The sequence below is a fragment of the Streptomyces yunnanensis genome, from assembly GCF_029011865.1.
Lineage (GTDB): Bacteria > Actinomycetota > Actinomycetes > Streptomycetales > Streptomycetaceae > Streptomyces > Streptomyces yunnanensis.
In genome coordinates this window covers 7198369-7312716 of sequence record NZ_CP095749.1, presented here as the reverse complement: position 1 = coordinate 7312716, position 114348 = coordinate 7198369, and the positions used below count along the sequence as shown (strand labels likewise).

96 protein-coding genes and 4 pseudogenes (2 of these 100 cut by a window edge) are annotated in these 114348 nt (G+C 73.1%); 39 read left to right on the top strand and 61 right to left on the bottom strand.

Going from position 1 to position 114348, the window contains the following annotated elements; translation table 11 throughout:
* Nucleotides 1-19, top strand: partial view of an acyl-CoA dehydrogenase family protein gene (locus MOV08_RS31890; protein WP_039637751.1) — the end only. The gene continues 1232 nt to the left of window position 1, outside the view; the window shows 19 of its 1251 coding nt (coding positions 1233-1251); its start codon lies off the left edge, out of view; it ends in the stop codon at nt 17-19.
* A gap of 97 nt (nt 20-116) precedes the next feature.
* On the opposite strand, the gene MOV08_RS31885 is transcribed toward MOV08_RS31890, so the two are convergent.
* The 4 genes from MOV08_RS31885 to MOV08_RS31870 all read right to left on the bottom strand — a co-directional run bounded on the left by MOV08_RS31885 (nt 117) and on the right by MOV08_RS31870 (nt 4349).
* Complete coding sequence (locus tag MOV08_RS31885) at nt 117-728, bottom strand: TetR/AcrR family transcriptional regulator (protein ID WP_073445286.1); 612 nt, start codon at nt 726-728, stop codon at nt 117-119.
* Nucleotides 729-790: 62 nt separating this feature from the next.
* Nucleotides 791-2443 (bottom strand): class I adenylate-forming enzyme family protein, encoded by a 1653-nt coding sequence (locus tag MOV08_RS31880; RefSeq protein ID WP_275309794.1) that lies wholly within the window; start codon nt 2441-2443, stop codon nt 791-793.
* A complete protein-coding gene (locus MOV08_RS31875; RefSeq protein WP_275309793.1) occupies nt 2440-3213 on the bottom strand; it encodes an SDR family oxidoreductase in 774 nt (257 codons plus the stop codon). Before MOV08_RS31875 ends, MOV08_RS31880 begins: the two co-directional genes overlap by 4 nt.
* Before the next feature lie 158 nt (nt 3214-3371).
* Nucleotides 3372-4349 carry a TetR/AcrR family transcriptional regulator C-terminal domain-containing protein gene (locus MOV08_RS31870; protein ID WP_275309792.1) on the bottom strand — a complete coding sequence of 326 codons (978 nt, stop codon included), beginning with the start codon at nt 4347-4349 and terminating at the stop codon, nt 3372-3374.
* A 176-nt stretch (nt 4350-4525) separates the two neighbouring features.
* Here MOV08_RS31870 and MOV08_RS31865 point away from each other — a divergent pair, with 176 nt between their 5' ends.
* The 3 genes from MOV08_RS31865 (at nt 4526) to MOV08_RS31855 (ending at nt 8576) form a co-directional block, all read left to right on the top strand.
* The gene (locus MOV08_RS31865; protein WP_275309791.1) at nt 4526-5650 is read left to right on the top strand and encodes an FAD-dependent monooxygenase; all 1125 of its coding nucleotides are present in this window, start codon (nt 4526-4528) and stop codon (nt 5648-5650) included.
* 129 nt (nt 5651-5779) lie between these two features.
* A complete protein-coding gene (locus MOV08_RS31860; RefSeq protein WP_275309789.1) occupies nt 5780-7084 on the top strand; it encodes an exo-beta-N-acetylmuramidase NamZ family protein in 1305 nt (434 codons plus the stop codon).
* Between the two features lie 166 nt (nt 7085-7250).
* Nucleotides 7251-8576: an MFS transporter gene (locus tag MOV08_RS31855; protein WP_275309787.1), complete on the top strand. Its 1326-nt coding sequence runs from the start codon at nt 7251-7253 to the stop codon at nt 8574-8576.
* A 19-nt stretch (nt 8577-8595) separates the two neighbouring features.
* Here the strand turns inward: MOV08_RS31855 and MOV08_RS31850 are convergent, their stop codons facing one another.
* Entirely contained in the window at nt 8596-9636 is a 1041-nt protein-coding gene (locus MOV08_RS31850) for a LysR family transcriptional regulator (protein ID WP_039637744.1), read from the bottom strand.
* 165 nt (nt 9637-9801) lie between these two features.
* The gene (locus MOV08_RS31845) at nt 9802-12624 is read right to left on the bottom strand and encodes a penicillin acylase family protein (RefSeq protein ID WP_275309785.1); all 2823 of its coding nucleotides are present in this window, start codon (nt 12622-12624) and stop codon (nt 9802-9804) included.
* 264 nt (nt 12625-12888) lie between these two features.
* Between MOV08_RS31845 and MOV08_RS31840 the strand changes: the two genes are divergently transcribed.
* The 4 genes and pseudogenes from MOV08_RS31840 (at nt 12889) to MOV08_RS31825 (ending at nt 17207) form a co-directional block, all read left to right on the top strand.
* Complete coding sequence (locus MOV08_RS31840) at nt 12889-13503, top strand: hypothetical protein (RefSeq protein ID WP_039637741.1); 615 nt, start codon at nt 12889-12891, stop codon at nt 13501-13503.
* Nucleotides 13504-13583: 80 nt separating this feature from the next.
* A complete protein-coding gene (locus MOV08_RS31835; protein WP_275311954.1) occupies nt 13584-14315 on the top strand; it encodes a 3-keto-5-aminohexanoate cleavage protein in 732 nt (243 codons plus the stop codon).
* Nucleotides 14316-14469: 154 nt separating this feature from the next.
* Nucleotides 14470-14943 (top strand): annotated as a pseudogene (locus MOV08_RS31830) (RNA-guided endonuclease InsQ/TnpB family protein); the annotation flags it as partial.
* Nucleotides 14944-15764: 821 nt separating this feature from the next.
* Nucleotides 15765-17207, top strand: a complete 1443-nt coding sequence (locus tag MOV08_RS31825; RefSeq protein WP_275309784.1) for an amidase — start codon at nt 15765-15767, stop codon at nt 17205-17207.
* Between the two features lie 37 nt (nt 17208-17244).
* Here MOV08_RS31825 and soxR read toward each other — a convergent pair whose 3' ends face one another.
* Nucleotides 17245-17808, bottom strand: a complete 564-nt coding sequence (soxR, locus tag MOV08_RS31820; RefSeq protein WP_078875953.1) for a redox-sensitive transcriptional activator SoxR — start codon at nt 17806-17808, stop codon at nt 17245-17247.
* 124 nt (nt 17809-17932) lie between these two features.
* On the opposite strand from soxR, the gene MOV08_RS31815 reads away from it, so the two are divergent.
* Nucleotides 17933-18394 (top strand): MaoC family dehydratase, encoded by a 462-nt coding sequence (locus MOV08_RS31815; protein WP_039637738.1) that lies wholly within the window; start codon nt 17933-17935, stop codon nt 18392-18394.
* 54 nt (nt 18395-18448) lie between these two features.
* On the opposite strand, the gene MOV08_RS31810 is transcribed toward MOV08_RS31815, so the two are convergent.
* Nucleotides 18449-19072, bottom strand: a complete 624-nt coding sequence (locus MOV08_RS31810; RefSeq protein ID WP_275311952.1) for a TetR/AcrR family transcriptional regulator — start codon at nt 19070-19072, stop codon at nt 18449-18451.
* Nucleotides 19073-19325: 253 nt separating this feature from the next.
* Entirely contained in the window at nt 19326-20495 is a 1170-nt protein-coding gene (locus MOV08_RS31805; RefSeq protein WP_275309783.1) for an RNA-guided endonuclease InsQ/TnpB family protein, read from the bottom strand.
* Between the two features lie 264 nt (nt 20496-20759).
* Between MOV08_RS31805 and MOV08_RS31800 the strand changes: the two genes are divergently transcribed.
* Both MOV08_RS31800 and MOV08_RS31795 read left to right on the top strand, forming a co-directional pair.
* Nucleotides 20760-21416: a TetR/AcrR family transcriptional regulator gene (locus MOV08_RS31800; RefSeq protein WP_275309782.1), complete on the top strand. Its 657-nt coding sequence runs from the start codon at nt 20760-20762 to the stop codon at nt 21414-21416.
* Between the two features lie 58 nt (nt 21417-21474).
* Complete coding sequence (locus MOV08_RS31795; protein ID WP_039637735.1) at nt 21475-22482, top strand: urea transporter; 1008 nt, start codon at nt 21475-21477, stop codon at nt 22480-22482.
* A 31-nt stretch (nt 22483-22513) separates the two neighbouring features.
* Here MOV08_RS31795 and MOV08_RS31790 read toward each other — a convergent pair whose 3' ends face one another.
* The 3 genes from MOV08_RS31790 to MOV08_RS31780 form a co-directional block, all read right to left on the bottom strand.
* Complete coding sequence (locus MOV08_RS31790) at nt 22514-23614, bottom strand: Zn-dependent alcohol dehydrogenase (RefSeq protein WP_275309780.1); 1101 nt, start codon at nt 23612-23614, stop codon at nt 22514-22516.
* A 78-nt stretch (nt 23615-23692) separates the two neighbouring features.
* Complete coding sequence (locus tag MOV08_RS31785) at nt 23693-25069, bottom strand: aldehyde dehydrogenase family protein (RefSeq protein WP_420834309.1); 1377 nt, start codon at nt 25067-25069, stop codon at nt 23693-23695.
* A 176-nt stretch (nt 25070-25245) separates the two neighbouring features.
* The gene (locus MOV08_RS31780; protein ID WP_275311950.1) at nt 25246-25917 is read right to left on the bottom strand and encodes a TetR/AcrR family transcriptional regulator; all 672 of its coding nucleotides are present in this window, start codon (nt 25915-25917) and stop codon (nt 25246-25248) included.
* Nucleotides 25918-26231: 314 nt separating this feature from the next.
* Between MOV08_RS31780 and hmgA the strand changes: the two genes are divergently transcribed.
* Together hmgA and MOV08_RS31770 are read left to right on the top strand one after the other, a co-directional pair.
* On the top strand, nt 26232-27578 hold the full coding sequence (hmgA, locus tag MOV08_RS31775) for a homogentisate 1,2-dioxygenase (protein WP_275309778.1): 1347 nt from the start codon (nt 26232-26234) through the stop codon (nt 27576-27578).
* A gap of 34 nt (nt 27579-27612) precedes the next feature.
* Nucleotides 27613-28362 (top strand): GntR family transcriptional regulator, encoded by a 750-nt coding sequence (locus MOV08_RS31770; RefSeq protein ID WP_275309776.1) that lies wholly within the window; start codon nt 27613-27615, stop codon nt 28360-28362.
* Between the two features lie 46 nt (nt 28363-28408).
* Here the strand turns inward: MOV08_RS31770 and MOV08_RS31765 are convergent, their stop codons facing one another.
* A complete protein-coding gene (locus MOV08_RS31765) occupies nt 28409-29800 on the bottom strand; it encodes an MFS transporter (RefSeq protein ID WP_275309775.1) in 1392 nt (463 codons plus the stop codon).
* Between the two features lie 197 nt (nt 29801-29997).
* Between MOV08_RS31765 and MOV08_RS31760 the strand changes: the two genes are divergently transcribed.
* Nucleotides 29998-31278: a type ISP restriction/modification enzyme gene (locus MOV08_RS31760; RefSeq protein WP_275309773.1), complete on the top strand. Its 1281-nt coding sequence runs from the start codon at nt 29998-30000 to the stop codon at nt 31276-31278.
* Between the two features lie 157 nt (nt 31279-31435).
* On the opposite strand, the gene MOV08_RS31755 is transcribed toward MOV08_RS31760, so the two are convergent.
* Together MOV08_RS31755 and MOV08_RS31750 are read right to left on the bottom strand one after the other, a co-directional pair.
* Nucleotides 31436-31699: a hypothetical protein gene (locus MOV08_RS31755; protein ID WP_073445267.1), complete on the bottom strand. Its 264-nt coding sequence runs from the start codon at nt 31697-31699 to the stop codon at nt 31436-31438.
* A 240-nt stretch (nt 31700-31939) separates the two neighbouring features.
* Nucleotides 31940-32746 (bottom strand): SGNH/GDSL hydrolase family protein, encoded by an 807-nt coding sequence (locus tag MOV08_RS31750; protein WP_275309771.1) that lies wholly within the window; start codon nt 32744-32746, stop codon nt 31940-31942.
* Nucleotides 32747-33059: 313 nt separating this feature from the next.
* On the opposite strand from MOV08_RS31750, the gene MOV08_RS31745 reads away from it, so the two are divergent.
* On the top strand, nt 33060-34298 hold the full coding sequence (locus MOV08_RS31745) for a S8 family peptidase (RefSeq protein ID WP_079181966.1): 1239 nt from the start codon (nt 33060-33062) through the stop codon (nt 34296-34298).
* 77 nt (nt 34299-34375) lie between these two features.
* Here MOV08_RS31745 and MOV08_RS31740 read toward each other — a convergent pair whose 3' ends face one another.
* Nucleotides 34376-35083: a YoaK family protein gene (locus tag MOV08_RS31740; protein WP_275309769.1), complete on the bottom strand. Its 708-nt coding sequence runs from the start codon at nt 35081-35083 to the stop codon at nt 34376-34378.
* A 113-nt stretch (nt 35084-35196) separates the two neighbouring features.
* Entirely contained in the window at nt 35197-35415 is a 219-nt protein-coding gene (locus MOV08_RS31735; protein WP_159030910.1) for a hypothetical protein, read from the bottom strand.
* 150 nt (nt 35416-35565) lie between these two features.
* Between MOV08_RS31735 and MOV08_RS31730 the strand changes: the two genes are divergently transcribed.
* Entirely contained in the window at nt 35566-36678 is a 1113-nt protein-coding gene (locus tag MOV08_RS31730; RefSeq protein WP_039637725.1) for a DUF5925 domain-containing protein, read from the top strand.
* Between the two features lie 30 nt (nt 36679-36708).
* Here the strand turns inward: MOV08_RS31730 and MOV08_RS31725 are convergent.
* The 4 genes and pseudogenes from MOV08_RS31725 to asnB all read right to left on the bottom strand — a co-directional run bounded on the left by MOV08_RS31725 (nt 36709) and on the right by asnB (nt 40997).
* Nucleotides 36709-37706, bottom strand: a pseudogene (locus tag MOV08_RS31725) (pirin family protein).
* Between the two features lie 60 nt (nt 37707-37766).
* The gene (ddaH, locus tag MOV08_RS31720; RefSeq protein ID WP_275309767.1) at nt 37767-38543 is read right to left on the bottom strand and encodes a dimethylargininase; all 777 of its coding nucleotides are present in this window, start codon (nt 38541-38543) and stop codon (nt 37767-37769) included.
* Between the two features lie 72 nt (nt 38544-38615).
* Complete coding sequence (locus MOV08_RS31715; RefSeq protein ID WP_039637723.1) at nt 38616-39005, bottom strand: GntR family transcriptional regulator; 390 nt, start codon at nt 39003-39005, stop codon at nt 38616-38618.
* 141 nt (nt 39006-39146) lie between these two features.
* Nucleotides 39147-40997: an asparagine synthase (glutamine-hydrolyzing) gene (asnB, locus tag MOV08_RS31710; protein ID WP_039637722.1), complete on the bottom strand. Its 1851-nt coding sequence runs from the start codon at nt 40995-40997 to the stop codon at nt 39147-39149.
* A 253-nt stretch (nt 40998-41250) separates the two neighbouring features.
* On the opposite strand from asnB, the gene MOV08_RS31705 reads away from it, so the two are divergent.
* A complete protein-coding gene (locus tag MOV08_RS31705) occupies nt 41251-42180 on the top strand; it encodes a GNAT family N-acetyltransferase (protein WP_275309766.1) in 930 nt (309 codons plus the stop codon).
* 6 nt (nt 42181-42186) lie between these two features.
* Here MOV08_RS31705 and MOV08_RS31700 read toward each other — a convergent pair whose 3' ends face one another.
* A complete protein-coding gene (locus MOV08_RS31700; protein ID WP_275309764.1) occupies nt 42187-42840 on the bottom strand; it encodes a class I SAM-dependent methyltransferase in 654 nt (217 codons plus the stop codon).
* 186 nt (nt 42841-43026) lie between these two features.
* Here MOV08_RS31700 and MOV08_RS31695 point away from each other — a divergent pair, with 186 nt between their 5' ends.
* Nucleotides 43027-45546, top strand: a complete 2520-nt coding sequence (locus MOV08_RS31695) for a SpoIIE family protein phosphatase (protein ID WP_275309762.1) — start codon at nt 43027-43029, stop codon at nt 45544-45546.
* Between the two features lie 284 nt (nt 45547-45830).
* The gene (locus MOV08_RS31690; protein WP_275309761.1) at nt 45831-46829 is read left to right on the top strand and encodes a lytic polysaccharide monooxygenase auxiliary activity family 9 protein; all 999 of its coding nucleotides are present in this window, start codon (nt 45831-45833) and stop codon (nt 46827-46829) included.
* Between the two features lie 32 nt (nt 46830-46861).
* Here the strand turns inward: MOV08_RS31690 and MOV08_RS31685 are convergent, their stop codons facing one another.
* Nucleotides 46862-47329, bottom strand: coding sequence for an Lrp/AsnC family transcriptional regulator (locus MOV08_RS31685; RefSeq protein WP_067353352.1), 468 nt, complete (start codon nt 47327-47329; stop codon nt 46862-46864).
* A gap of 80 nt (nt 47330-47409) precedes the next feature.
* Here MOV08_RS31685 and MOV08_RS31680 point away from each other — a divergent pair, with 80 nt between their 5' ends.
* Nucleotides 47410-48702, top strand: coding sequence for an APC family permease (locus MOV08_RS31680; protein WP_275309760.1), 1293 nt, complete (start codon nt 47410-47412; stop codon nt 48700-48702).
* A gap of 91 nt (nt 48703-48793) precedes the next feature.
* Here MOV08_RS31680 and MOV08_RS31675 read toward each other — a convergent pair whose 3' ends face one another.
* The 3 genes from MOV08_RS31675 to MOV08_RS31665 all read right to left on the bottom strand — a co-directional run bounded on the left by MOV08_RS31675 (nt 48794) and on the right by MOV08_RS31665 (nt 54469).
* Nucleotides 48794-49651 (bottom strand): esterase/lipase family protein, encoded by an 858-nt coding sequence (locus tag MOV08_RS31675; RefSeq protein WP_039637716.1) that lies wholly within the window; start codon nt 49649-49651, stop codon nt 48794-48796.
* A gap of 226 nt (nt 49652-49877) precedes the next feature.
* Nucleotides 49878-50930: a DNA polymerase Y family protein gene (locus tag MOV08_RS31670; protein ID WP_275309759.1), complete on the bottom strand. Its 1053-nt coding sequence runs from the start codon at nt 50928-50930 to the stop codon at nt 49878-49880.
* On the bottom strand, nt 50927-54469 hold the full coding sequence (locus tag MOV08_RS31665) for a DNA polymerase III subunit alpha (RefSeq protein ID WP_275309757.1): 3543 nt from the start codon (nt 54467-54469) through the stop codon (nt 50927-50929). The genes MOV08_RS31670 and MOV08_RS31665 overlap by 4 nt, the downstream gene beginning before the upstream one ends.
* Before the next feature lie 185 nt (nt 54470-54654).
* Between MOV08_RS31665 and MOV08_RS31660 the strand changes: the two genes are divergently transcribed.
* Nucleotides 54655-55743, top strand: a complete 1089-nt coding sequence (locus MOV08_RS31660; protein ID WP_275309755.1) for a YhgE/Pip domain-containing protein — start codon at nt 54655-54657, stop codon at nt 55741-55743.
* Nucleotides 55744-55898: 155 nt separating this feature from the next.
* Here the strand turns inward: MOV08_RS31660 and MOV08_RS31655 are convergent, their stop codons facing one another.
* Nucleotides 55899-56669, bottom strand: coding sequence for an SDR family NAD(P)-dependent oxidoreductase (locus MOV08_RS31655; RefSeq protein ID WP_275309754.1), 771 nt, complete (start codon nt 56667-56669; stop codon nt 55899-55901).
* 120 nt (nt 56670-56789) lie between these two features.
* Here MOV08_RS31655 and MOV08_RS31650 point away from each other — a divergent pair, with 120 nt between their 5' ends.
* Both MOV08_RS31650 and MOV08_RS31645 read left to right on the top strand, forming a co-directional pair.
* Nucleotides 56790-57497: a TetR/AcrR family transcriptional regulator gene (locus MOV08_RS31650; protein WP_275309753.1), complete on the top strand. Its 708-nt coding sequence runs from the start codon at nt 56790-56792 to the stop codon at nt 57495-57497.
* Between the two features lie 280 nt (nt 57498-57777).
* Complete coding sequence (locus tag MOV08_RS31645) at nt 57778-58218, top strand: subtilase-type protease inhibitor (protein WP_275309751.1); 441 nt, start codon at nt 57778-57780, stop codon at nt 58216-58218.
* A 123-nt stretch (nt 58219-58341) separates the two neighbouring features.
* Here the strand turns inward: MOV08_RS31645 and MOV08_RS31640 are convergent, their stop codons facing one another.
* From MOV08_RS31640 to MOV08_RS31590, 11 genes are all read right to left on the bottom strand, one after another.
* Nucleotides 58342-59406 carry a S1 family peptidase gene (locus MOV08_RS31640; RefSeq protein ID WP_275309750.1) on the bottom strand — a complete coding sequence of 355 codons (1065 nt, stop codon included), beginning with the start codon at nt 59404-59406 and terminating at the stop codon, nt 58342-58344.
* A 500-nt stretch (nt 59407-59906) separates the two neighbouring features.
* A complete protein-coding gene (locus tag MOV08_RS31635) occupies nt 59907-60833 on the bottom strand; it encodes a slipin family protein (protein WP_275309749.1) in 927 nt (308 codons plus the stop codon).
* A 163-nt stretch (nt 60834-60996) separates the two neighbouring features.
* Nucleotides 60997-61908 (bottom strand): S1 family peptidase, encoded by a 912-nt coding sequence (locus tag MOV08_RS31630; protein WP_275309748.1) that lies wholly within the window; start codon nt 61906-61908, stop codon nt 60997-60999.
* A gap of 283 nt (nt 61909-62191) precedes the next feature.
* Nucleotides 62192-62995: a DUF1684 domain-containing protein gene (locus MOV08_RS31625; protein WP_039637707.1), complete on the bottom strand. Its 804-nt coding sequence runs from the start codon at nt 62993-62995 to the stop codon at nt 62192-62194.
* Nucleotide 62996: 1 nt separating this feature from the next.
* Nucleotides 62997-64406: an LLM class flavin-dependent oxidoreductase gene (locus MOV08_RS31620; RefSeq protein WP_275309747.1), complete on the bottom strand. Its 1410-nt coding sequence runs from the start codon at nt 64404-64406 to the stop codon at nt 62997-62999.
* The gene (locus MOV08_RS31615; protein WP_275309746.1) at nt 64403-65554 is read right to left on the bottom strand and encodes an LLM class flavin-dependent oxidoreductase; all 1152 of its coding nucleotides are present in this window, start codon (nt 65552-65554) and stop codon (nt 64403-64405) included. Before MOV08_RS31615 ends, MOV08_RS31620 begins: the two co-directional genes overlap by 4 nt.
* Before the next feature lie 100 nt (nt 65555-65654).
* A complete protein-coding gene (locus MOV08_RS31610; RefSeq protein WP_275309745.1) occupies nt 65655-66623 on the bottom strand; it encodes an ABC transporter substrate-binding protein in 969 nt (322 codons plus the stop codon).
* Nucleotides 66624-66682: 59 nt separating this feature from the next.
* The gene (locus MOV08_RS31605) at nt 66683-67444 is read right to left on the bottom strand and encodes an amino acid ABC transporter ATP-binding protein (RefSeq protein WP_275309744.1); all 762 of its coding nucleotides are present in this window, start codon (nt 67442-67444) and stop codon (nt 66683-66685) included.
* Nucleotides 67441-68373 (bottom strand): amino acid ABC transporter permease, encoded by a 933-nt coding sequence (locus MOV08_RS31600; protein WP_275309743.1) that lies wholly within the window; start codon nt 68371-68373, stop codon nt 67441-67443. Before MOV08_RS31600 ends, MOV08_RS31605 begins: the two co-directional genes overlap by 4 nt.
* Nucleotides 68357-70255: an FAD/NAD(P)-binding protein gene (locus MOV08_RS31595; protein WP_275309742.1), complete on the bottom strand. Its 1899-nt coding sequence runs from the start codon at nt 70253-70255 to the stop codon at nt 68357-68359. Before MOV08_RS31595 ends, MOV08_RS31600 begins: the two co-directional genes overlap by 17 nt.
* On the bottom strand, nt 70252-71115 hold the full coding sequence (locus MOV08_RS31590; RefSeq protein WP_039637701.1) for an amino acid ABC transporter permease: 864 nt from the start codon (nt 71113-71115) through the stop codon (nt 70252-70254). Before MOV08_RS31590 ends, MOV08_RS31595 begins: the two co-directional genes overlap by 4 nt.
* A 550-nt stretch (nt 71116-71665) precedes the next feature.
* Here MOV08_RS31590 and MOV08_RS31585 point away from each other — a divergent pair.
* From MOV08_RS31585 to MOV08_RS31575, 3 genes are all read left to right on the top strand, one after another.
* Entirely contained in the window at nt 71666-72172 is a 507-nt protein-coding gene (locus tag MOV08_RS31585; RefSeq protein ID WP_275309741.1) for a GNAT family N-acetyltransferase, read from the top strand.
* A complete protein-coding gene (locus MOV08_RS31580; RefSeq protein WP_275309740.1) occupies nt 72169-73122 on the top strand; it encodes an ABC transporter substrate-binding protein in 954 nt (317 codons plus the stop codon). Before MOV08_RS31585 ends, MOV08_RS31580 begins: the two co-directional genes overlap by 4 nt.
* Before the next feature lie 377 nt (nt 73123-73499).
* Nucleotides 73500-73949, top strand: a complete 450-nt coding sequence (locus MOV08_RS31575) for a cell division protein SepF (RefSeq protein ID WP_039637697.1) — start codon at nt 73500-73502, stop codon at nt 73947-73949.
* A 103-nt stretch (nt 73950-74052) separates the two neighbouring features.
* Here the strand turns inward: MOV08_RS31575 and MOV08_RS31570 are convergent, their stop codons facing one another.
* Both MOV08_RS31570 and MOV08_RS31565 read right to left on the bottom strand, forming a co-directional pair.
* Entirely contained in the window at nt 74053-75246 is a 1194-nt protein-coding gene (locus MOV08_RS31570; RefSeq protein WP_275309739.1) for an acyl-CoA dehydrogenase family protein, read from the bottom strand.
* A 133-nt stretch (nt 75247-75379) separates the two neighbouring features.
* On the bottom strand, nt 75380-77035 hold the full coding sequence (locus tag MOV08_RS31565) for an MFS transporter (protein ID WP_275309738.1): 1656 nt from the start codon (nt 77033-77035) through the stop codon (nt 75380-75382).
* A 224-nt stretch (nt 77036-77259) separates the two neighbouring features.
* On the opposite strand from MOV08_RS31565, the gene MOV08_RS31560 reads away from it, so the two are divergent.
* Together MOV08_RS31560 and MOV08_RS31555 are read left to right on the top strand one after the other, a co-directional pair.
* Nucleotides 77260-78453 carry a hypothetical protein gene (locus MOV08_RS31560; protein WP_275309737.1) on the top strand — a complete coding sequence of 398 codons (1194 nt, stop codon included), beginning with the start codon at nt 77260-77262 and terminating at the stop codon, nt 78451-78453.
* 265 nt (nt 78454-78718) lie between these two features.
* Nucleotides 78719-79756, top strand: a complete 1038-nt coding sequence (locus tag MOV08_RS31555) for a phosphatase PAP2 family protein (RefSeq protein ID WP_063777481.1) — start codon at nt 78719-78721, stop codon at nt 79754-79756.
* Between the two features lie 108 nt (nt 79757-79864).
* Here the strand turns inward: MOV08_RS31555 and MOV08_RS31550 are convergent, their stop codons facing one another.
* Nucleotides 79865-80089 (bottom strand): I78 family peptidase inhibitor, encoded by a 225-nt coding sequence (locus MOV08_RS31550; RefSeq protein ID WP_039637693.1) that lies wholly within the window; start codon nt 80087-80089, stop codon nt 79865-79867.
* Between the two features lie 477 nt (nt 80090-80566).
* On the opposite strand from MOV08_RS31550, the gene ctaD reads away from it, so the two are divergent.
* Nucleotides 80567-82246 carry an aa3-type cytochrome oxidase subunit I gene (gene ctaD / locus MOV08_RS31545; RefSeq protein WP_039637692.1) on the top strand — a complete coding sequence of 560 codons (1680 nt, stop codon included), beginning with the start codon at nt 80567-80569 and terminating at the stop codon, nt 82244-82246.
* A gap of 55 nt (nt 82247-82301) precedes the next feature.
* Here the strand turns inward: ctaD and MOV08_RS31540 are convergent, their stop codons facing one another.
* The 4 genes from MOV08_RS31540 to MOV08_RS31525 form a co-directional block, all read right to left on the bottom strand.
* Nucleotides 82302-83255, bottom strand: coding sequence for a helix-turn-helix domain-containing protein (locus MOV08_RS31540; protein ID WP_039637691.1), 954 nt, complete (start codon nt 83253-83255; stop codon nt 82302-82304).
* 9 nt (nt 83256-83264) lie between these two features.
* Complete coding sequence (locus tag MOV08_RS31535) at nt 83265-84131, bottom strand: hypothetical protein (RefSeq protein WP_039637690.1); 867 nt, start codon at nt 84129-84131, stop codon at nt 83265-83267.
* 83 nt (nt 84132-84214) lie between these two features.
* Nucleotides 84215-85474 carry a glycosyltransferase gene (locus MOV08_RS31530; protein ID WP_275309736.1) on the bottom strand — a complete coding sequence of 420 codons (1260 nt, stop codon included), beginning with the start codon at nt 85472-85474 and terminating at the stop codon, nt 84215-84217.
* Between the two features lie 229 nt (nt 85475-85703).
* Nucleotides 85704-86291 (bottom strand): LysM peptidoglycan-binding domain-containing protein, encoded by a 588-nt coding sequence (locus MOV08_RS31525; protein ID WP_039637688.1) that lies wholly within the window; start codon nt 86289-86291, stop codon nt 85704-85706.
* 287 nt (nt 86292-86578) lie between these two features.
* On the opposite strand from MOV08_RS31525, the gene MOV08_RS31520 reads away from it, so the two are divergent.
* Both MOV08_RS31520 and MOV08_RS31515 read left to right on the top strand, forming a co-directional pair.
* Nucleotides 86579-87367: a hypothetical protein gene (locus MOV08_RS31520; RefSeq protein WP_039641929.1), complete on the top strand. Its 789-nt coding sequence runs from the start codon at nt 86579-86581 to the stop codon at nt 87365-87367.
* A gap of 170 nt (nt 87368-87537) precedes the next feature.
* Nucleotides 87538-87831 (top strand): hypothetical protein, encoded by a 294-nt coding sequence (locus tag MOV08_RS31515; protein ID WP_239010175.1) that lies wholly within the window; start codon nt 87538-87540, stop codon nt 87829-87831.
* A gap of 35 nt (nt 87832-87866) precedes the next feature.
* Here MOV08_RS31515 and der read toward each other — a convergent pair whose 3' ends face one another.
* The 5 genes from der to aroH form a co-directional block, all read right to left on the bottom strand.
* Entirely contained in the window at nt 87867-89339 is a 1473-nt protein-coding gene (gene der / locus MOV08_RS31510) for a ribosome biogenesis GTPase Der (RefSeq protein ID WP_039637686.1), read from the bottom strand.
* Between the two features lie 70 nt (nt 89340-89409).
* A complete protein-coding gene (locus MOV08_RS31505) occupies nt 89410-90066 on the bottom strand; it encodes a lysophospholipid acyltransferase family protein (RefSeq protein WP_039637684.1) in 657 nt (218 codons plus the stop codon).
* The gene (gene cmk, locus MOV08_RS31500; protein ID WP_039637682.1) at nt 90063-90797 is read right to left on the bottom strand and encodes a (d)CMP kinase; all 735 of its coding nucleotides are present in this window, start codon (nt 90795-90797) and stop codon (nt 90063-90065) included. Before cmk ends, MOV08_RS31505 begins: the two co-directional genes overlap by 4 nt.
* Before the next feature lie 142 nt (nt 90798-90939).
* Nucleotides 90940-92025, bottom strand: coding sequence for a prephenate dehydrogenase (locus MOV08_RS31495; protein ID WP_275309735.1), 1086 nt, complete (start codon nt 92023-92025; stop codon nt 90940-90942).
* Nucleotides 92022-92384 carry a chorismate mutase gene (gene aroH / locus MOV08_RS31490; RefSeq protein WP_235092975.1) on the bottom strand — a complete coding sequence of 121 codons (363 nt, stop codon included), beginning with the start codon at nt 92382-92384 and terminating at the stop codon, nt 92022-92024. Before aroH ends, MOV08_RS31495 begins: the two co-directional genes overlap by 4 nt.
* A gap of 140 nt (nt 92385-92524) precedes the next feature.
* Here aroH and MOV08_RS31485 point away from each other — a divergent pair.
* Nucleotides 92525-93195, top strand: a pseudogene (locus MOV08_RS31485) (nucleotidyltransferase domain-containing protein).
* A 40-nt stretch (nt 93196-93235) separates the two neighbouring features.
* Here the strand turns inward: MOV08_RS31485 and MOV08_RS31480 are convergent.
* From MOV08_RS31480 to MOV08_RS31430, 11 genes are all read right to left on the bottom strand, one after another.
* The gene (locus MOV08_RS31480) at nt 93236-94057 is read right to left on the bottom strand and encodes a nucleotidyltransferase domain-containing protein (protein ID WP_275309734.1); all 822 of its coding nucleotides are present in this window, start codon (nt 94055-94057) and stop codon (nt 93236-93238) included.
* Entirely contained in the window at nt 94050-95048 is a 999-nt protein-coding gene (locus tag MOV08_RS31475; protein ID WP_239010173.1) for an ADP-ribosylglycohydrolase family protein, read from the bottom strand. The genes MOV08_RS31480 and MOV08_RS31475 overlap by 8 nt, the downstream gene beginning before the upstream one ends.
* 108 nt (nt 95049-95156) lie before the next feature.
* Nucleotides 95157-96275, bottom strand: coding sequence for a pseudouridine synthase (locus MOV08_RS31470; RefSeq protein WP_039637675.1), 1119 nt, complete (start codon nt 96273-96275; stop codon nt 95157-95159).
* Nucleotides 96275-96958 carry an SMC-Scp complex subunit ScpB gene (gene scpB / locus MOV08_RS31465; protein ID WP_039637674.1) on the bottom strand — a complete coding sequence of 228 codons (684 nt, stop codon included), beginning with the start codon at nt 96956-96958 and terminating at the stop codon, nt 96275-96277. Before scpB ends, MOV08_RS31470 begins: the two co-directional genes overlap by 1 nt.
* Nucleotides 96955-98058: a segregation and condensation protein A gene (locus tag MOV08_RS31460; protein ID WP_275309733.1), complete on the bottom strand. Its 1104-nt coding sequence runs from the start codon at nt 98056-98058 to the stop codon at nt 96955-96957. Before MOV08_RS31460 ends, scpB begins: the two co-directional genes overlap by 4 nt.
* Nucleotides 98059-98184: 126 nt before the next feature.
* A complete protein-coding gene (locus MOV08_RS31455; protein WP_275311948.1) occupies nt 98185-98811 on the bottom strand; it encodes a hypothetical protein in 627 nt (208 codons plus the stop codon).
* Nucleotides 98808-99824, bottom strand: a complete 1017-nt coding sequence (locus MOV08_RS31450; protein ID WP_275309732.1) for a ParA family protein — start codon at nt 99822-99824, stop codon at nt 98808-98810. Before MOV08_RS31450 ends, MOV08_RS31455 begins: the two co-directional genes overlap by 4 nt.
* A 490-nt stretch (nt 99825-100314) precedes the next feature.
* Nucleotides 100315-101430 (bottom strand): alanine dehydrogenase, encoded by a 1116-nt coding sequence (ald, locus tag MOV08_RS31445; RefSeq protein ID WP_073445446.1) that lies wholly within the window; start codon nt 101428-101430, stop codon nt 100315-100317.
* A gap of 167 nt (nt 101431-101597) precedes the next feature.
* Nucleotides 101598-103709 carry a tetratricopeptide repeat protein gene (locus MOV08_RS31440; RefSeq protein WP_275309731.1) on the bottom strand — a complete coding sequence of 704 codons (2112 nt, stop codon included), beginning with the start codon at nt 103707-103709 and terminating at the stop codon, nt 101598-101600.
* Between the two features lie 171 nt (nt 103710-103880).
* Nucleotides 103881-104507 carry an NUDIX domain-containing protein gene (locus tag MOV08_RS31435; RefSeq protein WP_275309730.1) on the bottom strand — a complete coding sequence of 209 codons (627 nt, stop codon included), beginning with the start codon at nt 104505-104507 and terminating at the stop codon, nt 103881-103883.
* A 98-nt stretch (nt 104508-104605) separates the two neighbouring features.
* Nucleotides 104606-106294, bottom strand: coding sequence for a CTP synthase (locus tag MOV08_RS31430; RefSeq protein WP_275309729.1), 1689 nt, complete (start codon nt 106292-106294; stop codon nt 104606-104608).
* Between the two features lie 454 nt (nt 106295-106748).
* On the opposite strand from MOV08_RS31430, the gene MOV08_RS31425 reads away from it, so the two are divergent.
* From MOV08_RS31425 to MOV08_RS31400, 7 genes and pseudogenes are all read left to right on the top strand, one after another.
* Nucleotides 106749-108554 (top strand): glycoside hydrolase family 15 protein, encoded by a 1806-nt coding sequence (locus MOV08_RS31425; RefSeq protein WP_275311946.1) that lies wholly within the window; start codon nt 106749-106751, stop codon nt 108552-108554.
* A 250-nt stretch (nt 108555-108804) separates the two neighbouring features.
* Nucleotides 108805-109503 (top strand): TnsA-like heteromeric transposase endonuclease subunit, encoded by a 699-nt coding sequence (locus tag MOV08_RS31420; protein WP_275306796.1) that lies wholly within the window; start codon nt 108805-108807, stop codon nt 109501-109503.
* Nucleotides 109500-111644, top strand: a complete 2145-nt coding sequence (locus MOV08_RS31415) for a Mu transposase C-terminal domain-containing protein (RefSeq protein ID WP_275309728.1) — start codon at nt 109500-109502, stop codon at nt 111642-111644. The genes MOV08_RS31420 and MOV08_RS31415 overlap by 4 nt, the downstream gene beginning before the upstream one ends.
* The gene (locus tag MOV08_RS31410) at nt 111637-112782 is read left to right on the top strand and encodes an AAA family ATPase (protein WP_275306794.1); all 1146 of its coding nucleotides are present in this window, start codon (nt 111637-111639) and stop codon (nt 112780-112782) included. Before MOV08_RS31415 ends, MOV08_RS31410 begins: the two co-directional genes overlap by 8 nt.
* Nucleotides 112713-113141 (top strand): annotated as a pseudogene (locus MOV08_RS44220) (TniQ family protein); the annotation flags it as partial. The gene MOV08_RS31410 and the pseudogene MOV08_RS44220, both read left to right, overlap by 70 nt.
* Before the next feature lie 273 nt (nt 113142-113414).
* On the top strand, nt 113415-114293 hold the full coding sequence (locus MOV08_RS31405) for a helix-turn-helix domain-containing protein (protein WP_275306793.1): 879 nt from the start codon (nt 113415-113417) through the stop codon (nt 114291-114293).
* Nucleotides 114290-114348: the 5' portion of a helix-turn-helix domain-containing protein gene (locus MOV08_RS31400; RefSeq protein ID WP_275306792.1), read on the top strand. 295 nt of this gene lie beyond the right edge of the window; 59 of the gene's 354 nt are visible here — the first part of the coding sequence; it begins with the start codon at nt 114290-114292; its stop codon lies beyond the right edge, outside the window. The genes MOV08_RS31405 and MOV08_RS31400 overlap by 4 nt, the downstream gene beginning before the upstream one ends.

Here is a 114348-nt window from a genome sequence, read left to right as displayed (position 1 = left end):
GATCAAGCGCTACCTGTAGGGCGCGGGGGCCGTAGGGGGCGGTCGAACACTCCCCGTAGGGGTCGGGCGCGCCCCCTGCGGGGCCTCAACGGGGGTGGAGGGGCGGGGTATTCCCGCTAGGGCCGCAGGGCCCGCAGCAGGAGTCCGGCCAAGTGGTCGGCGACCTGCTGCGGGCTCAGGGGGCCGTCCTCGCGGTACCAGGTGCCCAGGTGGTGCACCGAGCCGAAGTGGTAGTCGACGACCAGGTCGGCGGGGACGTCGGCGGTGAACACGCCGGTGCGCTGCCCCTCCTCGATCAGCGCCCGGAACCGCTCGTGGTAGCGGCGCCGCTCGGCCCGCACCTGCTTGTCCTTCTCCGGGCTCAGATGGTGCATCGAGCGGAAGAAGATCTTGGTGTCGTCGAGGTTCTCGATGGTGGTGACCACCACGTCGGCGGCGGCGTCCCGCAGCCGCTGCTCCACCGGCGCGTCGGCGTCCGCGAAGCGGTCCAGCCGCTCCTGCTGGAGCCGCAGCACCCGGCCGTAGACCTCGTGGAGCAGATCCTCCTTGGAGCCGAAGTAGTGGTAGAGGGCGCCCTTGGTGACGCCCGCCGTGTCCACGATCTCCTGGACCGAGGTGCGGTCGTAGCCCTGCTCCGCGAAGAGCCTGGTGGCGGTGGCCAGCAGTCGCTGCGCGACGGGCTTCGTGGTGCCGTTGCCGTTGCTGGTGCCGTCCTTGATGCCGGCCATCGCCCTCACCCGTTCCTTACGTTCCTCACATGCGTCCGTCGTGCGCGCCGACCGCCCTGCCGTCATGCGCGCCGGCGCAACTCCCGTCGAAGGATCTTGCCACTCGTGGTCTTGGGAAGCTCCGGCAGGATCTCCACCACTCGGGGATATTTGTACGCCGCGAGCCGTTCCTTGCAGTAGGCGGCCAGCTCGGCGGGGTCGGGGGAGGCGCCGGGGCGCAGGCTGACGTACGCCTTGACGGTCTCCCCGCGGTAGGGGTCGGGCACCCCGACGACGGCCGCCTCGCGCACCGCGGGATGGGTGTAGAGGACGTCCTCGACCTCGCGGGGCCACACCTTGAAGCCGGACGCGTTGATCATGTCCTTCTTGCGGTCGACGACGTACAGCCAGCCGTCGCGGTCCATGAAGCCGATGTCGCCGGTGCGCAGTTCGCCGTCCGGGACGGCCTCGGCGGTGGCGTCCGGGCGGCGCCAGTAGCCGGGCACGACCTGGGGGCCGCGGACCGCTATCTCGCCCTGCTCGCCGAACGGCAGATCGCGGCCGGCCTCGTCGATGATCCGCACCACGGTGTCCGGGCCGGGGACGCCGACCGCGAGGGTGCCGGAGACCTTGTCGACCGGCGCCTGTCTGCCGGGCGGGACGGTGGCGCAGGGCGCGGTGCACTCGGTCAGGCCGTAGCCGTTGTGGATGTGCGGGCCGAAGGCGGTGCGGAACTTCTCGACCAGGGCCGGCGGCAGCGGCGCGCCGCCGGAGCTCACGGTCCGGAAGGAGGTGAAGTGCCCTGGGGTGGCCGACGGGTGGGCCATCAGTGCCATGTAGGCGGTGGCCGGGCCGACGGTGAAGGCCGGGCGGTGCTCCAGGAAGGCGTCCAGGACGGTGCCGGCCTCGAAGCGGTAGGCCAGGGCCAGGGTGCCGGCGTTGGCGAGGCAGGTGGCCAGTTCGCAGACCATGCCGGTGATGTGGAAGAGCGGGGCGAGCGCGAAGTAGGTGGCGCCCTCGGCGAGTTCGAGGCCGGTGCGCATCCGTTCGGCGTTGTAGCTGATGTTGCCGTGGGTGTTGGTGGCGCCCTTGGGCGCGCCGCTGGTGCCGGAGGTGTAGCTGATGAGTGCGATGTCGGCGGCGGCGGGCTCGGGGACGGTGGGCGCCCCTCCGCCGGTCCGGGCGGCGGTGAGCAGGTCGTCGGCGCCGTCCTGGGGGCCGGCCGGTTCGTCGCGCAGCACCCGGACGTCGTCGCGGGTCTGGAGTCCGCGTTCGTCGGCGGTGACCGCGATCCGGACGGAGCCGGCCTCGGCGGCGGTGGCGCGCAGGAAGCCGGCCCAGGTGCGGTCCGCGCAGAGGACGGCGGTGACCTCCGCGTCGTCGAGGATGTGCCGGATCTCCGCCGCCTTGTACATGGGGTTGACGGGGACGACCACACCGCCGGCCTTCCAGACGGCGAGCACCGCGAGCACGAAGTGCGGGGTGTTCTGGAGCATGACCGCGGCGCGGTCGCCGGGCCGGAGCCCACGGGCGGCGAGGTGGCCGGCGAGGCCGTCGGAGAGCGCGTCGGCCTCGGCGTAGTCGATCCGGCCGTCGAAGTAGGCGAGCGCGGTGCGGTCGGGGGCGCGGCGGACCGCGGCGCGGAAGGCGTGCAGCGGCGAGGGCGGCGGCTGGACGGGGGCGCGCTGGGCGTCGGTGAGCAGGGCCAGCCACGGCTTGTCCTGGTAGGTGGTCACCGGGCCTCCCCCTCGCGTGCCTCCAGTTTCTGCTGGAGGTGGTTCATCCCGGCCAGCCAGCGGTCCGGGTCGGTGGCGCGGGCGGTGTAGTAGTCGCCCACCTCGGGGTGCGGCAGGACCAGGAAGCGGCCCGCCTCCATGGCCGAGAAGAGGGCGTCGGCGACGGCGTCCGGCTCGATGGCGGTGGGGGTCAGGACGAGGTCGCCGGCGATGCCGGTGGCGGCGAGCATGTCGGTCCGCACGCCCTGCGGGCAGATGGCGTGCACGTCGATGCCGCGGTGGCGGTAGGTCAGCGACAGCCACTCGGCGAAGGCGTAGGCGCCGTGCTTGGTGACGCTGTAGGGGGCGGCGGCGACCATGGTGAGCAGGCCGGCGGCGGACACCGTGGAGACGAACCGGCCGCTGCCGCGCGCCAGCCATTCCGGCAGCAGCGCGCGGGCGGCCCGCACGTGGGCCATCACGTTGACGTCCCAGGCCAGCGCCCAGTCGTCCTCGGGCGCTTCGGGACCGCCGCCGGTGCCGACGCCGGCATTGGCGCAGAAGACGTCGATGGCGCCGCCGAGCGCCTCGCGGGCCGGGCCGACGGCGGCGGAGGCGTCGCCGGGGACGGCGACCGCCCCGATCTCCTCCGCGGTTCTGCGGGCCTTGGCCTCGTCCAGGTCGTTCACCACGACCCGGGCGCCCTCGGCGGCGAACCGGCGGGCCAGCGCGGCGCCGATCCCCCCGCCCGCTCCGGTCACGACAACGGCCTTGTCCCGTACGACTGCCACGCTGCGTCTCCCTCGGTCGGCTGACTCCACCGGCTCCACCGGCTCACCGGCAGGGGCAGACTAACCAGTCGGTATGTCCCAGCGGAAGCCTCTGTTTTCCGTCACTGCCGGGATTGCGGAGTAGCGGTCGGCCGGTGGGGACAGGCGAGCGCTCCCGGTCACGAGGGCGCGCGGCCGGACGGCGGGTCCGCGATGAGGAGGGCGATGCCGTCCAGGAGCGGCGTGAGGCCGAAGGCGAACAGCGCGTCCAGGTCGAGCTCGTAACCGTCCGCGAAGCTGCTGGTGAGCCTGGTGAAGACGGGGTAGCGGGTCGACGCGGTGATCGTTTGGAAGGCGAGGGCCTGCCGGTCCATCCACTGGTCCTCGGACAGTCCGGTGGCGGCCTCGGCCTGGGCCTCCCGCTCCAGGTGCACCGCGATCCCCTGGATGTAGCTGTAGAACAGGACGTGCAGGTCGAGCATGGTCTCCGGTGCGAGGCCGTGGCCGTCGAGGGCGGAGAGCGCCCATTCCGCGTGGACCATCAGGGACGGCAGCATCAGGGGGCGGGTGAGGGAGCCGACCTGGGCGAGCCAGGGATGCCGGCGGTAGATCGTCCACAGGGTGCGCGCGCCGAGTTCCAGCCGGGCCCGCCAGCCCTCCGGCGGCGGGGCCGGATAGGTCTCCTCGCCGAACGCCGCGTCCGCCATCAGCAGCACCAGGTCGTCCTTGCCGGTGACGTGGCGGTACGGGGACATGGCGGCGACGCCGAGCCTGGCGGCGACGCTGCGCATGGACACCGCGGCCAGCCCCTCGGCGTCCGCGAGGTCCACGGCGGCCCGGACGATCCGTTCGCGGCTCAGGTAGCGATCGGGCAGGGCCGTGGACGGCGTCCGGCGCGTGGTGGGGGCGCGGTGCTCCGTCGACGCCGCCCGGTCGCGGGCCGCCACCACGGTGCCGACCCGGGGGCGGGCCTCGACCAGCCCCTCCAGGCGCAGCGTGGTGAGGGCCTTGGTGGCGGTGGCGAGCGCGACGCCCCATTCGCGGGCGATCCGGCGCGTCGAGGGCACGCGGTCGCCCGGGGCGAGCGTGCCGTCGGCGATGCGCCGGGCGATCTCGTCGGCGATGCGCCGGTACGGCGGATGGGTCTGTGCGGCCATGCGGTCGACTCCTCGGGATTTTTTTCGCGCCCACCAGATCTGTACTAGTTCAGACGCTACCAGCGCGGAGGGCCAGGGAGCGGCATCTGACATAGAACAGAAAGGGGAAATGGGCAGTTGGCGGCGCTGCGCATACGCCGTACATTCAGGCGCGTACAGCGTATGAAGGAGCGTGTATGAAGACCGTGCTCATCTCCGGCGCCGGGGTCGCCGGATCCGCACTCGCCCACTGGCTGCACCGCGACGGGGTCGCCGTGACGGTGGTGGAACACACGCCGGGCCGGCGCCGCGGCGGCCAGGCCGTCGACATCCGGGGCACCGCACTCGATGTCGTCGAGCGGATGGGGCTGCTGGACCGGGTCCGCGCGCACCGCACCCGGATGCGCGGCATGTCGGTGCTGGACGGGGACGGCAGGGAGGTCCACCGCTCGACCGAGACGACCTTCAGCAGCGGCCGGCTGGCGAGCGAGGACATCGAGCTGCTGCGCGAGGACCTGGTCCACGTCCTGCACGAACAGGCCGGTGCCGGCGTCGAGTTCGTCTTCGACGACCGCATCACGGCGCTGGACCAGGACGAGGACGGAGGGGCAGGGGGCGGGATACGCGTCACCTTCGAGCGGGGCCGCCCCCGCACGTTCGACCTGGTCGTGGGGGCCGACGGCCTGCATTCGGCGGTGCGGCGGCTGGGCTTCGGACCGAAGGAGCGGTTCACCCGCCACCTGGGCATGCACCTGGCGATCTTCACCGCGGACAACTTCCTGGGCCTGGACGACTGGCAACTGTGGCTCAGGGACGGCGAGGCCGGCTACGGCATCTACCCGGTGCGCGACAACACCGAGCTGCGGATCTCGTTCGGCTTCGCGGCCGGGCCGCTGCCCGCCGGGCCGCTCGACACCGCGGCGCACAAGCGCCTCGTCGCCGACCGGATGGCGGCCCTGCGCTGGGAGACCCCGCGGCTACTGAAGGCCCTGTGGGAGGCGTCCGACTTCTACTCCGACGCGATGACGCAGGTCCACATGGACCGCTGGTCGCACGGCAGGACCGTGCTGCTCGGCGACGCGGGGTACTGCGCCTCGCCGCTGTCCGGCCAGGGGACCAGCCTCGCCCTCGTGGGGGCGCATGTCCTGGCCGCCGCCCTGCGCGGTGCGGGCGACGACCACCGCGCGGCCTTCGCCCGCTACGAGGAGCGGATGCGCCCGTTCGTCGCGCTCAACCAGGCGCTCGCCGTGGAGAATCCCGGCGGACCGGCCTCCGAGGCTTCCGTCGACCGGGCCAAGCGCGCGCTCGCGCTGGAGGACTGACCGCCCCGGCCGACGCCGCCCGCCCCGCTCCGCCACGAGGACCGGCCCGGCGCGTTCCGCACCGGGCCGCCGAGCGTTAGCGTGCCCACGACACACATCGAGTCGACCACCGCTCACGGAGGTGTGCGCATGGCTCTGTCGAGACGTGTTCTGCTGGGGCAGTTGGCGGCGACCGGGGCGGCCGCGGCAGCGGTCTCCGCGGGCCCGGCCGCCGCCCAGGCCGCGCCGGGTGCCCACGGCCGGCGGGTGCGCACCGGCTTCGACCGCCTGGCCGCCGACGGCTACCGCCTCCTGGACGGCCGGCGGGTCGGCATCGTCACCAACCCCACCGGCGTCACGAGTGGGGGCACCTCCCGCGCGAGCGAGGCCGGGCGCGGGGGGATCCGGCACATCGTGGACGTGATGCACGCCGACCCCCGGGTCCGGCTCGCCGCCGTCTTCGGGCCGGAGCACGGCTTCCGGGGCACCGCCCAGGCCGGCGGCTCGGAGGGCCGCTACGACGACCCGGCCACCGGCCTGCCCGTCTACGACACCTACGACAAGAGCGGCCGGGAGCTCGCCGACATCTTCATCGCCTCCGGCGTGGACACCGTGGTCTTCGACATCCAGGACGTCGGCGCCCGCTTCTACACCTACATCTGGACGCTCTACGACTGCATGGTGGCGGCCGTCCTGGCCGGCAAGCGGTTCGTGGTGCTGGACCGCCCCAACCCGGTGACCGGCCGGGCCGCGGCCGGGCCCGTGCTGGACCGGCGGTACTCCTCCTTCGTCGGCCGGGAGCCGATCGCGCAGGCGCACGGCATGACGGTGGTCGAGCTGGCGCTGCTCTTCAACGGCGTGTTCGTGCCGGCCGCCGCCGGGCGCCCGGTGCCGCTGGAGACGGTCCGGATGACCGGCTGGCGCCGCACCGACTTCTTCGACGCGACCGGGCTCCCCTGGGTGCCCCCGAGCCCCAACATGCCCACCCCCGACACCGCCCTGGCCTACGCCGGTACCTGCCTGTTCGAGGGCACCAACCTCTCCGAGGGCCGCGGCACCACCCGCCCCTTCGAACTCCTCGGCGCCGAGGGCCTGGACCGCCGCTGGGCCGAGGCCGCCGCCGAACTGGGCCTGCCCGGCGTGTACTTCCGCGAGGCGTACTTCGCCCCGACCTTCTCCAAGTTCCAGGGCAGGACGATCGGCGGCCTCCAACTCCACGTCCACGACCGGGCCGTCTTCGACCCGGTGCGGACCGGCATCGGGCTCCTGGTCACCGTCCGGCGCCTGTGGAAGGACTTCGCCTGGCGCGCCGACCACTTCGACCGACTGGCCGGCACCGACACCGTCCGCACGATGATCGACGCGGGCGCGGGGGTCGAGGAGATCGCGGGGGCCTGGGCGGAGCGGCTCGGGCGCTTCCGGCGGGTGCGGGAGCGGTATCTGCGGTATCCGTAGGGGCCGTTGGCGGTGGACGGGGTTGTGCGGGGGCGTTCGGGGACGTTCGGGGCGGTCCGGGCAGGTGTGGTGGCCGAACGGCAGGGCCGTGCCCGATATCTCACCATCCGAGATAGATCATTTCGGCTATTGACTGCCCCGTGCACCGACCAAGAGAGTGCGGCTCGTGCACAGTGACGCGACATCAGCGAAGCCGGCGGCGTCCCCGGACGCGGCGCCGGCCGGCGGGGAGAGCCTGCGGCGGGTGGCCGTGGCCTCGTTCATCGGGACCGCCATCGAGTTCTACGACTTCTACATCTACGGCACGGCCGCGGCCCTGGTGCTCAACCAGGCGTTCTTCCCGACGCTCGACCCGGTCAACGCCACCCTCGCGTCGTTCTCCACCTATGCGGTGGCGTTCGCCGCCCGACCGCTCGGGTCGGTGGTCTTCGGGCACTTCGGCGACCGGGTCGGCCGCAAGTCGGTACTGGTCGCCTCGCTGCTGCTGATGGGCCTGTCCACGGCGCTCGTCGGCCTGCTGCCCGGTTACGGGACGTGGGGGATCTGGGCGCCGCTGCTGCTGATCCTGCTGCGCTTCCTCCAGGGGATCGGGCTGGGCGGCGAGTGGGGCGGGGCGGCGCTGCTGGCCGTCGAGCACGCGCCGCGCGGACGGCGGGGGCTGTACGCCGCCTTCCCGCAACTCGGGCCGTCCGTCGGTTTCTTCGCGGCGACCGGGGTGTTCTGGCTGCTGTCCGAGGCGATGAGCGACGCGGCCTTCCGGTCGTGGGGCTGGCGGGTGCCGTTCCTGCTGTCGTTCCTGCTGGTGGGGGTGGGGCTGTTCGTCCGGCTGAAGATCAGCGAGACGCCGGTCTTCGCCAAGGTGCTGGACGCCCAGGAGGCCAGCCGGGTCCCGGCCGTGGACGTCTTCCGGCGGCATCCGCGGGAGCTGCTGCTGGGTGCCGGCGGGATGGTCATCGCCTACGGGCTCTTCTACACCGCCACGACCTACTGCCTCGCATACGCCACCGGCACCCTGGGGATCCCCCGCACCACCATGCTCGGACTCTCCCTGGTCGCCTGCCTGTTCCTGGCGGCGGGCACCTGGCTGGCGGCCACCCGTTCCGACGGCCGCGGACGCCGCACGCTGATCCTGGGCGGCTCCGGGCTCGCGCTGGTGTGGGGGCCGGCCCTCTTCCCGCTGCTGGACACCCGGCAGCCGGTGCTGATCGCCCTGGGCATCGGCGGCGCGCTGTTCTGCATGGGCGTGGTCTACGGCCCGATGGGCGCCTATCTGCCGGAGCTGTTCGGGACCACGGTCCGCTACTCGGGCGCGTCGCTCGCCTACAACCTCGGCGGGGTGCTGGGCGGGGCGGTCGCGCCGCTGGTCGCCACCCGGCTCCAGGCGGCGTTCGGTTCGGCGTCGGTGGGGTGGTACGTGAGCGCGATGGCGCTGGTGTCGCTGGGATGCGTGCTGGCGCTGCCGGAGACCAGGGAACGCGAACTCCTGGGCTGACCCGCCCCCTTGGGGGCCTTCAGGGCCGGAGCCACCAGCGCTCGCTCTCCCAGGAGAGCACCTCCCAGAGGCGGTTGAGCGGGTGCTCCGGCCCGTAGGAGTCCCGCTCGCCGCGCCGGGTGAAGACGCCGACCAGGACCTCCGTGCGGGGGCCGACGTCCCCGGTGACCTCCAGGGTGCGCAGGCCGCCGGCCTCCGGGAGGTGACCGTCCGACGCCGCCTCCCCCAGGCCCCTGGTGACCAGCATCGCGCCGCTGACCACCCCAGAGCGGAGCAGCTCGAAGCCGTAGTGGGCGGCCTCGATCTCGGCGGCCACGGTCAGCTTCTGGCGGTAGTCGCTGCCGTACCAGGCGGTCAGGAAGCGGTCGATCAGCCCGCCCGTGGAGACCACCAGCGGCAGCCGCGGCAGTTCACCGGCGGGGAACGAGCCGCCGGGCAGCCGCTCCGGCGGCAGGTTGGTGAGCAGGGACAGCCCGCTGCGCCGCCACTCCATCACCTCGTACGGGGCGAGTTGGGCGGCCTCCTCGCCCTCGGTGACCACGACGCTGCCGCACACCAGGTCCAGCTCCTGGGAGCGGAGCTTGGTGAAGAGGTCGGCGGTGCGGACATGGGTGATCTTCAGGTCGACGCCCTCGCGGTCGAAGTCCTCGCTGACGTACTCCACGGCGTCCAGGAGGAAGCCGAGGGTGTAGCGGGTGGTGCCGACGGAGAGCGTGCGGCCGAGGCGGCGGCGGGCGCCGTGGACGCCCGCGGACCACGCGCCGAGGGTGCGCCGGGCCAGTTCGACCAGGGCCTCGCCGGTGGCGGTGAACAGCGCATCGCGGCCCCGGCCCTGCTTGAGGACCAACTCCTCGCCGCAGAGCGCCGCGAAGGTGCGGTTCATGGTGTCGAGTTGCTTCTGCACGCTGGACTGCTCGCGGCCCAGCCGGCGGGCCGCAGCCAGCGCGGTGCCCTCCTCGTGCACCGTGATCAGCGTGCGCAGCTGGTCCATCGTGGTGTCCAGCAGCTCCGTCGGGTACTGCTGCGGACTCGGGTACTGCTGCGGACCTGACGCGGCCATGTGCCCCTACTCGCTTTCCCTTCCCCCAGATTCAGGGATGAGCAGCATAGCCGTCCCGAAAACTCGTCCGGAGCCGAGGCGGTTTCCGGCTCATCGCGGAAACCGCTGGGAAATACAGCGGGGCCCCGGGGTGTGCGCACCCCGGGGCCCGTGTCGTTCGCTCCGCTACCTGTGGGCGGGGAATTCCACCACCTGCTGGTAGGTGGGGCGGTTCTGCCAGCTCATCTTGTCGTGGGTCAGACCGCCCACCGCGCGGTGGACGATCGAGTCCGCGCACCACTGGTCGCCGGCCTTGCAGTTGTCGTCGCCCGGGTAGACCTGGGCGGCGGTCCGCGCGTCGGCCTGGCGGAGGGTGGCCAGGAGCGTGTCGCGGCAGGCGGAGAGGTCGCCGTTGCCGCAGTAGCGTGCGGCGAGCGGGCCCTGGACGCGGTCGCCGAGCACCGCGCGCAGGTCCTTGTCGACATAGCTCCACCAGCCGTACTGGAAGGCCGATCCGGCGTGCGCGCCGGTGGGGCCGTGGCCGGCCGACGGGGACTCGTCGATCGCGAGGTTGGCGCGCACCGCGTCGTAGAGGTCGGTGCCGAGGCCGGGCCGGAAGGTCTCCTGGACCATCAGCGGCCACCAGGCGTCCATCAGCCGGACCGCGTCGGAGTGGGCGTAGGTGTGCGAGCCGGGGGTGGTCTCGCGGCGCTGGGCGCCGTCCTTGCGCCAGGCGTCCAGCCGCTGGATCGCACCGCGCAGCGCGGGGTCGGTGACCGGCTTGCTGCCCAGGACCCGCAGCAGTTCGGGCAGGACGTCCTCGCCGCGCAGGTCGGTGAGGGCGGCGTCGGCCATCGCCCGGGTCAGGGAGGCCCGGGTGACCCCGCCGTCCCGGGTGAGCGCGCGCACCCGGTCGTCGAGCAGGTTGGCGCGGTGCACCGGGCCGTTGCCGAAGCCGGCCGAGTCGTAGTCCTTGGCCTGCTTGTTGTTCCAGGAGACGTAGTAGTCCTGGTCGATCGACTGCGGGTGCTGGGCGGGCGGGGTGTAGGCGGTGGTGTTGGTGGCGGGGTCGAAGCCCTTCCACTCGTAGGCCGGTTCGGCCTTGACCGGCAGCGCCGGGTCGACATCGGGGTTGCGGACGGGGTTGAGGCCGCTGTTGTAGTACGCGATGTCGCGGGAGTCGGCGTAGAACCAGTTGAAGGCGTAGCCGATGTGCTGCGCGGCCTGCTGGAAGCTCTTGGCGTCGTGGACGTACGACGGGTCGTTGAGCATCTGGAAGCCGATGATGGAGTCGGCCTCGTGGCGGTAGGTGGAGCGCAGCGCCGTGTAGGCGACGGGCTTGCCGCCGATGGTGGCGCGGTGGGTGACGGTGCCGTACGTGGTGCGGAAGACCTGCATCCGGTACGAGCCGGCCGCGGTGGGGTCGGCGACGGTGGGCTTCCAGGAGTTGGTGCGCTCCAGCTTCTCCATCGGCAGGCAGCGGCCGTGGTAGCGGTAGGAGGTGGACTCCCTGGTGGGCTGCGAGCCGTCCGCGTTGCACAGGTCGACGGCGTAGGTGTCGGTGATGTCCTGGCCGGCGGAGGTGGCGCTCCAGGCGTAGTCCTGGCCGCGGCCGAGCTGGACGTACATCCCGACGCCGGCGAACGAGGCGCCGCGGGCGCTGATGCCGGGGCCCTGGATCTCCTGGAGCATCAGCAGCTGGGGCGCGAAGTAGCCGGTCTGCGGGCCGAAGACGGCGACCGGGTGGCCGCTGGCGGTGTGCTTGCCGGAGACCAGCAGGGCGTTGGACATCCCGCGGTGCTGGGTCGGGTCGAAGCTCCCCTTGGGCAGCACGCCGTCCTTGAAGAGGCCCTCCAACTTCCGGTACTTCTCCGGGGCCTTGACCGGGTCGCGGGGCGGGGTGGCGCTCTTGGAGGCGGCGGCGCCGGTGCGGTCGAAGACCAGCGGCTCGGGGGTGACCGAGCCACGGTCGGGCAGCGCGGTGCCCTTGGCCTTGGCGGGCTTGACGGCGTAGGGGAAGCTCTGGCCGTCGTGCAGGGTCTTGACCGCCTCGGGGTCGTTCCGCTCGCGGAAGGACTCCCAGACCTTGGTGCCCTTCTCCAGGCCGTACTGCTGCTGGGCGGAGAGCAGGGCGAGGGCGGACGGCACCTCGCCGCCGCCGCCGTTGCCGAAGAGGCCGCCGACGACGGAGGCCAGGGCTATCAGGTCGGTGAGCTTGAACGGCTGGATCTCACCGGCGTTGGTGAGCGCGTCGATGTGGCCGGTGACGACGTACTCGCCGGGGAAGTAGCGGCCGTTCTTGGACTGTTCGCGGTAGGCGTTGATGCCGTCCACGTACGCCTGGGCGTCCGCCATGGCCTGCTTGCCGCGCGCACCGTTGTTGTTGCGGATGGCGTCGACCTGCGCCTGGAGGTCGGCCTCGGTGTACGGGGCCGAGGGCCAGAACTGCTGCTCCAGGCCCTGGTTGGCGAGGGCGCCGCCGGCGAAGGAGGTCAGCTCGCCGCGTCCGATGTGCCGGAAGAGGTCCATCAGCCACAGCCGGTCCTGGCCCGCGGCGTAGCCGGCGCCGTACTCGGTGCCGTAGCGGGTGGTGCCCTTGATGTGCGGGACGCCGGTCTTCTTGTCGCGGGTGATGCTGACGTCCGGACGCGGGGTGCTCACCGAGGCGACCTGGTCCTTCGGGACGCCGAAGGAGGCGTCGTTGAAGAAGTCGGTGAGGGTGTCGTCGGTGAGCGAACGGTAGCCGCCGGCCAGGGCGTTGTAGGGGGCGATCTGGTCGGTGGCGTGCGGCGGATGGGTGCCGAACAGCTTGTTGCCGAGGATCTGCACCAGGGTGGCGTTGCCCGTCGCGCCGGGCGGCAGGATGTCCGCGCACTGGCCCTGGCAGTAGTCGTCGACGTCGTGCGGCACGGCCGCGGTCGCGATGGGGGGCGGTGCCAAGAACGTGGCACCCAAGGCGAACAGGGCTGCCGTTGCGGCGGTCCTGAGCCTTCCGGTACGTCGCTGCATTCCTGCTCCTCGAGGGGGTCCCGCTGCTCTTGGAGAGCCCGGGGAAGGTGGGCCGGACGTTACCGGCGGTTACTCATGACGGGAAGATGAACAACAGTCACCTTTTCGAATTCCCCACAGCGGGCAGATGTCGGTGGGCGTCGCACGGCCGGACACCCCGTCACATCGCCACCCAAAACCGCAAGAGAGTTCGATGGATCCAGGTGGCGGCCGACTACGTCCATTCCCTGTCCAGTCGGGATCCTCCTCGGAGGTGGAAGCACCATGGCCGGTTTCAGAGCCCTCGCAGAACAGGTCCGTAATCCGCGACTCGTCACCGTTCGGCGGCGCACCGCCCTGCGCAAGTGCCTGGAGCGCTTCGCCCCTTACGGGCACCGCGCGACGTGGCACCATCTGTGCACCAGGGCCGGATTCGCCCTCCAGGACCGCGACCCCGATCCGGCGCGGCTGATGGCCGCGCTCGCCGAGCTGGAAGAGGCGCGCGCCCTCTGGCTCGCCTACGAGGAGGAGTTCGCCGCCCGGCGCCGCCGCGAGAAGCACCACGGCATCCGCCAGCCCAGCGCGCTGGACGAATGGCACCGCCGCACCTGGGGCGGCTACGACATCGTGCCCTGCGCCTCCCCGCAGCGGCACCCGGCGGCCCGCCTCTCCGAGGTGCTGCGCCGCATGATCGCGGCGATGGAGGCGGGCCGCCCGCGCCGCGACTGCCCGGTCTGCGGCGGCACCCGCTTCGCGTGGGTCCCCGGCCCGGACGGCTGCCCGGCCACCGGCCCGGCCTGCCGGGAGTGCGGGGTGCTGGCCCCGGCGTCCGTACTGACCCCGGAGGCGCTGCACACCGCCGCCGGAATGCCCGGCGCGCGGGCCGCCGCGGCGGCCTGACCCCCGCTCCGCGCGGCGCCGTCCCCCCGTGCACGGGGCGCTTGTCGGACCCCTCTGCCATCATCGGACACATGCTCCAGATGCTTCAGGTATGTCTCAACGGCGCCCGCACGGCCGCCGATTCGTCGGCCGTGCCGCTGTCGCCGGCCGCGCTCGCGGAAGCGGCGCGGCAGGCGGTCGCGGCCGGCGCGCAGGACGTCCATGTCCATCCCAAGACCCCGTGCGGCCAGGATTCCCTCTCGCCGGGGGTGGTCGGCCCGGCCCTGGAGGCGATACGGGAGGCGGTGGACGTCCCGGTGGGCGTGACGACCGGCGCCTGGGCCGAGCCAGACCCCCGGCGCCGGGCGGAGCGGATCGCGTCCTGGACGGTGCTCCCCGACCACGCCTCGGTCAACTGGCACGAGGACGGCGCCGATACGGTCGCCGCCGCGCTGCTGGAGCGCGGCGTCGCCATAGAGGCGGGCATCTGGGCGGACACCGAGGCCGCCGCCCGGTTCGCCGCGTCGCCCTTCGCACCACGGGTGCTGCGGGTGCTGGCCGAGGTCATCGACGACACCGACCCGCGCACCGCGCCCGACACCGCCCGGGCGCTGCTCGCCGAGCTGGCGCGGATACCGCACGGCCGCCCGGTGCTGCTGCACGGCTTCGACGGCGGCGCCTGGCCGGTGCTGCGGCTGGCCGGGGAGTTGGGCCTGGCCAGCCGCATCGGCGTCGAGGACACCCTCGCGCTGCCCGACGGCTCGCCAGCCGTCGGCAACGGCTCTCTGGTGTCCTGTGCCGTCGCGTTGACGGGCGGCCTTCCCCGCGCCTGATCCAGCCGGTACGTTCCGCGGCATGCGCGTCCCCGACCGCCCCGTGGTGCCGCACCCACGAATTCCAGTACACGGGCACCACTGAACCTACCTACCGTCCACGAAGAAACTCGTTCTCCTGATCCGTGAGGCCAACCCTCGTAGGCTTGCGTGCATGCAGCTTCGCTACAACTACCGTGCGTACCCGAACGCCTCTCAACGTCGCGCGTTGGCGCGTGCGTTCGGGTGTGCCCGTGTTGTATGGAACGACTGCCTGCGCGACCGGAAAGACGCGCATGCGGCGGGGCTGCCCTACGTGAAGTCGGCCGAGTTGTCGCGGTTTCGCATCACACAGGCGAAGCAGACCGAGGAACGCGCCTGGCTCGCCGAGGTGTCGGCGGTCGTTCTTCAGCAGTCCTTGCGGGATCTGGACACCGCCTACAAGAATTTTTTCGACTCGGTCAGGGGCAGCCGTAGCGGTCCGAAGGTCGCGCCACCCCGGTACAAGTCGAAGAAGGAGTCCCGGCAGTCAATCCGTGTGACCACCAACGCGTTCTCCGTTGGGGAGAACGGCGCGGTGTATGTGGCTAAGGTCGGGAACATCAAGGTGGCGTGGTCCCGGCCGCTGCCTGCCACACCGACCGTCCTCTAGGTCCGCGGACCAAGCCACGCCGCGATGTCATGGCAGAGCTCGATGAACTCCTCGCGGCTCATACCCGACTTTGCTCGATTCACGTCTGGATGGACCCACTCCACGTTGTCCACGGTCAGAGCCTCACGCCCTCCCTTCGAACGCGGGTGTACGTGGTCGATCTCGGCCGTCCCGTAGGTCAGCTTCCGTCCGGTGTAGGGGCAACGACCCTCCTGCTGTTCAAAAGCAGCGATCAGGCGTTTCGCGCCAGCCACCGTTTCGGCCCCTAGAGCCTTCCGTGCCCGGCGGGCAAGGTAGTGGACCAAGCAGCGATCTGTGGAGAACTCGCAGACGGTGCGGGTGCACTTGTGACACCTGTTCAGGAGAGCCTGCTTATCCCGCCACTTTCGGTGGGAGGCACTCCTCTTGCCCGGGTTGGCCTTGCGCCACTCTCGGTTGTAGGCATTCCGGCACTCTCGACAGTATCGATCGCCATCCTTGATGGTTGGCCTTCCACAGCCCTTCCCGCACAGTCGCATGATGTTTATTCTGCCGCACACGATCAATGTTTGAGGGCAGGTTAAACGCCTCGCGGAGCACAGGTTAAGACCGAGACGAAAGTCCCGGCACAGCGCGTTGAAGCAGGAAGCCATCGCGACGGTCAAACGACCGCAACGGGCATCCCCGGCCCCCAAGCCGGGAAGCACACCAAGAGTTGACCCGCAAACTGAAACACTGTTGACGGGCTGATCACCGGAGGTCGCGCGCGCCGGGGCCGGCCCGCCCCACCCGTGCGGCATCCGGGCCGCACGGGCCCTGACGAGAGGGTGTGGACGTCCATGGCCGAACTGCACGACCTGACCGCGCTCGAACAGGCCGAGGAGATCCGGTCCGGGGAGCTGTCCCCGGTCGAGCTCACCGAGCACTACCTCGCGCGGATCGACCGGCTGGACGACACCCTGGGCGCCTTCCTCACCCGTACCCCCGAGATCGCCCGCAAGCAGGCCGCGGAGGCCGAGAGCGAGGCCGTCGCGGCCCGTCGCGAGGGCCGCGCGCTGCCGCCGCTGCACGGCGTCCCGGTGCCCGTGAAGGACCTCAACCAGGTCGCCGGGGTGCGCTGCACGATGGGGTCGGCCGCGCTGGCCGACCATGTCCCGGACGTCGACGACCATGTCGCCGCCGCGCTGCGCCGGGCCGGCACCGTCCTGCTGGGCAAGACCAACACCCCCGAGTTCGGGCTGCCCTGCTACACCGAGAACGCGCTCGCCCCGCCCGCCCGCACCCCCTGGGACCCGACCCGCTCGGCGGGCGGCTCCAGCGGTGGCGCGGCCGCGGCGGTGGCCGGCGGGCTGGCGCCGGTCGCGCACGCCAGCGACGGCGGCGGTTCGATCCGCATCCCGGCGTCGGCGTGCGGGCTCTACGGCATCAAGCCCAGCCGCGGCCGGGTCAGCGGCGGCCCGGTGCTGCACGACGTCACGGGCCTGAGCACCTCCGGCCCGCTGGCCCGCACGGTGGCCGACGCGGCGGCGCTGCTGGACGTGTTGGCGGGCACCCGGCCCGGCGACCCGTACGCCGCCCCGTCCCTGCCGCCCGGGGAGACCTTCGCCGGCCAGGTCCGCCGGGACCCCGGCAGCCTGCGGATAGCGGTGCTGGCCCAGGCGCCGCTCCCGGACGTCGAGGTGCACCCGGACTGCCGCACCGCGGTCGACGAGACCGTGACACTGCTCGACGAACTCGGCCACCGGCCCGAGGAGTTGAGCTTCCCGGTCGACGACCGGATCCTGCACGCCTTCACCCGGGTCTGGTCGGTGATGGCCGCCAACCGCCCGGTCCCGCCGGGCGGCGAGGAGCTGCTGATGCCGCTCACCCGCTATCTGCGGGCCCGCGGCCGGGACGTCTCCGGCACCGCCTTCGGCAGCTCCCTGTACGCCTTCCGGGCCCTCGCCCAGACCCTCGCCGACGAGCTGATGCCGCCCGGCACCGGCTACGACGTGATCCTCTCCCCCACCGTGGCCGCGCCGCCGCCCCTGGTCGGCGCGCTGCGCGACGACGCCGATCCGCAGGCCGAGTTCGCCGCGATCGGCCGCTTCACGCCGTTCACCGCCTTCTACAACGCCACCGGCCAGCCCGCGGTCAACGTCCCGCTGCACTGGAACGCCGAGGGGCTGCCGATCGGCGTGATGCTGGCCGGCCGCTACGGCGACGAGGCCACCTTGATCGCGCTCTCCGCGCAGTTGGAGGCGGCCCGCCCGTGGGCACACCGCAAGCCGCCCGTCTGGTGAACCGACGGCCGGAACAGCGGGAGTTCGACGACAGGCCCTAGCACTCCTCCCCGGGCGCGCAGCTCAGCGCGTCCGGGGCGCGGGTGCCGGCGTGGGCGTCGGTGTCGTCGTGCGGCGCGGGCGTCGGCGTCGGGTCGACGGTGCGGCGGTCCACCCGCAGCCGGCGGGCGCCGGGGCCCTGTTCGCCGAGGTTGTCGTAGGGGTTGGACAGCGCGCAGGTCTGCAGCGAGAGGCAGCCGCAGCCGATGCAGTCGGTCAGCCGGTCGCGCAGCTCGACGAGTTGGCCGATCCGCTCGTCGAGTTCGGTGCGCCAGACCTCCGAGAGCCGCGCCCAGTCCTCGCGGTTGGGGGTGCGCTCGTCCGGCAGCTCGGCCAGGGCGTCGCGGATCACCGCGAGCGGGATCCCGACCCGTTGGGCGGCCCGGATGAAGGCGACCCGGCGCAGCGTCTCGCGGGTGTAGCGGCGCTGGTTGCCGGCCGTGCGGGTGCTGCTGATCAGTCCCTTGGACTCGTAGAAGTGCAGGGCGGAGACGGCCGCGCCGCTGCGCGCGGAGAGCTGGCCGACGGAGAGTTCGTGGACCTTGAACGGAAGCTGGGGCACGCGGCCCACCCTACGGCCTGTCCGGGGGACCTCCGGGGCGGCCTGCGGCCGGGGCGTTGACAGCGGGCGCCCGCCCTCGCATGCTGAGCAAGCGCTTAGTAATCGGCTGAGGAGGCGGACGAGGATGGCAGAGCCCCGGGTGTTCGGGTCGGTCGAGGAGCTGCGGGCGGCGATCGGCGAGGAGCTGGGCCCCAGCGACTGGCTGGAGATCGACCAGAAGCGGATCGACCTGTTCGCGGAGGCCACCGGCGACCACCAGTGGATCCACGTCGATGCGGAGAAGGCCGCGGCCGGCCCGTTCGGCACGACCATCGCGCACGGGTATCTGACCCTGTCGCTGCTGCCGGTCCTGGTCCCGCAGCTGATGCGGGTGGACAACGTGAAGATGGGCATCAACTACGGCACCAACAAGGTGCGCTTCCCGGCCATCGTCCCGGTCGGCTCCCGGCTGCGGGCCCGGGCCCGGATCGCGGAGGTGGCCGAGGTGACCGGCGGGGTGCAGCTCACCACGCTGGTGACGGTCGAGCGGGAGGGCGGCGAGAAGCCGGTGTGCGTGGCGGAGTCGGTCAGCCGGTTCCATCTGTAGGTCGTCGCCGTCCGTCCCTGCCCCACCGGGCAGGGCCTGGTCGGTGGGCGGCTCTCAGACGGAGCCGCCGACCATCCGCAGGACGAGGTCGGCGTAGAGCGCGCCGACCTCGTCGGGCGTCCGCGGGCCGTCGGCGGAGAACCAGCGGGCGACGTCCACGCACAGCGACAGCACGGCCAGGGTGGTGCCGGGGACGTCGTCCACCCGGAACTCCCCGCTGTCCGCGCCGTCCTGGATGATCTGCCGGAGCAGCCGGTCGGTGCGCCGGCGCAGCCCGGCGATCTCGGCGTAGTGGTCCGGGCCGAGCGCCTGGAGCTCGTACTGGATGACCCGGGCGGTGGTGTGGTGCTCGGCGTGCCAGCGGGCGAAGGTGCGCACCGCGTCGCGGAGCCGGTCGGTGGCGCTGCCCCCGGCCTCGGCGGCGGCGCCCATGATGCGCAGCGCCTTCTCGTGGCCGGTGCTGCTGATCCGGTAGAGCAGCTCTTCCTTGGTCTTGTAGTGGATGTAGAGCGCGGCCGGGCTCATCCCGGCGCGGCCGGCGATGTCACGGGTGGTGGTGGCGTGGTAGCCGCGCTCGGCGAACGCCTGGACGGCCGCGCTGACCAGCCGCCGTGCGGCGTCCGGGGTCACCCCGGACCACTCGCCGCTCTCCTCCGCCGCCCGCTCGGCCGCACTCATCGCCGCTCCCCGCTCCTCGATCCGCCAGGGGCCTTCCTCTGCCGGATCGAACACCATACCGCGTCGCTGAGCAAGCGCTTAGGGCCGCTCGCCGGGCTCCCGGCGGGCGGCGGACGGGCCGGCCAGAAGGCGGAGACGCCGGTCAGGGCGCGGCCGATGAGGAGCTTCTGGATCTGGCTGGGTGCTGGTGGTGGTTGGTGGTGCCTCGTAGAGGGTCTTGGCTTCCTCCCCCTCGTGAACGCGGGGGATTCTCCTATGAGGGGGTTCGGCCGGTCGCCCGGCTTACGGGTTCCTGCTTCGCAGACTGGCTGATGCCGAGGTCTCCACAGGCTGACACGGCCTGCCCGGCCGCGTGTTTGATGGTGATGGCGGCGTTGACATCGGCGTGCGCGGTGTGTCCGCAGCCTGCGGCTTTGCACCGGAAGACCGCTTGGCTTTCGCGGTTGTTCTCGGCGACGAAGCCGCAGGCGGAGCACCGCTGCGACGTGTACGCGGGATTGACCTTCACCACGCGCGTGCCGGTATAGCGGGCCGCGCTGGTGAGGGTGAGTTCGAGGCGGTGCCATCCCTTGTCGAGGATGGCCCGGTTCAGGCCCCGTTTCTGGGCCACGCGGGAACCTGGGGCCTCGATGGTTCCGGACGCGGAGGCGGACATGTTCTTGATCCGCAGGTCTTCGAGGACCACCAGGGCGTTCTTTGTGACGATCCGGGTGGCGGTCTGCGCGCAGAAGTCACCGCGCCGGTCCGTGACGCGGCCCGTGATCTGGTTCATCGCGTCGAGCGTCTTACGGCGGTTCCGGCTGCCCTTCTGCGCCCGGGCGAGGCGCTGCCGAAGACGCCGGTACCGCTTGGTCTCGCCATCGGTGATGAACGGCCGGTCGTGGAAGTCGCCGTCGGAGGTGACGGCCGCCGCTTTCACGCCCCGGTCAATCCCGACCGCTGTGCCGGGTATAGCGTGCCGCTCGGGCGTCTTCAGGCCGTCGTCCACGAGGAACGACACGAACCAGTGACGGCCCTTTCGGCTGACGGTAGCCGAACGGATCTCACCGCCGAGCGGACGCGACCAGCGAAAGCGCACCCATCCCAGCTTCGGCAGCTTCGCCTGCCCCCATTTGCGGCCGAGGCGCTCCACGACGACCCGGTTTCCGGCGGGGAACCGGAACGAGGGAGACCAACGCGCCTTGGACCGCCAGCAAACCTTGAACGTGCCGTGCTCCCGGCACGCCTTGTCGAGGTCCCGGAGGGTCTGTTGCAGAACATGCGACGGCGCAGCCTTCAGCCAGAGATGTTCCTTCTTGGCGTCGGCCAACTCGGCGGCCTGCGGCACGTAGTTCATCCACGCACCCCGCCGCCGATACTGTCGGCGCTGGTCGAGGGCGACGTTCCATACCGCACGGCAGATGTTCCCGAACTCCTCGCACAACTCCGCCTACTCAGGCGTGAGCGCGAGACGATATCGGCGACCGGACAGCACGGCAACACCACCTCGAAACCGCTAAGTTGACCAATTCTCACATCATTAGCGCAGGCCAGAGCAGCCTAGCGAGGAGCTCCCCCCAGCCAAAGCAAGGGCCCGCGCCCAAGAAAGTTGTCCTCAGGCCCTTTGTCGGCGGGAACGGAGCGGGAGCGGGATGGACCGTTAATTAGCGGTGCTAGTTTTTGTGGGGCAGCCCCTACTATGTGCGGCATGGCCCGACCCCGCAAGCCCCTGCTGAGCCGCGAGCGCATCGTCACCACCGCGCTGGCACTGATCGACGCGGAGGGGCTCGCGGCGCTCTCCACCCGGCGGCTGGCGGCGGAACTGGGCGTGAGCGGCCCCTCCCTCTACAACCACTTCACGACCAAGGACGAGATCCTCGACGCGGTGGCCGACACGGTCATCGCGCAGGTCGACGTCTCGACCCTGGCGTCCGGCGCCGACTGGCGGGCCGGCCTGCTGGACTGGGCCCGCTCCTACCGCGCCGCGCTGGCCGCCCACCCGCACATCGTGCCGTTCCTCGCCCAGGGCCCCGGCCTGCGGCCGGCCGGGCTGAAGATGGCCGACACGGCGTTCGGCGGCATGGTGGAGGCGGGCTGGCCGCCCGCCCTGGCCACCAAGGTCTGCGCCATGGTGCGGTACTTCGTCGCCGGCTCGGCGCTGGGCTCGTTCGCCCGCGGCTTCGTGGACGACCCGCGCGCCTACGACCCGGCCGCCTACCCGCACCTCGGCCAGGCGCACCTGCTGGCCGAGCATCAACGCCGGGTGGACGAGGGCGCGTTCGAGGCCGGACTGCTGGCGCTGGTGGACGGCCTGACGCTGCATCACCCGGAACTGGCACCACCCGGACGACCGCCCAGGATTTGAATGTAAAGTGCATCAGTCCCTGGCGGGCAGGGACGATGTGCGTCCTGCGGAGGCGGATATGCGCCAGCCGAGCACGGCCGACGGAGCGTCGGTTGCCAAGAGTCACGACCCCTCAGCGACCCGTCCGTCGACGCCCCGCTGGGGCCGGTTCGTCGTGGAGGTGCTGCGCGGACAGGCGCAGGTCGACCTCCTGCCCAGCGCACTGACCGGGCTGGTCTTCTCGATCGCGCTGTGCGCCGCGGGATGGCGGTACGGCGTCTACGGGCTGCTGGGCGCGGCCGTGGGCACCGGCACCGCGCGCCTGCTGGGCGTGGACCGCGGCCGGGTCGCGGCCGGGCTGGAGGGCTTCAACTCCTGCCTGGTCGGGGTCGCCTGCGCGGTCTTCCTGCACGCCGACCACCTGTCGACCCTGCTGGTCGCGGTCGCCGCCAGCGCGGCGGTCACGGTCGTCACGGCCGCCGCCGCACGGCTCCTGGGCACCTGGGAACTGCCCACCTTCACCCTGCCGTTCTGCCTGACGGCCACCGCGCTCACCGTCGCCGCGCCGGGCTTCCAACACGTCTGGCACCTGTCCGACGCCCTGGCGGCGCTGCCCGGCACCGCGTCCGGGCCCACCGCGCTCGGCTTCACCGACCTGTGGCACGCCTTCTTCGCCAACTTCGGCGAGATCTTCCTGATGCCGCAGTGGTACGTCGGCCTGATCTTCCTCGTCGGCATCTTCCTCGCCGACCGCCGGATGGGCGCCCTGGCCTGCGCCGGCAGCGCCGTCGGCATCCTGACGTCCTGGGTGCTGGGCGCCCCCGCCGACCAGGTGCGCCAGGGCCTGATGGGCTACGACGCGGTGCTGGTGGCGATGGCGCTGGGCGGGGTCTTCCTGGTCACCGACGCCTGGAGCGTGGGGTACGCGATGGTCGGTGCGATCACCGCCACCGTGCTCAGCCCGGCGCTCGGCGCGCTCTTCGCGCCGTCCGGCGGGCACGCCTTCACCTGGCCGTTCGTGCTGGTGTCGCTGGTGTTCCTGGCCGCCGTGCCGGCCTTCCCGCGGCTGCGCCGGGCCACGGGCTGACCGGCCGGCGGCCGGCGGTGCATCGGACCGCTCAGAACACCACCAGCGCCCGGCCGCCCTTCCCGGCGAGCATCGCCTCGAAGGCGGCCGGGATCCCGTCCAGCCCGATCCGGTCGGTGACCAGCGCGGAGAGGTCGAGCGCGCCGGAGCGGACGTGCTCGGCGATCACCGGCAGGTCGCGGGCCGGATCGCTGTTGCCGTAGACGCAGCCGGAGAGCGTCCGGCCGAAGTAGAACAACTCCAGGGCGGAGAAGGCGACCTGCTGGTCCTTGCCGCCGATGCCCACCACCGTCGTCCGGCCGCCGCGCCGGGTGGCGGACCAGGCCGCGCGGATGGTCTCCGCGCGGCCCACGCACTCCACGGCGACATCGGCGCCGACGCCGCCGGTGAGCGCCCGGATCCGCTTGGCGCCCTCCTTCTCGAAGAACGCCGGGCCGTCGGCGACCAGGAAGTCGGTGGCGCCGGCCGCCCGGGCCAACTCCTCCTTCGCCGGCGAGACGTCCACCGCCACGATCGGGCCCGCCCCGGCGATCCGGGCCGCCTGCAGGGTCGCCAGCCCCACCCCGCCGACGCCGACGACCAGCACCGACTCCCCCGCCCGGACCCGGGCGCTGTGGTGGACGGCTCCCCAGCCGGTGAGCACCGCACAGCCGAGCAGGGCCGCGTCGGCCAGCGGGATGCCGTCCGGCAGCGGCAGCGCGGCGTGCGCGGGCACCACGGTCTCCTCGGCGAACGCGGCGGTGCCCAGGCCCGGGTAGAGCGCGCTGCCGTCGGCGCCGAGGGTGGCGTACGGGGCGCCCGCGGCCCGGCCGGCATGGGCGCACAGCCAGGGCTCGGCCAGTCCGCAGAAGTGGCAATCGCCGCAGGACGGCGCCCAGTTGAGGACCACCCGGTCGCCGACCGCCACCCCAATCACGTCCGGCCCCACCGCGCTGACGGTGCCCGCGCCCTCGTGCCCGAGCACGGCGGGGGCGGGCTGGCGCAGCGTCCCGTTGGACAGCGACAGGTCGGAGTGGCAGACGCCGGCGGCGGCGAGCCTGATCCGGACCTGGCCGGGGCCGGGCTCCGGCAGTTCGATCTCGGTCACCCGGAGCGGGGCGTTGACGGCGGGCAGGACGGCGGCGCGGACCACGGGGTCTCCTCGGGGCGTCGGCGGCGGGGCGGGTGTGACGGGCGGCGGGGCGTGCCGGCCCGGTGCGGGAACGGGCTGTCAGAACTGGAGGGACTTGGTCTGGAGGTACTCGGTCAGGCCGTGCGGCCCCAGCTCCCGGCCGATCCCGGACTGCTTGTACCCGCCGAACGGGGCGAGCGGGTTGAACCGGCCGCCGTTGATGTCGACCTGGCCGGTCTCCAGCCGGCGGGCGAAGGCGACCGCCCGGGCGTCGTCGCCGGCCCAGACCGCGCCGGCCAGGCCGTAGACAGTGCCGTTGGCGATCCGCACCGCGTCGTCCTCGTCCTCGTAGCGCAGGACGGTGAGGACCGGGCCGAAGATCTCCTCCTGGGCGATGGTCATCTCCGGGGTGACGTCGGCGAAGACGGTGGGGTGGACGTAGAAGCCGGGCCCCTCGGGCGTCCGCGGTCCGCCCACGACGGGCCGGGCGCCCTCGGCGACGCCGCGTTCGAGGTAGCCGACCACCCGGTCCCGCTGGCGGGCGCTGACCAGCGGGCCGAGCCGCTCGCCGGGGACGTACTTGGCGGTCGCGGCGGCGGCCAGCGCGACCGCCTCGTCGTACTGGTCCCTGTGCACCAGCATCCGGGTCCAGGCGCTGCACGTCTGGCCGGAGTTGGCCATGACGTTGGCGACGCCGACCGCCACCGCCCTGCCGAGGTCCGCGTCGGGCAGGATGACGTTGGCGGACTTGCCGCCCAGTTCCAGGGCCACCCGCTTGACCGCGCCGCCGGCGAGCGCGCCGATGGTCCGGCCCACCGCGGTCGAGCCAGTGAAGGAGACCATGTCGACGCCGTCGTGCTCGGCCAGCGCCCGGCCGGCGACCGGTCCGAGTCCGGTGACGAGGTTGACGACGCCGGCGGGTATCCCGACCGCCTCGACGCACTCGGCGAACAGCCGGGCCACCAGTGGGGTGTCCTCGGCGGGCTTGAGGACGACCGTGCAGCCGGCCGCCAGCGCCGGGGCCGCCTTGGCGACGATCTGGTGCAGCGGGTAGTTCCACGGGGTGATCGCGCCCACCACGCCGACCGGCTCGTGCAGCACGGTGGAGTTGCCGAGGGTCTCCTCGAAGGCGTACTCGCGGGCGATCTCGGCGTACGAGCCGCAGACCGCGATCGGCGCACCGGCGTGCACGGTCCGGCTGAAGGCGAGCGGCGCGCCGAGTTCCGCGGTGACGGTCTGCGCGATCTCCTCGGCGCGGGCGGCGAGTTGGTCGCGCAGCGCGGCCAGCCGCTCGGCGCGGGCCGCGGGCGGGGTGGCGGCCCAGCCGGGCAGGGCGGCGCGGGCGGCCCGCACCGCGGCGTCCACGTCCTCCGCTGAGCCGGCCGGGACGGTGGCGATGACCTGCTCGTCGGCCGGGTTGACGACCTCGATCGTGTCGCTGCCCGCGGCGGGCCGCCAGCGTCCGTCGATGTACATCGCCTCGTGGTGCTGCACGTTGCGTTCCTCCCGGGCCGGCTGGTGATGATCGGCACCCTAGGGGCGCCCTGGGGCACTTCCTAGGGGGACACCCTCCAAACTAGCGTCGGTAGTTTCGTGTCCGCCAGCGGCACCCTCCGCCCGCCCGGGCCCTCCGCGGCGCGGACGCGCCGCCCTCACCCGGCCCCGCCGCCGGGGCCGGCCTCCCCTGCCGCGCCCTCGCCCGATCCGCCGTCCGGCCCGTCCAGATAGCGCGCCAGATAGGCCCGCAGCAGCTCCTTGGCCTCCGTGACGATCGCCGGATCGCCCGCCGGGTCGATGCGGAAGGCGAGCTGGAGCAGCGCGTCGGCGGTCTCCACGCCGACCAGGAAGACGGTGCGCAGCCGGGCGTCGGCGGGATCCAGGCCGAGCCGCCCGGCGAGCAGCCGCAGCAGTCGGTCGGCGACCTCGTAGTTGGCCTGCCGGGACTCGCGCGGGGCGGGGACGGTGAACTCCACCAGGGCGAAGCCCGACACCGTCCGCTTCATGGCCAGGTACTCGTCGATCACCACGTCCATCGCGGCGCGCCAGCCCGGCGGCTGCTCCGGAGCGGTCAGCCGGGCGCTGATCCGGTCCGCGTAGGCGTCGAGGTTGCGCCGGGCGAGCGCCTCGGCCATGGCGCGCTTGTTGGGGAAGAAGCGGTAGACGGAGCCGATCGGGACCCCGGCGCGGCCGGCCACCGCGCGGGTGCTCAGGTCCTCGTAGCCGGTCTCGTCCAGCAGCTCGGCGCAGGCGTCGAGGATCCGGGCCAGGCGCTGGGCGCTGCGCCGCTGGACGGGCGCACGGCGGAGCAGGGGCGGTGCGGGCAGGTCGGGCAGGGCGGCTGGGGCGGGAGCGGGCTGCGGAGCGGGGGTGGACGGCGGGACGGGCGGGGGCGTCGAAGGCTGCACGTGGTCATCTTGCCCGCCATGCGCACCGGGGCGGGGCGAGCGGGGCGATCCGGCCACCGCGGCCGGGATCCCCCGGCGTGCCCGACCTCGCCCGACCGGGGAGGGAGCGCCGCCGTTGACGGACCCCCGCCCCAATCCTAAGGTCTTGCATAGGATTCCCCGAGGTCCTCCTCGGACCCCGTGGTGCCTTGGATTCCGTGGACGTCTTGATCCGTGAGCGGCGGGAGCGTGCGATGACAGGTACGGACAACGAGCGGGCCAGGAAGGCGGCCGAGGGCCTCGCCTACTCCTCCGGGTTCGGCAACGAGCACAGCTCGGAGGCGGTCCCCGGCGCCCTGCCGGTGGGCCGCAACTCCCCCCAGCGGGCCCCCCTCGGGCTGTACGCCGAGCAGCTCAGCGGTTCCGCGTTCACCGAACCCCGGAGCCACAACCGCCGGTCCTGGCTCTACCGCATCCGGCCGTCGGCCGCGCACCCGCCGTTCGTCCGCGCCAACCGCGGCGAGATCCGCTCCGCGCCGTTCACCGAGTGCCTGCCGGACCCCAACCGGCTGCGCTGGGACCCGCTCCCCGCGCCCGCCGACCCCACGGACTTCGTCGACGGCCTGTGGACGCTGGGCGGCAACGGCGACGCCACCCAGCGCACCGGCATGGCGGTGCACCTCTACCACGTCAACGCCTCCATGGAACGCCGGGTGTTCGGCAACGCGGACGGCGAGCTGCTGATCGTGCCGGAGCGCGGCGGGCTGCTGCTGCGCACCGAGTTCGGCCTGCTGCGGGTCGAACCGGGCCATGTGGCGCTGATCCCGCGCGGCGTCCGCTTCCGGGTCGAGCTGCTGGACGCCGCGCCCGACGGAACGGGCCCGACGGCTCGCGGCTATGTCTGCGAGAACTACGGCCGCCCCTTCGAACTCCCCCACCTCGGCCCGATCGGCGCCAACGGCCTGGCCAACGCACGGGACTTCCTCGCCCCGACCGCCGCCTACGAGGACGTCGAGGGGCCGGTCGAGGTGGTCAACAAGTTCTGCGGCCACCTGTGGACCGCGACCTACGACCACTCGCCGCTGGACGTGGTCGCCTGGCACGGCAACCACGTGCCCTACGTCTACGACCTGCGCCGCTTCAACGTCATCGGCTCGATCAGCTACGACCACCCGGACCCGTCGATCTTCACCGTGCTGACCTCGCCCTCGGACACCCCGGGGCTGGCCGGGGTGGACTTCGTGGTGTTCGCCCCGCGCTGGCTGGTCGGCGAGGACACCTTCCGCCCGCCGTACTTCCACCGCAACGTGATGACCGAGTACATGGGCCTCATCGAGGGCGCCTACGACGCGAAGGCGGTCGGCTTCGTGCCGGGCGGCGGCTCGCTGCACAACATGATGTCCGCGCACGGCCCGGACCAGGAGACCTTCGAGCGGGCCAGCGCCGCCGAACTGGCCCCGCAGAAGATCGACGACGGGCTGGCCTTCATGTTCGAGACCCGCTGGCCGCTGACCCTCACCGAGCAGGCCCGGGACGCCGGACACCGTCAGCGCGGCTACGACGACGTGTGGCAGGGTCTCCAGCGCCACTTCCGCCCGTAGCACCGGGACCAGCACCGCAGACCGGGGAACGCCCTTGACCACCTTCGCTCCCGACTCGCTCGCCCTGAACCGCAAGCTGCCGCTGTGGTACCAGGTCTCGCAGTCGCTGCGCGCCTCCATACTGGGCCGCTCCCCGGAGGCACCGCTCCGGCTGCCCACCGAGGACGCGCTCGCCGCGCACTACGGCGTCAGCGTGCTGACGATGCGCCAGGCGCTCAAGGAGCTGGAGGAGGAGGGGCTGATCAGCCGGCACCGGCGCCGGGGCACCTTCATCGAGCCGCATGCGCGGCGCGGTGCGCCGGTGCGACTGCTCGGGTCCGTGGACGCGATCGTGGCCCAGCAGTCCGGGATGCGGACCGTTCTGCTGGAGCACGGACCGGTCGCGGTCCCCGCCGAACTGGCCGAATACTTCCCGGACCTGGCGGAGGTGGCCGGTTTTCGGCGACTGCGCAGCGACGAGGCGACGGACGAGCCGACCAACCACGCGCGCAACTACGTACGCCCCGACGTGGCCGCCCGGATCGACCTGGCGGACCTGGAGCGGTGGCCGATGACGAAGGTGCTGCGGGACGCGGTGGGCATCCGGATCGGGCGGATCACCGACACCGTCGAGGCCCGGCTGGCCGACCCCGAGACCGCCCGGCTGCTGCACGTGCCGCTGCTCAGCCCGATCCTGCACTACACCGGGATCACCTACGACGAGTCCGGGCGGGTGCTGGACGTCGCCCTGATCCACTACCGCGGCGACCGGTTCTCGTTCACGGTGACGCTGGACGCGCACTGACCCGCGGGCCGCGCCCGGGGCCGCCCCCGGCGCCGCCGACGCCCCTTCAGATCCGCTCCAGGCTCCGCCCGGTGCTGCGCGGCCCGAGCAGCGCCACGTCCAGGCACAGCAGCACCAGCAGCACCGCGGAGCCGACGAAGACCGCGGCCGCGCCGAAGTCGGCCAGCACGCCCAGCGCGACGAACGGCAGCACGACCGAGGTGAGCCGGGACAGCGAGTAGGCGATGCCGATCGCGCTGCCGCGCAGCCCGGTCGGGAAGATCTCGGTCTGGTAGACGTGGAAGGCGTTGGAGAAGACGTTGCTGCACACCGTCAGCAGGAGGCCGAAGGCGACGATCGCCCAGGTGGCGGTGGCGAAGCCGAAGGCCAGACCGCAGCCGGCCATGCCGAGCGCGGCGGCGACGATCAGCGTCCGGCGCTCGACCCGGTCGATCAGCGGGACGGACAGCGCGGAGCCGATCGGATAGCCGCAGTAGCTCAGCGCCGCGTACATCAGCGAGTCGGTGACGGTGTGCCCCTTGGCGGTGAGCACCACCGGCGCCAGCGAGCCGAAGCCGTAGTAGCCGACGGTCTGGAGCACCTGGAAGATCCACCACATGAGCGTCCGGCGCCGGTACTCGCCGCGGAACATCTCCCCCAGCGGCACCTTCCGTTCCGGGACCTCCGCGACGTCCGGGACGGAGGGCAGGCTGTTGCCGGTCTCCGCCGCCACCCGCCGCTCGATGTCGGTGACGATCCGGTCGGCCTCCTCCTGGCGGCCCTGGACGGTCAACCAGCGTGGCGACTCCGGGAGCTGACGTCGCATCAGTTGCAGGAAGGCGGCGCCCAGCGCGCCGGCGATCAGCAGCCAGCGCCAGCCGTCCACCCCCAGCACCGCGTGCCCGGCCACCAGGCGGGCACCCAGCAGCGCCGCCACCGGGACGCCGACGAAGCCGAGGGTGTAGGCGTAGGCGAGGTATCGACCGCGGACCGCCCGCGGCAGGAATTCCGCCAAATAGGTATCGACCAGGACGAGTTCGGCGCCGAGCCCGAGTCCGGACAGACAGCGCAGGACGAGCAGCCAGCCCAGATCCGGCGCGCACGCCGCGGCCAGCGAGAAGAGCGCGTAGCCGCCCAGGTTGACCAGGAACATCCGGCGCCGGCCGAGCCGGTCGGCGAGCACCGACAGCACAGTGGCGCCGACGAACATCCCCAGGAAACCGGCGGCGATCACCCAGGACTTCGCGGTGTGCCCCAGGCCCCACCGGTCGGCCAGTACCGCGGCGAGCACCCCGCCCAGGAAGATCTCGTAGAGGTCGAAGAAGGCGCCGATGCCGACGACGAGGGTGATCCGGCGGTGCCAGCGGGACGGTGGCAGCCGGTCCAGCCGTGCGGCGGCCCGGGCCTCGATGGAGGTCCCCCGGCGCCGTCCGGGCGCGGAGGAGGCGATGTCCGTCATGGCGGCCCTCCCTGGGCAGGTGTTCCGGTCAGGACGGTACTCCGCCAAGATCAGCACGCGGAAGACCGCCTCGGGGCGCTCCTGGCGACCGGGCGCCCCCGGCGCCGATGCCGGTCCGGGCGACGGCCGGCGGGCGGGAGTGCACCGCCAGGGCCTACCATGCCGGGGTCGACCAACGGTTCCGGGAGGGGCTCCGCGTGACGGCGAAGCAGGGCGCGCCAGGACGTGACGCGCCACGGCTGTCCGATCTGATGCCGTGGTCCGTGGCGCCGCTGCGGCTCGGCCGCTCCTGGGTGATGGGCCCGGATCCGGCCACCCTGCGCGCCCGTTGGCAGGCCCTGGCGGACGCCGCGGACCCGGCGGCGCGCGAGCGGCTGTTCCGCCCCTCCCGGGCCCGCACCCTGCACTCCGCGGTCGGCCAGCTCCCCGGTCGGGCCACCCCGACCGCGCGGCTGTCCCGGGCGGTCGGCCCGTGCCCGGAGCCGGTGCGGGTGCTGCACGGGCCGTTCGACCGGCAGTGGCTGCTGCCCGACCACCGGCTGATCGACGCGGCCCGCCCGGAGTTGTGGCGGGTCACCGACGAACACCAACTGTTCCTGGTGGAGTTGGGTCACGTCCCGCAGACCCCGGGTCCGGCGGTGGTGCCCTCCGCGCTGCTCCCGGACGGACGCTCCCCGGCCGGCCGGCCCGGCCGGATCCACCCGCTCCACCGCCGGCCCGGCGGCGCCGAGCCCAACCTCGCCCCCGGGCTGACGGACCTCCTCGCCCGCCGCCTGGGCCGTCCGGTCCGCCCGGTCGAGCTGCTCGCCTGGATCGTCGCCACCGCGGAGCACTCCCCCGCCGGCACCGCGGTGCCGCTCACCGCCGACCCGGCGCTCTGGGACCGCGGGACGGCGCTCGGCGGACGGCTGCTGTGGCTGTGCACCTGGGGCGCCCACCAGGGCGACGGCCCGAACGGGCCCGGCGGGCGACCACGCCTGCCGGGCGGTCGGCGCCCCTACGTGCGGGCCGCGCTGCCCGCCCGCGAGCTGCCCGGGACCCTCGCCTACGACCCCGACGACCAGGCACTGCTGCTCGGCAGCGGCCGGATCTCGCCGGTGCCGGCCGGTGCCTGGGAGTTCCACGCCGGGGGCGTGCGGGTGCTGGAGGAGTGGTTCGCACAGCGCTGCGCGACCGGTGCGGCCGGCGCGGCCGGCGGCGCGTCCGCCGAGGCCGGTTCGCTGGCGGCGCTGCGGCCCGCGGCCTGGCCGCAGGAGTGGACCTCGGAACTGCTGGAGCTGGTCACCGTCCTGGCACTGCTGGCCGAACTCGCGCCGCAGGTGGCGCAGTTGGCGCGGGCGGTGGCGGCCGGTCCACGGATCGGGACGGCGGAGCTACGGTCCGCCGGGGTGCTGCCGGTGCCGGCCGCGGCGGCCCGGCCGGCGTCCGTGCTGGACCACCGGGAAGAGGGCCCGGACGGCCAGTTCGCGCTCTTGTGAGTCGTGCGCCGAGCCGGTGGGCACGGCGCGCCCGCGGGCACACAAAGGACCACCCGCCACGAGGTGACGGGTGGTGAGAAGGCGGCACCGGGCGGCGGTGCTGCGCCGAGCCGGGACGGTGGGCTGCCTGAGCCGGTGGTGCCGCTTCAGGGACTGCTCAGCTGTGGCCGCCGAAGAGCGAGCGGCGAAGCCTGCGCAGCGGTGCGAACAGCGACACCCGGTGGCCGCGGCTCTTCGTGATGCGCGTGTGGTCACGCGCGGTGAGCTCCTGCATCAACGAGGTGGCCCCCTCCACCTCGCGCTGCGGAATGGCGGGACCGCCGAGCACCGCGAGATGGCGGTCGAGCCGCGCGCTGGACGCGCTGCTCCCGCATGTGATGGCAGGGACCCGCGCCCTGCTGCGCATTGTTATCTGTTCCATGACTCTCCCCACCCGTACGAGGGCACCCGGCCAACGGGCAGGGTAACCCTATCTCTCTTGGAGGACACGCGTGCAGACCGGTCAACGGATTCACCTGCCATGCCTTGACGTTGACGAACACCATACGGAATGTCACGTACAGCGCGCGTGCCAGGGCGAGTTGGGCGCCCGCGGGAGGTTTCCGGGGAGACCGGAGCGCGGAGGAGGAAGCCCCCTCCCCCGCGCCCTGTGCACGGAAGGTCACGCAGCGGAGCCGAACACCGGGAGGTAGCCGCCGGCTTGACCGGCGGCGGTGGGGTGGTAGGACTCGTCGACGGGGTAGGTCACGCTGTGCAACCACGGGCTGCCGGAGCACAGCTCGTGGCCGGCGAAGGTGGAGTTGACATCGGCGAAGGTGAAGCCGTGGTCGGCGGCGCGCTTGGCGATGACGCCGTTGATGGCGTCGGCGGCGTCGTTGATGGCGGCGCGGGACTTCTCGGTCAGGCCGGCCACACAGGAACCGTCGAGCTTGTAGAAGTGCGGGTACCCCAGGGCGACGACACGGGCGGACGGCGCCTTGTCGGCGATGGCCCCGTACACGGTGTCGAGCTTGCCGGGGAGGGTGTTGTCGATGTAGGTGCGGGCCTGGCCGACCCGGGCGAGGCAGGCGCTCTCGCCCTGGAGGGCACAGGTCGTCATGGTGTCGGCGAATCCGGCGTCGTTGCCGCCGATGGTGATGCTGACCAGGCTCGTGGCGGAGTTGAGCGGGCCGAGCTGACCACTGACGACATCACCCGTTCGGGCCCCTGAACATGCGGTGAAAGCGAAGGACGACGGGGAGTGCGCCGCCGCCCAGAGGGCCGGATAGGACTTGGTGCTGCGTTTACAGGCACCGCTGCCGCTGTCGTAACCGCCGGCGCCGACGCCGGAGGAGTAGGAGTCGCCGAGGGCCACATAGCCCCCGGCGGCGGGGAGTTGGGCTGCCGCCGCGGCGCCTGCGCCGGTGAGCGCGAGCGACGAAGCAACGAAGAAGGCGGATGTCAATGCCGCAAAACGGGACACTCTCATGGAACCTCCCATAGCAGGATCTCTGCGCGATCCGTGGTACCAGGAGTCCCGCGTGGCCGGAAGTGTCCATGCCAAAACTCGTACAGAGTTCATGACAAATCTGCTGTTCTGTCAGGTTGCTCACTGCGGCGGCATTGCCTTTCCATGACGCGCATATGACATCCCGTTGGGACTCTTGATACCTGCGTGCGACTCATCGAATCTTTTGACGGACGGTCACGGACTTTCACGGATCGGCCGATTGCGTACGGACCCGTACGCCCACCCTGCGCGCGCACCACAGCGCGCCACCGATGAGGAGGACTCCCTCGCGATGGCAGTGATGCGTTCCACCACCCCCCACGCCGCCCGCCGGCGTTCCACCACCCTGCGGATCGCCACGGCGGTCACCGCCGCCACGGCCGCCGCCACCCTCGGCGTCCTGGCCCTGCCCGCCCAGGCGGCGCCCGCCCAGGGCACCGTCGTCGGTGCCGGTGCCGCCGACGCGGTGCACGGCAGCTACCTCGTCACGCTCAAGCCGACCGCCGGTCTCAAGGCCGCGTCGGCGGACGGCCGCGGCGTGATATCCGCCTACGGAGGCACCGTCAAGCGCACCTATACGGCCGCGCTCAACGGCTATGCCGCCACCCTGTCCGAGGCCCAGGCGAGACGGCTGGCGGCCGACCCCGCCGTCGACCGCGTCTACCAGGACCGCACCGTGCACGCCCTGGACACCCAGAACAACCCGCCGTCCTGGGGCCTGGACCGGATCGACCAGGCGAAGCTGCCGCTGGACAAGAAGTACACCTACCCCGCCACCGCCGGCTCCGGCGCCACCGTGTACGTCATCGACACCGGGGTCCGGATCTCCCACCAGGAGTTCGGCGGCCGGGCGTCCAACGGCTACGACGCGATCGACAACGACAACGTCGCCCAGGACGGCAACGGCCACGGCACCCACGTCGCGGCGAACATCGCCGGCTCGTCGTACGGCGTCGCCAAGAAGGCGAAGATCGTCGCCGTGCGGGTGCTGGACGACTCCGGCTCCGGCACCACCGCCCAGGTGGTCGCGGGCATCGACTGGGTCACCAAGAACCACAAGGGCCCGTCGGCGGCGAACGTGTCGCTGGGCGGCGGCCCGGACGCGGCCCTGGACGCCGCCGTGCAGAACTCCATCAAGAGCGGCGTGACCTACGCCATCGCGGCCGGCAATTCGGGGGCCAACGCACAGAACTACTCCCCCGCGCGGGTCCCCGAGGCCATCACCGTCGGCGCGACGACCTCGACCGACGCCCGTGCCTCGTACTCCAACTACGGCTCCCGGGTGGACCTCTTCGCGCCCGGCAGCAGCATCACCAGCGCCTGGAACACCAGCGACACCGCCACCAACACCATCTCCGGGACCTCGATGGCCACCCCGCACGTCGCGGGCGCCGCCGCGGTCTATCTCGCCGGGCACCCCACGGCCACTCCGGCCCAGGTCGCCACGGCCCTGGTGAACGGCGCCACCTCCGGGACCGTGACCAACCCCGGCAGCGGCTCGCCCAACAAGCTGCTGAAGATCGTCCCGTAGCGGGGCGCCCCCTGCGGGCCACCCGGTAGCGGGCCCCGTCGGGGGCCCGGCGGGTGCGGACGCCGACGGCCGGCCGGTCAGCCGTCGGCGTTCCGCCCGTGGGCGAGCCCGGGGACGAGCAGGGCGGTGGCCGCCACCGTCACCGCCGCCAGCAGCACCACCAGCGGCGTACGGGTGCCCAGCCCGATCAGCCAGGCGCCCAGCAACCCGCCCAGCAGCATCGCGCCCACCGAGCTGAGGCGCCGGGGCACGGCGTGGCTGCCGTAGCCCAGCAGCCGGTCGCCGCCCAGCGCCGAACCGCTCACCAGGGCCGTCATCGCACGGGTCTCCACCGTCGTGGTCAGGTCCGGGGCGGCCACCCGCATCGCGGTGACGTTGCGCATCCCCATCGCCAGCGCCATCAGCGCGATGGCCGCATAGCGCTGACCGGCCGTCAGCCCGCGGACCGGGCCGGACCCCCAGCACGCCGCCGCCGCGCCGGCCAGCAGCGCCGCCTCGACCAGCAGGGCCATCGGGAACCACGGCCGCCGACGGGTGGCCAGCGCGGACTCCAGCCGGGCCCCGGTGACCGCCCCGGCCAGGAACGCGCCGAGCGAGACCACCGTCGCGGCCACCGGCAGCCCGCCCTGCCCGGAGATGCCGAACCCGAGGAAGAGCAGATTGCCGGTCTGGGTCGCGGTGAAGACATGACCGAGGGTCAGGAAGCTGGCGGCGTCGAGCACGCCGGTCACCACGGTCAGGCACACCATGACCACCGTCAGGGCGGCTCCGCTCGGCGGCTCCACGGGATCGGCTCCTTCCACCGGGCACCTCGGATCGGCGTCCTGCCAGTCTCCGGAGGGCCGGCGCGGCACCGGGCCCATTGCGCCGTCAGTGGGCGCCCCGCCCGGACGGCCCGTCAGCGGCGGCCGGTGGCGATCCCTGGCGCCGTTCTCGCCCGGGAGGCGTCCCGGTGCCCACCCCCCGCCCCGCACATCACCAGCAGCAGCGCCAGCGCGGCCACCCCGACCACCACCGCCACCCCGAAGGCCGTCCCCCGGCGCCCCCGCAGGCGCCCGCCGCCCGCTCGCTCCGGCCCGTCCGGCCGCCCCTGACGTTCCCCACCTCGACGTCGCACGGCGGACCACCCTAGGGCGGGTCCGACGGGCGCGCACAGGGCGCGTTCCGGCGCGCGCACCGCCCGCGGACAACCGGTCCGGCGCCGGGCGGCCGGCGTGGCTCGGATAATCCTTGTACGCGGGTGGCCGGTCTGGCGGATCATGCCGGTATGTGTGCCGATCGGGTCCCGTCCTCCCGTGCCGAGGAATCCCTGCCGCTCCGGCTGACGATGGACGACAGCGACTCCCCGTCCGACGTCGTCGACGCGCTCTTCCTGGGCCGGTTCGCCAACGGCGAGCAGCCGTACGCCCGGAGCCGCACGGTGGACCGGGTGAAGTCCGGGCGGACGCTGCTGCCGCCCGGGGTCCGGATCCTGCGCTCGGCCCGGGACGACGACCGCGGCGCCACCCTCGCCGAGGGCGACGGCTTCACGCTGCTGGTCTCCCGCTGGAACCGCGGCGCCGACGTGACGGTCACCGCGGTCACCGACGAACTCGCCGAGAAGGTGCTCGGGCAGGCCACGGAGGGCGCCGAGGACGCCCCCGACCCCCGGCCGGAGAACGTCCCGATGGGCTTTTGGTACTACTCCCCGCGCCGCGGCCCGCACCGCACCACCCGGCAGATCGGCGCCGGGACGTGGGAGGAGATCCGCGCCAACTACACCGCGCCGGTGGCCGCGGAGCTGGACCGGCTGATGGCGGTCTCCCCCGAGGAGATCGCCGGTCGGCTGCTGTTGCTGCACGGCCCGCCCGGCACGGGCAAGACCTCCGCGCTGCGCACCCTCGCCCGGTCCTGGCGGGAGTGGTGCCAGGTGGACTGCGTACTGGACCCGGAGCGGCTGTTCGGCGACATCGGCTATCTGATGGACATCGCCATCGGGGAGGACGACGCCACCGGCCGCAGCCGCTGGCGGCTGCTCCTGCTGGAGGACTGCGACGAACTGATCCGCGGCGAGGCCAAGCACGCCGCGGGCCAGGCGCTCTCCCGCCTGCTCAACCTCACCGACGGCCTCCTGGGCCAGGGCCGCAACGTCCTGGTCGGCGTCACCACCAACGAGGACCTGGAGCGGATGCACCCCGCGGTGGTCCGCCCCGGCCGCTGCCTGGCCCGGATCGAGGTCGGCCCGCTGACCCGCCCGGAGGCCGTCGCCTGGCTCGGCACCGAGGAGGGCGTCGGCCGCGACGGCGCCACCCTGGCCGAGCTCTACGCCCTCCGCCGCGGCACCCGGCCCGCCGGGCTGCCGACCCAGCCCCGGGGCACGGCATCGGGGCTGTATCTGTAACGCCGTTACGGAGGGCGGGCTCGGCGCCGGTCAGCGGGCCCGGCCGCGCGGTTTGAGCGGCACGGGCGGGAGTTCCGGGGCGAGCAGCCGGTCGCCGGCGTAGCCGTGGACGGCGCCGAAGCGTTCGCCGCCGGCGTTCCACGCCGCGCGGGCGTCGGCGATCTCGTCGCCGGTGCGCCCCACGAAGTTCCACCACATGACGATCTCCTCCTCGAACGGCTCGCCGCCGAGGAGGAGCAGACTGCCGGGCTCGGTGGCGCGCAGCGGGAGCTCGGTGCGGCCGCAGCCCAGGTAGAGCAGCGAACCGGGGGTCAGCGGGACGCCGTCGACCTCGGGGGCGCCGGAGATGGTGAGGGCGGCGTACTCGAAGTCGGGGTCGAGCGGGAGCCGGGCGTCGGTGCCCGCGGCGAGGGCGAGGTCGGCGCCCATCAGCGGGGTGAAGGTGGTGCCGGGCGAGGCGGCGCCGTCCAGTTCGCCGAGGATGACGGTGGCGCTGAGGCCGCCGCCCCCGGTGAGGACGGGGAGGTCGGCGTGGTGCTCGAAGGCGGGGGCGGTGGTGCGGTGGGCGTCGGGCAGGGCGACCCACAGCTGGGCGCCGTGCAGGACGGCAGGGTGCCGGCGCGGGGACTCCTCGGAGTGGGCGATGGCGCGGCCCGCGGTCATCAGGCCCAGTTCACCGGGGCGGACGGTCTGGAGGGAGCCGAGGCTGTCGCGGTGCAGGACCTCCCCGTCGTGCAGCCAGCTGACGGTCTGCAGGCCCATGTGCGGGTGCGGCGGGACCTGCATGCCCGGCTCGTCGGCGATGTTGTCGGGGCCGATGGGGGCACCGCCCATGCCCTTCAGGCATGGGGGAGGTCCACGAAGCACCAGGCGCCGACCATCCGTCGGCCCAGGTTGGGCAGCAGGCGGCGGACCACGGTGCTCTCGCCGAGCGGTACCTGTTTGCCGGCCTGGAGTTCGCGGACCGGGCCGGTGCGGCGGTTGCCGCCGCACCGGGTGGGGGTGGGGCGGAGGTCGAGGTTGCTCATGGGGCAAGGATGCCCGCTGCCGGGCCGCGCGGATGAGGTTCCGTCAGCTCCGTGCGCCGCTCACTCCGTCAGTTCGCGCAGGCGCACCGACAGGCAGGTGACACAGCCCTCCCGCTTCTCGAACTCGCTGATGTCGACGGGCACCGGGCGGTAGCCGAGGCGGGTGAACAGCTGGGCGGTCCGGGGTGCGGAGGCGGCCATCAGCAGCGCGTCGCCGCCCAGGAGGACGACGTGCGCCCCGGTCTCCTCCAGGACCGGGCGGAAGTGCGGGAAGACCGACGAGTCCTCGACCAGTGGCGGGTAGCCGATGACGGTGTCGTCGGGGAGGGCGGTGACCGCGGACTTCAGGTGCAGCACCCGGCTGACCGGTACGGCGATCACCCGGGCGCCCAACGGCTCGAAGGCGGCGCGGAGTTGCCGGACCCCGTCGAGGTTGGTGCGGCAGCCGCGGCCCACGTACAGGGTGTCCCCGACCTTCAGGACGTCGCCGCCGTCGAGCGTGCCGGGGGCGCGGACCGCGTTGAGGGAGCAGCCGAGCGCCTCGGCGGCCTCGCGGGCGGCCGGGAGCTCGGGTCTGCGGGAGTCGGCGCCGGAGCGGGCGAGCAGGGCGACGTTGCGGAAGACGACCATGGTGTCCTCGACGAAGACCGCGTCCGGGCAGTCGTCGGCGGGCGCCACCTCGGTGGTCCGCCAGCCGTGGTCGTGCAGCACCTGGACGTACGCCTCCCACTGGCGCAGCGCCAGCGCGACGTCGACCGGTCGGCGGTCCATATGGGTGACCAGGCCCTCGGCGAGGCGGGGACCGGGGCGTCGGACGAGGGCGTGCCGACTGGGCATGGGCTCCTCCGGGGCGGGTGCGGGCCGGGTCGGCGGGTCGGGGCGGCCCGCCGGGTTCGGGTGCCGGTGCGGTCAGTCCCCGCTGTCGTAGCTGGCGCGCAGGGCGTCGGTGACGGCGGCGAGCGCGGCGGCGCGGTCCAGGCCCAGGCGCTGGGCGCGGTGGGCGTAGACCGCGGCGGCCGCGGCGGCCTCCTTGGCGGCGGCGTCACCGGCGGCGGCGACGAAGCTGCCGTTGCGGCCGCGGGTCTCGATCACGCCGTCGGTCTCCAGGGCGCGGTACGCCTTGGCGACGGTGTTGGCGGCCAGGCCCAGTTCCTCGGCGAGGCCGCGGACGGTGGGCAGTTTGTGGCCGACCGGCAGGGTGCCGGTCCGGGCCTGGTCGGCGATCTGGGTGCGGACCTGCTCGAACGGGGCCTCGGCCGCCGCCGGGTCGATGGTGATCGTCAGCGTCTGCGGGGACACGGTGGCGCTCCTGGTGCTGGTGGTGGCGCGGTCGGCGGGCGCGCGGGGTGCGCGGATCCGCCGGCGCGGGTGCGCGGTTTTGTCGCATCCATTGTGCGCCAGGAGCGGCCACCGTGCCCGGGGACAGCGGAAGTCCGCGGCCTACAGCTCCAGGGTGGTGCCGGTGCTGCGCAGCCAGGCGTCCATGCCGAGGACGAGTTCGGCGCCCGGGCGGATGTCCTGGTCGGCGCCGTCGGCGGTGGCCTCGGCGAGCACTCCGGAGTCCAGCAGCGGGCGGACCGGGGCGTCGCGGTCGGCGGTCAGTTCCCTGAGTTCGTCGCGCAGCGCCTCGTTGTAGCCGGGGTCCTGGGTGCTGGGGTAGGGGCTCTTGACGCGGTCGGCGACCACGTCGGGCAGCACGTCGCGGGTGGCGGCCCGCAGCAGCGACTTCTCCCGGCCGTCGAACGTCTTCATCGCCCAGGGGGTGTTGAAGACGTAGTCGACCAGGCGGTGGTCGCAGAACGGGACCCGGACCTCCAGTCCGACGGCCATGCTGGCGCGGTCCTTGCGGTCCAGCAGGATCTGCACGAAGCGGGTCAGGTGCAGATAGCTGACCTCGCGCATCCGGCGCTGGTGGCCGATGTCGTCGTCCAGGTAGGGGACTTCGGCGAGCGCCTCGCGGTAGCGGCGGCGCTCGTAGCCGGGCAGGTCGAGCCGCTTGAGCAGGGCGCGGTCGAGCAGCGCCTCGCGGACCGCGTTGCCGCCGGCGAACCGGCCGGAGACTCCCGCGGCGACCCAGGGGAAGGTGTCGGCGTTGACCGACTCCGGGTCGTGGAACCAGCGGTAGCCGCCGAACACCTCGTCCGCGGACTCGCCGGAGAGGGCGACCGTGGACTGCTCGCGGACCGCCTTGAACAGCAGGTAGAGCGAGGTGTCGCCGTCGCCGAACCCGTTGGGCAGGTCGCGGGCGGCCAGGACCGCGGCGCGGTGCGCCGGGTCCATCAGGGCCGCGGTGTCCAGCACGATGTCGTGGTGGTCGGAGCGGACGTGCTCGGCCAGGGCGTGCGCGTACGGCCCGTCGGGGGTGCCGCGCAGGTCGTCGGGCTTGAAGTTCTCGGTGTAGCCGGTGAAGTCGACGGCGAACGAGCGGACCGGGCCGCTGCCCTGGGCGCCCAGCGCCTTGGCGGCGAGCGCGGTGATGGCCGAGGAGTCCAGGCCGCCGGAGAGCAGGGTGCACAAGGGGACGTCGGCGATCAGCTGGCGGGCGACGATGTCGTCGAGGAGTTCGCGGACCCGGGCGACGGTGGTGTCGAGGTCGTCGGTGTGCTCGCGGGCCGTAAGGGCCCAGTAGCGGCTGACGTGGACGCCGTTGCGGTCGATGCGCACCAGGTGGCCGGGGCGGACCTCGTGCAGCCCCTTGTAGACGCCGTGGCCGGGGGTCTTGGTGAAGGTGATCAGCTCGGCCAGGCCCTCGGCGTCGACGGCCGGGCGGACGTCAGGGTGGGCGTGCACCGCCTTGGGCTCGGAGCCGAACAGGACGCCGTCGCGGGTCGGGTAGTAGAAGAGCGGCTTGATGCCCATCCGGTCGCGGACCAGCAGGAGTTGTTCGGTGCGCGGGTCCCAGAGCGCGAAGGCGTACATGCCGTTGAGGCGCTCGACGAACGCCTCGCCCCACTGGAGGTAGGCGTGCAGCACGACCTCGGTGTCGCTGTTCGTCCGGAAGGCATGGCCCAGCCCGGTCAACTCGGCGCGGAGTTCGCGGTAGTTGTAGACCTCGCCGCTGTAGGTGGTGACGACCAGGGTGCGGCCGTCCTGCTCGACGCTCATCGGCTGCCTGCCGCCGTCGATGTCGATGACGGCGAGCCGGCGGTGCCCGAACGCGGCGTGCGGGGCGAGCCATGTGCCGCCGGCGTCCGGACCGCGGCAGGCCATGGTCCGGGTCATCGCCTCAAGGACGGGGCGCTGCGTGGTGAGGTCGTTGTCGTAGGAGATCCATCCGGTGATTCCGCACATGCTCGCGGCTCCTCCTTCGGGTTACGGCGGGCCGCCGCGCTCCCGGCGGCGCCCGGCGCGATCACCGTACGCCCAGGTAGTTGCAGGGACCACCTATACATCTGGGCGACCGTCCGGAATGAGCCACACCCCCACCGCCCACCGACAGACCGCCGTCAACTCCCTTGTCCCGCACGGCAGAAGCCACCCCGGCCACCACCGGCGCCCGGAAATCGGGCGGCGGAACGGACCGCGCCGGCGTACCGTCCGCGCCATGACGCTCACCCTGCGCGACTTCCGCCCCGCCGACGCGAAGCCCGTCGCCGACCTGCGACGGGCCGCCCTGCGGTTCCTCCTCTCGACCCCGCAAGGCGTCGCCTGGCAGATCGCCGCCGCGCCCCCGGCGAAGCGGCTGCGGTCGCTGGTCGCGGTGCGCGACGGACGGGTGATCGGCCAGATCAATGCCTCGCTGCTGCACGACAGCAGCCGACCGGGACAGGGCATGGCCACCCCCCTGGTCCATCCCGACCACCGGGGGCACGGCGCCGGCAGCGCGCTGCTGGCCGCCGGCGAGGAGCACCTGAGCACGGTCGGCGCCACCCACGGGTACGCCTGGACGGTCGACGAACCCGGCTCACTGGTCTTCGCCGCCCGGCACGGCTACCGCCCCACCCGCCGGGCCGACTTCCTCCGGCTCGACCTGGCACACACCGCGCTGCCGCCGCTGCCCGCCGCCCTGCCACCCGGCGTCCGGCTGCGCACCGGCGCGGACTTCGGCGCCGATCCGCGCCCCCTGTACGAGGCGGACGCCGAGGCCGGCGCCGACGAACCGGCCGACGTCGCCGCGGACGCCGTCACCTACCCGGACTGGCTCCGCACCACCTGGGAGAACCCCGACCTCGACCTGGGCCTGACCAGCGTGGTCACCGTCGACGGCGAGGTCGCCGCGTACACCCTCGCCGCCACCGACGGCCTGGGCCGCTACCTGACCACGATGACCGGCTGCCGGCGCGCCTTCCGCGGCCGGGGCCTGGCGAAGCTCGCCAAGACCGACGCCCTGCACCGCGCCCGCGACGCCGGCTGCACCGAGGCGTTCACCGGCAACGACACCACCAACGCCCCGATGCTCGCCGTCAACCGCGGCTTCGGCTACCGGGGGTGCGGCGGGGAGGTGCGGCATGTGCGGGAGTTGGGGCGGAGGTGACGTCGATCACGCCCCGCGTCGGGCAGCGACATGGGCGACCACCGCATACCGCTCGTCGGAGACCTCCCGGCCCCACAGCGTCGGGTCGCCGGAGAGGGGTATCAGCTCCGTGCGGGACGCCAACGGTGCGGTCAGGGCGGTGAGTTCGGCGGCGGTCAGGCCCATCGGGGCGGACTCGCCCCAGCGGCCCTCCACCAGCACCAGTCGGCCGCCGGGGGCGAGCAGTGCCGCCCAGTGGTGCAGGGCCGCCGACGGGTCCGGCAGCGCCCACAGCACATGGCGCACCAGGACGGCGTCGAACCGGCGCTCCCCCACGGGCGGTTGGGCGGCGTCGCCGACGACGAAGGTGGCGGGCCGCCCGGCGAGCTTCGTCCGGGCGCGGGCGAGCATGGCCGGTGAGCGGTCGACGCCGGTGACCCGGTGGCCCTGCTCGGTGGCGAGCAGGGCCAGGCTGCCGGTGCCGCAGCCCAGGTCGAGGACGTCGCCGGGGGCGGCCGGCAGCCAGGCGCGCAGCCGGGCGGCCCAGGCGGCGCGGACGGCCGGGTCGCCGAGGCCGTGGTCGGGCTCGTCGTCGTAGGTCGCGGCGGCGGCCTGCCAGTAGGCGGCGGACGGGTCGGGCAGGGGCGGTGTCGCCCGGTCGAACGGGGTGTCGGTGCTCATGTCCGTCAGGGTGCCAGCTGCCACTGACAACCGCCGGTGACCTGCGGGAGCGGGCCGCTGGCGGGGGCCGCTGGGCAAGCGCCCCGACAGGTTCCGGGAGTACCGTTGAAGGCGCTGGTGGTACGCGGTGACGGGCCGGTGGCAGGGCCGTCGCGGGGCCTTGCGCCGGCATGGGAACGGTCTTGTATGAGTGCCTCCCCGAGCAACCGCCTCCCCGGAGACGAAGCCTTCGACCTCACCCGGACCGCCGTGGTGATGGCCGATCGGACGGGGGTGGTACGGGGCTGGACCGCGGGCGCCGAGCGGCTGCTCGGTCATCCGGCGTCATGGGCCGTCGGCCGTCCGCTGGCGGAGCTGTTCGCCCCGGCGAACCCGCAGGCGGCGTCCGGGCATCGGGTCTGGGCGGACCGGCTGGCGGCGGAGGGCGGCTGGAGCGGGCTGGCGGCGGTGCTCGACCGCGCGGGGCAGCGGCTCGACCTGGAGGTGCGGGTGCTGCCCGTGCTGGCCGGCCGGGAACCCGCCGCGCGGCTGGTGCTGGCCTCGGAGATGGCCCGGACGCCCTGGTCGGGGGCGGCCCGGTCGCTGCTGAACGGCATCCTGGGGGTGTCGCCGATCGGGGTGGCGATGCTCGACCGCGAACTGCGGTACGTCTGGCTGAACGACGCCCTGGAACGGATGGGCGGCACCGCGCGCACCGATCGGCTGGGCAGGCGGCTGGGCGAGGTGCTGCCGGACCTGGCGGTGGAGTCCGTCGAGGCGGAGATGCGGCGGGTGCTGCGGACCGGGGTGCCCTCCCTGGGCTACGAGTACCTCGGGCGCCCGGAGTCCGATCCGCAGCGCGAGCACGCCTACTCGACGTCCTTCTTCCGGTTGGAGGACGAGTCCGGCGGGGTGCTCGGCATCTGCTACATGGTCCTCGACGTCACCGAGGGCTACCGCGCCCGGCAGCGGATGGCGCTGCTCAACCGCGCCGGGGAGCGGATCGGCGGATCCCTGGACGTCTGGCAGACCGCCCAGGAACTGGCGGACGTGGCGGTCCCGGACCTCGCCGACTTCGTCACCGTCGACCTGCTGGAGGCGATGCTCACCGGTGAGGAGCCCGCGCCCGGGCCGATCGAGCCCGCCACCCTGTTCACCATGCGCCGGGCCGGTCAGCAGTCCGTGCGGGAGGGCTGCCCGGAGGCGGTGATCGCGGTCGGGGAGCGGGCCGCCTACCCGCCGTCGGCGCCGGTGGTGCTGAGCCTGACCGAGGGCGAGTCGGTGCTGGTCCCGGCCCTGGACCTGGACCGGGCCGACTGGGCGGCCGACGATCCGGTCCGGGCCGGGCAACTGCGCGCGCTCGGCTTCCACTCGCTGATGGTGGTGCCGCTGCGGGCCCGGGGCAACTTCCTGGGCGCGGCGACGTTCGCGCGCTGGCGGCCCACCGGCCCGTTCCACCCCGACGACCTGGTCCTGGCCGAGGAGTTCGTCACCCGCGCGGCGAACTCCATCGACAACGCCCGCCGGTACACCCGGGAGCACGCCGCGGCGCTCGCCCTCCAGCGCAGTCTGCTGCCGCGCGACCTGCCCGAACAGAGCGCGGTGGAGGCGGCGTACCGCTACCTGCCGGCCGACTCGCGGTCCGGGGTGGGCGGCGACTGGTTCGATGTGATCCCGCTGTCCGGGGCGCGGGTGGCGCTGGTGGTCGGCGACGTGGTCGGGCACGGGGTGCACGCCGCGGCCACGATGGGCCGGCTGCGCGCCGCCGTGCAGGCGCTGGCCGATCTGGACCTGTCCCCCGAGGAGGTGCTGGCCCACCTGGACGACATGGTCAACCGGGTCGCGCACGACGCGCACAGCGACGAAGGGATGGTCGGGGCGACCTGCCTGTACGCGGTCTACGACCCGGTCGCCTGCTCCTGCACCCTGGCCCGGGCCGGGCACCCCGCGCCGCTGCTGGTCGGTCCGGCGGGCGGCTGCCAGGTGCTGGAGCTGCCGACCGGGCCGCCGCTGGGGCTGGGCGGGATGCCCTTCGAGTCCGTCGAACTGCCGCTGCCCGAGGGCAGTTTGCTGGCGCTCTACACCAACGGGCTGCTGCTGGGGAAGGCGCTCGACCTGGACGGCGGGATCACCCGGCTGCGGACCGCGCTCTCCGATCCGCAGGCCCCGTTGGAGGAGATCTGCGAACGGGTCGTCAACTCCCTGCCCGGCGCCCGGCCGGTGGACGACGTGGCGCTGCTGCTGGCCCGCACCCGGGCGCTGCCGCAGGAGCAGTTGGCCACCTGGGACATCCCCGCGGACCCGTCGGCGGTCGGCGAGGCCCGTCGGTCCGCCGCCGACCAGTTGGCCCGGTGGGGGCTGACGGGGCTGGAGTTCTCCACCGAGCTGATCGTCAGCGAACTGGTCACCAACGCCATCCGGCACGCCTCCGGACCGATCGGGCTGCGGATGATCCGGGCGGAGTCGCTGATCTGCGAGGTCTCCGACGGCAGCAGCACCGCGCCGCACCTGCGGCACGCCCGGACCACCGACGAGGGCGGCCGGGGGCTCTTCCTGATCGCCGGGTACGCCCGGCGGTGGGGCGCCCGCTACACCCCGCAGGGCAAGTTCATCTGGGCCGAACTCCCGCTGGACGCCGGCCCCGACGCCGCCGCGAAGGCGTTCGGCACACTCGCCGACGGCCTCGACGGCCCGCCGACCGGCCCCCGCTCCGGCGCCCCCGCTTAGACGCTCCTTACGCATCCCTTAACGGCGCCATAAGGATCCGCCGGATCGGCCTTCGGGCCTCAAATCCGCTGCTCAGGGCGGCTAGCGTCAGCTCCGCACGGCGGGTTCGCGGGCCGGCCGGTGCCGTTCGCCGGAGGGCGGCACCGGTACCGTTCGCCGCCCGACCCCCCACCGCCCGCCGCCCCTGCGCGCGCGGCGCACCGCCCCGCGCTCCCCCGGAGCAGGGCCCCCTCGGTGCGCCGCGCGCCCGCAACCGACACACCCGATGAAGGAGACCCCCCACGATGACCGCTCGCCGCAACGTCACGGTGCTCGCGCTGCTCGGCGTCGCCCCCTTGGCGTTCACCGTGCTCACCGCGACCCCGGCCGCCGCGCACGGGTCGATGTCGGACCCGGTCAGCCGCGTCGCGGCCTGCTACGCCGAGGGCCCCGAGCACCCCGAGTCCGCCGCGTGCAAGGCCGCCGTGCAGGTCGGCGGCGCCCAGGCGCTCTACGACTGGAACGCCGTCCGGGACGGCAACGCCGGCGGCAAGTCGAAGGAGCGGATCCCGGACGGCAAGCTGTGCAGCGCCGGCAACGACGAGTACAGGGGGCTGGACCTGCCGCGCGCCGACTGGCCGTCCACCCCGATGAAGGCGGGCAAGCACACCTTCCACTACAAGGCGACCGCGCCGCACAAGGGCACGTTCGAGCTGTACCTCACCAAGGACGGCTACGACCCGAGGAAGCCGCTGAAGTGGTCGGACCTGGAGGCCCGGCCGTTCGCGAAGGCCACCGACCCGACGCTGACCAACGGGGAGTACGTCTTCGACGGCACCGTGCCCGCCCGGTCCGGCCGCCACCTCGTCTACAGCATCTGGCAGCGCTCGGACAGCCCGGAAGCCTTCTACACCTGCTCCGACGTGGTCTTCGGCAAGGACAACGGCGGCGCCGGGAGCCCCTCGGCGCCCGCGCCGACCGCGTCCGCCCCGACCGACCGGCAGATCGCCGCGGGCGCCGACAGGTCCTCGATGGACATGAGCCACCACGACCACGCCATGGGTGGCGGCGACCGGCCGGCCGGCGCCCAGGCCCCGGCTGCCCCGGCTGCGGATGCCGGTTCCGGCGCGGGCGGGCCGCACCCGGACGGCGTGGCGCGGCCGGTCGGCGGGAAGCACCTGGCCGAGACCGGTGGCGACGGCAGCACCGCGCCGCTGGCCGTCGGGGGCGCCGCGGTGCTCGCCCTGGGTGCCGGGGTGCTGTTCCTGGCCACCCGCCGCAAGGCCGCCCGCCACCAGGGCTGAGGTCGCCCGCCGCTGCCGCCCGTCCGGTCCCGTCAGGGCCGCTCGGGCGGCAGCGGCTCGATGATGTCGTTGGCGACGTGCTGGTAGATCACCGAGCTACGGCAGTCGACGACTTCGCGGCGCTTGAAGATCCGGTCCATCAGCAGGGCGTGCAGCCGGTCCACGTCCGGGACGGCGACATGCACCAGGAAGTCGTCGCCGCCCGCCACGACATAGACGGTGAGCACCTCGGGCAGGGAGGTCAGGAACGCCTTGAACCGCTCGATCACCTCGCGGTTCATGGGCCGGATCCGGACCGTCAGCAGCGCCTGTACGGGGCGGTTGAGGGCGCGCAGGTCCACGGTGGCGCGGTAGCCGGTGATCACCCCTCGGGCGCGCAGGGCGCGGACCCGCTCCAGACAGGTGGAGGGGGCGATGTTCAGTTTGCCGGCCAGTTCGCGGTTGGTCTGCCGTGCATCGCGCTGCAGTTCCCGGACAATCGCCGAATCAATGTCGTCCATGCCCCCATGGTGCCGGTCGCCGTCGAATTTCGTTCGGCCCCGGCCCCGTTTGATCAACGTTCCGGCTAGCGTCTGCGGCCGTGTCCGTACAAGAAACATCTCTCACTGCTTCTGCGCGGCCGGATGTACGGCGGCTGGGTATCGGGAGCGGTACCGCGCTGTGCGCCGGTGCCGTCCTGGGTCCCGGTGTGCTGACGCTGCCGTCGCTGGCCGCCGCCGCGGCCGGTCCCGCCTCCCTGCTGGCCTGGGTCGTGCTGCTGGCCATGTGCGTGCCGGTGGCCGCGTCGTTCGCGGCGCTGGGCGCCCGGTTCCCCGACGGCGGCGGCGTGGCGACCTTCGTGCACCGGGCGATCGGGCCGCGGGCCGCGGCGGTGGTCGGGTGGTGGTTCTACGGGGCGGTGCCGCTCGGCGTGGTCTCGGCCGCCTGGATCGGCGGCACGTACGTGGCCGACGCGGCCGGTTGGGGCCGGACCGGTGCGGCCGTGGTCGGCGCCGTGGTGCTGGTCGGCGCGCTGGTCTCCAACGCGGTCGGGCTGCGGATGTCGGGCCGGGTCCAACTGCTGCTCGGCGGGCTGCTGGCGGCGGTGCTGCTGTGCGCGGTGCTGGCTGCCGCGCCGCGGGTGTCCGCGGCGCACTTCACGCCGTTCCTGCCGGGCGGCTGGGCGTCGGTGGGGTCGGCGGCCTCGGTGCTGTTCTTCGCGTTCGCCGGGTGGGAGGCGGCCAGCCACCTCTCCGGCGAGTTCGCCGACCCGGCACGGGACCTGCCGCGGGTGACCCGCCGTACGCTCGCCGTGATCACCGTGCTCTACCTGGGGCTGGCGGTCACCACCATCGGGGCGCTGGGGCCGGCCGCCGCCCGGACCGACACCCCGCTGACCGCGCTGCTCGAACAGAGCGTGGGGACCGCCGCCCGCCCGGTGGCGGCAGCGGCGGCGCTGTTCCTCACCTTCGGGGCGGTCAACTCCTATCTGGCCGGGGCCTCCCGGCTCGGCGCGGCGCTCGGCCGGGACGGCGCGGCCCCGCGCTGGCTGGCCAAGGGCGGCGCGCCGGGCGAGGTGCCGCGCCGGTCGCTGGCGGTGCTGGGCGTGGTGGCGGCGGGGCTGGCGGTGCCGGCCGCCACCGGCGCCGCCGACCTGGACCTGCTGATGCGGGCCACCGCGACCTGCCTGGCCGCGGTGACCCTGGCGGGGCTGGCCGCCGCGCTGGTGCTGCTGCCGCGGCGCACCCCGCTGTGGTTCGGCGGGCTGGCCAGTGCCGTGCTGACCGCGGGGGTGCTCGCCTTCTCCGGGTGGCTGCTGCTGATCCCGGTGGCGCTGGCGGTCGCCGCGGTCGGCTTCCTGACGCTGCGCCGGACGGGCCGGGGCACCCGCTGAACCGCGGGCGGGTGCGCCCGACCCGCCGTCCCGGCCCGCGCGCCGACCGCGGGCCGGGACGGCGCAGGGTCCGGCGCGCGGCCGAGCGGCCCTAACTCGCGGCGGAGGCGCAGGTGGTCGGGGTGGCGTGCGCCGGGTCGAGCGCGTTGGCCGTCTCGTGGAAGGCGATCCGGTCGAGGGTCCCGATGGCCACGTGCTCGGAGAGGTCGACCGCGCACAGGCCCTGGAGCATGACGTTGTGGACGTCGGGGCCGTTGAGGAACCCGGAGGCGTAGGGCGTGACGACCTCGTCGTACCGGGTGGCGACGACGGTGTAGTGGATGCCGGGGACGGTGTCGCCGCCGGCGTTGAGGCGGTTGAGGAGGTCGGAGCCGGTGGCCTGGTCGGTCAGCCCCGGGGTGAACTTGTCGAGGTACTGCTTGGCGCCGGGGAAGAGGTCCAGCAGTTTGGTCAGACCGCTGAGGGTGGTGCCGTGGTTGTCGGGGGCCAGCCCGACCAGCGTGTGCACCTTGTCCGCGCCGCCGTGGAACTTCAGGTAGACCCGCGGCATCATGCCGCCCTGCGAGTGCCCGACGAGGTCCACCTTGTCCGAACCGGTCGCGGCCCGCACCTGGTCGACGTACGTGGCGAGTTGCTGTGCCGAGGCGTCGATCGGGCCGAGCCCGTGGAAGACCGGGACGCCGGGCAGTTGGCCGTAGTCCAGGGAGAAGACGCAGTAGCCGCGGGCGACCAAGTAGGGTGCGAGGCCTACCCAGTTGTCGATGGCGTTGCCGAAGGTGCCGTGGACGAGGACGACGGGGCGGGGGTGGGCACTGGAGGGCTTGCAGGAGAAGTCGTTCCATCCGCTGCTGACGGTGGGGGACGCCGCCGCGGGGGTTGCCGTGGTGAGACCCAGGGCCAGGGCGACCGCCGGGAGGGCGGCGCGCAGTCTCGACCAACGCAGCTTCATACGGTGCTCCTTGCGGGGTGAGGGGACTCCGAGGTGCTCGGCGAGCCGTTCACCTGCGATCCGGATCGCAAGGGCCAACGTGGTGACTTGCAAGTAAGTTACGGGCGGGTAAGCACGGCGTACCAGTGGCGTGACGGTGAAGGAAGACGCACCGGATCCGCACCGCATGACCGGGTGCGCAACTCCGGTTGTGTGTCGGGGAAATGCCGGCCGACGGCGGTGGCGCCTACGAGCGGGCCGGGCGGCGCGGCGGGGTCCGCCCCGGGACCGGTCCGAACGTCCCGGCGGGACGTACCGCCGTGGCGCCGAAGCGGGCCCGGGCGCGGTCGGCGGCCGCTTCGATGCGGTGCGCCTTGTCGTCGACGGGGTCGAAGGTCAGCTGGCGGGCGGCGTGTTCGGCGCGGCACAGGTCCTCGGCCCGCAGGGCCAGCGTGCGCACCCGGGCCCGCTGGAGGCCGAGTGCGGCGTGCAGCGCGTAGGCGGCCGCGGTCAGCGCGGGGCCGTGCGCGGTCGGCCCGTCCAGCCGCCGGGTGCGGGTCGTGGTGGAGCGGTCGGCGTAGCGGACGGTGAGGGTGAGCGCGCGGGCCGCCTGTCCGCTCGCCCGCAGCCGGGCGCCGAGTTCGTCGGCGAGGCAGAGCAGCGCCCGGCGGCGCCGGTCCGGGTCCAACTCGTCGTGGGCGAAGCGGTGTTCGGCGGCGATCGAGCGGGCCGCCGCGTTGGGGGTGACGGGGGTGGGGTCGATTCCGCGGGCCCGTTCGGAGACCGCGCGGCCGGCCCTGGCGCCCAGGATCCGCTGGAGGGTGGCGGGCGGGGCGGCGGCGATCCGGCCGATGCTGTCGAGCCCGTAGGCGGACAGCGCGCGGGCGGCCGCCGGCCCGACGCCGTACAGCGCGGAGGCCGGGCGGCGGTCGAGGAAGGCGGCGACGGCCCGGGGGTCGGCGGGCACCGACCGGATCCCGCCGGGCGGGGCGTCCTGGGCCGCGATCCGGGCGAGCTGCGGGTTGTCGCCGACGCCGATGGTGCACCGCACGCCGTGCCAGGCCAGCGCGCGCAGCCGGATCAGCGCGGCGATGCCCGCCGCGTCCCGGTCGAAGTAGCGCAGCGCGCCGCGGACGTCGGCGAGCGCGGCGTCCGGCGGCAGCGCCTGCACGACGGGGGTGAACTGGCCTATCAGGCCGAGCAGTTGCTCGTACTGGCGCGCGTCGACGGGCCCGTCGGCGGCGGTCCGGAAACGGACGTACAGCGTGCCGGGCGACCGCCGGGCGCCGGGCGGGGTCATCCGGCGCTCCCGGGGCTGGCGTGCCACAGCCTGCGCCCGGTGGCGGCGCGTTCACCGGGCGGCTGGAGGTCCGCCCACGGGTGCATCTCGTAGCCGGTCTCCAGGCGGATGGTGCGGCCGGGGCCGGCAAGCGGAACGGCGCCCGCGTCGGACGGCTCCGGCGCGGCGGCGAGCCGGGCGGTGACCGCCTCCAGGCCGCCGGTGCGGCGGAGTTCGGCCAGTTCGGCGAGGTTCCAGGCGGCGCTGCCGACCACACTGAGGCTGCGCGGGCCACGCCGCTGGACCGTGCCGCGCACCAGCAGCAGCCAGGAGTGGAAGACGGTACGGGCGCACGCCGCAAGGGGGCTGGGGGTACCTCCCAGGCCCCCCGGGCCTGGGGGAGCGTCGAAGAAGGCGCAGTCGACCAGGCCGGTGCTGTCGTCGAGGGTGGTGAAGATGACCCGGCGGCCGGAGCGGATCGGCGGTGTCTGGGTGGCCGCCTTGGCCCCGGCGACCAGCACCGTCTCGCCGTGCCGGGCGTCGCGCAGCCGCCGGGCCGGCACCGCGCCGAGTTCGGCGAGGAACTCCCGGTGATCGGCCATCAGATGGCGGGAGGTGTCCATGCCGAGGACGCCCAGTTCGGCGCTGAGCCGTTCCACGTCGTCGAGGTCGGGCAGGCCGGCCGGCTCGACCGGCTCGACCTCCGTCCGGTCGTCCAGGTGGAGCGTCAACTGCCCGCTGGGGGCGCCGTGTCCGTGCCGGTGCAGTTCGGCGAGGTGCAGCAGCAGGTCCCGGCGGTTGGCGCCGAAGGCGTCCAACGCGCCGACCCGGGCGAGGCGTTCGGCCACCGGGCGGCTCGGCCGGGCCCGCTGCCAGAGGTCCTGGAGCGAGCGGTAGGGCTGACCGTCCGCGATCCGCCGGGCCTCGACCTGGCTCATTCCGTACACGTCGGAGAGGGCCAGCCGCAGCCCCCAGGCGTCCGGAGCACCCTCTCTACCGGACACCAGTTCGATCCGGTGGGTGACCGCCGACCGGTTCACGTCCAGCGGCAGCACCGGCACCCCGCGCCGCCGGGCGTCGGCGAGCAGCAGCCGCTTGGGGTACATCCCGGGGTCGTGGGTGAGCAGCCCGGCGTAGAAGGCCGCGGGGTGGTGCGCCTTGAGCCAGGCGGACTGGTAGGTGGGCACCGCGAACGCCACCGCGTGCGCCTTGCAGAAGCCGTACGCGCCGAACGCCTCGACGATCTCCCAGGTGTGCGCGATGACGTCGGGTGCGTATCCGCGCCGCTCGGCCCGCCCGGCGAACCAGGCGCGCACCCGGCCCTGCTTCTCCGGGTCCGACAGCGCGCGCCGCTGCTCGTCCGCCTCGTCCCGCCGGCATCCGGTCATGATCCGCAGGATCTCGATGATCTGCTCGTGGAAGACCACCACCCCGTAGGTCTCGCGCAGCGGTTCCTCCAGGTCGGGGTGCGGGTAGCGGACGGCCGCGCGGCCGTGCCGGGCGTCGATGAAGGGGCGCACCATGTCGGCGGCGACCGGGCCCGGCCGGAAGAGCGAGATGTCGACGACCAGGTCGTGGAAGGTGGTGGGCTGGAGCCGGCCGACCAGGTCGCGCTGCCCGGGCGACTCGATCTGGAAGCAGCCCAGCGTCTCGGTCGAGCGGATCAGGCCGTAGGTGGCCGGGTCGCCGGGCGGCACCTGCGCCGGGTCGTCCAGGTCGAGGCGGACCCCGGTGGTCCGGCCGATCTCGGCGACCGCGTGCGCCATCGCGGACTGCATCCGCACGCCCAGCACGTCGAGCTTGAGCAGCCCGAGGTCCTCCACGTCCTCCTTGTCGAACTGGGACATCGCGATGGGGGTACCTCCCATGCCCTTAAGGCTATGGGGGACCTCGCCGCTGGTGGGCACGACGGGGGTGCGGTCCAGCAGCGTGGCGTCGGAGAGCAGCACCCCGCACGGGTGCATGGCCATCCCGCGGGGCAGCGCGTCCAGCGCCTCGACCAGCTGCCACAGCCGTTCGTCGGCGCCCTCCCGCACCCCGCGCAGCTCGGGGAGTTCGGCCAGCGCGGCGCGGGCGTCCCGGGCCCGGATGTGCGGGAACGCCTTGGCGAGGTGGTCCACCCGCGCCGGGTCCAGGCCGAGCGCGGCGCCCACGTCCCGTACGGCGTGCCGGACGCGGTAGGTCTCGGGCATCGAGACGGTCGCCACCCGCTCGGCGCCGAAGCGGTCGAAGATCGCGTGGTAGACCTCCAGCCGGCGGGCCGACTCGACGTCGATGTCGATGTCCGGCAGCGCGGCCCGCCGCTCGGACAGGAACCGCTCCATCAGCAGCCCGTGTTCGACCGGGTCGGCGTGGGCGATGCCCAGCAGGTGGTTGACCAGGGAGCCGGCGCCGGAGCCCCGGGCGGCCACCCGGATCCCCCGCTGCCGGATGTCGTCCACGACCTGAGCCACCGTCAGGAAGTACGAGGGGTAGCCGAGCCGTTCGACGGTGCGCAGTTCGTCGTGCAGCCGGGCCCAGCGGGTGCGGTCGCGGTCGTAGCCGCGCAGCACCATCGCGGCGGCGCAGCGGGAGCGCAGCACCCGGGCGGCGGTGCGGTGTTCGGCGCCGACCAGCCGGGGCTCGGGGAAGTGGATGCGGCCCAGCCCGATGTCGTCCCGGGGGTCCACCAGGCACTCCCCTGCGGTCTGTTCGGTCATGGCGAGCAGCCGGTGGGCGAGGTCGCGCCGGTGGCCGGCCGCCTCGGCGATCCGCTCGGCGGTGCGGCCCATCGCGGCGGCGTCCTTGAGCCAGCGCTCGCCGCTGTCCCAGGTCTCGGGGCGGTGCCGGTCCACCGGCACCAGGCGGCGGGCGGAGTCCAGTACGTCGGCGACCGGGCCCTGGCCGGGGTCGGCGTAGCGGACCGCGTTGGTCAGGACGGCGCGGACGCCCTGGTCGACGGCGAAGCCGAGGGTGCGGGCGGCCAGCCGCGGGGAGCCGGGGCCGCTGCCGGGGCGGTGGTGGTCAACGACCTCCAGGCGGAGCGCGTCGCCGTACCGCTCGCGCCAGGGGGCGAGGAGCTCCGCGGCGCGGTCCGGGCGGCCGGCGGCCAGCGCCCGGCCGACCTCGGAGTCCGGTCCGAGCAGGACGGTCAGCCCGTCGGTGGCGGAGTCCAGGGCGCTCCAGGGGGCGACGGGCCGGGCGGGGCGGGCCGCGTGGGCGGCCGAGACCAGCCGGCACAGGGCGGCCCAGCCGGCGGCGCCGTCCCGGGCCAGGAAGACGGCGCGGGCGGCGGACTCGTCGAGGAAGGCGCCGCCGCGCACCGGGGTGCGGGGGCGGGGGGTGGGCCGGGGCGCCGGTTCCCGCTCCGCGACGGCCAGTTCGGCGCCGAACAGGGGGCGGACGCCGGCCTCGGCGGCGGCCTTGGCGAACCGTACGGCGCCGGAGAGCCCGTCCCGGTCGGTCAGCGCGAGGGCGTCCATCCCGCGCTCGGCGGCGCGCTCGGCCAGCCGCTCGGGGTGGGAGGCGCCGTAGCGCAGCGAGAAGCCCGAAGCGGTGTGCAGATGCGTGAACCCGGGCATCCGCACCTCCTGCACCTCATACGCCCCCCGGCTGTATTCGCGTCCCTCGTTTCACTTCCTCCACCATAACGCTTCTTTCGAACATCCGTACGAACACACGCCCGGAGATCACGACGACCAGGAGATACCGACCGAAAGGGATATAAAGCCCCTGAACAGCTGCGAATCCCAGAACGGAGCGGCGCATGGCCACGACCGACGACGGCACTCGCCCCACCCTCGTCGAGGAGGTGAAGAGCGCGGTGACGACCCGGGCGGCGCTCCTGGTGATCGGGGTGCTGGGCCTGATGGTCGCGTTCATCACGTCGTACGCCGGCGCCTTCCACCGCCCGAAGCCGGACCGGGTGCCGCTCGGCGTGGTCGCCCCCGCCCAGGTCCGCGCGGAGCTGGTGCGCACCCTCGACCGGCTCCCGGGCGCGCCGCTGGACCCGCGCCCGGTCGCCTCCGAACAGGCCGCCCGGCGCCGGATCGAGGACCGCACCCTCGACGCCGCGCTGCTCGTCGACCCGCGCGGCACCACCGACCGGCTGCTGGTCGCCAGCGGCGGCGGCGCCTCGCTCTCGCAGGCGGTCGAGGCGGTGGTGACGGCGGCCGAGAAGCAGCAGCGGCGGACCGTGCGCACCGAGGACGTGGTCCCGGCCGACGCCGGCGACGGCCGCAGCCTGTCGTCCTTCTACCTGGTCGTGGGGTGGTGCGTGGGCGGCTACCTGTGCGCCGCGATCCTGGCGATCAGCGCCGGGGCGCGCCCGGCCAACCGGCAGCGGGCGGTCATCCGGCTGGCCGCGCTGGCGCTCTACGCGATTGCCGCCGGGCTGGCCGGGGCGCTCGTGGTCGGCCCGGTCCTCGGCGCGCTGCCCGGCAGCCTCTTCGGCCTGTGGGGGCTGGGCGCGCTGACCGTCTTCGCGGTGGGCGCCACCACCCTGGCCTTCCAGGGGCTGCTGGGCATCATCGGCATCGGCCTGGCGATCCTGGTGATCGTGGTGTTCGGCAACCCGAGCGCGGGCGGCGCCTATCCGTATCCGCTGCTGCCGCCGTTCTGGCGGGCGATCGGGCCCGCGCTGCCGCCGGGCGCCGGCACCTGGGCGGCGCGCTCGATCGCGTACTTCCGGGGCCAGGCGCTGACCGGACCGCTGCTGGTGCTCTCCGCCTGGGCGGTGGGCGGCGCGCTGGTCACCGTCGTCCTGGCGACGCTGCACCGGACGGCCGGCGAGCGGGCCGACGGCGAGCGAGCCGACGACGGGACGGCCGGCGCCGGGGAGCGTCCGCCGGCCTGAGCCCGGGCGCCCGGCACGAACGAGAAGCGCCCCGCGCCTGCCACGCCCCTCCCGACGCGGCACGCACGAGGCGCCGTTGCCCATTCTCCCGCTCGGCCGGCGCGGCCCGCGGGTGATCCCCTACGGGCCGTCAGCTCCCGGCCATCGCGGATCCGTCACATGTGCGTGCCGCCGTCGATGCGGATCTCGGTGCCGGTGATGAACGCGCCGTCCTCCGACGCGAGCATCGCGATCACGCCGGCGACGGTCTCCGGGCCGGCGAAGCCCTGCCCGATGGCCGGGGCGAGCTTCATGAACAGGCTCATGTCGGCGTCCTCGGGCAGCCCCGGGCCGCGACCGGTGGTCATGTTGCTGGCGATCGAGCCCGGCGCCACGCACACCGCCCGCAGCCCCTGCTTGCTGTACTCGCTGGCGATGGCGTGGGTCATCGACTGGACGCCGCCCTTGCTGGCCGCGTACGCCGCCATGTACGGGTGGGCGAACGAGGCCGAGGTGGAGCTGAAGTTGACGATCACCGGCGCCTGCCCCTCCAGCAGGGCCGGCAGCGCCTCGCGGATCATCAGGAAGGTGCCGGTCAGATTGACCGAGACGACCTTGTTGAAGAACTCCAGCGTGGTCGCGTGGGTGTGCGCGGAGCGCAGGATGCCGGCCGCGTTGACCAGCACGTCCAGCCCGCCCAGGTGCGCCACCGCGGCGGCCACGCCGGACCGCACCCCGGCCTCGTCCGCGATGTCCAGCCGCGCGGTCTCCAGGCGGTCGGCGGCGCCGTCCGCGGCGGCCCGCTCGGCGGTGGCCGCCAGGCCCGCCTCGTCGACGTCCACCGCGACGACCCGGCCGCCCTCGGCGAGGATCCGGTGGACGGTGGCCTGTCCGATGCCCGAGCCGGCGCCGGTGATCAGTGCGCGGCGTCCGTCAAAGCGGTTCATGGTGCTGCTCCGTTCGTGAAGTGCCTCTGGGGGCTCGGTCCGCACCGTACGCCTACTTGGCATGATGTGCCATATTCGCACTACATGCCGATGCGCCATCGCGCTCCGTAAGCTGAGCCCATGCCCACCGCACCACGCCCCACAGCCGCGCCCACCCCCGCGCGTCCCTCCCTCACCGAGCGCCGCAAGGCCGAGACCCAGCTGGAGATCGCCCGCACCGCGGCGGCCCTGTTCGCGGACCGCGGCCCCGGGGTCACCGCCGACGAGATCGCCCGCGCCTCGGGCGTCGCGCTGCGCACCTTCTACCGGTACTTCCGCACCAAGGAGGACGCCGTGGCCCCGCTGCTCGCGGTCGGCGTCCGGCAGTGGATCGGCGACCTGGCCGCCGCCACCGCCGGGCCGGGCGCGCCGTCGCCCCGGGTGGCGCTGGAGCGGGCCGCCCGGCGGGCGCTGACCCCCGCCGACGAGCCGGCCGAGGAGGCGCTGCGCTGGACCCGCGGGCTGCTGCGGGCGATGCCCGGCGAACCGGCGCTGCGCGCGGTCTGGCACCGCGTGCACCACGACTCCGAGGAGGAGTTGCGGCCGGTCCTGGCGCGGCTCACCGGCGCCGATCCGCTGGTGGTGCGGCTGGCCGCGGCCGCCGCGAACACCGCGCTGCGGGTCGCGGTCGAGGAGTGGGCCGCGGGCGACCAGCCGGCGGACGGCCCGCACGGCCCCGCCGAACTGGTCGTCCGCGGGATGCGGGCGCTCACCGCGGGACTGCCCGAACTGGACGGCCCACAGGACCCACAGGGCCCGGGCAACCAGGACAGTCCGGGCGGCAACTAGCTCCGCCCCCGGCCAATCGCCGGAGATCGTATACCGCCCGAACGACCGGTCGGCGGCCGAATCCCCCCTCCCGGGAACGACTCCGGTCGCACCGGAGGACCCTCAACCGCGCTGGCCGCACCGCTCCCGCGGGCACCCCGCTCCCCCACCCCCGGACACTTTCGCGCCATTACCCTCAGCTTTCATCTATCGACCGAAAGTGATCGGGCCGCGTGCGTTTGAGGTGCGGTTGGGCCAGACTCCCGTCCGGCATCTTCACCCACGAACAAGGGAGTTCGTCATGCGGCACATCACTGGGACGATCGCGCTCGGCGCAGCGCTGGTTCTGGGCGCGCTGTCCACCACCGCGCAGGCCGCCGCCGCGCCGGCCCAGCCCGCCCGGACCGGTGGCCTCTACGCACCCACCGAAATGGTCCTGACGATTGGCCAGGGCGACAGCCGCGCGACCACCACGTCGCTGCGCGCGGCGACACTGAGCTGTATGCCGACGGCATCCGGAAGCCACCCGTACGCGAAGGCCGCCTGCGCCCAACTGCGCACGGCCTCCGGCGACTTCAACAAGGTGACCGAGGTCGCGAGCGGGCGGATCTGCAACAAGATCTGGGCCCCCGTCGTGGTCACCGCGGACGGCGTCTGGCAGGGCCGCCGGATCGCGTACACCCACGTCTTCGCCAACTCCTGTGAGATGACGGACGGAAAGGGCTCGGTCTTCGAGTTCTGATCCGTCGGGTCGATGCGTCGACGCAATGACGCGCCGACACGGCGGAACGGCACCGGCCCCCGGACGAGGAGAGCGTCCGGGGGCCGGTTCGCGCCGTGGGCCGGAGCCGATCGGCCGTGCAGGTCAGCCGATCTGCGTGCCCGTCGCCTGGAGGGCGGCCGGCACCGGCTGGAAGAAGGTCTCGCCACCGTTGGTGCAGTCGCCGCTGCCGCCGGAGGTGAGGCCGAGGGCGCTCTCGCCGTCGAAGAGGGCGCCGCCGCTGTCACCGGGCTCGGCGCAGACGTCGGTGTCTATCAGGCCGTTGACCGTGCCCTCCTGGTAGTTGACGGTGGCGTTCAGCCCCTTGACGGTGCCGTCGTGCACCTGGGTGGTGCTGCCGCTGCGCTGCACCTTCTCGCCGACGGTGGCCTCCGCCGCCTTGGTGATCTTCTGGGTGCTGCCGTTGTAGAGGTCGACCTCGCTGGGGTGGTCGGTGTTGCCCGTGTACTTGGCGATCGAGTAGTCGTTGCCGGGGAACTTGGAGTCCTCGGTGGTCGCGATCGTCTGGCCGCCCTGCTGGTCGGACCACTCCTGGACGGCGTTGCCGCAGTGGCCGGCGGTCAGGATGTACGGCTGGCCGCCCTTGGTCACGTTGAAGCCGAGCGAGCAGCGGGCGCTGCTGCCCCAGATCGCGTCGCCACCGGCGATGAGGGGCTTGAACTCGCCCTGGGAGTGGCGGATCTCGACGGTGTCGCCGAGGCCCTTGGCGACCTTGGTGAGCCGGTCCAGCTTGGCGCCGGTGACCGTGCGGTCGGCGGTCACCACGACCTTGTTGGCCTTGGGGTCCATGGCCCAGGCGGTGCCGGGGATGGTCGCCCCGGTCTTCAGCGTCTGCCGGGCCGCGTCGAGTTGGGCCATCGAGTGCTTGACGATTCTGGCCTCCGCGCCCTTGGCCCGGACGGCCGCGGCGGATGCCTCGTCCACCACGTTGACGACCAGCTTCTGGGCCTTGGCGTCGTAGAACGCGCCGGCCGTACCGGTCTTGAGCTGCGACGCCAGGGTGGTCGCGGCCGCCGGGGAGAGCGTGGCCACCGAGGGGGCGGGGGCGGCGTGGGCGTTGGCGAGGGTGACGGTCGCGGTGGCGGCGAGCGCGAGCGCGCCCGCGCTGGCCAGTATCGTGCGGCGGTGGGGTATGCGTCGGTGCTTCAACTCAGTGCCTCCCGTGGGGGGATGGGCCCTGACCGTGGGGAGTCGCGCGGGCCCGAGAGTGAGGTGTGAGGTACCGAGCACAGACGGGTCGGCCCCGTGGCAGCCGCCGTAGGGCGTCGCGTCCATGCCAACAGAGCCGAGTATTCCCATCCGCCCCACTCGTGCACAAGACCGGGTTCCGGTCTCAGGTGCGGGAGTTCACGTTTTCGGCACACGTCGTTCACGCCGATATCCGCGCGGCCGAGTCCTGAGTGCGGACATCAGAGGGCACGCGGACCGCCCGGCGGCGCGCGAAGTGTGAGGGCCACACCTGTCCGGAAAGCGACCCCACCACCGCGAACGGGACCGACGCCGGCGGGCCGATGACACGGGGCCGACATCGTCGGGCGGCACGGAACCGCCGCGCGGAGGGGCGCGGCGGGGCGCGGCGGTCGCCTATGACGGTGTTACAGGGCTGCGAACGCTGCGAACGGGAGAGGGACGGCGGGGCTCACGGGGCCCTACGGGAGGTTCTCCGCCTCCGGGAGCTCCTCCAGCACCGGCAGGTCGTCGCTCACCTGGCCGTTCTCCACCGGGGCCGGAGCCGGGGCGGCGTCGCGGGTCACCGGCCGCTGCGCGCGGACCCGTTCGGTCTCCGCCTCCACCTGCTCGGTCTGCGCCTGGGCCTGGAGTCCGGAGCGCTCCAGGAACCGCAGCAGCTCCACGGGGAAGGGCAGGACGAGGGTGGAGTTCTTCTCCGCGGCGACCGCCACCACGGTCTGGAGCAGCCGCAGTTGCAGCGCGGCGGGCTGGTCGGACATGGCCGCGGCGGCCTCGGCCAGCTTCCGCGACGCCTGGAGCTCGGCATCGGCGTTGATCACCCGGGCCCGGCGGTCCCGGGTGGCCTCCGCCTGCCGGGCCATCGAGCGCTTCATCGTCTCCGGCAGCGACACGTCCTTGATCTCGACGCGGTCGACGCTCACGCCCCAGCCGATGGCCGGGCTGTCCATCATCAGCTCCAGGCCCTGGTTGAGCTTCTCGCGGTTGGACAGCAGATCGTCCAGCTCGCTCTTGCCGATGATCGACCGCAGCGAGGTCTGCGCCATCTGGGAGACCGCGAAGCGGTAGTCCTCGACCCGGACGACCGCGTCGGCGGCGTCCACGACCTTGAAATAGACCACCGCGTCGACCCGGACGGTGACGTTGTCCCGGGTGATGCCCTCCTGCGCGGGCACCGGCATCGTGACGATCTGCATGTTGACCTTACGCATCCGGTCGACGGCCGGGATGATCATGGTGAAGCCGGGGCCGCGCACCGGGGAGGTCAGCCGCCCCAGCCGGAGCACCACACCGCGCTCGTACTGCTTGACCACCCGCGCCGCGGCCATCAGATAGACCGTCCCCGCGGAGGCCAGCGCCACCCCGGCCGCCACCAGTTCTCCGACCATCACGGCCCCCTGAAGTGTGCCGTTACGTCGCCCGAGTCACCTTCGTCTCCCATGGTAGGCCCGGCCCAGGGACCGGTCGAGGCTCGCGGCACTGACGCAGGGGCCCCCGCCGGCCGGTCGGCGGGGGCCCTTGCGTCAGTGCGGCCGTTCGGTCCTCAGCCGGTCAGTAGACGCTCACGCCGTACGCGCTGAGCGCCTCGGTGACGGGCTGGAAGAAGGTGGTGCCGCCGCTGGTGCAGTCGCCGCTGCCGCCGGAGGTCAGGCCGAGCGCCTTGGTGCCCGCGTAGAGGGGGCCGCCGCTGTCGCCGGGCTCGGCGCAGACCGTGGTCTGGATGAGGCCGGAGACGATCTCGCCGCTGCCGTAGTTCACCGTGGCGTTCAGGCCGGTGACCCTGCCGCTGTGGACGCCGGTGGTGGAGCCGCGGCGGGTGACCGTCTGGCCGACCGTGGGGTTCCCGGCGCTGGTGATGTCCTGGCTGCCGACCGTACCGGCGTGCGCCACCGAGGAGTTGGTGTACTTGACGATGCCGTAGTCGTTGCCGGGGAAGCTGGAGCCGGTGGTCGGCCCGATGCTGGTGCTGCCGGAGGAGTTGGTGTACCAGGAGGGTTTGCCGTCGGTGCAGTGACCGGCCGTCAGGAAGTAATAGGTGCTGCCGCTGCGGACGTTGAAGCCGAGCGAGCAGCGCCAGCTCGGTGCGTAGATGGCGTCGCCGCCGGAGATCAGCTTGCGGATCCGGCCCGCGGTGCGCTCGATCCGGACCGCGCCCGCGGTGCTCCCCGCGGCCTGCCGGATCCTGGCGATCTGGGCCGTGGAGACGGTGCTGTCGGCGGTGACGACCAGGGTGCGGGTCGCCGGGTCCACCCGCCAGGCGGTGCCCGCGACGTCCGCGCCGCGGACCGCGTTGCTCGCGGCGGTGAGCTGGGCGGCGCTGAACGTCGTGGCGGGGGCGGGGGTCTGGGCGCCGGCGGCGGTCGGGACGGCGACGGCACCGAGGGCCACCAGTCCGGACGCCACGGCGATCAGCCGGGTGCGTCTCGCCACGCCGCTGTGGGGGATGGTGCGCTCGTTCCTCACTGATTCCTCCGAGGGGGATTCGGGGACCGCCGAGGGGCGGCCCGTGAGGCGCAGCCGAAGGGCACTGCGACGCACGCGGGAGGGGACGCCCCCGCATTCTTTGCGTGCCCCTGACAAACGCTCCTGACCGGGAGTGTCCGGTGCGCCGACCCCGCGGCGCAAGAGGGCCGCCCCGATTGCGCGCCCCCCGCACCACCCCGCCGGGCGCCCCCAACACACCGCCCCGGCAGCCGAGTTGACGGCTACCGGGGCGGCGCGCTCCGCGGACGGGACGGTCCCCGACTCAGTCGACGAGGGTGTTCCGCTCCCCCGCCCGCAGGGCGAACGGCAGGGTGTTGCCGGGCGGCGGGAAGGGGCAGATGAAGTGGTCGGCGAAGGCGCAGGGCGGCAGCTGGGTGCGGTTGAGGTCCACCGGCACGGTGCCGTCGGCGGCCGGCGCGGGCGGGCGCAGGAAGCGGAAGCGATAGCTGTCGGTGCCACTGGTGGCGTCGGCCAGCACCGCCCACAGTGAGCCGTCCGGCTCCACCGCGACCTGGAGGGTGTGCTCGTCGCCGTCGAGGGTGAAGGCCAGTTCCCCGCCGAGGACGAAGCCCCGCTCCTGCCCGTCTGCGTTGGCCACCTGGACGGTCCGCCGCTCGCCGTACGGGCGGAACAGGCCCGGCCGCACCCAGCGCTCCTCGTAGGGGTAGGCGTCGATCCCGGCGAAGGCGCGCCGGGCCGGGGCGTCCGGGTCGAAGTCGCGGACCGCCCACAGCCCCTCGCGGCGCAGCACCACCAGGCGGCGCGCCCCATGGCCGACCCGGGCCACCGCCGGCCCGGCGTCCTGGTCGAGCCGGTGCGCACCGGCCGCCGGCGCGCCGTCCACGGTGAGCCCGTCCTCGGGCCCGGCCTCCAGGAGCACCGCGGCGCCGTCGGCGGCGACCGTCCAGCGGCCCGGCAGCCCCGCGATCCGGCCGCCTGGGTGGTCGGCGAGCCAGTGCGTGCCGGCGAGCGCGAGCGGACCGTACGGCCCGGTGACCGCGGCCCGGCGCCCCTCGCGCCACTCCTGCCACTCCTGGACGGCGTCCGGCTGCGTTGTGCTGGTCATCTCAGTCCTTCCGTGCGGGGCGCGCCGGATCCGGCAGCCCCAAGTGGGAGCGCAGGGTGGTCCCGGTGTATTCCGTGCGGTGGACGCCGCGCTCCTGGAGCAGCGGAACGACCCGCTCCACGAATGGGTCGAGCCCGTCGGGCGTGAGGTGCGGCACCAGGATGAAGCCGTCGGCGGCGTCGCTCTGCACGAAGTGGTCCATCTCGCGGGCGACGCTGTCCGGGGTGCCGACGAAGGACTGCCGCCCGGTGGTCTCGATGACGGTCTCCCGGATGGACAGCCCCTTGGCGCGGGAGAGCGCCCGCCACCGGTCGGCGACGGCCTGCGGATCGGCGATCCGGACCCGGCCCTGGGCCAGCTCGCCGTGCGGATCCGGGTCGATGTCCGGCAGCGGCCCGTCCGGGTCGTAGGAGGACAGGTCCACGCCCCAGACCTGCTCCAGGGTGAGCAGCGCGGTCTGCGGGGAGACCTGCTGCCGGCGGATCTCCACGGCCCGCTCCTGGGCCTCGGCGAGGGTGTCGCCGAGGACGAAGGTGACACCCGGCATGATCTTGAGGTCCTCGGGCCGCCGCCCGTACGCCGGGAGCCGGCGCTTGACGTCCGCGTAGAAGGCCCGGCCGGCCTCCGGCCCGCTGTGCCGGGTGAAGATCACGTCGGCGGCGGAGGCGGCGAACTCCCGGCCCTCGGCGGAGTCCCCGGCCTGGATGACGACGGGGTGGCCCTGCGGGCTGCGCGCGACGCCGAACTCGCCGCGGACGGCGAAGTGCCGACCGCTGTGGTCCACCTGGCGCGGCGGCCCGCCGGCCGGTCCGGAGTCCCACAACGCACGTGCGGTGGCGAGGAATTCGGCGGCGCGGGTGTAGCGGTCGGCGTGGTCGAGATAGCCGCCGCGCCGGAAGTTCTCCCCGGTGAAGGCGTCGGAGGTGGTGACGATGTTCCAGGCGGCCCGGCCGCCGCTGAGGTGGTCCAGGGAGGCGAACCGGCGGGCGAGTTCGTAGGGCTCGTTGAAGGTGGCGCTGACCGTGCCGGCCAGGCCCAGCCGCTCGGTGACCGCCGCCAGGGCGTTCAGCACGGTGAGCGACTCGGGCCGGCCGAGCACGTCGAGGTCGTGGATCCGGCCCTTGTGCTCGCGCAGCCGCAGCCCCTCGGCCAGGAAGAAGAAGTCGAACCGGCCGCGCTCCGCGGTCCGCGCCAGATGCACGAAGGAGGCGAAGTCGATCTGGCTCCCGAGGGAGGAGCCCGGCGAAGTCCCTCCCGCCGGGGAATGGGGTATCCCCTGCTCGAACGGAGTTGAGAGCTCGGGGAAGGTCGGACGGCCGGCGGGCGGGTCGGCCCAGACGGTGGTGTTGTTGACGCCGGGGAAGTGCGCGGCGAGGTGGACCTGCTTGCGGGGACGGGCGTCGGGGCTCATCGGGCGGCCTCCCGGGCGAGGGCGTAGATACTGGCGGGGCGCGGCAGACCGAGGTGCTCGCGCAGGGTCGTGCCCTCGTAGGAGCGACGGAGCAGACCGCGCTCCCGAAGGAGCGGGACGGTGCCCTCGACGAACCGGGGCAGGTCCCGTACGGGGTCGGCTAGGCGCAGGTGGAAGCCGTCCGCGACGCCCTGGGCGAACCAGTCGCCGAGCAGGTCGGCGAGCCCGGCGGCGTCGCCGGACGACTCCAGCTCGACGGGCAGCGAGGCCAGCACCAGCGGCCCCCCGAGGGCGCGGCCGTGCGCCCGGGCGCGGGCGAGCAGGTCGGCGCGGGCGGCACCGGCGGTCTGCGGATCCTCGGCCCTGACCAGCGCGACATCGGCCCGGGCGGCGGCCACCTCCCGGCGGGCTCCTTCCCCGAGGTCCCGGCTTCTCCCCCGCTCCCGGCTCCCCCCGCGCGGGAGGTCCCCCGTGCTCGGGGAGGGACCCCCGTCCGGCCCGTCGGTCTCCCCGGTCACGTCGACGACGGTCACCGGGCGGCCCTGCGGCGGCCGGGGGACGATGGACGGCCCGCGGACCGAGAAGGCGCGGCCGGTGAAGTCGACGTGGTGGAGCTTGGCGCGGTCCACGAAGCGGCCGGTGGCCCGGTCGCGGATCTCCGCGTCGTCCTCCCAGCTGTCCCACAGCCGCCCGGCGACGTCGGCGACCTCGCCGGCCTCCGACCAGACCTCGGCGGGCGAGGCGGCCGGACGGGGGTCCCTCCCTGTTCGAGCGAAGCCGAGAAGTTGGGGGCGCCCGACGAGCGCGGCCTCGGCCTCGGTGGTGGACACCTCCACCGTCCAGCCGGCCCGGCCGCGGCTGACCCAGTCCAGGGTCGCCACGGCGGTGGAGACGTGGAAGGGCTCGGTGTGGGTGGTGGTCACCGTGGGGACCAGGCCGATCCGTTCGGTGTCCGGGGCGATCCGGGCGAGCACCGCGAGGGCGTCCGGGCCGGGGCCGCCGAACCGGTCGCCGAGGGTGACGAAGTCCAGGGTGCCGTGCTCGGCGAGCCGGGCGAGGGCGGTGTAGTGGGCGGCGTCGTGGCGGGGCGGGACGCCCGGGGCGTCCAGTGCGACGGCCAGCCGCGGCCGGTGGTGCGGTTCGGGCATGGGGTGGGGCCTTCCTGTGCGGTACGGGGGTGCCGCCGAAGTGCGTGCCTGGGGCACCTCCCGGCGTTGGCCGGGGGGAGCGACGAACGGCGGACGGGCCTTAGTCGGCGGTCCTGGGCAGGCCGGGCGGGTTGATCCGCGAGGTCGTCACGGCCTCGCCGGACAGCCCCCAGCGGGCCAGCACCTTGGCGTAGCGGCCGTCGTCGATGACCTTGCGCAGGGCGGCGGCGTACGCCCCGACCAGGCCGCTGCCCTTGCGGGTGGTGGCGGCGATCTCGCCCTTGAGGTGGGCGCCGCCGCCGGAGAAGGTGCCGGCGCTCTCGGTCCCGCCGGCGGTGGCGATGTGGTAAGCGACGGTCGGGTTGGGGCCGAAGTAGCCGTCGATCCGGCCCGATTGGAGCGCGAGGTAGACGTCCGAGGGCTTCTGGAAGTACTTGACGTCCACCGGCTTGCGGCCGGCCCGCTCGTCCTCCTTGCTCCAGTCGAGCAGGATCTTCTCCTGGTTGGTGCCGGAGCCGACCGCGATGGTCCGGCCCGCCACGTCCGCGGCGCCGCGGACCTTCCAGCCGCTGCCCTTCTTCGTCTCCATGGCCAACTGGTCGAGCCGGTAGGTGGCGAAGTCGTACTTGTCCTTGCGCTCCTCGGTGACCGTGACATTGCCGAAGACCGCGTCGAGCTTGCCGCTGTCCAGGCCGACGAAGAGGTTCTCCCAGGACAGCGGCTCGAAGTGCGGTTTCAGCCCCAGGGTGTCGGCGACGAGGGTGGCCAGGTCCTCCTCGACGCCGATCAGGGTCTTGTCGTCGGTGGCGTAGAAGCTCAGCGGGGGGCTGCTCTCGGCACCCACCCCGATCCGCAGTTCGCCGGTGCGCCGGACGGCGGCGGGCACCAGCGCGGCGCTGCTGGGGTCCTCGGTGCCGCGGACGCGGTGCTGGTCGGGCCCGATGTTGATCTTCGTGCCGGCGCTCCCGACGCCGACCTCCGCGCTCGCCGCGTCGCCGCTGCCGCAGCCGGTGAGCAGGACGGAGCCGGCGGCGAGGGCGAGGGTGGCGGCGAGCGTGCGGCGGATCACGGGGGATCTCCTTCGGAACGGTACGGGCGGTGACGGGACGGCGGGGACGGCGGGCACGGTCACAGGACCTTGGAGAGGAAGGAGCGGGTGCGCTCGTGGCGCGGACGGTCGAGCACCTGCGCGGGCGGGCCCTGCTCGACGATCCGCCCGCCGTCCATGAAGACGACGGTGTCGGCGACCTCGCGGGCGAAGCCGATCTCATGGGTGACGACGATCATGGTGGTGCCCTGGTGCGCCAAGTCCTTGATGACGTCCAGGACTTCCCCGACCAGCTCGGGGTCGAGCGCCGAGGTCGGCTCGTCGAAGAGCAGCAGCTTGGGTTCCAGGGCGAGCGCCCGGGCGATGGCGACCCGCTGCTGCTGTCCGCCGGAGAGCTGCCGGGGATAGGCGTCCGCCTTCTCCGCCAGGCCCACCCGCGTGAGCAGCCGGCGGGCGGTGGCCTCGGCCTCCTTGCGCGGGCGGCGCTGCACCGCCAGCGGCGCCTCGACGAGGTTCTCCAGCACCGTCAGATGGGGGAAGAGGTTGAAGTTCTGGAAGACGAACCCGATCCCGGTGCGCTGCTTGAGGATCTCCCGCTCCCGCAACTCGTACAGTTTGTCGCCGGACTTGCGATAGCCGACCAGCGCCCCGTCCACGCTGATCCAGCCGCGGTCGACCTTCTCCAGGTGGTTGATGGTGCGCAGCAGCGTGGACTTGCCCGACCCGGACGGGCCGAGCACCACCGTCACCCGGCCGGCCGCGATCTCCAGATCGATGCCGCGCAGCACCTCGACGGAACCGAAGCTCTTGTGGACGGAACGGATCTCGACCATTGCGCTCATCGCGCGGCCCCCTTGGCGTAGTGGCGTTCGACGTAGTGCTGGAGGACGGAGAGCACGGTGGTGAGGAGGATGTACCAGGCGGTGGCGACCATCAGCAGGGGCACCACCCGGCCGTTCCGTCCGTAGACGACCTGGACCTGGTAGAAGAGTTCGCCGATCGCCATCACCGAGACGATCGAGGTGCCCTTGAAGAGGGAGATCACCTCGTTGGTGGCGTTCGGCAGGATCGAGCGCATCGCCTGCGGCAGCACGATCCGGCGCAGTCGGCGGGCCCGCGGCAGGCCGAGCGCGGCGGCGGCCTCCAACTGGCCGGCGTCCACGGCCTGCACACCGGCCCGGACGATCTCGGCGGCGTAGGCGGCCTGGTGCAGCGCCAGCCCGAGCACCGCCGCACCCATCGCGCCGACCAGCCCCATGGTGTCGAAGTGGAAGAGGCCGGGGCCGAACGGGATCCCGAAGTCCAGCCGCTTGTAGAGGTAGGCGAGGTTGAACCAGAACAGCAGCTGGACGATGAGCGGGATGGACCGGAAGGCCCAGATGTAGCCGAAGGCCACCCAGCGCAGGAACGGGCTGGCGGACAGCCGCATCAGGGCCAGTACCAGGCCCAGCGCGAAGCCGAGGGCGGTGCCGTAGACGGTGAGTTGGAGGGTGGTACCGACCGACTTGAGGATCGTTCCGTTGGCGAAGAACCGGGCGAACACCCCCCATTCCCAGGCGGGGTTGGTGATCAGACCGTGCGCGAACTGGGCGAGCAGCACCGCGGTCACCGCCACCCCCGCCCAGCGCCAGGGATGGCGCACGGGGACGACCTTCAGGTCCGCCGGGTCATCGGCCCCCGGTGGCCCGGCGCGCCGCGGGGCGGGGCGGGTGGTCGCGGCCGGTCCGGCGGGGGGATCGCCGGTGACGGCGGGATCACTGGTCAACGGCATGGTCAGTCCTCGGGGTGAGTGCGGGGACCGGGACCGGTGGGGCGGTGCGGTCGCGGAGGAAGGTGAGCAGGGCCCGCGCGGTCGCGTCGTTCTGCCGGAAGGCGGGCGCGTTGGTGCGGGGGCGGGCGAAGGCACCACCGGCGCGGGCGTCGGTGTGCGGGCCGAGGGCGAACCGGCGCGGGTGCGGGCGGCCGGCCCGGTCCAGGATCCGGCCGTCGGTCGGGTCGACGGCCAGCAGACCGCCGGCCGTGGCACGGGCGCCGTCGGCGTGCAGGGCGTGCAGCAGCCGGTCCCGGGTGCGCGCCACGGACGGTTCCGGCAGCCGCGCCTCCACCAGCGCCCGGGCCTCGGTCCGCTCCCCCGGCACGCTGACGGACTCGGCGCGGAACACCCCGCGGGCCTCGTCGGCGGTGACGGTGAGGCCGGCGCCCAGGAAGCGCACCACCCCGGCCCGGGACAGCGCCAGCAGCTGCCGCAGCCGGGGCCCGGGCGGCCCGGAGGCGAGGAAGCTGAAGAAGCCGTGCCACCAGGGCCCGTGGTCGCCGAGCCGGGTCAGCTGGCCGTAGACCGACAGCAGCGCGAGGAAGACCGCCAGGTCGGGGCTGTGCGCGGGGTCGTGCCGGCGCGCCAGGTCGGCCTCGATGTGGCCGCGCAACCCCGCCTGGAGGGCCGCGCCGTCGGCGTAGCGGATGCCGTCCAGCGGGTGATCCAGCGCGTCCAGGTCGAGCCGGTCGGCCGGGTCGGGGACGGCGGCGCGGACCAGCGCCTGCAGGGCGGCGCCGCCCGGTTCGCCGGCGGCGTACTTCGCCTCGAAGTCCGGCCACGCCATCCGGGTGCGCGCGGGGTGCGCGGTGAACAGCCGGTGGTAGTGGGCGAAGCCCAACTCCTTGTCGATCAGCGGCCGGACGTCCCGGTCGAAGTCGATCCCCCCAGGGCGGGCGAGCAGCGCCTCGACCTCGGCGGGCCCGAAGAACCGCGGCAGCGGCGGCCGTTCGCCGGACGGCGGGTAGCCGATCTTGGAGTGGTAGGGGACGCCGCGCCGGGACCCGACGTGCAGCACCGGTTCGCGGCCGGAGGGGTGGTAGGTCAAGGCGCCGTCGCGGCCGGTGGTGTACCTCCCGCCGCGCCCCTCGGTCAGCAGCACCATCAGGTCGACGAAGGCCAGCCCGAAGCCGCGCACCAGCACCGGTTCGCCGGGCCGCAGCGCGCCCAGGTCGCTGTCGGCGGTGAACGCCGGCGGCAGGTACGTCAGCCCGTGCCGGGCCGCGAACCCGGCGAACTCCCGGTCCTGTTCGGCGGGTTGGGACTCCAGATGGCCCAGCGTCAGCACCACCAGGTCGGCGAGGAGCGGGGCGCGGCGGCCCGCCAGCCACACCCGCTGGCGCCCCTCGCGCGCCCCGGAGACCCGCAGCGCGGTGGTCCGGTGCTCGTGCACGGCGACCCGGGGCGGCAGCGCGGCCACCGCGTCCTCGTGGACCCAGCGCAGATAGCCGCTGAGCAGCCGCCGGCCGGCGAAGTCCCGCGGGCCCAGCGCCGCCACGGCGTCGGCGAGGCCGGGCGGGGCGGGGCGCTCCCCGTCCCGCACCGCGCGGGCCCACGCGGCGAGCGAGGGGCCCGGCCGCACCGGACCGTCCTGCTCGACGGTCTCGTCGGTGAACATGGTGACGTCCTCGGCCGTGGAGTTCATCCACAGCAGCGGAGACTGCTCATGGCGCCAGATCCGGCCGCCGCCGGGCGGATGCGGATCGACCAGGTGCAGGTCCAGGGGCGCATCGCCCCACAGTTCGGGGGCGTTGGCGGCGATCCGCTCCAGCACCCCGGTGCCCCGCGGGCCGGCGCCCACGATCACCACGGACGGCCGGCGGGGGTCCGGCGCGCTCACCGGGCACCGGCCGTCCCGCGGGCGTAGTGCCGCTCGACGTGGCGCTGACCGACACTCAGGACCGAGGTGACCAGGACGTACCAGAGGGTCGCCACCAGCAGCAGCGGGATGACCTGATAGGTGCGGTGGTAGACCAACTGGACGGAGTAGAGCAGGTCCTGGACGGCGATGACGCTGACGATGGAGGTGCCCTTGAGGGTGCCGATCAGCATGTTCCCGGCCGGTGGCACGATCGACCGCATCGCCTGCGGCAGCACGATCCGACGCAGCCGCCGCCCGGCCCCCAGGCCCAGCGCCTGGGCGGCCTCCAACTGGCCCTTGTCGACGGAGAGCACACCGCCGCGGACCACCTCCGCGGCGTACGCGGCCTCGTGCAGGGTGAGCCCGATGACCGCGACGGCCACCGGCGAGAGCAGATCGACGGTCCTGACGCCGAGGACGACCGGGTACAGCGCCCCGATGTTGAACCAGAAGAGCAGCTGCACCAGGATCGGCATCGACCGGAACAGCCAGACGTAGCCCCAACCGATGCCGCGCAGCACGGGGTTGGCGGACAGCCGCAGCACCGCGAGCAGGGTGCCCAGCGCGAAGCCGAGCGCCATCACCACGGCGGTCAGCCAGAGCGTCAGACCCAGGCCGCGCAGCACGGCGGAGGTCAGGAAGTAGTCGGCGACCACGTCCCACTGGAAGGCGGGGTTGCGGACGACGGAGACGAGGGCCAGCGCCAGCAGGGCGAGGAGGACGGCGGCGGACGCCCACTGGCCGGTGCGGCGGCGCGGCACGATGCGCGGGGCGGCGCGGTCCGGTTCACCGGGCGGCGCCGCGGACACGGCGGGGGCGTCGAGGATGTCGGAAGGCATGCGAAGGCTCCGTGGACGCTTCAGATCGAGCACGGGAGTCGAGCGCCTTCACACAGGCGGAACGGGTCGCGCCCCTCAGCACGACCGGCCTTTGAGGCTATGCGGTGAACACGGCCGGTTGTCAAGGGGAGTTCGGACGGCGTCCGCGCGGTGAGCGATGCGTCACTTCGCGGTTGACGCGGAAACGGATGCCTGTTCCACTTGGTCGCATGTATCCATGGCAGCGGCTGGTCACCCGTGACCACATCGACTTCGGTCGCGTGTGGTCGTCGTCCTGTTGAGCTGACCCCCTGCCCTTGAGGCCCGTCGCCGCAGGCCGGGCCGTCCCCGCGGTTCTCCTTCCTTCCCGCCGCGCGCCTTCACACCTCCACGCGCCGTTCGGCGCGCCCCTCCCCTCGCTCTACCGTTCCACCGTTCGACCGCCCCACCCTTCCTCCGGATCTCCCCCGCCCTCCCTGCGGTTCTCCCCCGCCCTCCCTCCCTGTTCTCCCTCGTCCATCCGGCGCGCTCGGACGCCCCGAGTGTCGCCGCCGGCCACGGAGGCGCCCCGATGACCACCGCGCCACGGCCGCCCCGCGCGGCCCGCCTGACGATCCATCACACCGCCGTCACCGACCCGCTCGCCCGCCCCCTGCTGGACGAGCTCACCCACGAATACAGCACCCGCTACGGCCGTCCCGTCGACCTGGACCTGGAGTACCCGGCCGCCGAATTCGGCCCGCCCGGGGGCGCGTTCCTGCTGCTCCTGGAGGACGGCGAGCCGGTAGCCGGCGGCGCCTACCGCCGCTACGCCCCGGACACCGCCGAGCTCAAACGGATCTGGACGCACCACGCGCACCGCCGCCGCGGACTGGCCCGCCGCGTCCTGACCGCCCTGGAGCAGCACGCCGCCGGCCGCGGCTACACCCGGCTCCACCTGACCACCGGCCCCCGCCAACCGGAGGCCAAACACCTCTACCTCGCGGCGGGTTACCGCCCCCTGTTCGACCTGACCGCCGACCCGGAGTCGATCGGCCCGCTGCCGTTCGAGAAGCACCTGGAGATTCCGCGCCCATGACCACCACCCGTCCGTCCGCCACCGCGCTGCGCACCGCGGCGCTCCTGGTCACCGCGGCCCTGACGGTCACCGCCTGCGGTGCGGGCGGCGCCGCCCCCGACGCCCGGGACGCCGGACCGGCCGCGGCGAGCGCCCGGATCCCCACCACCGACGTGGTCTCCGGCGTGCGCGAGGACCCGGCCGCCGCCGCGCTGCTGCCCGCCGACGTCCGCGCCCGCGGCACCCTCGCCCTGGCCAGCAGCGTCGGCACCCCGCCCGGCGCCACCTATCTGCCCGACGGCAGGACCCTGGCCGGCCAGGACATCGACTTCGCGGACGCGGTCGGCAAGGTCCTCGGCCTGAAACTCACCCGCGAGGTGGCCAGCTTCGAGGCGATCCTGCCGGCCCTGGACAGCGGCAAGTACGACGTGGGCACCGGCAACTTCGGCGTCACCGACGAACGCCGCAAGACCCTCGACTTCGTCACCTACGTCAACGACGGCCAGGGCTTCGCGGCCCGCCGGGACAGCCCGCTGAAGAAGGTCGCCACGCTGACCCGGCTGTGCGGCCTGACGGTGGCCACCGGCGCCGGCACCACCTTCGAGACGACCCTGGAGGAGAACAAGCACCGGTGCGCGGACGCCGGCGAGCAGCCCTACGACGTCAAGACCTACGCCGACCAGGGCGCACTGTGGATCTCGCTCCAACAGGGCCGCAGCGACGTGGTGATGAGCACCATCAACGGGCTGCGCTACGCGGTGCAGCAGCAGCCTGGCCTGCGCTTCCTCAACGAGTTCAAACGGTTGGACGTCGGCTTCGCCTTCAAGAAGGGGACGCCGCTGGCACCCGCCTTCCAGGCCGCGGTCAACCGGCTGAAGAAGGACGGGACCTACGACCGGATCCTCAAGAAGTGGGGCACCACCCCCTCGGCCATCGCGACATCGCGGATCAGCCCACCGGAGATCCGCTGACCCCGCACCGCACCCCGGCACCCGTCGGCGGCCCGGACCCGGATCGCGGCGACCCGCGCCGGGCCCCCGCCGGACGGGCGACGTCCACACCGGCCGCCCGGACCGACATACGCCCTGGTCCCGCCCCCGAACCTCCTCGCGCGTCGGCCCGATCCGGAGCGGTCAACTTGTCGACACCATGACCTGGGCACCGACCGTGATGCCTTTCGTACTGTCAGTTCACCGCCAGGGCACGCGAGCTGACGGCGCACCACCCTCTTTGCACCAGATATGTCACGAACCCCCCGTGCGGCGGCTATCCGCTTGGCACACCCTCGCCCTCATGGACGACGATAGGGAGAACGGAACACACACGCCGCGGGTGAGAGGAGGCGTCAATGGGATCGGTACGCAAGGCAAGTGCCTGGCTTGGCCTCGTGGACGACAACGATGACGAGCGCTACTACGACGACGACTACGCCGAGGGGCACGAGTCCGCCGACTCGGGTGGCAACCCCTGGGTGACCGACCCCCGGGTCCAGGTGGCCGACGAGGCCGCCCAGAGCCAGGGCACCCGCATCGCCACGATCACCCCGGCCTCCTTCCGGGACGCCCGCGGCATCGGGGAGCTCTTCCGGGACGGCGTCCCGGTGATCGTCAACCTGACGGCCATGGAGTCCGCCGACGCCAAGCGGGTGGTGGACTTCGCCGCCGGCCTGACCTTCGGCCTGCGCGGCTCCATCGAGCGGGTCGCCACCCGGGTGTTCCTGCTCACCCCCGCCGACTACAAGGTCGTCACCGGTGAGGCCCGCGGCCACCGCAACGGCGGTTTCTTCAACCAGAGTTGAGGAGGGCGCGGGGTCCGTTCCGGCCGGGGGCCGGCTCGCGGCGGGGCCGCGGCCGGTTACCGCGTCCCCCGGGAAGCGCCGGGCACGGCGCCCGGCGAGGGGCTCACCGGAAGGCGTCCAGACCGGTGAGCGCCTTGCCCAGCACCAGTTGGTGCATCTCCGCGGTGCCCTCGTAGGTCAGCACCGACTCCAGGTTGGTGGCGTGCCGCATGACGGGGTATTCGAGGGAGATCCCGTTGGCGCCGAGGATCGTCCGCGCGGTGCGGCAGATGTCGAGCGCCTCGCGGACGTTGTTGAGCTTGCCGAAGCTGATCTGCTCCGGCAGCAGCCGCCGGGCGTCGAACCGCCGCCCGAGGTGGTGGGCGAGCAGCACGCCCTTGTGGAGTTCCAGCGCCATGTCGGCGAGCTTGGCCTGGGTGAGCTGGAAGGCGCCGATGGGCTTGCCGAACTGCTCGCGGGTGCGGGCGTAGTCGAGCGCCGCCTCGAAGCAGGACCGCGCCGCCCCCATCGAGCCCCAGACGATCCCGTAGCGGGCGTGGCTCAGGCACCGCAGCGGGCCGCCCAGCCCCCGGGCCTCCGGCAGCAGCGCGTCGGCGGGCAGCCGCACCTCGTCCAGCACCAACTCGCTGGTGACCGAGGCGCGCAGCGACCACTTGTGCTTGATCTCGGGGGCGGAGAAGCCGGCGCTGTCCGTGGGGACGAGGAAGCCACGGATGCCCTCGTCGGTGCGGGCCCAGACCACCGCGACGCCGGCCACCGACCCGTTGGTGATCCACATCTTGCGCCCGGTCAGCACCCAGTCCGTGCCGTCCCGCTTGGCGTGGGTGCGCATGCCCGCCGGGTCGGAGCCGTGGTCCGGCTCGGTCAGCCCGAAGCAGCCGATGACCTCGCCGGAGGCCATCCGCGGCAGCCACTGCCGCTTCTGCTCCTCCGAACCGAAGCGCCAGATCGCGTACATGGCCAGCGAGCCCTGGACGGAGACCAGCGAGCGGATGCCGGAGTCGGCGGCCTCCAGCTCCAGGCAGGCCAGCCCGTACTGGACGTGCGAGGCGCCGGCGCAGCCGTAGCCGGTCAGGGACATGCCCAGGGCGCCGATCGCGCCCAGCTCCCGGGCGAGTTCGCGGATGTCGGGGAGTTCGCCGCGCTCGTACCAGTCGGCGATGTGCGGCAGGACCCGGTCGGCGGCCCACTGGCGGACGGTGGAGCGGACCGCGCGGTCCTCGTCGGTGAGCAGGTCGTCCAGGCCCAGGGGGTCGCTGGGGTCGAACGGCGGAAGCGGGGACGGCGTTGCGGGCATGGCGGGCCTCCGGCGGATTCAGCGCTCGCGCGAAAAACTAGCAGTGGTAGTTACGCGCGTCCGACGGTACGGTCCCCGGCACCGCCCGGCAAGGGTCCCCGCCGCGCGGTGCGGCGAGAGGGTGCCGCCCGGCTCAGCGGCCGGTGCTCGCGGGGGCCGGCGTCCCCTCGCACCCCACGGCCGGAGCGCTCTCCTCGGTGGCCGTCGCGCCCTCCTCGGCGGCGTCCCGCTCCACGGACTCCGCCGCGGCCCGGCGCGGCAGCCGCAGCGCGATCCCGGCGCCGACCAGCAGCAGCACGGCGCTGGCGACGAGGGTGACCCGCAGGCCGTGGACGAAGGAGTCCCGGGCGGCCACCCGCAGCGCCTCCCGGGCGTGCTCGCCCAGTCCGGCGGCGACCTTGTACGCCTCGCCGAGCGAGTGCGAGGCCGAGCGGGCGGCCAGGTCGGAGACCCCCTCGACGCGGCCCAGGCCCGGCGCGTAGGCGGCGTTCATCACGCTGCCGAGCAGCGCCACACCGATCCCGGCGCCCAACTGGTAGGCGGTCTCGCCGAGCGCCGCCGCACCGCCGGACTGCGCGGCCGGGGCCTCGCTGAGCATCGACTCGTAGGCGCCGAACAGCGTGGACTGGAAGCCGAAGCCGAGCAGCACGAAGCCGAGGGACAGCTGCCAGAAGTGGTCCTGGGAGCCGAGCGCGGTCAGCGAGAGCACCGCGAGCGCGGTGAGGGTGAAACCGCCGACGACCATCACCCGCGGGCCGAGGGCCTGGAGCAGCTTGGAGCCGGTCAGGCCGGCGGCCATCGCGGAGAACACCAGCGGCAGCATCCGCAGCCCGGTCTCCAACGGGCTCAGGTGCAGCACCAGCTGGAGGTACTGGACGGCGATCAGCTGGAGGCCGACGAGCGCGAGCATGGCGAGCACGATGCAGCCGATGGAGGTGCCGAACGCCGGCCGGGCGAACAGCCGCATGTCGATCAGCGGATGGGCCCGACGACCCTGCCGACGGACGAAGAGGATCAGCAGCACGACCCCGATGACGATCGGCAGCAGCGTCGTCACCCCGACCACCGGGGCACCGCTGCCCAGCCGCTTGACGCCGAAGACGATGCCCAGCACGCCGAGCGCCGCGATCACCGCGCCGAGCAGGTCCCAGGGGCCGTTGCGCTCGCCGCGGGACTCCGGCAGCAGCCAGCGCCCTATCAGGAACATCGCCGCCATCATCGGGATGTTGATCAGGAAGACCGAGCCCCACCAGAAGTTCTCGACCAGGAAGCCGCCGAGCACCGGCCCGACCGCGGCGCCGACCGCGGCCACCGCGCTCCACACCCCGATCGCGACCGCCCGCTCCCGCCGGTCGGGGAAGACCTGACGCAGGATCGACAGCGTCGCGGGCATGATCATGGCGCCGCCGATGCCGAGCAGCGCGCGGGCCGCCATCAGGATCTGCGGGTTGGGCGCGAGCGCGGCGGCGGCCGAGGCCAGGGCGAAGAGCCCGTAGCCGAGCAGCAGGACGCGGCGGCGGCCGACGCGGTCGCCCAGCGTGCCGAAGAGGATCAGCAGCGAGGCCGCGATCAGCGGGTAGACGTCGACGATCCACAACAGCTCGACCGGTCCGGGGCGCAGGTCCTCGGTGATGGAGGGCACCGCCACGTAGAGGATGGTGGTGTCCAGCGCGACGAAGAGCAGGCTGACGCAGAGCACGGTCAGCACCGTCCAGCGGTTCACACCGCCGCCTGTGTGCCGGGGAACACCAGCCGTCCGCCCCCTGCCGGACGCGGTCGTCCCTGACATCCAGAACCTCCTGTCATGCGCTCGCCGTGCTGCTCTCGCGGCCCCGGTCCCGGGCGCGACGACGCGCCGGCGGAACCGGCGGTACGGGCGAGTTGAGACGTCAGACTACGCGAGTCCCCGCGGGACCCGCGTGGCCCACCTCACGGTGAGACGCTCGTCGCAGCCCCGACGTTCCCGCGGTCGCGCCGGACGGTCGCGCCCGCGCCACCTGGATAATCGACCGGGTGAACGATCTTGCCTCCACCGCCGCACCCGGCCGGGCCCTGTGTCCGCCCGCCGTCCGTGCCGCGCTCCGCCGCGCCGTCCCCGGCCTGGCGGCGTACGCGGCGATCCGGCTGCTGGGGCTGGTCGCGCTCGGGGCGTGGTCGGCCTCCGAGGGCAAGGACTGGCACGTCCTGCTGACCGCCCGTTGGGACTCCCTCTGGTACACCCGGGTCGCCGAACAGGGCTACGGCTACACCGTCCATCTGGCCAACGGCGACGTCCACTCCAACCTGGCGTTCTTCCCGCTGCTGCCCTGGCTGGAGCGGGGCCTGTCGGCACTCACCCCGCTGTCCGCCGCGGACGCCGGGATGGCGGTGGCCTGGCTGGCGTCGCTGGCCGCGGCGCTGGCGCTCTACCTCACCGGGGAGCGGCTGCACGGGCCGCGGGCCGGAGTGCTGCTGGCCGCGCTGTGGGCCGCACTGCCGGTCGGCGTCGTCCAGTCGATGGCCTACTCGGAGTCGCTGTTCACCGCCCTCGCGGCGTGGGGCGTCTACTGCGTGCTGACCGGCCGCTGGGTGGCGGCGGGCGTACTGGCCTCGCTGGCCGGGCTGACCCGGCCGGTGGGCGCCGCGGTGGTCGCCGCGGTGTGGATCACCGCGGCGGTGACGGTGGCGAACGAGCGGGCCGGCGGGGTCCGGCCGCGCGCCTTCCTGCGCGGCCGGCACCGGCGGATGCTGCTCGGCGTGCTGCTGGCACCGCTCGGCTGGTGCGGCTACGTCGCGTGGGTAAGCGTCCGCCAGGGGTCGCTCACCGGATATCTGGACGTCCAGGCCGGCTGGCACAACGGCTTCGACGGCGGGATCGCCTTCGGCACCTTCGTCTGGCACCAGCTCACCGGGCCCGCCTTCGCCGCCGGCCTCGGCCTGCTGCTCGGCGTCGCGCTGGTCATCTGGCTGTATGTGCACGGCGTACGGAAGGGCCAGCCGCTGCCGCTGGCCGTCTACGGCGGGACGGTGCTGCTGATCGCGCTCACCGCCAAGGGCTATTTCGGGTCGAAACCGCGGCTGATGATGCCCGCCTTCCCGCTGCTGCTGCCGCTCGCCGCGGGGCTGGCCCGCTGGCGCCCGGCGCGGGCGTGGCTGGTCATCGGGGTGGTGGCGGTCGGCTCGGCGGTCTACGGCGCGTTCTGGCTCAACGGCTCCGGCCCGCCGTGACCGGAAGATCCCGCTCCGTAATCGCCGCCCCGAGGAAAACGCGCTGCGACACCCGTGCGAATGACAGATAAACTCCGCCAGCGAAAAACAGATAAGCGTCTATGGCGGCGACACGCGGATGGCCGGAACGGAATCCAGTACCCAAGAAATTCTCTTCGAAATCCCGGGAACCCGGCCCGGATTGAGACCCATTCCACATCACATCGTCATTACAAAGCGCACGGTTTGACCAAGTGCATACATCACAGGCGGTAACGTCGTTTGAGTGCGTACCGATGACAAGCTCGACCAGATGGAGGAGCGCCTCCCGACCGATCGCGTCAGACCGCCGCGCATGACCCGGACCCGGCTGTGGCTGTTCTGGGGCACGCTGGCGGTGTACGCGGCGATCGTCGTCGGGGTACTGGCCGACACCTCCCTGGTCACGATCGACTGGCAGCTCATGCTGTTCCGGCCGTACAAGCAGTGGCCGGAGATCCATGCCTTCCTCGACTACTTCGTCGTGCTGGGGCAGCGCGGCCCGACCGCGGTGGCGGTCGCGGCCTGGCTGGGCTGGCGCTGCTGGCGGCAGCGCAACCTCCACCCGCTGCTGGTGCTGGGCGCCTCACTGCTGCTGCTGAACATCACCGTCGGCGCCGCCAAGCTCGGGATGGGCCGTCTCGGCCCGCACTACGCGACGACGGTCGGCTCCAACGAGATGTGGCTCGGCGGCGACATATTCCCCTCCGGCCACACCGCGAACGCCGTCGTCACCTGGGGCGTACTGGCCTATCTGGCGACCACCCCGCTGCGCCGCCGCACCCTGTCGGTGATCGCCGCGCTGGGCGCGCTGGGCGTCGGGATGACCACGGTCTACCTCGGCACCCACTGGGTCAGCGACGTCCTGCTGGGCTGGGCCGCGGGGCTGCTGGTGCTGCTGGCGATGCCGTGGCTGGAGCCCGGCATCACCTGGGTCGAGGACCGGCTCATGGGCATCCTGCTGCGGCTGTGGCTGCGGCTCCGCCCCGACTCGCTGCGCGGCCCGCTGCCCGCCGGCGCGCTGGCCTCCGAGGTCGCCCGGCAGCGGATCGCCCCGGACGGGGAGGTCCTGGTGCGGGAGGCGGTCGGCGCCGCCACCGGCGGTCGCACCGCGCACGCGCCCGAGGGCTGGCCGCACCACCCGCCGCGCCCGCACACCTCGCGCGCCGAGCGCACCCCGGTCACCCCGACCGGCAGCCGCCGGCCGCCGCACGCGGACCGCGTCCCGCGCGGCGCCGCACCGTTCGGCCCGACCGCCGGCCGCCCCCGCAACGGCGCCGGCTGACCGCTCCCGGGGCCCGGTACGCACACCCCGCCCCGCACGAAGGCCCCGGCCGCTCCACCTCGGAGCGGCCGGGGCCTTCGCCGTGTCGGCAGGGCGGGGGGCGGTCCGTCAGCCCTCCCAGCCGCGTACCACCACGCCGTCCTTGACCTCGAAATTGATCCGGCCGACGAGGTAGTCCATGGTGATCATCGCCCCCGGTGGGACGGCCCGGACGGTGGTCCAGCCCCGGGCCCGGGCCCGCTCCTCGGCCGCCTCCTGGGTCAGACCGGCGTACGTCTCGGGGTCGTCCTGTATTTCCGGCAGGTCGCCGGGAAGGTTCGGTTCGGGTGCCATGGCAGCCACCGTAGGCGCCCGCGGCGGCGCGTGGAAGGCCCGTCCCCTGCACATCGCCGTGCCGTGGCGGTCCGTCATTGGTCACACTTGTGTCACAGCGAACGCTCCTGCGTTTGCCGGAACCCCCTCACCCTTACGCGCCGTGCGTCACCGCGACCAGGCGGAAAACAAAGCGGCCGGAATTCCTTCTTGATCAGCTGCGGAAGGGTGTGTCGACGGTTCGGGCAAGGCCGGACAGCGCGCCGGAATTAATCGTCCGACTCCTCCGGATTCCCCTTACCCGACGTCCTTTTCCGGCCGTCCCGGAATTGGCGAACGAGACACATTCCACACACATTTCCCGCACATCACCCCGCGGACCGGGTCACCACCGGACGGATGCCACCGGAACGGACCGGAGCGTCCCCTCGCACTGCGCCCCCCGCCCGAGGATCATGACCGGGCACCGAGACACCCCCGCCGAGCGAGGTGGAGCCGATGGTCAGCGAGATCTCCCGGGAGCACACCCGGCGGCGCCGGACCCGACGCCGCGGGGCGGTACTGGCGGACTGGCTGTCGACCACCGACCACAAGAAGATCGGGCACCTCTACCTGATCACGTCGTTCGGGTTCTTCCTCGTGGGCGGGCTGCTGGCACTGGTGATGCGAGCCGAGCTGGCCCGCCCCGGCCTCCAGTTCGTCAGCGCCGACCAGTTCAACCAGGCGGTGACCCTGCACGGCACGATCATGCTGCTGCTCTTCGCCACCCCGGCCTTCGCCGGCTTCGCCAACGAGATCATGCCGCTCCAGATCGGCTCCCCGGACGTCGCCTTCCCCCGGCTGAACATGCTCTCGTACTGGTTTTTCCTCTTCGGCGGCCTGATGGTGCTGGGCGGCCTGCTCACCCCGGAGGGCGGACCCTCCTACGGGTGGACCGCGTACGCCCCACTGAACTCCACGGTCCGGATGCCCGGCATCGGTACCGACCTGTGGATCATGGGGCTGGCGTTCGCCGGCTTCGGCACCATCCTCGGCGCGGTCAACTTCATCGCCACGATCATCACCCTGCGGGCGCCGGGCATGACGATGTTCCGCATGCCGGTGTTCACCTGGAACGTCCTGTTCACCTCGGTCCTGGTGCTGATGGCGTTCCCCGTGCTGGCCGCGGCCCTGCTGGTGCTGGAGGCGGACCGGAAGTTCGGCGCGGTGGTCTTCGACGCCCGCTGGGGCGGGGCGCTGCTGTGGCAGCACCTCTTCTGGTTCTTCGGCCACCCCGAGGTCTACATCATCGCGCTGCCGTTCTTCGGCGTGATCACCGAGATCATCCCGGTCTTCTCTCGCAAACCGATCTTCGGCTACATCACGCTGATCGGCGCGACGATGGCCATCACGGCGCTGTCGGCGATGGTCTGGGCCCACCACATGTTCGCGACCGGCGCGGTGCTGCTGCCGTTCTTCTCCCTGCTGTCGTTCCTGATCGCGGTGCCGACCGGGGTGAAGTTCTTCAACTGGATCGGGACCATGTGGCACGGCTCGGTCTCCTTCGAGACCCCGATGCTGTGGTCGGTGGGCTTCCTGGTGAGCTTCCTGTTCGGCGGGCTCACCGGCGTCATCCTGGCCTCCCCGCCGCTGGACTTCCACGTCACCGACAGCTACTTCGTCGTCGGCCACTTCCACTACGTGGTCTTCGGCACGGTGACCTTCGCGACCTTCGCCGGCTTCTACTTCTGGTGGCCCAAGTTCACCGGCAGGATGCTCGACGAACGCCTGGGGAAGATCCACTTCTGGATGCTCTTCACCGGCTTCCACACCACCTTCCTCGTCCAGCACTGGCTGGGCGTGGCGGGCATGCCCCGCCGCTACGCCGACTACCTCGCCACCGACGGCTTCACCGCGCTCAACACCCTCTCCACCATCGGCGCCTTCCTGCTCGGCGCCTCCACCCTGCCGTTCCTCTACAACGTCTGGCGGACCCGGCACTACGGCGCCCGGGTCACCGTGGACGACCCCTGGGGCTTCGGCCGCTCCCTGGAGTGGGCCACCTCCTGCCCGCCGCCGCGCCACAACTTCGCCGCCCTGCCCCGGATCCGCTCCGAGTCCCCAGCCTTCGACCTGCACCACCCGGAGATGACCGAACGACCCACCGGCATCCCGTCACCCGGGAGCTCCGGGGCCTAGGGCGTCCAGGGCCCAGGCCGGGGCCACAAAGGCCCGGCGCCGCGCCTTCTCGGCGTCAGGGCCCGGCGGATTCCCCGGCTCCGGTCGGCGCCCCGGCCCCGAGGCCGGCGACCAGCCAGTCGTGCGCGGCCCCCAGCGACGGGACCTCGCCACCGGCCACCTCTCCGGCGTACCGCCAGTACGCCCGCATCCGCGGATCGTCGCCGGCCGCCAGGGCCGCCCGCAGCCCGGCGCGGAAGGCGACGCCGTCCCGCCGCCGGTACGCACGGGCGTGCGCGGCCACGAAGGAGTCCACCTCGGCCCCGGGCGCCGGCCGGCGGCCCGCGGCGAGCGCCGCCCCGGCCAGCGCGTACGCCTCGCCCAGCCCCTCGTAGAGCACCACCGGGTCCGTCTCCCCCGGCAGCGCGGCGGCCGCGCGCACCCGGCGGCAGCGCGCGGCCAGCCCGCCGTCGCGGTCCATGGCGAGCGCGTGGAGCCGGGCGTAGCCGACGACCTGGGCGGGCCGGGGGTCGGCGGGCGGGGCGGGCACCGCGGCGTCGACCACGGCGGCGCGCACCGCGGGCGGCAGCGCACGGGGCAACTGCCGGTGCCAGAACCGGACCAGCGCGTCGCTGGTGGGCGGCTGCGGCAGACCGCCCACCAGGCGCAGCAGCTCCGGACGGCGCTCCTCGGGGGCGGCGGTCAGCGCGCGCAGCGCGGCCTCCCGCCAGCGCAGCGCGGTCAGCTGGCCGCCGACGGCGTCGAGTTGGGCGGCCAGGGCGTGCTCCAAGGAACCGCCCGCCAGCGCCTGGGCCACGGCGGGCAGCGGCATCCCGACGGCCCGCAGATCGCGGATCCGGTGCAGCCGGTCCAGGGCGTCCGGACCGTAGCGGCGGTGCCCGCCGGCGCTGCGGCCGGCCTCCGGCAGCAGCCCGGCGTCGGAGTAGTGCCGCACGGTCCTGACCGTCACCCCCGCGCGGCGGGCCAACTCCCCGATCCCCAGCGGCGCCGCACCGCACTCCCCGTCCACGGGCCGCCCCTACTCCCGGCCGACCGGACCGGTGACCCGTACGGCCAGGTCGTTGTCGAGCGTGTAGTACGGGCCGATCCTGAGCTCCCCGGCCGGCGCCGGCACCGGCCGCGCCGGATAGCTGAACACCTGCTCCTTCTCCGGGACGTCGTCCAGGAGCCGGGCGATCCGGACCGGCGGCAGGTCCTCGGCGGGGCACAGCCACAGGTCCCAGGGCTCGCTGCCGCGCCGCCAGTGGGCGGCCAACTCCCCGTAGGGGAGGGTGAAGCGGAAGGTCGGTCCCTCGACGGTCAGCGGGACGGCGACCGGGTCCTGACCGGCACGGCGGGCGCGGGCCTCCGCATGGGCGCCGGCCGCCGGACTCGCCCCGTACAGGCGGCCGGTGACGGTGATGCCCTCGGGGCCGACCAGGATGTCGCCGGCCTCGGCGTGCGGCCCGCGCAGCCAACTGCGCAGTGCGAGGTTGCCCAGCTTGGTGGCGTAGGGGATGCGCACGCCGAGCCGGCCGATGGCCGCCAGCGGCCGGCGGTCCACCAGCGACCGCAGATCGTTGACGCCGGGCAGCAGCCGGCGCGGGTCGGCGCCGTCTCCGAGGTCGGCGAAGGCGTGCCAGCGGCCCTCGGCCAGCGCGACGGTGCTGGGCAGGACGGCGCGCAGCCGACCGGGGCCGTTGGGCCCGAGCGGCAGCCGCACCTCGTTGTCGGCGGCGGTGTCGTCCGTGCCGCCGGCGACGGCACCGGTGTCGTCGGTGCCGGCCCGCAGCCGCAGCACCAGGGCCGCGCTCCAGGTGGTGCCGGTGCCCTGGGGGACGTTCAGATCGAAGGTGAGGCCGCCCGCGGAGTCCGCGATGCAGTCGGCCTTCAGGTCCACGGGCACCGGCGCCCCTCCTCCTGCCGCGGCGGTCCGCCGCGGTCGGTCGGCCGCTCCGGGCCCGGTCACGGGTGACTGCGTCGAGGCGTTCATACCGTCCGCACCCCTCTCACCGCGGCGCGGGCCGCATCCTTGGTGGCGTAGGCGCCGCCGATCAGGGTTCCCCGCACGCGGTGCAGGGAGCCGCGCAGTCCGCTGCCGCGCCGCCGGTCGAGCAGTTCGCCGAAGAGCGCGGCGTGCCGCCCGGCGACCGCGGCCGGGTCGAAGCGGGCGGACGCGGCGAGCGCGGCGGCGCCCATCCGGGTCCGGCCGGCGGTGTCGCCGATCAGCTCCAGCAGGGCCGCGGCCAGCGCCGCGGGGTGGCCGGCGGGCACCAGCCGGCCGGTGGCCCCGTCCTCGACGAGCTCGCCCGGCCCGTAGGGGCTGTCGGTGGCGACGGCGGGCAGTCCGCAGCGCAGCGCCTCGGCGAGGTCCGTCCCGGCGGGCTCCCGGTCGGCGGGGTCCACGGCGACGGCGCCCTTGGCCCACTCGGACTCCAGCGGGCCGGCCGGTCCCATCAGGAAGACGTGGTTGTAGAGGTCGAGTTCGTCGATCAGGGCGCGCAGCGCGGGCTTCTCCGGCCCGCCGCCGTAGATCCGCAGGCGCCAGTCGGGGCGTTCGGCGACCACCGCGGCGAAGGCCCGGACGAGCACGTCGTAGCGCTTGGCCCGGGTGAGCCGGCCGGCGGCGACCACCCACCGGCCGGTGCCGTCGGCGGGCGCCAGCCGCGGTGCCGGGACCGCGCGGGGCACCGCCGCGACGCGGACGCCGGGCAGCCGCAGCCGGCGCAGGTGGGCGCGGGCGTCCGCCTCGGTGGCGGTGACCAGCGCGTCCAGCCGCGGGTAGGCGCCGCGCAGCGCCAACCGCAGCTCCCGGCCGTGGGCGGCCAGGCAGTGCGGCTCCTGGCCGACCCGGAGCGGCCCGCGGCGGGTCTGCCGGGCGATGTGCACGGTGAGGCCGGGCCGGGTGCCGATCACCACGTCGGCCTCGGTCCGGCGCAGGTGCGCGACGATCCGGCGGTCGGTGAGCTCGCTGTACTGGCCGAAGCACGGTTCGGCGGCCGGGAAGACCTTGGCGGGCCGGGTGTGCGCCGGGTCCGTCCGGTCCCCGGCCGGGGCGTGCTCGCGGAGGTCCACCAGGTGCCGCAGCGCGACCCGGCGGTCGAGGTCGAGCGTCGGGGCGTCGCGGTGCCGCAGGACGGAGACGATCTCCACGTCGTGGTGGGCGGCGAGGGCGTCCGCCAGGCTGAAGGTGGCCCGGACCGTCTCACCGATGCCGTAGGCATGGTGAAGCAGGAATGAGATGTGCATCCGTCCCGGTGCCCCCTGGTCCCTCGCGCTCTTCCTGGTCCCCCCGCGATCCGGACGGCCGCCCTGGTGGCGGCGCCCGGCGTCAGGCTGTTGAAAGGTAAGACCGCAAAACGGCCTTCGGGGTTGGGGGTATTGGCCAAGTCGTGCCGAAAAAGTTAGGGCATCGGTATGGCACGGCGGGAACTCTTTCCGGGGAGCGGGGCACCGTTCCCCGGACGCCGTGCGCGGCTCAGTCGAGCGCGAGCCGGATGCCGACGGTCAGGTGCCTCGGGTCGTCCCCGATGGCCTCCCGGTTCGCCTCGTACAGCGCCCGCCAGCCGCCCTTGACGCGGCGCCGGCGCGCGATCCCGGCGAGGGTGTCGCCGCGGCGGACGACGTGGCCGTGATCGTCGACGTCGTCGAGGAGGCCGTAGCGCCGGGCGCACGTGGGCCAGGCGCCCCAGCCCTGGTCGGCCTGGACCCGCTTGGCGATCTCGATCTGCTCGTCCCGGCTGGCGAGGTCGGCCCGGTCGGCGTACTTCAGGCCGCCGTACCGCTCCCAGGTGGGCTGCCAGAACTGGAGCCCACCGTAGTAGTCGTTGCCGGTGTTGATGTGCCAGTCGCCGCCGCTCTCGCACTCGGCGAGGCAGCCCCAGGGCCACTGGTCGTCGGCGCAGGCGTAGGACGGCCGACCGCCGTCGTCCCCGCCGCCGTCCCCGCCCGGCGCCCCGTCGGCGGCGGCGCCGCCGGGCAGGGACAGGATCAGTGCGGCGGCCGCCGCGATCAACAGCCCGACGGATTCCACGCGGCGCCGCGGCGCCGAAGAGATGTCCGACATAGCCGGTGACGGTAGGCAGCGGGTCGCCGGGCGCTGGCGCGCCGCGCCCTTCCAGGGGACGACCCCACCCCGTCCGGTGTACAAAACGCGGCCACCTGCGCCAGGTTCTGCGCAGGAATTGGCGGTGCGTGACCATCCCGATGACGGCTTTTCACCGGTTCTCCGCCAGGGGCCGCATGGTTCGATTCTGTTCGCGTCCGCGCGTGACTCTGCCGGGGGTCGCCCGTTGTCCTTGTACGAGCCGGGAGACCACCCGGCAGCCGCTCATGAAGATCGAGGAGCCACCCGTGCCGCGCATGCTCGACGTCAGCGACGACGTTCGCGCCGAGATCGGCGACGAAGAGGCCGACCGCCTGCTGGCCGGAGAAGACGCCCCCGGCAGCTACGACTGCACCTCGTGCCGCACGCCCGGCAACAGCGAGCAGGAGCGCACCAGCACCGTCCTGTTCGTCGGCGAGGAGACCGCGGTGCTCGCGTTCGCCCATGCCACGTGCATCCCCTCGCAGGTCGTGCCGGTCGCCGAGGAGCAGCTCCGCGGGGCCGTGCGCTCCATCACCGGCGACAACTCCGCCGGTGCCCCGGCCGCCCCGATCCCCACCAGCGACCGCCAGGCCACCCTGGGCATCACCTGCGGCCTGGTGCTGATCAAGGACGAGCTGCACCCCGCCCTCGTGGTGGAGCCCAACGGCCCGATCGCCCGCCCGGGTTCGACCAGCCTGGACGACGACTTCCTGCCGCTCCTCCTGGAGCACGGCTTCACCCCGGTGCGGGACATGAACACGCTCCCCGCCCCGATCGAGGGCTGGTCCGCGCTGCTGGCCATGGGCAAGCTGCACGCCGTGCTCCAGCCCGGCACGGCCGGCAGCCAGTCCGCCTGGTGGCAGGCCCATCAGCCGTTGGCCGTCTCGGACGGCTGGCGCACCGCGGCCAACAAGGCGCGGACCGTGCTGATGTACGCCGCGCCCTCGGGGACCATCGGCCATCAGCCACGCGAGGACCTGATGCGCCAGGCGCTGGAGCAGGCGGCCGCCAAGGGCCTGCTGGTCGCGGCCTCGATGCCGCTGGCCGGAACCTGACCGTCCGCAATCCGATCGCGGGAGCATGACCGTCCAACGGGGCGGGATTGCGCCCGCGATCGGCCATTTCCTCCCGAAAGCCGCATCCCGGGGGCACCGGGGTCGTTGGCACCTACGTGCACGCATACGAGCCCCCCTCCCGCGCCCCGTTCCCGCACCCCATCCCCGGCATGCGTCCGTCCCGGGAAGCCGCGGCGCCGCGCGGCGTCGACCGCGGTTCGGCCACGCCGATCTATGACGCGCTGTACGCCGAGTACCGCCGCGCCTTCCGGGCGCTGCCCGGGGACCGTACGGACGAGCCGGAGGTCCCGGAGGCGTTGCGCGGCGGCAACTGGGGCGGCGGTACGGCGGCACCGACGCAGTGGGAGGTGGTGGGCCGGCAGCCGTTCCGGCCGCGGGGGCAGTTGCCGGCGGCGCTGCCGCCGGGGCCGCGGGACGGCTCCCGACCCCACGGCGGCCGCTGACACCGGCCGGGCCGCCGCGGGCGGGAGCGTCGCTGCTACTTCTTCTTGCTGTTCTTGGTGCCGCGCTTCTCGCGCACCCGCACCGAGATGTGGATCGGCGTCCCCTCGAAGCCGAATTCCTCGCGCAGCCGGCGCTCGACGAAGCGACGGTAGCCCGCCTCCAGGAAGCCCGAGGCGAAGAGCACGAAGCGCGGCGGCTTGGTGCCGGCCTGGGTGCCGAAGAGGATCCGGGGCTGCTTGCCGCCGCGGATCGGGTGCGGGTGGGAGGACACGATCTCGCCGAGGAAGGCGTTCAGCCGCCCGGTGGGGATCCGGGTCTCCCAGCCGGCCAGCGCGGTCTCGATCGCCGGCACCAGCTTCTCCATGTGCCGGCCGGTGCGCGCGGAGACGTTGACCCGCATCGCCCACGGGATCTGGACGAGGTCCCGCTCGATCTCCCGCTCCAGGTAGAAGCGGCGCTCCTCGTCGAGGTTGTCCCACTTGTTGTAGGCGATGACCAGGGCCCGGCCGGCCTCCACGGCCATCGTGATGATCCGCTGGTCCTGGACGCTGATGGACTCGCCGGCGTCGATCAGGACGACCGCCACCTCGGCCTTCTCCACGGCCGCGGCGGTGCGCAGCGAGGCGTAGTAGTCGGCGCCCTCCTGGAGGTGCACCCGGCGGCGGATGCCGGCGGTGTCCACGAACTTCCAGGTCTTGCCGCCCAGTTCGATCAGCTCGTCGACCGGGTCGCGGGTGGTGCCGGCGAGCTCGTTGACGACCACCCGCTCCTCGCGGGCGAGCTTGTTCAGCAGCGACGACTTGCCGACGTTCGGGCGGCCGATCAGGGCGATCCGGCGGGGGCCGCCGACGCCGCCGCCGAAGGTCTGCGCGGGCGCCTCGGGGAGCGCGTCCAGCGCCGCGTCGAGCATGTCGCCGGTGCCCCGGCCGTGCAGCGCGGAGACCGGGTACGGCTCGCCCAGGCCCAGCGACCAGAGCATGGCGGCGTCGGCCTCGCCGGACGCGCCGTCGACCTTGTTGGCGACCAGGACCACCGGCTTGCCGGAGCGGCGCAGCAGCTTGACCACGGCCTCGTCGGTGTCGGTGGCGCCGACCTTGGAGTCCACCACGAAGACCACCGCGTCGGCGGCCTCGATGGCGAACTCGGCCTGCATCGCGACCGACGCGTCGATGCCGAGGACGTCCTGCTCCCAGCCGCCGGTGTCGACGACCTTGAAGCGGCGGCCGTTCCAGTCGGCCTCGTAGGTGACCCGGTCGCGGGTGACGCCCGGCCGGTCCTCGACGACCGCCTCGCGGCGGCCGATGATGCGGTTCACCAGCGTCGACTTGCCGACGTTGGGGCGGCCGATGACGGCGAGGACCGGGAGCGGGCCGTGGCCGGCCGCGGCGATGTCGCCCCCGACCTCCTCCAGGTCGAAGCCCTCTTCCGCGGCGAGCTCCATGAACTCCGCGTACTCGGCGTCGCCAAGCGCACCGTGCTCGTCGCCGGCGGGGATCTGCTCGTTCATGAAGTCCGTTCCTCGTTCATCCATGTGGTCGGTGGGCCGCTTGGTGGAGGGCCCACTGCTCAAGTGTCGGTCAGCGCCCGGTAAGGCGCCGGGCCTGTGCCAGGTGGGCGGTCAACCGCTCCTGGATCCGTACGGTCGCCTCGTCCAGCGCCTTACGGGTGCGCCGCCCGCTGCCGTCGCCCGCCTCGAAGGCGTCGCCGAAGACGACGTCGATGCGGCCGCGCAGCCGCGGCATGGCCGGGGTGAGCCGGCTGGGGCGGTCGGTGCTGCCGAGCACCGCCACCGGGACGACCTGGGCGCCGGAGCGCACCGCGAAGTACGCGAGGCCGGCCCGCAGGGAGGCGAAGTCGCCCTCGCCGCGGGTGCCCTCCGGGAAGATCCCCAGCACGCCGCCGCCCGCCAGCACGTCGAGCGCGTCGGTGATCGCCTTGCGGTCGGCTGCCTGGCGGTCCACCTTCAGCTGGCCGATGCCCCGCAGGAACGGGTCCAGCGGGCCGACGAAGGCTTCCTTCTTGATCAGGAAGTGCACCGGTCGGGGTGCGGTGCCCATCAGCATCGGGCCGTCGATGCCGTGGGAGTGGTTGACGGCGAGGATGACCGGTCCGGAGGCCGGCACCCGCCAGGCGCCCAGCACCCGCGGCTTCCACAGGCCGTACATCAGCCCGATGCCGATCCGCCGGCCGATCGCGGCCCCGCGGGGGCTCGGCGCCCTGCCGCCGTCGGTCACCGGATGTCCCGCCCCGCCTTCTCGGCGCTGACACCCTCGATGAGGGTGACCACGCACTCGATGACCTGATCCAGCGTCAGGTCGGTGGTGTCGACCTCGACGGCGTCGTCCGCCTTGGCCAGCGGCGAGGTCTTGCGGGAGGAGTCGGCGGCGTCCCGCTTGATCAGCGCCTCGCGGGTGGCGGCCAGGTCACCGGCCTCCTTGCCCTTGAGCTCGCCGTTGCGGCGGGCCGCCCGGGCCTCCGCTGAGGCGGTGAGGTAGATCTTGAGATCGGCGTCCGGCAGGACGGTTATGCCGATGTCCCGGCCCTCGACGACGATGCCCAGCGGCGCCTCGGCGGCGATGCTGCGCTGGAGGTCGGTGATCGCGGCACGCACCTCGGGGACCGCGCTGACCGCGCTGACCGCGGCGGTGACCTCCGCGCTGCGGATCGGGCCGGCGGCGTCCGCCCCGTCCACGGTGATGGTCGGCGCCGCCGGGTCGGTGCCGGAGACGATCACGGGCTTGGCACAGGCGTCGGCCACCGCGACCGGGTCGTTGACGTCGATGCCGTTGGTCAGCATCCACCAGGTGATCGCGCGGTACTGCGCGCCGGTGTCGAGGTAGCCCAGGCCCAGCTTGCCGGCGACGGCCTTGGACGTGCTGGACTTGCCCGTGCCTGCGGGGCCGTCGATGGCGACAATCACTGCAGCCGGGGCGGTCCGATCGGCGGTTTCCACGGTGACGAACACCTTTCTTGATACACACGGGGCGCGGTCCAGGGCGCCAGGTCCGGTCGTCGACCGGCGGTCGGGAGAGCGACGAGGGGGCCGACGAAGGGACTGGGGCCTCGGACAAGGTTACTGGCTCGGCCGCAGCGCGCCGTCCACGGTGTCACTGCCGGATCGACCACCCCCGCTCCCGCAGCTCCGCGGTCAGCGCCGGGACCGCCTGCGGTTCGACCATCAGCTGGATGAAGCCGGCCTGCTGGCCGGTGGCGTGCTCGATGCGGACGTCCTCGATGTTGACCCCGACGCGGCCGGCGTCGGCGAAGATCCGGGCCAGCTCACCGGGCTGGTCGCCGATGTAGACCGCGACGACGTCGTAGACGGACGGGGCGGCGCCGTGCTTGCCGGGGACCCGCTCGCGGCCGGCGTTGCCGCGGCGGAGCACGTCCGCGATGCCGTGGGCGCCACTGCCGCGCTTCTCGTCGTCGGCGGACTGGAGGGAGCGCAGCGACCGGACCGTGGCGTCCAGGTCGGCGGCGATCTCGGCCAGGACGTCGGCGACCGGGCCGGGGTTGGCGGAGAGGATGTCGATCCACATCGCGGGGTCGGAGGCGGCGATCCGCGTCACGTCCCGGATGCCCTGGCCGCAGAGCCGGACGGCGGTCTCGTCGGCGCCCTTGAGGCGGGCCGCGACCAGGCTGGAGACCAGCTGCGGGGTGTGCGAGACCAGGGCGACGGCGCGGTCGTGCGCGTCCGCGTCCATCACCACCGGGACGGCCCGGCACAGCGCGACCAGCTCCAGGGCGAGGTTGAGCACCTCGGTGTCGCCGCCGGGGGACGGGGTGAGCACCCAGGGGCGGCCCTCGAAGAGGTCGGCCGTCGCGGCCAGCGGGCCGGAGCGCTCCTTGCCGGCCATCGGGTGCGTGCCGAGGTAGCCGGACAGGTCGCAGCCGAGCGCCTCCAGCTCGCGGCGCGGGCCGCCCTTGACGCTGGCGACATCGATGTACGCCCGGGCCGCACCGCGCCGGATCGCCTCGGCCAGCGCCGCCGCGACGTGCGCCGGGGGCACGGCCACGATGGCGAGGTCCACGGTGTCCTGCGGCGGCTCGGCGGTGCCGGCGCCGAGCGCGGCGGCCGTCAGGGCCTGGGCGTGGTCGTGGTCCGCCAGGTGGACCTGCACGCCGCGGGCGCTGAGCGCGAGGGCGGCCGAGGTGCCGATCAGGCCCGTTCCGATGACGAGTGCGGTTCTCACTGGGCGATGTCCTTCCGGAGCGCCGCGGCCGCGCCGAGGTAGACGTGGGCGATCTCGGGCTTGGACCGCCCGGTCTCGACGTGGGCGAGCACCCGCACCACCCGAGCCATGGCACCGGCCACGTCCAGCTCCTGGGCGCAGAGCAGCGGGACGTCCGTGATGCCCAGGGCGCGCGCGGCGGCGGCCGGGAAGTCGCTGTGCAGGTCGGGGGTGGCGGTGAACCACATGCTGATCAGGTCGTCCGGCGCCAGGCCGTTGCGCTCCAATATCGCGGTGAGCAGCGCGCCGACCTGCTCCCGCATGTGCTCCGCGTCGTCCCGCTCCAGCTGGACGGCCCCGCGCACGGCCCGTACCGCCACGTCCCTGCTCCCCTGCGTCGTGTGCCGCGTACACGTCCGCGTACGCACTGCTCAGCGTAACCAGCGCCACCGACAACCGTGTCCCGAGCTCCGGGGAATCCGGTGGCCCCCGGGGTCCCCGTCCGGCGACAATCCCTGACATGTCGACCGCTCCTCCCGCCCCCTCCGGCCATGAACTCGTCACCGGGCACACCGTCTACGCGTGTGTGATGGGCTCGCGCGCCTTCGGTCTGGCCACCGAGGCCAGCGACACCGACCGGCGCGGGGTCTATCTCGCGCCCACCGCCCTCTTCTGGCGGTTCGAGAATTCTCCTGGGAGCTGGAACGGTTCTGCGAGCTGGCGCTGCGCGCCAACCCCACCGCCCTGGAGTGCCTGCACTCCCCCCTGGTGGAACATGCCGACGCCACCGGCCGCGAGCTGCTCGCGCTGCGCGACGCGTTCCTCTCCCGCGAGGTGCACGGCACCTATGTCCGCTACGCCACCGGCCGGTTGAAGCAGCTGCGGGCCGACCGGGCGCGGCACGGCGCACCCCGCTGGAAGCAGGCGATGCATCTGCTGCGCCTCCTGGCCTGCGCCCGTGACCTGCTGCGTACCGGCGAGCTGACCCTGGAGGTCGGCACGGCCCGGGAGGAGCTGCTGGCGGTGCGCCGCGGCGAGGTGCCCTGGGAGGCGGTGGAGCACCGGGTGGCGGCGCTGTCGGCGGAGGCGGAGGCGGCGCTGCCCGGCTCGCCGCTGCCCGCCGGGCCGGACCGGGCCCGGGTCGCGGACTTCCTGCACCGGACGCGCCGGGCCTCGGCCCTCCGCGGCTGACGCCGCCGGCCGTACGGACCGCGCCGATCGGTCGGGCCGTTCAGCCGCCGGCCGCGGCACCGTCCAGCCGGGCCCGCACCACCAGGTCGTGCAGCGCGTCCCGGCCGGCCGGCGTGTCCGGCAGGGCGGTGGCGGCCTGCGCGGCGTCCAGCCGGGCGTGCAGCGCCTCGACGTCGGCGCGCAGCCGGTCCGGGGGCACCAGGTCGCCGGTCGGCCCGTGTTCGGCCGCCTCCTTGGCCGCGACCAGTTCCGACACGTAGGCGGGGGCGTCCGGCCCGCCGGCCAGGGTGGGCAGGTGGGCCACCAGCCGGCCGGTGGCCATGAGGTGGATGCCGGTCAGCAGGACCCGCAGGGTGTACAGCAGCGGCTTCAGTTCGCCGGTCTTCTCGAAGAGCCGCCACTGGGTGCCCGCGAAGCCCCGGTAGTGGTGGGCGTGGTGGGAGGTGAACAGGCCGGGGGCGAGCGCGACCAGTTCCTCGTGGACGGGCGTGCTGTGCACGACCAGAGGGGAGAGCAGCTGCTCCAGGACGTAGCCGTTGCGGCGCAGCAGCAGCCGGACGAACTTCCGCAGGTCGTGCGTGACGAGATCCGTCTCGACGCCGTCGTGCTCCCCCATCAACGTCCTGGTCTCCGCCGGCTCCCGCAGCCCCACGAGGTCGGCCACCGGCAGCAGGTGGACGCCGCGCAGGTCCACGTCGGAGTCGCGGGAGGGGAAGCCGTACAGATGGGCGCCGGAGACCGTGGCGAAGAGCAGCGGATCGCGCTGCCGCGCGAGGAGGGCGTCCAGGTCGACGGCGGGGAGTCCGGCGGCCCGCAGGACCGCGTCCCGGCCGGCGGCGGGGGCCACGGACGTCTCAGGCATCCCAGGCCGCCCCGAGGGCGAGGAGTTCCGCGCGGTACTCGATGCGGGCGGTCCACTCCTGCGGCCAGGCGCCGGCGCCGAGCGCGGCGCCCGCGAACGCGCCGGCGAGGCAGGCGAGCGAGTCGGAGTCCCCGGAGCTGCAGGCGGCCCGGCGCAGCGCGGTGACCGGCTCGTCGGGGAAGAGCAGGAAGCAGAGCAGGCCGGTGGCCAGCGCCTCCTCGGCGATCCAGCCGGCGCCGGTGGCCAGGCACGGGTCGGCCTCCCGGTCCGGTGCGGCGAGCGCCGCGTCGAGCCGGTCCAGGACGCCCAGGCAGTCGTCCCAGCCGCGGGCGATGAACGCCGTCGGCGACGGGTCCTGGGAGCGCCGCCAGAGGTCGCCGAGCCAGTCCTCGCGGTAGGTGGTGCGCTGGGCGTGGGCGTGGGCCCGCAGCAGGCCGGGCAGTTCGGCGGGGCGGGCGCCGTCGGCGAGGGCGCGCACGGCGTACGCGGTGAGGTCGCTGGCGGCGAGCGCGGTGGGGTGTCCGTGGGTCAGCGCGGACTGGAGCTGGGCGGCACCGGAGCGCTGCTCCGGGGTCAGTCCGGGCACCAGCCCGAGGGGCGCCACCCGCATGTTGGCGCCGCAGCCCTTGGACCCGATCTGGCTGGCGTCGGCCCAGGACCGGTGCTCGTCGCTGAGGAGTTGGCAGGCGCGGAGGCAGGTGTTGCCCGGTGCCCGGTTGTTGTCGGGCGAGCGCCACCAGGCCACGTACGCGCGCCGGACCGGCGGTTCGAGCGTGGCGGCGGTCAGCCCGCCGCCGTCCAGGGCGGTGCGCAGTCCGTGCCCCAGGGCCAGCGTCATCTGGGTGTCGTCGGTGACAAGGGCGGGGTCGGGCAGGTCCATCTCCCGCCAGGGACCGCACTTCGCGAGGATCGCCGGTACGTCGTTGAACTCCGTCGGGAAGCCGAGCGCGTCACCGAGCGCCAGCCCGACCAGCGATCCGGTCGCCGTCATCGATGCCCCCATGAAAAACCACCCCTTAATCGTCACGATGACATTAAGGGGTGGTGGCCGGCCACCGCAAACGGCGACCGGCCCGGACGGACCGCGGCGGGCCGGACCTTAGAGGTCCACCTCGCGCATCAGCATCCCGACCTCGGTGTTGGTCATCCGGCGCAGCCAGCCCGACTTCTGGTCGCCCAGGGCGATCGGGCCGAAGTGCGTCCGGACCAGCTTGTCCACCGGGAAGCCGGCCTCGGCCAGCATCCGGCGCACGATGTGCTTGCGGCCCTCGTGGAGGGTGACCTCGACGAGGTAGTTCTTGCCGGTGTTCTCCACGACCCGGAAGTGGTCGGCGCGGGCGTAGCCGTCCTCCAGCGGGATGCCGTCCTTGAGCCGCTTGCCCAGGTCGCGCGGGAGCGGGCCCTGGATGGCGGCCAGGTAGGTCTTGGTGACGCCGTAGCGCGGGTGCGTGAGGCGGTGGGCCAGCTCGCCGTGGTTGGTGAGCAGGATGATGCCCTCGGTCTCGGTGTCCAGCCGGCCGACGTGGAACAGCCGGGTCTCCCGGTTGGTCACGTAGTCGCCCAGGCACTGGCGGCCGTCCGGGTCCTCCATCGTGGAGACCACACCGGCGGGCTTGTTCAGCGCGAAGAAGAGGTAGGACTGGGTGGCGACCGTCAGGCCGTCGACCTTGATCTCGTCCTTCTCCGGGTCGACCCGGACGCCCTGCTCCGTGACGATCTTGCCGTTGACCTCGACCCGGGCCTGGTCGATCAGCTCCTCACAGGCGCGGCGAGAGCCCATACCGGCCCTGGCCAGCACCTTCTGGAGCCGCTCGCCCTCCTGCTCGCCGAAGGTCTTGGGGGTCTTGATCTGCGGCTTGTCGTAGCGGGCGCGGTTGCGCTCCTCGATCTTGGCGTCGTACTCGCGGGACCGCGCGGGCCCCTGACCACGGCCGCGCTGCTGACCGCCCGCGCCGCCGGCGCCGCCCGGCCGCCCGCCCCGGGACGCGCCCGTGCGGGGGCCGCCCTTGGCGCCGCCGCGGGCCGCCTCGCCCCGGGCACCGCTCTTGCCGCCGCCCCGTCGCTCGTCGCCGCCCTGGGACCCGCCCACGTCGTAGCGGCGCTCCTCGGGACGGGGGCGGCCCGCGCGCTGCTGCTTCTCGTCCCGCTTGTTGCCCGCGCCGCGGTAGTTGCCCCTGCCGCCGCCGCTGCCCCTGCTGTTACTGCCGCTGCTTCGCATCAATGATCCGTCTGAGAGTTGCCGCTGTCGTCTACGTCGAACGACGGGATGCCTTCCGCGGAGTCGCCCTCGACCGCGTCCGCCTCCGGGAGGAACGGTGCGAGCTCAGGGAGCTCGTCCAGGCCGCGCAGGCCCATCCGCTCCAGGAAGTAATTCGTCGTCCTGTACAGGATCGCACCTGTTTCAGGTTCCGTCCCCGCCTCCTCCACCAGGCCGCGCTGGAGGAGCGTGCGCATCACGCCGTCGCAGTTGACCCCGCGGACGGCCGAGACGCGGGAACGGCTGACCGGCTGACGGTACGCGACCACGGCCAGAGTCTCCAATGCGGCCTGGGTCAGCCGGGCCTGCTGACCGTCCAGGACGAAGCCCTCCACCGCGTCCGCGTAGGCCGCGCGAGAGGAGAACCGCCAGCCACCGGCCACCAGCCGCAGGTCGAAGCCGCGGCCCTGGCGGGTGTAGTCCTCGGACAGCTCGCGCAGCGCCAGCGCCACCGCCCGGCGGGACCGCTGGAGCACCCTGGCCAGGTGCTCCTCGGTCGCCGGCTCGTCGACGACCATGAGGACGGCCTCCAGCGCGGGCTTCAGCTCCAGATCGGCCACGCCCAGCGCGCCGGCCGGCGGCTCCTGGGGCGCGCGGTGCTCCCCCGGCCCCTGCTCGGTGATCTCGTATCCCGTGCCGCTCACGCCGGCTCCTCCTGTTCCTCCGCCTTCGGGCGGTCCGTCGCGTCCGCGCCGCCGTCCTTGTCGGGCCCTTCGCCCGGTTCCCGGTCGAACTCGTCGGTGACCTGTGGGGCGGCCCCCTCCACGCCCGTCCAGCGGGCCGTCAGCGTCCCCAGCGCCTCCTCCTGGTCCAGGGCCACCACCCGCTCCCGGTAGAGCTCCAGCAGGGCCAGGAAGCGCGCGACGACGGTGAGGGTGTCGGGGGCGTCGGCGACCAGATCCCGGAAGTCGGCGGCGCCGGCCGTGCGCAGCCGGGCCACCACCACCTCGGCCTGCTCCCGGACGCTGACCAGCGGCGCGTGGATGTGGTCGACGTAGACCTGCGGCTTCGCCCTGGGCTGCATCGCCCGCGCCGCGAGCCGGGCGAAGCCCTCCGCCCCGATACCGAGGACGACCTCGGGCAGCAGCTCCGCGAGGTGCGGCTCCAGCCCCACGGTCCGGGGGTGGCAGCGCGTCTCCTCGGCCAGCCGCCCGCTGAAGATCTCGGCGATCCGCTTGTACGCGCGGTACTGGAGCAGCCGGGCGAAGAGCAGGTCGCGGGCCTCCAGGAGGGCGAGGTCGGCCTCGTCCTCCACTTCGGCGACGGGCAGCAGCCGGGCCGCCTTGAGGTCGAGCAGGGTGGCCGCGACGACCAGGAACTCGGTGGTCTGGTCGAGGTCCCAGTCCGGCCCCATGGCCCGGATGTGGGCCATGAACTCGTCGGTCACCTTGGACAGCGCGACCTCGGTGACGTCCAGCTTGTGCCGGGAGATGAGCTGGAGCAGGAGGTCGAAGGGCCCCTCGAAGTTGTCCAGCCGGAGCGTGAACCGGCCGTCCCCGGAGGGCGCCGCGGCGGCCTCGCCCCCGGTTGTCTCCGGCGCCTCCGCCGTCTCCACGGCCTCGTCCGCGGTCGCCTCCGCGGTCCGCTCGACCGGAGCCGCGGCGGCGTCCGCCACGTCCATCACGTCCGGCGCGGGGGCCTCGCTGGCCTCAGGGGCCTCCAGGGCGCTGTCCGGCCCCCGCCCGAGAGCGCGGCGGGTGCGGCGCGGGGCGGGGGCGGTCTCGTCGGCGGCGTCGGTCGGCATGGCGGTCCAGTGTGCTGCGGTCCCGCGCCGGGGCGGCGGGTCGGTCACGGGCGGGACACCCCGCCGGAGAGGCAGGCTATCCCGCCACGCGCCGGAGGCTGGCTCCCAGGGCGTGTCGGGCGGGCCCTAGCGGCCGCGGAGCCGCCGGACCAGGATGCTGGCGTCCCCGCGCGACTCCAGGTCGGCGAGGACCACGGCCACCGCCTCGCGGACGATCCGGCCGCGGTCGACCGCCAGGCCGTGCTCGCCGCGCAGCACCAGACGGGCGTGTTCGAGGTCCATGAGCTCCTCGGCGGAGACATAGACGGTGATCTTCTCGTCGTGCCGTTCCCTGCCGCTGGGGCGGCGGTTGGCGCCGCGTCCCCGACGGCGGCCCGACGCCCCGGCCGGCACCGCGGGCGCCGCGGCCTCCCGCTCGGCGCGGGCCGCGAGGCCGGCCGTCGTCCGGTGCCCGGCGGAAGCCTCCGACTCCGCCTCGCGGCCGCTGTGCTCGGCCGACGCCGTACGCGGCGCGCCCGGGGCACCGTCGTCGGCCGTCGGGGCATCGGCGTCCGCGCCGGCCCCGGCCCGCGACCGGCGCGCCCCGGGGGCGTCCTCGGCCGCGTCCGACGATGGGTCCGACTCACCGGCCGGGGCGGGCACCCGGGCGTCCTCGCCGCCGGCCGGACCGCCGTTCGTACGGCGGGGAGCGGACGACTGCAGGCCCACTCCCCCGGTGGTGCGGAACAGTTCGTCGGCTCCGGGCAGACTCACTCGGCGTGACACCGGGCGAGCACCTCCCTGGCGAGCTGGCGATAGGCCGCGGCCCCCACGGAGTTGGAGGCGTAGGTGGTGATCGGCTCACCGGCGACGGTGGTCTCCGGGAAGCGGACCGTACGGCCGATGACGGTGTGGTAGACGTGATCGTCGAACGCCTCGACGACGCGCGCCAGGACCTCGCGACTGTGCACCGTCCGGGAGTCGTACATCGTCGCCAGGATGCCGTCCAGCTGGAGGTCGGGGTTGAGCCGCTCCTGGACCTTCTCGATCGTCTCGGTGAGCAGCGCGACCCCGCGCAGCGCGAAGAACTCGCACTCCAGCGGCACGATGACCTTGTGAGCGGCCGTCAGGGCGTTGACGGTCAGCAGGCCGAGCGAGGGCTGACAGTCGATGACGATGTAGTCGTAGTCGGGCAGCAGGGGCTTCAGGGCCCGCTGGAGGGTCGACTCGCGGGCGACCTCGCTGACCAACTGCACCTCTGCCGCTGACAAATCGATATTGCTGGGCAGCAGGTCCATGTTGGGGACCGCGGTCTTGAGCAGCACCTCGTCGGCCGACATGCCCCGCTCCATGAGCAGGTTGTAGACCGTCAGGTCCAGTTCCATCGGGTTGACGCCGAGTCCGACGGACAGGGCACCCTGCGGGTCGAAGTCGACTAGCAGCACCCGGCGGCCGTATTCGGCGAGTGCGGCACCCAGGTTGATGGTCGAGGTGGTCTTGCCGACCCCGCCCTTCTGGTTGCACATCGCGATGATCTTCGCCGGGCCGTGTTCGGACAGCGGTCCCGGGATGGGGAAGTAAGGCAGCGGGCGTCCGGTCGGGCCGACCCGCTCACGGCGCTGGCGCGCCGCGTCCGGCGCGAGCGTCGCCGCGTATTCGGGGTCCGGCTCGTACTCGGCGTCCGGGTCGTAGAAGTGCCCTTCGGGCAGGTCGTCGTAGTCGGCGAGACGGGTGGGCTCTCCACTGCCCCGGTCGCCGGCCATGGCGTTCACGTGTTGGCCGTCCATACTCTGGTGGGCTGTCGTGGAAGTGCTCTGGGGGGCTGCGAAGGGGTGGACCGCCACGGAGCCGACAGCCTCGCGCCCCGAGGGACCCTGGCCCCGTACAACCGCTCCTGGCCGACCGCCTCCGGGAGTAAATGTCGACTCATTCACAAGTCGTCTTACCTCCTTGGATGTGACCAGGAAACTTATCGATAGGTCAGCGTGGCACCATGCCGACGGTTGGCGACTCTATGGCGTGTCGGGCGTCCGCAGCAACACAATCCGCCGGACCCGGCCCGATGTGTCGGTAATGGAAGCCCCCGATGTCAAGAGTGCACAGCGCACAAGACGCATGTTTCGGGGGTGCGCGAATAGGTTAAAGGGTTACGTTCACGGCGAGTTGAGAGTTGGCCGCCGGGAGCCGCCCCCGGGGCGCGTCGCACATGCGACCGGCCGGGCCCTGTCGAGGGGGCCCGGCCGGTCGTGCGGCGCTTGACGCGTGCGGTTGACGCCCTTAGCCGAGGAGGGTGCGCAGCTCCACGTACTCCAGACCGTGGGCCTGGGCGACCTCGGGGTAGACGACCTTGCCGTCGTGGGTGTTCAGGCCCTTGGCCAGCGCGGGGTCACGGCGCAGCGCCTCGACCCAGCCGCGGTTCGCCAGCTCCACGATGTAGGGCATCGTGGCGTTGGTGAGGGCGTAGGTGGAGGTGTTGGGCACCGCGCCGGGCATGTTGGCGACGCAGTAGAAGACCGAGTTGTGGACCTGGAAGGTCGGCTCGGCGTGCGTGGTCGGCTTGGAGTCCTCGAAGCAGCCGCCCTGGTCGATCGCGATGTCGACAAGGACACTACCGGGCTTCATCTTGGCGACCAGCTCGTTGGTGACGAGCTTGGGGGCCTTGGCGCCCGGGATCAGGACCGCACCGACGACCAGGTCGGCCTCGACGACGGCCTTCTCCAGCTCGAAGGCGTTGGAGACGATCGTCTGCACCTTGGTGCCGAAGATCTTGTCGGCCTCGCGCAGCTTGTTGATGTCCCTGTCGAGCAGGGTGACGTGGAAGCCGAGGCCCACGGCGATCTGCACCGCGTTCCAACCGGAGACGCCACCGCCGATGACGACGGCCTTGCCGGCCTGGACGCCGGGGACGCCACCGGGCAGCACGCCGCGGCCGCCGGCCTGGCGCATCAGGTGGTAGGCGCCGACCTGCGGGGCGATCCGGCCCGCGACCTCGGACATCGGGGCCAGCAGCGGCAGCGCGCGGTTGGCGGTCTCGACCGTCTCGTAGGCGATGGCGGTGGTACCGGACTCCAGCAGGGCGTCCGTGCACTCCTTGGACGCGGCCAGGTGCAGGTAGGTGAACAGGGTCTGGTCCTTGCGGAGGCGGTGATACTCCTCCGCGATCGGCTCCTTGACCTTCAGCAGCAGGTCGGCGGTGCCCCAGACCTCGTCGGCGGTGTCGAGGATGGTGGCGCCGGCGGCGACGTACTCCTCGTTCGTGATGGACGAGCCGAGACCGGCGTCCTTCTCAATGACGACCTGGTGGCCGTTGCGGACGAGCTCGTGGACTCCGGCGGGCGTGATGGCCACGCGGAACTCGTTGTTCTTGACCTCGCGGGGGATGCCGACCTTCACGTCGATCACGGTCCTTGAATGAGAGCTTGCAGAAGGAATTATCCCTCATGCGATGCATGACGGAACTGACCGCGCCGTACGCGGCCCGACCAGTCTATTGAAGGACGTCACGTTGTCTAGCCTTGCAAAGACATAATTTTCCGGAAGGCCACTACCGATTTCGTAGGTCACTCGGGGTGCTCCTCCCGTCGCCGCTCCCCCGCCGCCCGATGCAGCCGTGCCGCTGCTGGGTCGCCGAGCCGGTCGAGGATCTCCGCAATCCGTAGCTGGAGGCGCACCTCCAGCGCCCCGTCGGCCGCCGCGCGGGCGAAATCGAGGGCCTCCAGCAGGCTGCGCAGCGCCCCGTCGAGCTGCCCGACGTGCTCGTGGACGTCCGCCGCCACCTCCGCCGCACGCGCCTGACCTGCGGCGTCGCCGAGCCTGCGGGAGGTCCGGGCGGCCGCCCGGCAGTCCTTCAGCGCCTGCTCGTGGCGGCCGGCGCGGCCGTGCGCGGCACCGATCCGGGCGTGCAGCCGGGCCGCGTCGGCCCGCTCGCCCCGGGCCAGCCGGAGCTCCAGCGCCCGCCCGTACCAGTCCGCGGCCCGGACCCAGTCGCCCAACTCGGCGTAGGTGTCGCCCAGCGACTCCAGTGCCCGACCGGTGGCCAGGGGGTCCTTGACCGCGCGGGCCGACTCCAGGGCCCCCCGGTAGCGGGTGAGCGCCTGCTCCCGCCGGCCGGCCCCGGCGTCCAGGTCGCCGAGGTTGAGCAGGGCGGCGGCCCGCTCGCGCGGCAGGGCGCGCCGCTCGGCGACCTCAAGGAGCAGCGCATGCAGGGTGTAGAGGTCGGGCGCGGCGGCCTCGGGGCCGTAGTGGGCGAGCAGGGCGCGGGTCAGCGTGGCGATCAACCGCCGGTCCAGCGTGTCGAGTTGGCCGTCCGCGACGGCCATCCGGGCCGCGTCCAGCAGGGCGCCGCGGCGGGTGTGCAGCCAGTGCGCGGCGGCGGCCCTGGTGGCGAAGCGCAGCGAGCGGGGCAGCTCCCCGGCCCTGCGGCGGGCGGGCGAACCGGACGGTTCGGCGGCCGCCCGGCAGGACTGGACCAGTCGCACCGTGCGCTCCAGCATCCGGGCCCGGGCCAACTGCACGTCGGCCGGCCGCTCGTGCCCGTGGATCAGTTCCCGGGAGAGCGGCACGAGGCAGCCGGGGAGCCGGTAGCGGGGACCGATCGCGGCGTCGGCGGGCGGGACGTGCGGGCCGTCGTCCTCGGGGACCGGCCGCACCAGGCCGAGCGCGGCGAAGTCGTGCAGCACCGCGGCGGCGGCCGGGACCGTGCAGCCGCCCAGCGCGGCGGCGGTGTGCGGATCCACCAGGCCGTCCGGCGCGAGCGTGGCCAGGCGCAGTATCCGGGCGGCGGGTTGGGGCAGCGCGTCGTAGGTGAGGCGGAAGGCGCGGTGCAGGGGGCGGTCGCCGGCCGGCAGGTCCGGCGGCAGCGGGACGGCGAGCAGCGCCTGGCGCAGGTCGGCGACGGAGAGCTTGGGGCGGGCGGCGAGCCAGGCGCCCGCCAGTATCAGCGCCGCGGGCTGGCCGCCGCACTCCTCGGCGACGGCCTCCGCGGTCCGCGGATCGACGGTGATGCGGGTCGGCCCCGCGTAGTGACACAGCACCTCGACGGCGGCCGCGGTGTCCAACCCGCCCAGGGCGCACGGCCGGACGTCCGGGATGCCGGTCAACGGGCCCTGCGAGACCACCACGACCAGGCAGTCCGGGGCGTCCGGGATCAGCGGTTCGACGTGCTCGGCGCCCGGCGCGTCGTCCAGCAGGAGCACCGTCCGGCGCCCGGCCAGCGCCGTGCGCACCGCCTCGGCCAGTTCGTCCTCGTCGGCGCCCGGCGGGGCGTCGGCGCCCAGCGCGGCGAGCAGGTCGCGGGCGGTCCGGGCGAGGCCCGTCGGGGCGGCGTCCCGGCCGGTCAGGACGGCGCGCAGCACCCCGTCCGGGTACCCGTCGGCGATCTCCCGCAGCAGCGCCTCGGCCAGGGTGGTGCGGCCGGAGCCGGGGCGGCCGGCGATCAGCAGGACGCGGCTGCGGGCGCCCCGGCGACCGGTGAGGGTGTCCAGGCCGGCCCGCCCGATGTCGGCGCGCAGCGCCTTGAGTTCATGACGGCGGCCGGCGAATCCCGGGAGGCCGGAGCGGGCGGCGGCAGCGTCCTGGCGGGGCAGCGTCGCCCGCCGTTCGCGGGCCGCCGCGCCGGGCCCGCGCGCCGCATCCGGCGCACGGTGCCCCCCGTCCACCGCCTGGTCCGTCACCGGTCACGCTCCCGTCCGCCCGCGCGCTTGGGTTCCCGTCGCGGGCGCGTACGGGAACCCTGTCGAGCGTAGTTCACGATCCGTCACGCACCGTGCGGAGCAGGGCCGTTGAGTCACTCGATCGGATCGGCCGATCATCCGACCGGGAGACGGGAGGGGCCCCGGGCCGGGTCAGGCCGCGAAGGGACGGGCCGGCCAGGGCGCGTCGGCCGGCCGGAGGGCGTCCAGGCCGTCGCCGGCGCGCGCCGCGGTGAGTGCCAGCACCCCCACGACCAGGCAGTTGTTGTGCAGCTCGCCGGCGAGCACCCCGCGGACCAGCTCGTCGACCGACACCCGCGCCAGCTCCATGTCGGCCTCCTCCTCGGAGACCTCGAAGCGCTCGCCCGCGGCCTCGGACAGCCCGCGGGCGAGGAAGATCCGCACCGCCTCGTCGCAGCCGCCCGGGGTGGTGTAGACGTCGGTCAGCACCCGCCAGTCCGCGGCCTCGACGTGCGCCTCCTCGTACAGCTCGCGCTGTGCGGCGTGCAGCGGGTTCTCCCCGGGGACGTCGAGCAGGCCGGCGGGGATCTCCCACAGCTTCTGCCGCACCGGGTGGCGGTACTGGCGCAGCACCAGCACCTGGCCGGCGTCGTCGAGGGCGAGGACCGCCACCGAGCCGGGGTGGACCTGGTAGTCGCGGGTGGCGGTGGAACCGTCCGGCATCACGACACGGTCGGTGCGCACGCTCGTCTTCGCCCCGGTGAACGGCGTGGTGGTCCCGGTGACCGTCCATTCCTCCGGGGTGTCCTTGATCGCCATGCGCGTCCTCCTGTAGGTGCCTGTGCCACAACGGAAACCGGGGTACCGCCCCACGAGGTGAGGCCGTACCCCGGCAACCGTATCCGGCGTGTCGGCGCCTACTTCTTGGCGCCCGGCTTCCGGGCCGCCTCCTGCCGCTCGACGGCCGCCTTCACCAGGCCGGCGAAGAGCGGGTGCGGACGGGTCGGGCGGGACCGCAGCTCCGGGTGCGCCTGGGTGGCGACCAGGTAGGGGTGGACCTCGCGCGGGTACTCGACGTACTCGACCAGCTTGTTGTCCGGGGAGGTGCCGGAGAACAGCAGGCCGGCCTTCTTCTCCAGCTCGCCGCGGTAGGCGTTGTTGACCTCGTAGCGGTGGCGGTGGCGCTCCTCGACGTAGGGCTCGCCGCCGTAGACCTCGCGGACGATGGAGCCCTCGGCGAGCTTGGCCGGGTACATGCCCAGCCGCATGGTGCCGCCCATGTCGCCCTCACCGGCGACGATGTCCATCTGCTCGGCCATCGTGGAGATCACCGGGTGGGTGGCGGCCGGGTCGAACTCGGTGGAGTTGGCACCCTCGATGCCGGCGAGGTTGCGGGCCGCCTCGATCACCACGCACTGCAGGCCCAGGCAGAGGCCGAGCAGCGGGAGCTTGTTCTCGCGGGCGTAGGTGATCGCGCCGACCTTGCCGTCCACGCCACGGTCGCCGAAGCCGCCGGGGACGCAGACCGCGTCGCAGTCGGAGAGCTGCGCACGGGCGCCGGCCGGGGTCTTGCAGTCGTCGGAGGTGACCCACTTGATCTTGACGCGGGCCTTGTTGGCGAAGCCGCCGGCGCGCAGCGCCTCGGTGACCGAGAGGTAGGCGTCGGGCAGGTCGATGTACTTGCCGACCAGCGCGATCTTGACCTCGTGGTCGGGGTTGTGGACGCGGTCGAGCAGGTCCGCCCACTGGGTCCAGTCCACGTCGCGGAACGGCAGGTCCAGCTTGCGGACGACGTAGGCGTCCAGGCCCTCGGCGTGCAGGACCTTGGGGATGTCGTAGATCGAGGGGGCGTCGATGGCGGCGACCACCGCGGCCTCGTCGACGTCGCACATCAGCGAGATCTTGCGCTTGATGGCGGTGGGCACCTCGCGGTCGGCGCGCAGCACGATCGCGTCGGGCTGGATGCCGATGTTGCGCAGCGCGGCGACCGAGTGCTGGGTCGGCTTGGTCTTCAGCTCGCCGGACGGGCCGATGTAGGGGAGCAGCGAGATGTGCACGACGAAGACGTTGTCCCGGCCGACCTCGTGGCGGACCTGGCGGACGGTCTCCAGGAACGGCAGCGACTCGATGTCGCCGACGGTGCCACCGACCTCGGTGATCACGACGTCGACGTCCTCGGTCGCCATCCGCCGGATGCGGTGCTTGATCTCGTTGGTGATGTGCGGGATGACCTGCACGGTGTCACCGAGGTACTCGCCGCGCCGCTCCTTGGCGATCACGGTGTTGTAGACCTGGCCGGTGGTGACGTTGGCCGAGCCGTCGAGGTCGACGTCGAGGAAGCGCTCGTAGTGGCCGATGTCCAGGTCGGTCTCGGCGCCGTCGTTGGTGACGAAGACCTCACCGTGCTGGAACGGGTTCATCGTCCCGGGGTCGACGTTGAGGTAGGGGTCGAGCTTCTGCATCGTGACCCGCAGACCGCGCGCCTTCAGGAGCGCACCCAGGCTGGAGGCGGTGAGCCCCTTGCCGAGCGAGGAGGCGACGCCCCCGGTGACGAAGAGGTGCTTGGTCGTCGTGCCTGCGTTATGACGAAAGGCAGTGGGCGGCATGGCCAAGAGGGGGCTCCCGTGGTCGCGAGGTGGAGAGGTGCGATGCGGCGCCGGCCCTGGGGTTCAGGGGGTGCCTTCGCTGCGGTTCGGGGGTGCCGCATTTCTGCTGGGGCCCACCGGTCCACGGGGTACCAGGCTATCAGCGACCGGGCATGGTCGCGTCCGGCCACGCACCGGAGGGGGTCGTTCCGCAGGCCACTCTTTCGGAGCACCCCCACTCGACGTGAGCATCGCGCGCAGCACTCCCCTGCGTCGTATCCTGCTCGGACACTCGCTACGAGCCGTCCGGGAAGGCACCACCCTGCCCCAGCCACCGCTGGGTGGGGGTGCCCCCAGCGATAGCTGGGGGAGTGCCCCCAGCCCGATTTCCGGTCCCGCTGCTCGGCGACGTTTCATGGGCAGGACGGACAGCACACAACGTCCCATGGGGGGCGTGACTCCAGTTCGACGGGAGATGCACGTGGCCGGGCGCATCGAGGACTACGCACTTATCGGTGATATGCAGACCGCCGCTCTCGTGTGCCGGGACGGCACGGTCGACTGGCTGTGTCTGCCGCGTTTCGACTCACCGGCGGTCTTCGCGGGGCTGCTGGGCACCGACGAGCACGGCTTCTGGCAGATGGGCCCGGCCGGCGGGGACGGCGCCCCCCGGGCCGCGGACCGGCGGCGCTACCGGGGGGATTCACTCGTTCTGGAATCCGAGTGGGACACCCCGCGCGGTACCGTCCGGGTGATCGACTTCATGCCGCCGCGGGACGGTGCGCCGCAGGTGATCCGGATCGTGGAGGGTGTCAGCGGCCGGGTCCCGATGCGCTCGGAGCTGCGGATGCGGTTCGCGTACGGCTGGGTGGTGCCGTGGGTCCACAAGGTGGACGGCCGGACGGTGGCGGTCGCCGGGCCCGATTCGGTGTGGCTGGACACGTCCGTGGAGACGTACGGCAAGGATCTGACGACGTACTCCGACTTCACCGTCGCGCCCGGGGAACGGATCGCGTTCACGCTCAGCTGGGAGCCCTCGCACAAGCAGCCGCCGGCCGTGGCGGATCCGGAGGGGTCGCTGGCGGCGACCGAGGACTTCTGGCGGGAGTGGGTCGAGCACTGCACCTACCACGGGCCCTACCGGGACGCGGTGGTGCGCTCGCTGATCACGCTCAAGGCGCTGACGTACGCGCCGACCGGCGGGATCGTGGCGGCCCCGACGACGTCCCTGCCGGAGTGCATCGGCGGGATCCGCAACTGGGACTACCGCTTCACCTGGCTGCGGGACGCGGCGATCACCCTGTCGTCGCTGCTGCGCACCGGCTACCGCGAGGAGGCCCGGGCGTGGCGCGAGTGGCTGCTGCGGGCGGTGGCCGGCGACCCGGAGAACCTCCAGATCATGTACGGCATCGCCGGTGAGCGGGAGCTGGGCGAGACCGAGCTCAAGTGGCTGCCCGGGTACGAGGATTCGCGCCCGGTGCGGGTCGGCAACGGCGCCGCCGGCCAGCTCCAGCTGGACGTCTACGGCGAGGTCACCGAGGCGCTGCACCTGGCGCACATGACCGGGCTGGCCCGCAACGACTACGCCTCGCTGCTCCAGATCAAGTTGATCGCGTGGGTGGAGAAGCACTGGGACGAGCCGGACGAGGGCATCTGGGAGGTGCGCGGGCCGCGCCGGCACTTCGTCCACTCCAAGGTGATGACCTGGGTCGCGGTCGACCGCACGGTCAAGCTGATCGAGTCCGGGGACGTCGACGGGCCGCTGGAGCGCTGGAAGGACCTGCGGGAGACCATCCACCGGGACGTCTGCGAGAACGGGTACGACAAGGAGCGGAACACCTTCACCCAGTCCTACGGGTCGGAGGAGCTGGACGCGTCGCTGCTGCTGATCCCGCAGGTGGGGTTCCTGCCGCCGGACGACAAGCGGGTGATCGGCACCATCGAGGCGATCCAGCGGGAGCTGTCCACCGAGGACGGGTTCGTGCTGCGCTACCCGACGGCCGGCGAGGGGCTCGGCGTGGACGGCCTCGAAGGCGACGAGGGGGCGTTCCTGGCCTGCTCGTTCTGGCTCGCCGACGACCTGGCGATGATCGGCCGGGTGGAGGAGGCCCGCAGGCTCTTCGAGAAGCTGCTCTCGCTCCGCAACGACCTCGGGCTGCTCGCGGAGGAGTGGGATTCCCGGCTCCAGCGCCAGGTGGGGAACTTCCCGCAGGCGTTCAGCCACGTTCCGCTGATCGACACGGCGCTGCGGCTGACCGCCAGCGGGGCGTACGGAGGTTGACGCCCTGTGGGATCCCGTTTCCCGCGTCGGATTCCGCGCGGGAATGTCGTAGCTGTGTCGGATACGACATGCGGACGGGATTCATGCCTCCTTCTCTAGTAGTTCCCCTCTTTGTGTACCGGAGCGTCCCGGTCGTCATCAACGCAGACGACCGGGGCATGCCAACGGCGTTCGGCGGTCGATCAAGCCGCCCTGGAGAACGCGAGTTTGGGGTCCGATGAGCACGACAGATCTGGCTACGTCGTTACAGGTGAGTGTCCGGAAGACCGACGAGTCCGTGGTGGAGGATCTGGAGTGGGCGTCCGTGCCACTCGATCTCCTGCGGAAGGCACAGCCGTGGCGGACGTTCCGCTGGCACAAGGGCCAGCAGCACTACTCGGGCACGTACTGGGCGGCGACGGTACGCGACCATGTGATCTACGAGTCGCGGTTGGAACTGGCACGGCTGCTGTTCGCGGACTTCGCCCCGAACGTCCGGCATGTCGTCGCTCAGCCTTTCCTGCTCAAGGCAGAGGTTGAGGGCAAGCTACGGCGGCACATCCCGGACTATCTGCTGTTGACGGATGACGGGCCGGTGGTCGTGGATGTCAAGCCGCGGCATCGGCTGGAGCGGCCCAAAGTCGCGTTCACGTTCGCGTGGACTCGTGCGGCGGTCGCCTCCCGCGGGTGGCGTTACGAGGTCTGGAGTGAACCGGACCTTCATGAGCTGGAGAACATCCGCTTCCTCGCCGGCTACCGCAGGGACTGGTTGTTCGATCCGGGCCTCTTGGACGGCCTGCGGGCCTGTGAGCTGGAGGGACGGTCGCTGCGTGAGGCTTTCCGGCTGCTGCCCGATCGTCCCCGGCCGCTGGTGAAGTCGGCGGTGCTGCACCTGCTGTGGTCTGGGCACGTGACGACGGAGCTGGACCGGCCGCTCAGCTCGGGGCACGTGTTGAGGAGGGCCGCATGAGCGGGGCGGGAACACGGCTTGGTGTCGGCACGCGCTTCAGGCTCGACGGCGAGACGGTCGAGGTCGTGGAGCTCGCGAGCCTGGCTACGGGTATGGAGGTCATCCTCAAGGACGCCCGTGACCGGCTGGCGCGGATGTCGGTACGGGAACTGCTGACCTCGGATCGAGCTGAGGTGATCCCCAAGGACGGGGGTCCGGCCGCCGACGACGTTGAGTTGGCTGCCGTGGTGCTGGGTCGGCTGACCAAGGAGGAACGGAAAGAGGTTCTTGAACGGGCCGAGCACGTCCGGGAGATGCTGACGGGTTACCGCTCGGGATGCGAGGAGTTGGCAAGGCCGGGTGAGCCACGGCCTGAGTACGCTCCCGGCCTGTCGTTGGGGAAGCGCTACGCGGCCAAGGCGGCCGAACTGGGCCTGACCGTGCGGTCGGTGGAGCGGTGGGCACGTGCATTCCTTGAGGGCGGTGAGGTGGGGCTCGCCCCGAAGAAGGCACAGGTGGAGGGTGGGCTGTCTCATGCCGATCCGCGCTGGGTGGAGGTGGCTGAAGAGGTTCTGGGCGAGTACAAGGAAGAGTCCCGGCCCTCCGTGAAGCTCGTGTTGGAGCGGGTGCAGGCCCGGCTGGAGGAGCGTTTCGGGCCGGACGCGGTGCCGCTGCCGAAGCGGACGGCGGGGTATCGGTGGATGCACGAGCTCGAGCGGCGTCATCCGACGTTCCGGTTGAGTACAAAGCGCAACCGGGAGATCGCGGATCGTCCCGACGGTGTCTACGGGAAGCTGCGGCCCACGCGGCCCGGCGAGTACGTGCTGATGGACACCACGCGACTGGATGTCTTCGCCTTCGACCCGGTGACTTTGAAGTGGGTGCAGGCGGAGCTGACGGTCGCGATGGACTGGTACACCCGCTGCATCACCGGCATCCGTGTCACTCCGGTGTCGACGAAGGCCGTTGACGCGGCTGCCGTTCTCTTCCAGACCTACCGGCCCCGGCCCATCCCTGAGTCCTGGCCGAAGGAAGCGGCCTGGCCCGATCACGGGATCCCCCGCGGTGTCCTGGTGGATGCCGAGGCAGTCCATGGTCCCGTCACGGGAGCCGTCGGCCCTGCATTAGCGGCGGAGACGGTCATCGTCGACCACGGCAAGATCTATCTCTCCGCCCACCTGACCAGCGTCTGCCGTCGGTTGGGCATGTCGATCCAGCCGGCCCGACTACGGACGGGCCGGGACAAGGGGCCGGTCGAAAGATTCTTCAGGACCGTGCGGGAAGACCTGCTGCAGGTGCTGCCCGGCTACAAGGGCCCCGACATTCATTCACGGGGGCTCAATCCTGAAAAGGACGCCTTCTTCTTCCTGCACGAACTCGAGGCGATCATCCGCGAGTGGGTGGCGTGTGTGTATCACCGCAGACCGCACAGCGGTCTCGTCGATCCGCACCTGCCGAATGTGGATCTGTCACCGGCCGCGATGTTCGAGCACGGCCTCGCCCGGGCCGGCTACATCGAAGTGCCGCGTGATCCGGATCTCGCCTACGAGTTCCTGGAGGTCACGATGCGGACCGTCCAGCACTACGGCGTCGAGATCAAGGGACGCCGCTACGACGGTCCGGGGCTTGCTGGCCTGAAGGACATGGCCGGATCGGACGTCGAGCTGGCCAAGCGACGGCTCCCGTTCTTCGCCGACCCCGATGACGTCACCCGCATCTACTTCCGCGACGAGGAGCGCAAGTGGCACACGCTGAAGTGGGAACACGCGGCGAGTCTCCAGATGCCGTTGAGCGAGGAAGCGTTGCAGTTCGCCCGGCGCCTGGCCGCGAAGCAGTACACCTACCCCAACGACCGGCTCGCCGTCGCGCTGCTGCTGGAGCGGTGGAATCTCGGGCTCGGCAATTCCTTGGTCGAACGGCGCATGGCCCTGCGACTCTCTCGTGAACAGGCCGCCGTGGATCTGCCCGAGGAAGAAGCCTCCGAGGTCAACGTCTTGCCGTCGGTCGCCCGGGTGCTGTCCCTTCCTGAACAACCCTCGCCTCCGGCTGCCGAGTCCGACGAGGCCGAACTGGGGGATGACGACGCCGACGACCTGGAGGAGCTGGACGAGGAAATCGACTTCTACGCCACGGCTTTGAAGGACGTTGATGACGATGAGTAGAACGCCCCGGGCCCTGGCCGAGGAAGCCGATCTGCGTTCCCGCCTGGATCACCTCACGCTGTCCCGGAAGGAGGGCTTCGGCCGCTTTGCCGATGCCCCGCGCCGGATCCGTCCGGATCTGCTGTCTCGTCGGCAGTTGAAGAAGCTGTGTGATGAGGCGCTGACCGAGTACAACCGCGCCCGCCGCAAGTGGCATGCGAACCTCGGCCCGCTGGACACCCCGCAGATGCAGGCCCTGCACGAAGACCTCTGGGACATCTTCGACAGCAACGACCAGGACGGTGACAAGGTCAAGGGCGGGATCGCTCTCGACGCCTTTCCCGGTCTGGGCAAGACCACGGCCGTTCTCGCTTTCGCCCGCAAGCTCCACCGTCGCATCATCAAGGAAGAGGGCCAGTACACCGACGATGGCCATGAACGCTGGCCGGTCTGCCGCGTCGGCCTGACCAGCAACACCGGAATGCGCGATTTCAACCGGGCCATCCTGGAGTACTACGGGCACCCAGGCCGTCACCGCGGCACGACTGCCGAATTCGGCTATCGCGCGCTCGATTCCGTCTTGTCCGCGCAGACGAATCTGCTGATCGTGGACGACCTGCACTTCCTGAAGTGGCGGAACAAGAGCGGGATCGAGGTCAGCAACCACTTCAAATACATTGCCAACGAGTTCCCAGTGACCTTGCTGATGGTCGGCGTCGGCCTGGAGAAGCGGGGTCTGTTCAGCGAGGGAGCAAGCTACGAAGACGCGGTCCTCGCCCAGACCGGACGCCGCACGACGCGACTGGGCCTGGAAGCGTTCGACATCAAGACCGAGAAGGGGCGCCGCGATTGGCGCGACATCCTCCTCGCAATCGAGAAACGCGTCGTCCTTGCGCACAAGCACCCCGGCATGATCGCGGACGAACTGTCCGACTATCTCTTCGCCCGCAGCACCGGGCATATCGGCTCCCTCATGACGCTGGTCAACCGCGGCTGTCAAAGAGCCGTACGCACCGGCGTCGAGCGTCTGGACACGAAACTACTGGACCAGGTGAAGAACGACGCCGCGTCCGAACGGGCCCGCCAGGAATGGCAGGACGCCCTCGAGGCCGGCCGGCTCGTCAGTCGGCCCGGGCAGAAGCAGAAGAAGGTGTCGTGAGCGAACCCCGAACTCTGGCGATCCGCGTCCTCCCGCAGCCCGGCGAGAGCCTGGACAGCTGGCTCGAGGCCCTCGCCCGCCGCTCCTGGACATCGCTGTCCGCACTGCTGGACGCTCTCGGACTGCCGACGGAGGAACGTACTCACTACCTCTTGACGGGGCTGCCTCCGGAGATGTTTCAACGGCTGAAGAAACAGCTGAACCTGCGCGTTAGAGTGCTTGAGCAGTCTGCCGTCCCGCCCGCTCTCTTCGGGCGCCGAGCGCCCCACTGGCGATTCTGTCCGCAATGCCTCAACGAGGGACAAGGGCGCTTCCCGACGCGTTGGTGGCTACCCTGGACCTTCGCCTGCACCAAGCACCAGGTGCTCCTGCACAGACACTGCCCCAGCTGCCACGCCGAACCTCGCGGGTTCCTGCCCAGGTCCGTTCACCTGCACCCGCCCGGGCGCTGCATGCGCCGCACCGGCCTCAGGACAGTCTGCGGAGCCGACCTCGGCGAACTCCCTGCCCTCGCCCTCCCCCACGGGCACCCTCTGCTGCAGGCCCAGGATCAGCTCGACTCTCTCCCCGTCCACCAACGGATGGACCCCGACCGAACCTTCTCAAAAGTCGACAAGTGCCTATCACCGTTGATGGAGTCACTGACCGCTACCGACCTGCTCTCCCTGAACGACGCTGCCCGAGATGCCTGGCAGAACACGCTCACCGACGTCACTGACCTCAACACTGGACTCGGAATCTGGCGACTACAGGAGCGACGACGCACCATCCTGACCCCCGACTTCCTGAATCGCGAATACGTGGAAGGCCAGACACCTCTCCACGCGATCGCCAAGAGCCACGGGCTCCCGATCAAGCACGTCATCCAGCACACCAGGGAACTCGGCGTCACCATCTTCCGCGGAAACCGTCCTCGCACCATCGACAACGAGGAATGGCTCCGCGAGCAGTACCTCGACCGGGCCCGAGGCATCGACGACATCGCCCAAGAGATCGGCACCAACGGCAACGTCGTCATCCGCCACCTTGAGGCACTCGGCATCCCCCGGCGCCCGTTCAGCGCACGCAGCCTGACGGCGCTCAACGCGAAGCTGGACGAATCGGTGCCTGCCGACATCCGAGCAGCGGTCGAAGGAACCCTGCACGGCTGGCTCCGCCTCCGCAGGTTCCAGATCAACATGGTCTTCCCCACCCTCACGGCCGCAGCCCAGCACCTCGACGTCATGCCGAGCGCGCTGGCCAGCCAGTTCCACCAACTGGAGCAGGACATCGGCACCCAGCTGTTCCACCGGTCTGTCCGCCACTCGCCTCAGCGGCCCACCGCCCGAGGCACGGCGCTCCTTCAAGACCTCGACAACAGCCAGGTCCGGGCGCTCATGCAAGACGCACTCGGATCTCGCCTAGATCCACTACCAGCTCCCGACGCGGTCGACTTCGCGACAGCAGTCGTCGACGGCGAACGCGCCGCCCTCACGGTTCTGCACCCGCACGCACCGCCCCTCAGCGCTTGAACATCCCCTCGTCCCTGCACCCTCTCCTCGACCACCTGCTGACACAAAGCGACCA

What these genes read in the sequence shown, in the direction of transcription:
- MOV08_RS31645 (WP_275309751.1), top strand. Translation starts at nt 57,778, where the DNA reads ATGCGGCACATCACTGGGACGATCGCGCTCGGCGCAGCGCTGGTTCTG.
- MOV08_RS31675 (WP_039637716.1), bottom strand. Translation starts at nt 49,651, where the DNA reads ATGAAGCTGCGTTGGTCGAGACTGCGCGCCGCCCTCCCGGCGGTCGCC.
- MOV08_RS31460 (WP_275309733.1), bottom strand. Translation starts at nt 98,058, where the DNA reads ATGCCGACCGACGCCGCCGACGAGACCGCCCCCGCCCCGCGCCGCACC.
- MOV08_RS31670 (WP_275309759.1), bottom strand. Translation starts at nt 50,930, where the DNA reads ATGACCCCGCCCGGCGCCCGGCGGTCGCCCGGCACGCTGTACGTCCGT.
- MOV08_RS31470 (WP_039637675.1), bottom strand. Translation starts at nt 96,275, where the DNA reads ATGCGAAGCAGCGGCAGTAACAGCAGGGGCAGCGGCGGCGGCAGGGGC.
- MOV08_RS31690 (WP_275309761.1), top strand. Translation starts at nt 45,831, where the DNA reads ATGACCGCTCGCCGCAACGTCACGGTGCTCGCGCTGCTCGGCGTCGCC.
- MOV08_RS31425 (WP_275311946.1), top strand. Translation starts at nt 106,749, where the DNA reads ATGCACGTGGCCGGGCGCATCGAGGACTACGCACTTATCGGTGATATG.
- MOV08_RS31685 (WP_067353352.1), bottom strand. Translation starts at nt 47,329, where the DNA reads ATGGACGACATTGATTCGGCGATTGTCCGGGAACTGCAGCGCGATGCA.
- MOV08_RS31405 (WP_275306793.1), top strand. Translation starts at nt 113,415, where the DNA reads ATGGAGTCACTGACCGCTACCGACCTGCTCTCCCTGAACGACGCTGCC.
- MOV08_RS31410 (WP_275306794.1), top strand. Translation starts at nt 111,637, where the DNA reads ATGAGTAGAACGCCCCGGGCCCTGGCCGAGGAAGCCGATCTGCGTTCC.
- MOV08_RS31815 (WP_039637738.1), top strand. Translation starts at nt 17,933, where the DNA reads ATGGCAGAGCCCCGGGTGTTCGGGTCGGTCGAGGAGCTGCGGGCGGCG.
- MOV08_RS31620 (WP_275309747.1), bottom strand. Translation starts at nt 64,406, where the DNA reads ATGAGCCCCGACGCCCGTCCCCGCAAGCAGGTCCACCTCGCCGCGCAC.
- MOV08_RS31850 (WP_039637744.1), bottom strand. Translation starts at nt 9,636, where the DNA reads ATGGCCGCGTCAGGTCCGCAGCAGTACCCGAGTCCGCAGCAGTACCCG.
- MOV08_RS31745 (WP_079181966.1), top strand. Translation starts at nt 33,060, where the DNA reads ATGGCAGTGATGCGTTCCACCACCCCCCACGCCGCCCGCCGGCGTTCC.
- MOV08_RS31885 (WP_073445286.1), bottom strand. Translation starts at nt 728, where the DNA reads ATGGCCGGCATCAAGGACGGCACCAGCAACGGCAACGGCACCACGAAG.
- der (WP_039637686.1), bottom strand. Translation starts at nt 89,339, where the DNA reads ATGAACGAGCAGATCCCCGCCGGCGACGAGCACGGTGCGCTTGGCGAC.
- MOV08_RS31635 (WP_275309749.1), bottom strand. Translation starts at nt 60,833, where the DNA reads ATGGTCGGAGAACTGGTGGCGGCCGGGGTGGCGCTGGCCTCCGCGGGG.
- hmgA (WP_275309778.1), top strand. Translation starts at nt 26,232, where the DNA reads ATGACAGGTACGGACAACGAGCGGGCCAGGAAGGCGGCCGAGGGCCTC.
- MOV08_RS31515 (WP_239010175.1), top strand. Translation starts at nt 87,538, where the DNA reads ATGCGTCCGTCCCGGGAAGCCGCGGCGCCGCGCGGCGTCGACCGCGGT.
- MOV08_RS31730 (WP_039637725.1), top strand. Translation starts at nt 35,566, where the DNA reads ATGTGTGCCGATCGGGTCCCGTCCTCCCGTGCCGAGGAATCCCTGCCG.
- MOV08_RS31415 (WP_275309728.1), top strand. Translation starts at nt 109,500, where the DNA reads ATGAGCGGGGCGGGAACACGGCTTGGTGTCGGCACGCGCTTCAGGCTC.
- MOV08_RS31660 (WP_275309755.1), top strand. Translation starts at nt 54,655, where the DNA reads ATGGCCACGACCGACGACGGCACTCGCCCCACCCTCGTCGAGGAGGTG.
- MOV08_RS31480 (WP_275309734.1), bottom strand. Translation starts at nt 94,057, where the DNA reads ATGCCTGAGACGTCCGTGGCCCCCGCCGCCGGCCGGGACGCGGTCCTG.
- MOV08_RS31600 (WP_275309743.1), bottom strand. Translation starts at nt 68,373, where the DNA reads ATGCCGTTGACCAGTGATCCCGCCGTCACCGGCGATCCCCCCGCCGGA.
- MOV08_RS31870 (WP_275309792.1), bottom strand. Translation starts at nt 4,349, where the DNA reads ATGGCCGCACAGACCCATCCGCCGTACCGGCGCATCGCCGACGAGATC.
- ctaD (WP_039637692.1), top strand. Translation starts at nt 80,567, where the DNA reads ATGGTCAGCGAGATCTCCCGGGAGCACACCCGGCGGCGCCGGACCCGA.
- MOV08_RS31765 (WP_275309775.1), bottom strand. Translation starts at nt 29,800, where the DNA reads ATGACGGACATCGCCTCCTCCGCGCCCGGACGGCGCCGGGGGACCTCC.
- MOV08_RS31605 (WP_275309744.1), bottom strand. Translation starts at nt 67,444, where the DNA reads ATGAGCGCAATGGTCGAGATCCGTTCCGTCCACAAGAGCTTCGGTTCC.
- MOV08_RS31800 (WP_275309782.1), top strand. Translation starts at nt 20,760, where the DNA reads ATGGCCCGACCCCGCAAGCCCCTGCTGAGCCGCGAGCGCATCGTCACC.
- MOV08_RS31585 (WP_275309741.1), top strand. Translation starts at nt 71,666, where the DNA reads ATGACCACCGCGCCACGGCCGCCCCGCGCGGCCCGCCTGACGATCCAT.
- MOV08_RS31860 (WP_275309789.1), top strand. Translation starts at nt 5,780, where the DNA reads ATGGCTCTGTCGAGACGTGTTCTGCTGGGGCAGTTGGCGGCGACCGGG.
- MOV08_RS31450 (WP_275309732.1), bottom strand. Translation starts at nt 99,824, where the DNA reads ATGGACGGCCAACACGTGAACGCCATGGCCGGCGACCGGGGCAGTGGA.
- MOV08_RS31865 (WP_275309791.1), top strand. Translation starts at nt 4,526, where the DNA reads ATGAAGACCGTGCTCATCTCCGGCGCCGGGGTCGCCGGATCCGCACTC.
- MOV08_RS31795 (WP_039637735.1), top strand. Translation starts at nt 21,475, where the DNA reads ATGCGCCAGCCGAGCACGGCCGACGGAGCGTCGGTTGCCAAGAGTCAC.
- MOV08_RS31750 (WP_275309771.1), bottom strand. Translation starts at nt 32,746, where the DNA reads ATGAGAGTGTCCCGTTTTGCGGCATTGACATCCGCCTTCTTCGTTGCT.
- MOV08_RS31570 (WP_275309739.1), bottom strand. Translation starts at nt 75,246, where the DNA reads ATGCCCGCAACGCCGTCCCCGCTTCCGCCGTTCGACCCCAGCGACCCC.
- MOV08_RS31655 (WP_275309754.1), bottom strand. Translation starts at nt 56,669, where the DNA reads ATGAACCGCTTTGACGGACGCCGCGCACTGATCACCGGCGCCGGCTCG.
- MOV08_RS31825 (WP_275309784.1), top strand. Translation starts at nt 15,765, where the DNA reads ATGGCCGAACTGCACGACCTGACCGCGCTCGAACAGGCCGAGGAGATC.
- MOV08_RS31575 (WP_039637697.1), top strand. Translation starts at nt 73,500, where the DNA reads ATGGGATCGGTACGCAAGGCAAGTGCCTGGCTTGGCCTCGTGGACGAC.
- MOV08_RS31615 (WP_275309746.1), bottom strand. Translation starts at nt 65,554, where the DNA reads ATGCCCGAACCGCACCACCGGCCGCGGCTGGCCGTCGCACTGGACGCC.
- MOV08_RS31550 (WP_039637693.1), bottom strand. Translation starts at nt 80,089, where the DNA reads ATGGCACCCGAACCGAACCTTCCCGGCGACCTGCCGGAAATACAGGAC.
- MOV08_RS31525 (WP_039637688.1), bottom strand. Translation starts at nt 86,291, where the DNA reads ATGTCGGACATCTCTTCGGCGCCGCGGCGCCGCGTGGAATCCGTCGGG.
- ddaH (WP_275309767.1), bottom strand. Translation starts at nt 38,543, where the DNA reads ATGCCCAGTCGGCACGCCCTCGTCCGACGCCCCGGTCCCCGCCTCGCC.
- MOV08_RS31650 (WP_275309753.1), top strand. Translation starts at nt 56,790, where the DNA reads ATGCCCACCGCACCACGCCCCACAGCCGCGCCCACCCCCGCGCGTCCC.
- MOV08_RS31625 (WP_039637707.1), bottom strand. Translation starts at nt 62,995, where the DNA reads ATGACCAGCACAACGCAGCCGGACGCCGTCCAGGAGTGGCAGGAGTGG.
- MOV08_RS31695 (WP_275309762.1), top strand. Translation starts at nt 43,027, where the DNA reads ATGAGTGCCTCCCCGAGCAACCGCCTCCCCGGAGACGAAGCCTTCGAC.
- MOV08_RS31785 (WP_420834309.1), bottom strand. Translation starts at nt 25,069, where the DNA reads ATGTACATCGACGGACGCTGGCGGCCCGCCGCGGGCAGCGACACGATC.
- MOV08_RS31530 (WP_275309736.1), bottom strand. Translation starts at nt 85,474, where the DNA reads ATGCACATCTCATTCCTGCTTCACCATGCCTACGGCATCGGTGAGACG.
- asnB (WP_039637722.1), bottom strand. Translation starts at nt 40,997, where the DNA reads ATGTGCGGAATCACCGGATGGATCTCCTACGACAACGACCTCACCACG.
- MOV08_RS31665 (WP_275309757.1), bottom strand. Translation starts at nt 54,469, where the DNA reads ATGCCCGGGTTCACGCATCTGCACACCGCTTCGGGCTTCTCGCTGCGC.
- MOV08_RS31590 (WP_039637701.1), bottom strand. Translation starts at nt 71,115, where the DNA reads ATGCCTTCCGACATCCTCGACGCCCCCGCCGTGTCCGCGGCGCCGCCC.
- MOV08_RS31435 (WP_275309730.1), bottom strand. Translation starts at nt 104,507, where the DNA reads ATGGCGATCAAGGACACCCCGGAGGAATGGACGGTCACCGGGACCACC.
- MOV08_RS31580 (WP_275309740.1), top strand. Translation starts at nt 72,169, where the DNA reads ATGACCACCACCCGTCCGTCCGCCACCGCGCTGCGCACCGCGGCGCTC.
- MOV08_RS31810 (WP_275311952.1), bottom strand. Translation starts at nt 19,072, where the DNA reads ATGAGTGCGGCCGAGCGGGCGGCGGAGGAGAGCGGCGAGTGGTCCGGG.
- MOV08_RS31755 (WP_073445267.1), bottom strand. Translation starts at nt 31,699, where the DNA reads ATGGAACAGATAACAATGCGCAGCAGGGCGCGGGTCCCTGCCATCACA.
- MOV08_RS31845 (WP_275309785.1), bottom strand. Translation starts at nt 12,624, where the DNA reads ATGCAGCGACGTACCGGAAGGCTCAGGACCGCCGCAACGGCAGCCCTG.
- MOV08_RS31475 (WP_239010173.1), bottom strand. Translation starts at nt 95,048, where the DNA reads ATGACGGCGACCGGATCGCTGGTCGGGCTGGCGCTCGGTGACGCGCTC.
- MOV08_RS31835 (WP_275311954.1), top strand. Translation starts at nt 13,584, where the DNA reads ATGCTTCAGGTATGTCTCAACGGCGCCCGCACGGCCGCCGATTCGTCG.
- MOV08_RS31705 (WP_275309766.1), top strand. Translation starts at nt 41,251, where the DNA reads ATGACGCTCACCCTGCGCGACTTCCGCCCCGCCGACGCGAAGCCCGTC.
- MOV08_RS31430 (WP_275309729.1), bottom strand. Translation starts at nt 106,294, where the DNA reads ATGCCGCCCACTGCCTTTCGTCATAACGCAGGCACGACGACCAAGCAC.
- MOV08_RS31565 (WP_275309738.1), bottom strand. Translation starts at nt 77,035, where the DNA reads ATGTCAGGGACGACCGCGTCCGGCAGGGGGCGGACGGCTGGTGTTCCC.
- MOV08_RS31840 (WP_039637741.1), top strand. Translation starts at nt 12,889, where the DNA reads ATGGCCGGTTTCAGAGCCCTCGCAGAACAGGTCCGTAATCCGCGACTC.
- MOV08_RS31700 (WP_275309764.1), bottom strand. Translation starts at nt 42,840, where the DNA reads ATGAGCACCGACACCCCGTTCGACCGGGCGACACCGCCCCTGCCCGAC.